The sequence below is a fragment of the Sphingobium sp. AntQ-1 genome (assembly GCF_028538045.1).
Classification (GTDB): domain Bacteria; phylum Pseudomonadota; class Alphaproteobacteria; order Sphingomonadales; family Sphingomonadaceae; genus Sphingobium; species Sphingobium cupriresistens.
The window spans coordinates 1,078,240-1,190,778 of record NZ_CP117158.1; the positions used below are offsets into that span (position 1 = coordinate 1,078,240).

At 64.8% G+C, this 112,539-nt stretch carries 111 protein-coding genes and 2 tRNA genes (2 of these 113 cut by a window edge); 36 read left to right on the top strand and 77 right to left on the bottom strand.

The features are described 5' to 3' along the window. From murD to sphantq_RS05385, 11 genes are all read right to left on the bottom strand, one after another. Positions 1–417: the 5' end (the start) of a UDP-N-acetylmuramoyl-L-alanine--D-glutamate ligase gene (gene murD / locus sphantq_RS05335; protein WP_272799767.1), read on the bottom strand. 915 nt of this gene lie to the left of the window's left edge; the window shows 417 of its 1,332 coding nt (coding positions 1–417); it begins with the start codon at positions 415–417; the stop codon falls past the left edge of the window. Next, a complete protein-coding gene (gene mraY / locus sphantq_RS05340) occupies positions 414–1,487 on the bottom strand; it encodes a phospho-N-acetylmuramoyl-pentapeptide-transferase (protein ID WP_066604121.1) in 1,074 nt (357 codons plus the stop codon). Before mraY ends, murD begins: the two co-directional genes overlap by 4 nt. Continuing rightward, positions 1,487–2,881 (bottom strand): UDP-N-acetylmuramoyl-tripeptide--D-alanyl-D-alanine ligase, encoded by a 1,395-nt coding sequence (locus tag sphantq_RS05345; protein WP_272799768.1) that lies wholly within the window; start codon positions 2,879–2,881, stop codon positions 1,487–1,489. Before sphantq_RS05345 ends, mraY begins: the two co-directional genes overlap by 1 nt. Positions 2,882–2,995: 114 nt before the next feature. Next, positions 2,996–4,450: a UDP-N-acetylmuramoyl-L-alanyl-D-glutamate--2,6-diaminopimelate ligase gene (locus sphantq_RS05350; protein ID WP_066604123.1), complete on the bottom strand. Its 1,455-nt coding sequence runs from the start codon at positions 4,448–4,450 to the stop codon at positions 2,996–2,998. After that, positions 4,450–6,153: a peptidoglycan D,D-transpeptidase FtsI family protein gene (locus tag sphantq_RS05355; RefSeq protein WP_272799769.1), complete on the bottom strand. Its 1,704-nt coding sequence runs from the start codon at positions 6,151–6,153 to the stop codon at positions 4,450–4,452. Before sphantq_RS05355 ends, sphantq_RS05350 begins: the two co-directional genes overlap by 1 nt. Next, entirely contained in the window at positions 6,153–6,803 is a 651-nt protein-coding gene (locus sphantq_RS05360) for a colicin transporter (protein ID WP_066604127.1), read from the bottom strand. Before sphantq_RS05360 ends, sphantq_RS05355 begins: the two co-directional genes overlap by 1 nt. Then, entirely contained in the window at positions 6,800–7,756 is a 957-nt protein-coding gene (gene rsmH / locus sphantq_RS05365; protein WP_129926812.1) for a 16S rRNA (cytosine(1402)-N(4))-methyltransferase RsmH, read from the bottom strand. Before rsmH ends, sphantq_RS05360 begins: the two co-directional genes overlap by 4 nt. Beyond that, positions 7,753–8,250 (bottom strand): division/cell wall cluster transcriptional repressor MraZ, encoded by a 498-nt coding sequence (locus sphantq_RS05370; RefSeq protein ID WP_066604133.1) that lies wholly within the window; start codon positions 8,248–8,250, stop codon positions 7,753–7,755. Before sphantq_RS05370 ends, rsmH begins: the two co-directional genes overlap by 4 nt. A 186-nt stretch (positions 8,251–8,436) precedes the next feature. Continuing rightward, positions 8,437–9,660 carry an ABC transporter gene (locus sphantq_RS05375; RefSeq protein ID WP_272799770.1) on the bottom strand — a complete coding sequence of 408 codons (1,224 nt, stop codon included), beginning with the start codon at positions 9,658–9,660 and terminating at the stop codon, positions 8,437–8,439. Positions 9,661–9,689: 29 nt separating this feature from the next. Continuing rightward, the gene (locus tag sphantq_RS05380; RefSeq protein WP_066605592.1) at positions 9,690–10,001 is read right to left on the bottom strand and encodes a hypothetical protein; all 312 of its coding nucleotides are present in this window, start codon (positions 9,999–10,001) and stop codon (positions 9,690–9,692) included. Positions 10,002–10,042: 41 nt separating this feature from the next. Next, the gene (locus tag sphantq_RS05385) at positions 10,043–11,038 is read right to left on the bottom strand and encodes a cysteine synthase A (RefSeq protein ID WP_066605594.1); all 996 of its coding nucleotides are present in this window, start codon (positions 11,036–11,038) and stop codon (positions 10,043–10,045) included. A 204-nt stretch (positions 11,039–11,242) separates the two neighbouring features. On the opposite strand from sphantq_RS05385, the gene sphantq_RS05390 reads away from it, so the two are divergent. Together sphantq_RS05390 and sphantq_RS05395 are read left to right on the top strand one after the other, a co-directional pair. After that, positions 11,243–12,214: a cell wall hydrolase gene (locus sphantq_RS05390; protein WP_272799771.1), complete on the top strand. Its 972-nt coding sequence runs from the start codon at positions 11,243–11,245 to the stop codon at positions 12,212–12,214. Positions 12,215–12,574: 360 nt separating this feature from the next. Next, positions 12,575–12,703: an entericidin A/B family lipoprotein gene (locus sphantq_RS05395; RefSeq protein ID WP_066604140.1), complete on the top strand. Its 129-nt coding sequence runs from the start codon at positions 12,575–12,577 to the stop codon at positions 12,701–12,703. A 187-nt stretch (positions 12,704–12,890) separates the two neighbouring features. On the opposite strand, the gene tatC is transcribed toward sphantq_RS05395, so the two are convergent. From tatC to sphantq_RS05440, 9 genes are all read right to left on the bottom strand, one after another. Next, on the bottom strand, positions 12,891–13,670 hold the full coding sequence (gene tatC / locus sphantq_RS05400; RefSeq protein ID WP_066604143.1) for a twin-arginine translocase subunit TatC: 780 nt from the start codon (positions 13,668–13,670) through the stop codon (positions 12,891–12,893). Beyond that, positions 13,667–14,128, bottom strand: coding sequence for a Sec-independent protein translocase protein TatB (gene tatB, locus sphantq_RS05405; protein ID WP_066604145.1), 462 nt, complete (start codon positions 14,126–14,128; stop codon positions 13,667–13,669). Before tatB ends, tatC begins: the two co-directional genes overlap by 4 nt. A 27-nt stretch (positions 14,129–14,155) precedes the next feature. Then, on the bottom strand, positions 14,156–14,398 hold the full coding sequence (locus sphantq_RS05410; protein ID WP_066604147.1) for a twin-arginine translocase TatA/TatE family subunit: 243 nt from the start codon (positions 14,396–14,398) through the stop codon (positions 14,156–14,158). A 27-nt stretch (positions 14,399–14,425) separates the two neighbouring features. After that, entirely contained in the window at positions 14,426–15,019 is a 594-nt protein-coding gene (gene scpB / locus sphantq_RS05415; protein WP_066604149.1) for an SMC-Scp complex subunit ScpB, read from the bottom strand. Further along, positions 15,016–15,792, bottom strand: a complete 777-nt coding sequence (locus sphantq_RS05420) for a segregation and condensation protein A (RefSeq protein WP_272799772.1) — start codon at positions 15,790–15,792, stop codon at positions 15,016–15,018. The genes scpB and sphantq_RS05420 overlap by 4 nt, the downstream gene beginning before the upstream one ends. Positions 15,793–15,794: 2 nt before the next feature. After that, entirely contained in the window at positions 15,795–16,808 is a 1,014-nt protein-coding gene (gene nagZ / locus sphantq_RS05425; RefSeq protein ID WP_066605597.1) for a beta-N-acetylhexosaminidase, read from the bottom strand. A 67-nt stretch (positions 16,809–16,875) separates the two neighbouring features. Beyond that, entirely contained in the window at positions 16,876–17,598 is a 723-nt protein-coding gene (locus sphantq_RS05430; RefSeq protein WP_272799773.1) for an SPOR domain-containing protein, read from the bottom strand. Positions 17,599–17,608: 10 nt separating this feature from the next. Beyond that, a complete protein-coding gene (gene argS / locus sphantq_RS05435) occupies positions 17,609–19,333 on the bottom strand; it encodes an arginine--tRNA ligase (protein WP_272799774.1) in 1,725 nt (574 codons plus the stop codon). A 161-nt stretch (positions 19,334–19,494) separates the two neighbouring features. Then, the gene (locus tag sphantq_RS05440; RefSeq protein ID WP_066605600.1) at positions 19,495–20,103 is read right to left on the bottom strand and encodes a hypothetical protein; all 609 of its coding nucleotides are present in this window, start codon (positions 20,101–20,103) and stop codon (positions 19,495–19,497) included. 188 nt (positions 20,104–20,291) lie between these two features. Here sphantq_RS05440 and ispH point away from each other — a divergent pair, with 188 nt between their 5' ends. The 3 genes from ispH (at position 20,292) to rnhA (ending at position 22,783) form a co-directional block, all read left to right on the top strand. Continuing rightward, the gene (gene ispH / locus sphantq_RS05445) at positions 20,292–21,251 is read left to right on the top strand and encodes a 4-hydroxy-3-methylbut-2-enyl diphosphate reductase (protein ID WP_129926817.1); all 960 of its coding nucleotides are present in this window, start codon (positions 20,292–20,294) and stop codon (positions 21,249–21,251) included. Between the two features lie 3 nt (positions 21,252–21,254). Further along, positions 21,255–22,232 (top strand): homoserine kinase, encoded by a 978-nt coding sequence (gene thrB, locus sphantq_RS05450; protein WP_272799775.1) that lies wholly within the window; start codon positions 21,255–21,257, stop codon positions 22,230–22,232. A 104-nt stretch (positions 22,233–22,336) separates the two neighbouring features. Next, positions 22,337–22,783: a ribonuclease HI gene (gene rnhA / locus sphantq_RS05455; RefSeq protein WP_224548359.1), complete on the top strand. Its 447-nt coding sequence runs from the start codon at positions 22,337–22,339 to the stop codon at positions 22,781–22,783. An 86-nt stretch (positions 22,784–22,869) separates the two neighbouring features. On the opposite strand, the gene sphantq_RS05460 is transcribed toward rnhA, so the two are convergent. After that, positions 22,870–23,649: a nucleotidyltransferase family protein gene (locus sphantq_RS05460; RefSeq protein ID WP_272799776.1), complete on the bottom strand. Its 780-nt coding sequence runs from the start codon at positions 23,647–23,649 to the stop codon at positions 22,870–22,872. A 100-nt stretch (positions 23,650–23,749) separates the two neighbouring features. Next, a complete protein-coding gene (locus tag sphantq_RS05465; protein WP_272800185.1) occupies positions 23,750–25,234 on the bottom strand; it encodes a M23 family metallopeptidase in 1,485 nt (494 codons plus the stop codon). Between the two features lie 277 nt (positions 25,235–25,511). Here sphantq_RS05465 and sphantq_RS05470 point away from each other — a divergent pair, with 277 nt between their 5' ends. Next, positions 25,512–26,417, top strand: coding sequence for a hypothetical protein (locus tag sphantq_RS05470; protein WP_272799777.1), 906 nt, complete (start codon positions 25,512–25,514; stop codon positions 26,415–26,417). 2 nt (positions 26,418–26,419) lie between these two features. On the opposite strand, the gene sphantq_RS05475 is transcribed toward sphantq_RS05470, so the two are convergent. Next, the gene (locus sphantq_RS05475; protein ID WP_272799778.1) at positions 26,420–27,811 is read right to left on the bottom strand and encodes a BNR repeat-containing protein; all 1,392 of its coding nucleotides are present in this window, start codon (positions 27,809–27,811) and stop codon (positions 26,420–26,422) included. A 149-nt stretch (positions 27,812–27,960) separates the two neighbouring features. Here sphantq_RS05475 and sphantq_RS05480 point away from each other — a divergent pair, with 149 nt between their 5' ends. From sphantq_RS05480 to sphantq_RS05495, 4 genes are all read left to right on the top strand, one after another. Further along, a complete protein-coding gene (locus sphantq_RS05480) occupies positions 27,961–30,792 on the top strand; it encodes a helicase-related protein (RefSeq protein WP_272799779.1) in 2,832 nt (943 codons plus the stop codon). Beyond that, positions 30,785–31,081 carry an RNA-binding S4 domain-containing protein gene (locus sphantq_RS05485; RefSeq protein WP_066604172.1) on the top strand — a complete coding sequence of 99 codons (297 nt, stop codon included), beginning with the start codon at positions 30,785–30,787 and terminating at the stop codon, positions 31,079–31,081. The genes sphantq_RS05480 and sphantq_RS05485 overlap by 8 nt, the downstream gene beginning before the upstream one ends. Before the next feature lie 132 nt (positions 31,082–31,213). Continuing rightward, positions 31,214–31,552: a ferredoxin FdxA gene (gene fdxA / locus sphantq_RS05490; RefSeq protein WP_066604179.1), complete on the top strand. Its 339-nt coding sequence runs from the start codon at positions 31,214–31,216 to the stop codon at positions 31,550–31,552. 244 nt (positions 31,553–31,796) lie between these two features. Then, positions 31,797–32,324 carry a CarD family transcriptional regulator gene (locus sphantq_RS05495; RefSeq protein ID WP_007709832.1) on the top strand — a complete coding sequence of 176 codons (528 nt, stop codon included), beginning with the start codon at positions 31,797–31,799 and terminating at the stop codon, positions 32,322–32,324. A 95-nt stretch (positions 32,325–32,419) separates the two neighbouring features. Here sphantq_RS05495 and sphantq_RS05500 read toward each other — a convergent pair whose 3' ends face one another. From sphantq_RS05500 to sphantq_RS05545, 10 genes are all read right to left on the bottom strand, one after another. Further along, the gene (locus tag sphantq_RS05500; protein WP_066604184.1) at positions 32,420–32,662 is read right to left on the bottom strand and encodes a hypothetical protein; all 243 of its coding nucleotides are present in this window, start codon (positions 32,660–32,662) and stop codon (positions 32,420–32,422) included. Between the two features lie 76 nt (positions 32,663–32,738). Then, complete coding sequence (locus sphantq_RS05505) at positions 32,739–33,242, bottom strand: asparaginase domain-containing protein (RefSeq protein WP_066604186.1); 504 nt, start codon at positions 33,240–33,242, stop codon at positions 32,739–32,741. Between the two features lie 62 nt (positions 33,243–33,304). After that, the gene (locus sphantq_RS05510) at positions 33,305–34,132 is read right to left on the bottom strand and encodes a pyrroline-5-carboxylate reductase family protein (RefSeq protein WP_066604189.1); all 828 of its coding nucleotides are present in this window, start codon (positions 34,130–34,132) and stop codon (positions 33,305–33,307) included. A gap of 4 nt (positions 34,133–34,136) precedes the next feature. Beyond that, entirely contained in the window at positions 34,137–34,643 is a 507-nt protein-coding gene (locus tag sphantq_RS05515) for a YbjN domain-containing protein (RefSeq protein ID WP_066604191.1), read from the bottom strand. A 55-nt stretch (positions 34,644–34,698) separates the two neighbouring features. Beyond that, positions 34,699–34,998 carry an accessory factor UbiK family protein gene (locus tag sphantq_RS05520; protein WP_066604193.1) on the bottom strand — a complete coding sequence of 100 codons (300 nt, stop codon included), beginning with the start codon at positions 34,996–34,998 and terminating at the stop codon, positions 34,699–34,701. Between the two features lie 43 nt (positions 34,999–35,041). Further along, positions 35,042–35,590 carry a TspO/MBR family protein gene (locus sphantq_RS05525; protein WP_272799780.1) on the bottom strand — a complete coding sequence of 183 codons (549 nt, stop codon included), beginning with the start codon at positions 35,588–35,590 and terminating at the stop codon, positions 35,042–35,044. A 26-nt stretch (positions 35,591–35,616) separates the two neighbouring features. Then, positions 35,617–38,721, bottom strand: coding sequence for an efflux RND transporter permease subunit (locus sphantq_RS05530; RefSeq protein WP_272799781.1), 3,105 nt, complete (start codon positions 38,719–38,721; stop codon positions 35,617–35,619). Continuing rightward, positions 38,721–39,782, bottom strand: a complete 1,062-nt coding sequence (locus tag sphantq_RS05535; protein WP_272799782.1) for an efflux RND transporter periplasmic adaptor subunit — start codon at positions 39,780–39,782, stop codon at positions 38,721–38,723. The genes sphantq_RS05530 and sphantq_RS05535 overlap by 1 nt, the downstream gene beginning before the upstream one ends. An 88-nt stretch (positions 39,783–39,870) precedes the next feature. Then, positions 39,871–40,608, bottom strand: coding sequence for a TlyA family RNA methyltransferase (locus tag sphantq_RS05540; protein WP_066604200.1), 738 nt, complete (start codon positions 40,606–40,608; stop codon positions 39,871–39,873). Beyond that, positions 40,608–42,635, bottom strand: coding sequence for a protein-disulfide reductase DsbD family protein (locus tag sphantq_RS05545; RefSeq protein WP_272799783.1), 2,028 nt, complete (start codon positions 42,633–42,635; stop codon positions 40,608–40,610). Before sphantq_RS05545 ends, sphantq_RS05540 begins: the two co-directional genes overlap by 1 nt. A gap of 76 nt (positions 42,636–42,711) precedes the next feature. Here sphantq_RS05545 and sphantq_RS05550 point away from each other — a divergent pair, with 76 nt between their 5' ends. After that, positions 42,712–44,388, top strand: a complete 1,677-nt coding sequence (locus sphantq_RS05550; RefSeq protein ID WP_272799784.1) for an alkaline phosphatase family protein — start codon at positions 42,712–42,714, stop codon at positions 44,386–44,388. An 86-nt stretch (positions 44,389–44,474) separates the two neighbouring features. On the opposite strand, the gene epsC is transcribed toward sphantq_RS05550, so the two are convergent. From epsC to sphantq_RS05590, 8 genes are all read right to left on the bottom strand, one after another. Beyond that, entirely contained in the window at positions 44,475–45,482 is a 1,008-nt protein-coding gene (gene epsC / locus sphantq_RS05555) for a serine O-acetyltransferase EpsC (protein WP_408021496.1), read from the bottom strand. Between the two features lie 89 nt (positions 45,483–45,571). Beyond that, the gene (locus sphantq_RS05560; RefSeq protein WP_066604213.1) at positions 45,572–46,903 is read right to left on the bottom strand and encodes an ATP-binding protein; all 1,332 of its coding nucleotides are present in this window, start codon (positions 46,901–46,903) and stop codon (positions 45,572–45,574) included. After that, positions 46,900–47,610 (bottom strand): response regulator, encoded by a 711-nt coding sequence (locus sphantq_RS05565; RefSeq protein ID WP_066604215.1) that lies wholly within the window; start codon positions 47,608–47,610, stop codon positions 46,900–46,902. Before sphantq_RS05565 ends, sphantq_RS05560 begins: the two co-directional genes overlap by 4 nt. Before the next feature lie 187 nt (positions 47,611–47,797). Continuing rightward, a complete protein-coding gene (locus sphantq_RS05570) occupies positions 47,798–48,640 on the bottom strand; it encodes a TorF family putative porin (RefSeq protein WP_066604217.1) in 843 nt (280 codons plus the stop codon). Positions 48,641–48,933: 293 nt separating this feature from the next. Beyond that, complete coding sequence (locus sphantq_RS05575; RefSeq protein ID WP_272799785.1) at positions 48,934–50,430, bottom strand: SulP family inorganic anion transporter; 1,497 nt, start codon at positions 50,428–50,430, stop codon at positions 48,934–48,936. A 3-nt stretch (positions 50,431–50,433) separates the two neighbouring features. Beyond that, positions 50,434–51,132: a carbonic anhydrase gene (locus sphantq_RS05580; RefSeq protein ID WP_066604221.1), complete on the bottom strand. Its 699-nt coding sequence runs from the start codon at positions 51,130–51,132 to the stop codon at positions 50,434–50,436. Between the two features lie 176 nt (positions 51,133–51,308). Continuing rightward, positions 51,309–52,019 (bottom strand): response regulator transcription factor, encoded by a 711-nt coding sequence (locus sphantq_RS05585; protein ID WP_066604228.1) that lies wholly within the window; start codon positions 52,017–52,019, stop codon positions 51,309–51,311. 213 nt (positions 52,020–52,232) lie between these two features. After that, entirely contained in the window at positions 52,233–52,763 is a 531-nt protein-coding gene (locus sphantq_RS05590; RefSeq protein WP_272799786.1) for a 3'-5' exonuclease, read from the bottom strand. A 211-nt stretch (positions 52,764–52,974) separates the two neighbouring features. Between sphantq_RS05590 and sphantq_RS05595 the strand changes: the two genes are divergently transcribed. After that, positions 52,975–53,943, top strand: a complete 969-nt coding sequence (locus tag sphantq_RS05595) for a magnesium and cobalt transport protein CorA (protein WP_066605605.1) — start codon at positions 52,975–52,977, stop codon at positions 53,941–53,943. A 287-nt stretch (positions 53,944–54,230) separates the two neighbouring features. On the opposite strand, the gene sphantq_RS05600 is transcribed toward sphantq_RS05595, so the two are convergent. From sphantq_RS05600 to sphantq_RS05620, 5 genes are all read right to left on the bottom strand, one after another. Then, positions 54,231–54,307: transfer RNA gene (locus sphantq_RS05600), tRNA-Arg, on the bottom strand. Positions 54,308–54,368: 61 nt separating this feature from the next. Beyond that, entirely contained in the window at positions 54,369–54,839 is a 471-nt protein-coding gene (locus tag sphantq_RS05605; protein ID WP_129927106.1) for a DUF1178 family protein, read from the bottom strand. Beyond that, entirely contained in the window at positions 54,836–55,666 is an 831-nt protein-coding gene (locus sphantq_RS05610; RefSeq protein WP_272800186.1) for a carbon-nitrogen hydrolase family protein, read from the bottom strand. Before sphantq_RS05610 ends, sphantq_RS05605 begins: the two co-directional genes overlap by 4 nt. An 8-nt stretch (positions 55,667–55,674) precedes the next feature. Next, entirely contained in the window at positions 55,675–55,932 is a 258-nt protein-coding gene (gene grxC / locus sphantq_RS05615) for a glutaredoxin 3 (protein WP_066604234.1), read from the bottom strand. 56 nt (positions 55,933–55,988) lie between these two features. Next, positions 55,989–56,729: a ComF family protein gene (locus sphantq_RS05620; RefSeq protein WP_272799787.1), complete on the bottom strand. Its 741-nt coding sequence runs from the start codon at positions 56,727–56,729 to the stop codon at positions 55,989–55,991. 41 nt (positions 56,730–56,770) lie between these two features. Here sphantq_RS05620 and sphantq_RS05625 point away from each other — a divergent pair, with 41 nt between their 5' ends. Beyond that, positions 56,771–57,622, top strand: coding sequence for a methyltransferase domain-containing protein (locus tag sphantq_RS05625; RefSeq protein WP_066604237.1), 852 nt, complete (start codon positions 56,771–56,773; stop codon positions 57,620–57,622). Between the two features lie 12 nt (positions 57,623–57,634). Here sphantq_RS05625 and sphantq_RS05630 read toward each other — a convergent pair whose 3' ends face one another. Both sphantq_RS05630 and sphantq_RS05635 read right to left on the bottom strand, forming a co-directional pair. Then, complete coding sequence (locus tag sphantq_RS05630) at positions 57,635–58,417, bottom strand: helix-turn-helix domain-containing protein (protein ID WP_443021528.1); 783 nt, start codon at positions 58,415–58,417, stop codon at positions 57,635–57,637. A gap of 78 nt (positions 58,418–58,495) precedes the next feature. Next, positions 58,496–59,374 (bottom strand): metallophosphoesterase family protein, encoded by an 879-nt coding sequence (locus sphantq_RS05635; protein WP_272799789.1) that lies wholly within the window; start codon positions 59,372–59,374, stop codon positions 58,496–58,498. Positions 59,375–59,455: 81 nt separating this feature from the next. On the opposite strand from sphantq_RS05635, the gene sphantq_RS05640 reads away from it, so the two are divergent. Next, a complete protein-coding gene (locus tag sphantq_RS05640; protein ID WP_272799790.1) occupies positions 59,456–60,352 on the top strand; it encodes a diacylglycerol/lipid kinase family protein in 897 nt (298 codons plus the stop codon). Positions 60,353–60,422: 70 nt separating this feature from the next. Here sphantq_RS05640 and rpsI read toward each other — a convergent pair whose 3' ends face one another. The 4 genes from rpsI to sphantq_RS05660 form a co-directional block, all read right to left on the bottom strand. Next, entirely contained in the window at positions 60,423–60,980 is a 558-nt protein-coding gene (gene rpsI / locus sphantq_RS05645) for a 30S ribosomal protein S9 (protein ID WP_272799791.1), read from the bottom strand. Then, on the bottom strand, positions 60,980–61,459 hold the full coding sequence (gene rplM / locus sphantq_RS05650) for a 50S ribosomal protein L13 (RefSeq protein ID WP_082679079.1): 480 nt from the start codon (positions 61,457–61,459) through the stop codon (positions 60,980–60,982). Before rplM ends, rpsI begins: the two co-directional genes overlap by 1 nt. A 136-nt stretch (positions 61,460–61,595) precedes the next feature. Further along, entirely contained in the window at positions 61,596–62,384 is a 789-nt protein-coding gene (locus tag sphantq_RS05655; protein ID WP_272799792.1) for a hypothetical protein, read from the bottom strand. Then, positions 62,381–63,424 (bottom strand): COX15/CtaA family protein, encoded by a 1,044-nt coding sequence (locus sphantq_RS05660; protein WP_272799793.1) that lies wholly within the window; start codon positions 63,422–63,424, stop codon positions 62,381–62,383. The genes sphantq_RS05655 and sphantq_RS05660 overlap by 4 nt, the downstream gene beginning before the upstream one ends. A 149-nt stretch (positions 63,425–63,573) precedes the next feature. Between sphantq_RS05660 and sphantq_RS05665 the strand changes: the two genes are divergently transcribed. Further along, complete coding sequence (locus sphantq_RS05665) at positions 63,574–65,616, top strand: hybrid sensor histidine kinase/response regulator (protein ID WP_272799794.1); 2,043 nt, start codon at positions 63,574–63,576, stop codon at positions 65,614–65,616. Between the two features lie 3 nt (positions 65,617–65,619). Here the strand turns inward: sphantq_RS05665 and sphantq_RS05670 are convergent, their stop codons facing one another. Both sphantq_RS05670 and sphantq_RS05675 read right to left on the bottom strand, forming a co-directional pair. Beyond that, positions 65,620–66,252: a 2-dehydro-3-deoxy-6-phosphogalactonate aldolase gene (locus sphantq_RS05670; protein ID WP_272799795.1), complete on the bottom strand. Its 633-nt coding sequence runs from the start codon at positions 66,250–66,252 to the stop codon at positions 65,620–65,622. 4 nt (positions 66,253–66,256) lie between these two features. After that, positions 66,257–67,153 carry a 2-dehydro-3-deoxygalactonokinase gene (locus sphantq_RS05675; protein WP_272799796.1) on the bottom strand — a complete coding sequence of 299 codons (897 nt, stop codon included), beginning with the start codon at positions 67,151–67,153 and terminating at the stop codon, positions 66,257–66,259. Between the two features lie 154 nt (positions 67,154–67,307). Between sphantq_RS05675 and sphantq_RS05680 the strand changes: the two genes are divergently transcribed. From sphantq_RS05680 to sphantq_RS05695, 4 genes are all read left to right on the top strand, one after another. After that, entirely contained in the window at positions 67,308–69,110 is a 1,803-nt protein-coding gene (locus sphantq_RS05680) for an IlvD/Edd family dehydratase (protein ID WP_272799797.1), read from the top strand. A gap of 143 nt (positions 69,111–69,253) precedes the next feature. Then, complete coding sequence (locus sphantq_RS05685; RefSeq protein ID WP_272799798.1) at positions 69,254–70,831, top strand: aldehyde dehydrogenase (NADP(+)); 1,578 nt, start codon at positions 69,254–69,256, stop codon at positions 70,829–70,831. Further along, the gene (locus tag sphantq_RS05690; RefSeq protein WP_272799799.1) at positions 70,828–71,751 is read left to right on the top strand and encodes a Gfo/Idh/MocA family protein; all 924 of its coding nucleotides are present in this window, start codon (positions 70,828–70,830) and stop codon (positions 71,749–71,751) included. Before sphantq_RS05685 ends, sphantq_RS05690 begins: the two co-directional genes overlap by 4 nt. Positions 71,752–71,768: 17 nt before the next feature. After that, positions 71,769–72,503, top strand: a complete 735-nt coding sequence (locus tag sphantq_RS05695) for a FadR/GntR family transcriptional regulator (RefSeq protein ID WP_066604259.1) — start codon at positions 71,769–71,771, stop codon at positions 72,501–72,503. A gap of 96 nt (positions 72,504–72,599) precedes the next feature. Here the strand turns inward: sphantq_RS05695 and sphantq_RS05700 are convergent, their stop codons facing one another. From sphantq_RS05700 to sphantq_RS05715, 4 genes are read right to left on the bottom strand one after another with little or no spacing between them, the layout of a single operon-like run. Then, a complete protein-coding gene (locus tag sphantq_RS05700; protein WP_129927093.1) occupies positions 72,600–73,289 on the bottom strand; it encodes an aspartate/glutamate racemase family protein in 690 nt (229 codons plus the stop codon). Between the two features lie 36 nt (positions 73,290–73,325). After that, positions 73,326–73,979, bottom strand: coding sequence for an NAD(P)(+) transhydrogenase (Re/Si-specific) subunit beta (locus sphantq_RS05705; RefSeq protein ID WP_272799800.1), 654 nt, complete (start codon positions 73,977–73,979; stop codon positions 73,326–73,328). Next, the gene (locus sphantq_RS05710) at positions 73,976–74,272 is read right to left on the bottom strand and encodes a hypothetical protein (protein WP_066604269.1); all 297 of its coding nucleotides are present in this window, start codon (positions 74,270–74,272) and stop codon (positions 73,976–73,978) included. Before sphantq_RS05710 ends, sphantq_RS05705 begins: the two co-directional genes overlap by 4 nt. 37 nt (positions 74,273–74,309) lie before the next feature. Then, positions 74,310–74,432: an aa3-type cytochrome c oxidase subunit IV gene (locus tag sphantq_RS05715; protein ID WP_066604273.1), complete on the bottom strand. Its 123-nt coding sequence runs from the start codon at positions 74,430–74,432 to the stop codon at positions 74,310–74,312. 152 nt (positions 74,433–74,584) lie between these two features. On the opposite strand from sphantq_RS05715, the gene sphantq_RS05720 reads away from it, so the two are divergent. The 3 genes from sphantq_RS05720 (at position 74,585) to sphantq_RS05730 (ending at position 77,235) form a co-directional block, all read left to right on the top strand. Then, positions 74,585–76,027 carry a sigma-54-dependent transcriptional regulator gene (locus sphantq_RS05720; RefSeq protein ID WP_066605617.1) on the top strand — a complete coding sequence of 481 codons (1,443 nt, stop codon included), beginning with the start codon at positions 74,585–74,587 and terminating at the stop codon, positions 76,025–76,027. Positions 76,028–76,106: 79 nt separating this feature from the next. Beyond that, a complete protein-coding gene (locus tag sphantq_RS05725) occupies positions 76,107–76,742 on the top strand; it encodes a hypothetical protein (RefSeq protein ID WP_272799801.1) in 636 nt (211 codons plus the stop codon). Positions 76,743–76,755: 13 nt separating this feature from the next. After that, on the top strand, positions 76,756–77,235 hold the full coding sequence (locus sphantq_RS05730) for a GNAT family N-acetyltransferase (RefSeq protein WP_066604276.1): 480 nt from the start codon (positions 76,756–76,758) through the stop codon (positions 77,233–77,235). Positions 77,236–77,256: 21 nt separating this feature from the next. Here the strand turns inward: sphantq_RS05730 and folP are convergent, their stop codons facing one another. After that, entirely contained in the window at positions 77,257–78,381 is a 1,125-nt protein-coding gene (gene folP / locus sphantq_RS05735) for a dihydropteroate synthase (RefSeq protein ID WP_066605623.1), read from the bottom strand. A gap of 121 nt (positions 78,382–78,502) precedes the next feature. Continuing rightward, positions 78,503–79,645 (bottom strand): site-specific DNA-methyltransferase, encoded by a 1,143-nt coding sequence (locus tag sphantq_RS05740; RefSeq protein WP_066604279.1) that lies wholly within the window; start codon positions 79,643–79,645, stop codon positions 78,503–78,505. A gap of 295 nt (positions 79,646–79,940) precedes the next feature. On the opposite strand from sphantq_RS05740, the gene sphantq_RS05745 reads away from it, so the two are divergent. Then, positions 79,941–80,273, top strand: coding sequence for an ArsR/SmtB family transcription factor (locus sphantq_RS05745; RefSeq protein WP_272800187.1), 333 nt, complete (start codon positions 79,941–79,943; stop codon positions 80,271–80,273). 119 nt (positions 80,274–80,392) lie between these two features. Here the strand turns inward: sphantq_RS05745 and sphantq_RS05750 are convergent, their stop codons facing one another. After that, positions 80,393–80,845, bottom strand: a complete 453-nt coding sequence (locus tag sphantq_RS05750) for a hypothetical protein (protein ID WP_408021511.1) — start codon at positions 80,843–80,845, stop codon at positions 80,393–80,395. A gap of 148 nt (positions 80,846–80,993) precedes the next feature. On the opposite strand from sphantq_RS05750, the gene betI reads away from it, so the two are divergent. The 3 genes from betI (at position 80,994) to ahpF (ending at position 84,110) form a co-directional block, all read left to right on the top strand. Then, complete coding sequence (gene betI, locus sphantq_RS05755) at positions 80,994–81,611, top strand: transcriptional regulator BetI (protein ID WP_272800188.1); 618 nt, start codon at positions 80,994–80,996, stop codon at positions 81,609–81,611. Between the two features lie 146 nt (positions 81,612–81,757). Next, a complete protein-coding gene (gene ahpC, locus sphantq_RS05760) occupies positions 81,758–82,321 on the top strand; it encodes an alkyl hydroperoxide reductase subunit C (protein WP_272799802.1) in 564 nt (187 codons plus the stop codon). A gap of 208 nt (positions 82,322–82,529) precedes the next feature. After that, positions 82,530–84,110 carry an alkyl hydroperoxide reductase subunit F gene (gene ahpF / locus sphantq_RS05765; RefSeq protein ID WP_272799803.1) on the top strand — a complete coding sequence of 527 codons (1,581 nt, stop codon included), beginning with the start codon at positions 82,530–82,532 and terminating at the stop codon, positions 84,108–84,110. A gap of 20 nt (positions 84,111–84,130) precedes the next feature. Here ahpF and sphantq_RS05770 read toward each other — a convergent pair whose 3' ends face one another. Next, complete coding sequence (locus sphantq_RS05770) at positions 84,131–85,441, bottom strand: MFS transporter (protein WP_272799804.1); 1,311 nt, start codon at positions 85,439–85,441, stop codon at positions 84,131–84,133. A gap of 91 nt (positions 85,442–85,532) precedes the next feature. Next, entirely contained in the window at positions 85,533–86,141 is a 609-nt protein-coding gene (locus tag sphantq_RS05775) for a L,D-transpeptidase family protein (RefSeq protein ID WP_066605630.1), read from the bottom strand. A gap of 326 nt (positions 86,142–86,467) precedes the next feature. On the opposite strand from sphantq_RS05775, the gene ilvD reads away from it, so the two are divergent. After that, positions 86,468–88,318, top strand: a complete 1,851-nt coding sequence (ilvD, locus tag sphantq_RS05780; RefSeq protein ID WP_272799805.1) for a dihydroxy-acid dehydratase — start codon at positions 86,468–86,470, stop codon at positions 88,316–88,318. A 364-nt stretch (positions 88,319–88,682) separates the two neighbouring features. On the opposite strand, the gene sphantq_RS05785 is transcribed toward ilvD, so the two are convergent. The 5 genes from sphantq_RS05785 to sphantq_RS05805 form a co-directional block, all read right to left on the bottom strand. Continuing rightward, positions 88,683–88,883 (bottom strand): hypothetical protein, encoded by a 201-nt coding sequence (locus sphantq_RS05785; RefSeq protein WP_272799806.1) that lies wholly within the window; start codon positions 88,881–88,883, stop codon positions 88,683–88,685. Between the two features lie 394 nt (positions 88,884–89,277). Beyond that, positions 89,278–90,006, bottom strand: coding sequence for an IS21-like element helper ATPase IstB (gene istB, locus sphantq_RS05790; RefSeq protein WP_272798407.1), 729 nt, complete (start codon positions 90,004–90,006; stop codon positions 89,278–89,280). Next, entirely contained in the window at positions 89,993–91,507 is a 1,515-nt protein-coding gene (istA, locus tag sphantq_RS05795) for an IS21 family transposase (protein WP_125999130.1), read from the bottom strand. The genes istB and istA overlap by 14 nt, the downstream gene beginning before the upstream one ends. 61 nt (positions 91,508–91,568) lie before the next feature. Then, positions 91,569–91,778, bottom strand: coding sequence for a hypothetical protein (locus sphantq_RS05800; protein ID WP_272799807.1), 210 nt, complete (start codon positions 91,776–91,778; stop codon positions 91,569–91,571). A 4-nt stretch (positions 91,779–91,782) separates the two neighbouring features. Beyond that, complete coding sequence (locus sphantq_RS05805) at positions 91,783–92,145, bottom strand: hypothetical protein (protein WP_272799808.1); 363 nt, start codon at positions 92,143–92,145, stop codon at positions 91,783–91,785. 496 nt (positions 92,146–92,641) lie between these two features. Here sphantq_RS05805 and sphantq_RS05810 point away from each other — a divergent pair, with 496 nt between their 5' ends. From sphantq_RS05810 to sphantq_RS05820, 3 genes are read left to right on the top strand one after another with little or no spacing between them, the layout of a single operon-like run. Beyond that, the gene (locus tag sphantq_RS05810) at positions 92,642–92,929 is read left to right on the top strand and encodes a BrnT family toxin (protein WP_272799809.1); all 288 of its coding nucleotides are present in this window, start codon (positions 92,642–92,644) and stop codon (positions 92,927–92,929) included. Then, a complete protein-coding gene (locus sphantq_RS05815; protein WP_272799810.1) occupies positions 92,919–93,569 on the top strand; it encodes a Panacea domain-containing protein in 651 nt (216 codons plus the stop codon). Before sphantq_RS05810 ends, sphantq_RS05815 begins: the two co-directional genes overlap by 11 nt. Continuing rightward, on the top strand, positions 93,529–94,257 hold the full coding sequence (locus tag sphantq_RS05820) for a hypothetical protein (protein WP_272799811.1): 729 nt from the start codon (positions 93,529–93,531) through the stop codon (positions 94,255–94,257). The genes sphantq_RS05815 and sphantq_RS05820 overlap by 41 nt, the downstream gene beginning before the upstream one ends. A gap of 136 nt (positions 94,258–94,393) precedes the next feature. On the opposite strand, the gene sphantq_RS05825 is transcribed toward sphantq_RS05820, so the two are convergent. After that, a tRNA-Thr gene (locus sphantq_RS05825) sits at positions 94,394–94,466 on the bottom strand. A 193-nt stretch (positions 94,467–94,659) separates the two neighbouring features. Here sphantq_RS05825 and sphantq_RS05830 point away from each other — a divergent pair. Then, entirely contained in the window at positions 94,660–95,970 is a 1,311-nt protein-coding gene (locus sphantq_RS05830) for a PAS domain-containing protein (protein ID WP_272799812.1), read from the top strand. Between the two features lie 312 nt (positions 95,971–96,282). Beyond that, entirely contained in the window at positions 96,283–100,947 is a 4,665-nt protein-coding gene (locus sphantq_RS05835) for an NAD-glutamate dehydrogenase (protein WP_272799813.1), read from the top strand. Positions 100,948–101,085: 138 nt separating this feature from the next. Here sphantq_RS05835 and sphantq_RS05840 read toward each other — a convergent pair whose 3' ends face one another. Further along, on the bottom strand, positions 101,086–102,075 hold the full coding sequence (locus sphantq_RS05840; RefSeq protein ID WP_272800189.1) for an MlaA family lipoprotein: 990 nt from the start codon (positions 102,073–102,075) through the stop codon (positions 101,086–101,088). A 287-nt stretch (positions 102,076–102,362) separates the two neighbouring features. On the opposite strand from sphantq_RS05840, the gene sphantq_RS05845 reads away from it, so the two are divergent. From sphantq_RS05845 to sphantq_RS05860, 4 genes are all read left to right on the top strand, one after another. Continuing rightward, complete coding sequence (locus sphantq_RS05845; protein ID WP_066604353.1) at positions 102,363–103,007, top strand: PepSY-associated TM helix domain-containing protein; 645 nt, start codon at positions 102,363–102,365, stop codon at positions 103,005–103,007. A gap of 17 nt (positions 103,008–103,024) precedes the next feature. Further along, positions 103,025–103,555, top strand: a complete 531-nt coding sequence (locus sphantq_RS05850; protein WP_066604354.1) for a DUF2271 domain-containing protein — start codon at positions 103,025–103,027, stop codon at positions 103,553–103,555. Positions 103,556–103,568: 13 nt separating this feature from the next. Next, positions 103,569–104,483, top strand: a complete 915-nt coding sequence (locus sphantq_RS05855; protein WP_272799814.1) for a DUF4198 domain-containing protein — start codon at positions 103,569–103,571, stop codon at positions 104,481–104,483. A 101-nt stretch (positions 104,484–104,584) separates the two neighbouring features. Further along, the gene (locus sphantq_RS05860) at positions 104,585–105,448 is read left to right on the top strand and encodes an FAD:protein FMN transferase (RefSeq protein ID WP_272799815.1); all 864 of its coding nucleotides are present in this window, start codon (positions 104,585–104,587) and stop codon (positions 105,446–105,448) included. Positions 105,449–105,705: 257 nt separating this feature from the next. On the opposite strand, the gene sphantq_RS05865 is transcribed toward sphantq_RS05860, so the two are convergent. The 7 genes from sphantq_RS05865 to sphantq_RS05895 all read right to left on the bottom strand — a co-directional run. Continuing rightward, on the bottom strand, positions 105,706–106,389 hold the full coding sequence (locus sphantq_RS05865) for a Fe2+-dependent dioxygenase (protein WP_066604357.1): 684 nt from the start codon (positions 106,387–106,389) through the stop codon (positions 105,706–105,708). Positions 106,390–106,404: 15 nt separating this feature from the next. Further along, positions 106,405–107,178: an energy transducer TonB gene (locus sphantq_RS05870; RefSeq protein ID WP_066604363.1), complete on the bottom strand. Its 774-nt coding sequence runs from the start codon at positions 107,176–107,178 to the stop codon at positions 106,405–106,407. A 174-nt stretch (positions 107,179–107,352) separates the two neighbouring features. Continuing rightward, positions 107,353–109,671, bottom strand: coding sequence for a TonB-dependent receptor (locus tag sphantq_RS05875; protein ID WP_272799816.1), 2,319 nt, complete (start codon positions 109,669–109,671; stop codon positions 107,353–107,355). A gap of 34 nt (positions 109,672–109,705) precedes the next feature. After that, positions 109,706–110,017 (bottom strand): ribbon-helix-helix domain-containing protein, encoded by a 312-nt coding sequence (locus tag sphantq_RS05880; protein ID WP_422917716.1) that lies wholly within the window; start codon positions 110,015–110,017, stop codon positions 109,706–109,708. Next, positions 110,017–110,739 carry an acetoacetyl-CoA reductase gene (gene phbB, locus sphantq_RS05885; protein WP_066605635.1) on the bottom strand — a complete coding sequence of 241 codons (723 nt, stop codon included), beginning with the start codon at positions 110,737–110,739 and terminating at the stop codon, positions 110,017–110,019. The genes sphantq_RS05880 and phbB overlap by 1 nt, the downstream gene beginning before the upstream one ends. A 26-nt stretch (positions 110,740–110,765) precedes the next feature. Further along, positions 110,766–111,782 carry a ferrochelatase gene (gene hemH / locus sphantq_RS05890; RefSeq protein WP_272799817.1) on the bottom strand — a complete coding sequence of 339 codons (1,017 nt, stop codon included), beginning with the start codon at positions 111,780–111,782 and terminating at the stop codon, positions 110,766–110,768. Continuing rightward, positions 111,779–112,539, bottom strand: partial view of a xanthine dehydrogenase family protein molybdopterin-binding subunit gene (locus sphantq_RS05895; RefSeq protein ID WP_272799818.1) — the final stretch only. 1,507 nt of this gene lie beyond the right edge of the window; only the last 761 of its 2,268 coding nucleotides appear in the window; its start codon lies beyond the right edge, outside the window; it ends in the stop codon at positions 111,779–111,781. Before sphantq_RS05895 ends, hemH begins: the two co-directional genes overlap by 4 nt.

Sequence of the window (112,539 nt, forward strand, 5' to 3'; positions counted from 1 at the left end):
GACGGTCGGATAGCCCGCCTGTTCGATAATATGGTGGATCAGCGCGGTGGTGGTGGACTTGCCGTTGGTGCCGGTGATGCCGACGACCTTGTGCGGCGGCAGCGTCGGGCGGGCGAGCGCGAACAGTTCGATGTCGCCGATGACCGGCACACCGGCGATCTTCGCGCGCATGGCAATGGGATGGCGGTTCAACGGCACGCCCGGCGACACGACGATGCCGTCAAAACCGCTGAGGTCGATCTCCATCGGGTCGCCCAGTTCCGCCTTGCCCTCGACTTGGCCGCGCGCTTCCTCGCGGCTGTCCCAAGCGACGACGCGCGCGCCGCTGGCGACCAGCGTCTCGACCGTGGCGAGGCCGGAGCGGGCAAGGCCCAGAACGGCGTAGGTTTTCCCCGCAAAGGCGCTGGAAACGATCATCTCAGCTTCAACGTGGCGAGACCGGCGAGCGCCAGCACGAAGGCGATGATCCAGAAGCGGATCACCACGGTCGGCTCGGCCCAGCCCAGTTGCTCGAAATGATGGTGGATCGGCGCCATCTTGAACACGCGCTTGCCAGTGCGCTTGTAGAAGAAGACCTGGATGATGACCGACAGCGCCTCCACGACGAAGAGGCCGCCGATAATGCCCAGCACGATCTCATGATGGGCGGTGACCGCGATCACCCCGATCGTCCCGCCCAGCGCCAGCGACCCCGTGTCGCCCATGAACACGGCGGCGGGCGGCGCGTTGAACCAGAGGAAGGCGAGGCCCGCGCCGATGATCGCGCCGCACAGGATAGTCAGATTGCCCGCGCCCGGCACATGGGGAATGCCCAGATATTCGGCGAAGTCGGCGCGGCCGACCAGATAGACGATCAGCATGAAGGCCAGGCTGGCGATGATGACCGGCATGGTGGCGAGGCCGTCGAGGCCATCGGTCAGGTTCACCGCATTGCCGAACGCCACGATGACGAAGGCGGCGAAGCAGAAGTAGAACGGCCCCAGTTCGATCGCCGGGCCATTGTAGAAAGGAACGTAAAGTGCAGTATTGCCATGCTGGTTGACGATCATCCAGGCCGCAAAGCCGGCGATCAGAAATTCGAACAAGAGCCGCATCTTGCCCGACAGCCCCTTGTGACTGGCTTTCGTCACCTTGTCATAATCGTCCAGGAACCCGATCGCGCCGAAGCCCAGGGTCACGAACAGGCAAGCCCAGACATAGGTGGACGACAGGTCCATCCAAAGCAGCACCGAAATGACCATCGAGGTCAGGATCATCAGGCCGCCCATGGTTGGCGTGCCGCGCTTGGCGAGGTGCGTCTGTGGACCGTCGTCGCGGATCGGCTGTCCCTTGCCCTGGCGGATGCGCAGCCAGCCGATGAATTTGGGGCCGATGACCAGGCCGATCAGCAACGCGGTGAAGATCGCCGCGCCCGCGCGGAAGGACAGGTAGCGGATGAGGTTGAACACCCCCGCAAATTCCATATTCTGGGCCAGCCAGTAGAGCATCAGTTCGTCTTTCCTTCGCCGGCGTTTTCGCCAAGGGCAGCGACCAGGCGGGAGAGGCCCACGCCGTTCGAACCCTTGACCAATATCGCGTCGCCCGCGCGTATTTCGCTTTGGATGAGGGGGATGGCCGCCGCCGTATCGGCGACATGCGCATAGGGAATGGTGACGCCAAGCGCGTCGGCCAGCGGCGCCATTTCCGCGCCGACCAATATCGCATAATCGACCCGGCCCGCGCCCAGCGGTTCGACAAGGCCGGCATGGAGTTCGACGCTGCGATCGCCCAGTTCGCGCATCCCGCCGAGGATGGCGATACGCCGGTCGGCCTTTTCGCGGCCCAACTGCTTGAGCGTCGCGGTCATGGATAGCGGATTGGCGTTGTAGCTTTCGTCGATCAGCAGCGCTTGCCCGCCCGCGACGGGCAGGATGCGCCGCTCGCCCCGGCCCGGCAGGCCCGGCATTTCGGCGAGCGCCAGGCCCGCTGCGGCCAGATCGCCGCCCACCGCATCGACCGCCGCCAGCACCGCGAGCGCGTTAGACACCCAATGGTCGCCGGGCGCGGCGACGGTGAAGCACAGCTCCGCGTCGGGCAGGGTTGCGGTGACCAGCGTACCGCCGCCCGGCGCCGGCACGGCTTCGCGCGCGCAGACGTCGGCCTGCGGGCTGGCGCCGAAGGTCAGAATGCGCGCGGCGTGGCGTTCCGCCCTGTTGTAGAGCAGCGCGACATGCGGGCTGTCATAGGGGATGATCGCGGTGCCGCCGGGTTGCAGCCCCTCGAAAATCTCCGCCTTGGCCTCGGCGATCTTCGCCTCCGTGCCGAAAAATTCGATATGGGCCGGCGCGATCGCGGTGACGATGGCGACATGGGGGCGGACCTGCCGCGTCAGGGCGGACAGTTCGCCGGCATGGTTCATGCCCATTTCGAACACGCCATAAGCCGACCCGCGCGGCATCCGCGCGAGGCTGAGCGGTACGCCGACATGATTGTTATAGCTTTTGACCGATCGATGCACCTGTCCCGGCGCGGCGCGATCGAGCGCCTGGAACAACGCTTCCTTGGTGCCGGTCTTACCGACCGATCCGGTGACGCCGATTACCTTGCCGCCCATACGCTTGCGCGACGCTTTTCCCAGCGCTTCGAGCGCGGCGGCGCTGTCGGGCACCAGGATATGGGGGTGCGCGACGGGTTCGCTGACGATCGCGCCTGCCGCACCCTGCCCGAACGCCTTGTCGATGAATCTGTGGCCGTCGGTCGTATCGCCCTTCATCGCGACGAACAGGTCGCCCTGCCCGACTTCGCGACTGTCGAAGGCGACGCCCGAAACGGCGAACGGCGCCGACGCGGCGCCGCCTGTGGCCTCAGCGATTTCGGTGGAGGTCCAGAGCGGTTCAGCCACGGCCACCCTCTCCGTTCGCTTCGAGCAGCTTCGAGCGCAGTCGAAAAGCGTCTCTCGAGAAGGTCGGGCGCAGTTCTCGACAAGGTCGAACCGAACGGCGGTGGGACATATCGCTCAACCCGCGCACTCCCGCGCCACGGTGACGTCGTCGAAGGGCAGCACGCGGTCGCCGATGATCTGGCCCTGTTCATGGCCCTTGCCCGCCAGCAGGACGATGTCGTCCGCGCCGGCCATGGCGATCGCGGCGGCGATGGCGGCGCGGCGGCCGCCCATTTCCTGCGCCTCCGGTGCGCCGGCCAGCACGGCGGCGCGGATGGCGGAGGGTTCTTCGGAGCGTGGATTGTCATCGGTCACGATGACATGGTCGGACAGTTCCGCCGCGACCTTGCCCATCAACGGGCGCTTGCCCGCATCACGATCGCCGCCCGCGCCGAACAGGGTGATGAGCTTGCCGCGCGTATGCGGGCGCAGCGCCTCGATCGCGGCCTTCAGCCCGTCGGGCGTATGGGCATAATCGACATAGACGGGCGCTCCCGCCTTGCTGATGACGGCGCGTTCCAGCCGCCCGCGCACCGGCTGGACCCGGCCGAGCAGTTCCAGCACCTTGGCCAGGTCTCCGCCGGTCGCGATGATGAGGCCCGCAGCGGTAAGGGCGTTGGCGGCCTGATAAGCACCGATCAGCGGCAGGTTGACCTTATAAATCTTGCCATCCGCTTCGATCTCCAGCGCCTGGCCCAACTGGGTCGGGGTGCGGTTGACCAGGCGCAGCGCCTGTCCCTGCACCCCGACGCTCAGCACACGAAGCCCCCGCTTCGTAGCCCGCGCGATGACCTTGCTCGACCAGCCATCGTCAGCCCAGACGACCGCCGCGCCATCCGCCGAAACGACTTCATCGAACAGCCGCATCTTGGCGTCGAAATAGCGATCCATGTCGCCATGATAGTCGAGATGGTCGCGCGACAGGTTGGTGAAGGCCCCCGCCATCACCGGCAGCCCCTCTGTGCGATACTGGTCCAGCCCATGGCTCGACGCCTCGAACGCGGCATGGGTGATGCCCTCGCGGCGCAGGCCCGACATATTGGCGAGGAAGGTGACGATGTCCGGCGTGGTAAGGCCGGTCGACACCTGATCGACCGAGGTCGTGACGCCCAGCGTGCCGATCGATGCGGACTTATGCCCCATCATCCGCCATAGCTGGCGCGCGAGCTCGACCGTGCTGGTCTTGCCATTGGTGCCCGTAACGGCGACGGTCACGTCGGGGAATGGTGCAAAATAGCGCGCCGCCATCTGCGCCAGCAGGCGGCGGGGATTGGCGTGGGCGATGTGGATCGCGCCGTCGACCTTCGCCTCCGGCCGGGCGACCACGGCGACGGCCCCCGCCTTTACGGCGTCGGCGATATAATCCTCGCCATTGACGCGCAGTCCCTGGAACGCGCCGAAGACGGTGCCGGGCGCGACCTTGCGATTGTCGATGGCGAAGCCGGTCACCGACGAATCGAGGCCGGCGCCCGCGCCAGCCTCTCCCGATATTGCGGCGTCCAGACCATCGACCAGCGAGCCAAGGCGCATCATTCTTTCTCCTTGTCGCCGTGCAGCAGCGGCATCAGGTCGGAAATATCGACGTCGCGGCTCTCGTCCGGCATTACCCCCAGCATCGGCCCGGTCCGCTCGACTACCCGCTTGACCACCGGCGCGGCGGTCCAGGCGGCGGTGCGCAGGCCATATTGCCCCGTCGCCTCGTCCATGATCGCGACGACGACGTAACGGGGATTGTCCATGGGGAAGGCGGAAGCGAAAGTCGTCACCAGCGAAGTCTTGTTATAGCGCCCCTCTTGAGGCTTTTCGGCGGAACCCGTCTTGCCGCCCACCCGGAAACCCTTGGCGTCGGCGCTACGTCCTGTACCCGCCGACACGATCATCCGCAACAGTTGCCGCATCCGCGCGCTGGTGGCGGCGGAAAAGACGCGGCGTCCCTCCGGCACCTCTTCGGCGCTGAGTTTACGTACGGTCGCGGGACGCCAGATGCCACCATTGACCAGCGCGGCATAGGCAGCGGCCAGATGTAGCGGCGTGACGGCGATGCCATGGCCGTAGGAGGTGGTCATGCTGGTGATGCGGCCCCAGTTGGACGGCCAGATGCCCTTGGCGCGCTCGTTAAACTCGATCGGCGCGCGCTGGTCGAAGTCCAGACTGCGGAACATCTTTTGCAGCGGGGCCGCGCCCATTTCGTCGGCGATCCGCGCGGTGCCGATATTGGAGCTGTGGACCAGGATTTCCGGCACGTTGATCCAGCGGCCCATCGCATGATCGTCCTTGATGCGGAAGCCGGCGACGGCCAGCGGCGCGGTCGCGTCATAGCGCTTGCTCATCGACGTCACGACGCCCGCGTCCATGGCCGTGGCGATCGCCAGCGGCTTGAACGAGGAGCCCATTTCGTAGCGGGCCTGCACCATATGATTGCACAGCGGCGACTGGCTGCACGTCTTGCCCGCATAATTTTGCAGCTTGTTGGGATCGAAGACCGGAATGGAGGCCATGGCGATAATTTCGCCGGTATTGGCGTCCATGATGACCCCGCCCGCGCCCTTGGCCCGCGTTTGCACCAACTGAGCATAGAGTTCGCTTTCCAGCGCGCCCTGCACCCGGCTGTCGATCGACACGGCGAAGGGCTTGCCGCGCTGCGCCGGATCGATCAGCCGGTCGTTGAAGGCGGCCTCCACGCTCATGCCGCCCACGCCGTTTGCATTGGGGGCAAAGCCCAACACATGAGCCGCCAATGTGCGCTGCGGATAGAGCCGTTCCTTCTCACGCGGAAATTCGATGCCGATTTCGCCCAGCGCATTCACCGCCGCCACCTGCTCCGGCAGCGCGCGGCGGCGCAGATAGGCCCAGCCGCGCCCACGCAGCTTCCTGTAGAAGACCGCTTCGGGTTCGTCGGGGAAAATCTCGTGCAGCTTGCGCGCCAGTTCGGCCGGATCCCCGATCAGCTTGGACGGGCGGACCGCGACCGAATAAGCGTCCATCGTGCGGGCCAGCGGCACGCCGTTGCGATCGACGATGTCGGCGCGCGCGGGCAGGAAGGCGGCCAAGCTGCCATCGCCCGTCGTCCCCTGCGCAAAAATGCCGACCCAGGCGAGTCGGCCGATCAGGACGGTGGTGATTGCCAAGAATAGGATGAGCAGCAGCATCAGCCGGTTATGGGCGATGGCGGTCAGGTTGAGCCGCTGCCGCCCCGCCCGCTCCCCGCCTGGCTGGACAATGATCGTGGCCATCAGCGCGCCTCCTTCTTGCGCTCACGCGCCGCCTTGGCGGTCAAATCGCCCAGCGTGCTGTCATCCAGCAGCTTGGCGTCGAGCATCGCCATCCGCTCCGCCTTGCGCGCGATCGGATTGGGCTTGCTCACATCGGCATCGACCTTGGCCTGCTGCGCCGGGGTCCGGGATGCGGGCTTGGGCAGCTTGTCCACGACATCGGCGGCATGGGCCTCCCGGATCACCGCGATATCGCTGCGGATCTGGGTCGCAGCCGGGCTTTCGGGCGCCTTTTGCGGGGCGGACGGCAGGTCGGCGGGGGTTTCGACCATCGCCACCATCACCGGCGGCGCGACATAGTCGGGGCCGTTGGGCTGGATGCCGTCCAGATGCGCCAGCGCCCGTTCGCCGCCCAGATATTGCTGGGCGCTGGGCGTGGCGTACATGAAGTCGTGCTGGTTCCAGCTTTCGAGCTGGCGCATCGAGGCGCGGGCGCTGAATTCCGTTTCCAGATAGCGAATGTCGCCCTTCGCCCCGGCGATCTGCGCGCGCACCTTCATCAGTTCGTTACGCTCGGTCGCAACCTTGAGCGACACCATGTAGGCGCCCAGCGCGCCCAGCGCGACCAAGATCACCCAGATCAGGCTCTGCAACCTCTTGACGGCGATCATGGTTGGGAACTCCGAGAGGAAATAGGGGCAGCGGTGCGGATGGCGGCGCGCAGGGTGGCGGATCGGGCGCGGGGGTTGCGCGCCAGCTCCGCTTCGCTCGCACGCACCGCTTTGGCGGGCTTGGCGAAGGTCGGCTGCGGCCCGGCGGCGCGTTCGGGCAAATGCCTGGACCCCACCCCCTCGCCGCCGCTGCGATTGCGGAGGAACTGCTTGACGATGCGATCTTCCAGACTGTGGAAGGTGACGATCGCGAGGCGACCGCCCTCCTCCAGCAGTTCCTCGGCCGCGTCCAGCGCCCGTTCCAGCTCTTCCAGTTCCTGGTTCACATGGATGCGGATCGCCTGAAAGGTGCGGGTGGCCGGGTCTTTCTTGTCATGCGGCTTGTGGCCCAGCGCGCGGCGGACCACGGCGGCAAGCTGGGCGGTGCGTTCCAGCGGGCGCGCCTCCACGATGGCGCGAGCGACACGGCGCGACCGCGGTTCGTCGCCATAGCGGTAGATGACGTTGGCGATTTCCTCTTCCGACGCGCTGTTGAGGAAATCGGCGGCGTTCATGCCGTCCTGGCTCATCGTCATGTCGAGCGGGCCGTCGGCCTGGAAGGAAAAGCCGCGATTCGCCCGGTCGAGCTGCATTGAGGAGACGCCGATGTCGAGCGTGATGCCCGACACCCTGGCGATGCCGCGTTCGGCCAGCAATTCCACCATGCGCGAAAATTCGCCGGCGATCAGCGTTATGCCATGGGCGTCGGCCACCACCTGCCCTTCGCGAATCGCATCGGGATCACGATCGAAGGCGAAGACCTGCGCCTGGGCCATCGCCATGGCGCTGCTGTAACCGCCCGCGCCGAAGGTGCCGTCGACATGAATCTCGCCGGGGGTGATAGCGAGGGCATCGAGCACTTCGGCAAGGAGGACGGGGATATGGAGGGCGGTTGCGGAAACGGCGTCGTTCACTTGGCCGCCCCTTCCGCGCGCGCATCCATCCAGCGCCGGACCTTGTTGCGGATCAGCGCCGGGCGATCGGGGCTTTCGACCAGCGCTTCGGGCTTCCAGACCTGGAAATAGCGGCCCACGCCATAGAAGAAGATCGCGTCGGTGATGCCGGCTTCGTCCTTGATATCGGGGTGCAGGAAGAAGCGGCCGGCATCGTCGAAATTGACGTCCTCGATCGTGCCGAGGCGGTTTTCGCGTTCCAGATCGGCGTTGAAGTCGCGCCCGGCCTCATAGGCCTGTCGCTCCAGCTTTTCGACCTCATCGAACAGGAACTGCTTGTGGGACAGGCCGAAGCCGGTGGCGCAGCCATTGTCCATATGGATCGACAGGCACAGGCGATTCTGCCCGCCGCTGGCCTGGGTGACCAGCTTGCGCATCTCCAGGGGCAGCACGAAACGGCCCTTGCCGTCCGCGACGCTGAATGCGTTGCCCGAATAGAGAATGACGTCCGACACGCTGGCAACCGACCCCTTTTATGCAGGGCACAGGCCGCCTGTCGCCGGAATCCTGAGAAGACCATCCAGCGTACAGGACTGCACAAAAGCCTGACGAACCCCAATGCTGGTTTACGTACCAAGCATGGGGGGGGACTGCAATGGGAAAGCATGGGCAGTAGTGGGAAAAGACGGTGAAATTTGGGACTAACCGGATTTGTTACCTTTCACGCCGCCATCTTCTCCTTTTGTTCCGGGGATAGATCCCAACCTTTCCCGGCCCAATAGCATCGCACCCATTATCGCCCATATTGTCCCGCCCAAAAGCGCCCAGCGGAACGCGCGGGTGACGTCCTGCGCGTCGCGCATCCAGCGCCGGTCGCCGGGAATGGACGCCCCACCCAGCCACTGAACGACAAGGGCGGGCGTGTCGGCCACCCAATGGCGCGGGTCGAGCGGATAGACGGGATCGGCGAGCCACAACCGGTCGTCGAGCGGATCGGCGTCGCCCAGCAGCAGCACCGCGCCCTTACCGATGCGCTGGCGGCGCAGCAGGGCATCGCTGGACCGCTGCGCGCCGGATAGGGTGATGAGTTGACCGTCGGGCAGGAAATGGCGGACTTCCGTTTCTTCCATGACACCCGACGGCGCCAATCCCCAATGGTCGAGCAGCGGCCCTAAAAGGCTGACGGAGGGCGCGCGGCGGCGATCGCCCAGCGGCAGGTCGGACGGCCAGCGCAGCAGCGGATCGGCCAGCACCAGCGCCGTGCCGCCATCGCGCACCCATCCATCGATCGTGACCAGTTGCGCGGGCGTCAGCGCGCGCGGCTGCGCCAGCAACAGCCGCTGCGCGCGCAACGGCTTGAGCTGAGCCGGGTCGTCCATCGCAATCACGGTGAAGCGGGTGCGCAGGACCGTGACGATGGGCGCGTCCTGTGGCCGCGACTCGCTCCAGAACAGAGGCAGGCCGGTGATGACGGCGAGCTTGGGACGGTCCGGGGCGGGTTGCAACGCTTGGGCGGGGCCGCGCCAGAGCAGCAGCGCGGCCAGCACCAGGAAAATCATGGCCAAGCCCGTTCGCTTCGAGCGCAGTTGCGAGACGAACGGCGACGGGCGCAGCATGGCCCCGCCGAAAATGGTCAACATCGCGACCGCCAGCAGCCCCAGCGCCGCCATGCCATCCGGCGCGCGTCCCGCGGCCACCGTGCAGAAGAGCAGCGCCATCCCGACGCCACCCATCGCCACCCAAGCCAGCATCGCCGCGCCACGCCGCGCCAGCGGCAGGCCAGTCCCCGCCAGGATCAGCGCCGTCGGCGCGCGCCAGTCCCAGGGATCGGCCTGCCCGGTCAGCCAGGCGCGCCACAGACCGGCCAGAACGATCGCCAGCGGCGGCATCCAGAGCCACAGGAATCGTTTCAACCCCGCCGTCATCGGCGGCGATCCCGGCCCGATTGCATTGTTCAGCGCTGCTGCTGCGTGGGATCGGAATCCATCGGCTTGCGGATATTGGGGTCAGGTTGCAGGTCGGGTACGATCGGCGCCTGCTCCGGCGCGGGCTGCACGCCCAGTTCGGCCAGCGGATCGCGCGGAGAGACGGCGTTGCCGCTGGCGCTGAGCGTCGGCACGACCGGCGGCGGCAGCGCGGCGTCGTCCATTCGCGCCTTTTCGATGACGATATTGGCTAGGCCCACCAGCAACACCACGCCCGCCAGACCGGTCAAGCCGATCTGGACGCGCTGTAACCCTTCCTGTCGGCGGGGTGTTTCAGCCATGGTGACGCTCTGGACCTCTTCGCCGCGACCCGTGTCGGCGGTCATGCAGTCTGCGCGAGCCAGGGGAATACCGTCAAGCCCTTAGATTCCAGCCACTGTCGGTTGTAGAGGGTCGACAGATAGCGGAAGCCGGTGTCGCACAGGATGGTCGCAATCCGCTTGCCTGGCCCCAGCTGACGCGCGAGCGCCACCGCCCCCGCGACATTGATGCCCGAAGACAGGCCCAGGCACAGCCCTTCCTCGCTCAGCAGGCGGCGCACCCACTCCATGCCGTCCGCGTCGGAAATGCGGAACTGGGTATCGATCGGCGCACCTTCCAGATTGGCGGTGATGCGCCCCTGGCCGATCCCCTCGGCCACCGACGACCCTTCGGACTTCAATTCGCCCGTCGCATAATAGCTGTAGAGCGCGGCGCCATGCGGATCGCTGAGCGCGATGGTGATAGCCTCATCCTTGGCCTTCAGCCCCAGGCCCACGCCCGCGATCGTGCCGCCGGTGCCGGCCGCGCAGGTGAAGCCGTCGATCCGGCCGTCCATCTGGGTCCAGATTTCCTCCGCCGTGCCGACGATATGCGCCTTGCGATTGGCGATATTGTCGAACTGGTTGGCCCAGATCGCGCCTTCCGTTTCCTCGGCCAGTCGGCGGGACGTATGGACGAAATGGCCGGGGTTGGAATAGGGGGCGGCCGGCACCGTGACCAGCTCGGCACCGAGCGCGCGCAGCGTGTCCATCTTTTCGCGGCTCTGCGTTTCGGGCATGACGATGATCGTCTTGTAGCCCTTCGCATTGGCGACCAGCGCCAGGCCGATGCCGGTATTGCCCGCCGTCCCCTCGACAATCGTGCCGCCGGGCTGAAGCAGGCCCCTTTCCTCGGCGTCGTTGACGATGAACAGCGCCGCCCGGTCCTTGACCGAGGCGCCGGGATTGGCGAATTCGCACTTGGCGAAAATGTCGCAGCCCGTCTCTTGCGAGGGGCCGGCGAGGCGCACCATCGGCGTGTTGCCGATCAATGCGAGACTATTGAGTTGAAGCAGCATGACGCCACGCATAGCGGAGCGGGCGCGGCTTTGCCAAGCAAGGGAATGATGACGCCAAGAAAGCGGCCATTTCATCGCCCCGTTAATCTTTTCACCCTCCGGCGTCCCATCGCGGCACAGGCTCAAATGCATAGAGGAAAGCGCAAGGAAATTGGGCTAAGGGCGAGCTGGGCGACATGGGGTCGCACGGCGACAAGGCTTGAAATGCGGCTTTTTGCGCAAATGCGGGGATGGAAGGGCCATGGAGCGATCCTTGCGATCGCGCTGCTGTTGCTCGCCGCGCCGCGCCTGATCACCGCCGCGCCGCTCGACATGCTGGATGGCGAGCAGAGCCGATCGCTGGCCGATCCGGCCGAAGATGCGGGCGCAAACTTTCCCGGCTCAGCCTTCTTCTATGCGCAAGGCGCGTTCGATCCGGTGCCCGGCGTGGTTACAGTGCAGAGCGAGCATGTGCTGGGGCTGGACGAAGTGAAGGCCGCGCCCGCCACGGTCTTTCGCGGCCTCACCGGCCTCGACAGCTATCGCGCGCTCAATTGCCTGACATCGGCCATCTATTACGAGGCCGCCAATGAGCCGGACGATGGCCAGCGCGCCGTGGCGCAGGTAGTGCTGAATCGCGTGCGTAGCCAACTCTGGCCCGATACCGTCTGCGGCGTCGTCTATCAGGGGTCGGAACGCCGCGATTATAAATGCCAGTTCACCTTCAGTTGCGATGGGGCGATGGCGCGGGTCCCCGCCGCCGCCGCCTGGGTGCGGGCGCGGCGCGTGGCGCAGGACGCGCTGGCGGGGAAGGTCTATGCCCCGGTCGGCCTGGCCACCCATTATCATACGCTGGCGGTGCGGCCCGACTGGTCGTCCAGCCTGCAGGCGGTGGCGGTGATCGGCGCGCATATCTTTTACCGCAATCCCGGCTTCAACGGCACGCCCGCAGCCTTCGCCGCCCCCTATCTGGGGCGCGAGACCATTTCGGGACCGGCGCGCACCAGCTGGCCCGCGCGCCCGGTGCAGCCGGTCGAGATGCTTGCGGCACCCTATACGCCACCCGTCCAAGCCCTGCCCCCAATGACGCCGCGCACCGGCTGGACGCCCGCGCCGCCACCGCAAAATGCCGATGATGGCTTGCCGGAATCCACCATCCGGCCGGAATATCGCAACAGCGGCCGCCCGCTCATCTGACCCACGATTTCCGGAACCGGCGATTTTTTTTTGGTTAACGATGAGCCGAGCATCGAAGTAGCTGGAAAAAAGGCATTTTAAAAAATGGTTTTTTTGTACTCGACCGGGAACCGATTTGTGCCATGGCGGGTTCTACATTCCGGATAGCAAATCTTTTGCCCCCCGCTCTTGCTATCCACAAAATATGAGCCCGGAACGTCTCTCCCCCCGACGCGTTCCGGGCTCAGACTTTTTTGGGGCTTTTCTCTTTGAAATCTTTATTCTTTTCGGCTGCGGAACGTATCAGCGAAGCGCGGGTTCTTCCCTCGTCACTGTGATGGCGCCGCCATCCGGTCACAGATTTTGACGAGGAGATTTCCGATGACGAAGAAAATCCTGACCGCGCTGCTGCTCACCGGGTCGCTGATGGTCGTAGCGTGCAACACGGTCGAAGGCGCAGGCCGCGACGTGCAGAGCGCCGGCGAAGCCGTGGAAAGATCCGCGAATTAAGGGTCGCGCAGACCCTATAGGTTACTACCCCGCTCCCTAGCATGGCCCGCCCGTCAAACGGCGGGCCTTTTTTTTCGGGTCGGGCGCGGCGCTTTGACGCGAAATAGGGACGTTATTCCCCCTCCCGCCTGCGGGGGGGGGGAGAAAAAGAACTTCCGATCCTCTTTTCAACCCACCACCGCTTAGTTCAGGCCGAAACCTCTTCCGCCGCCTCTTGCTTGGCCGCCCGGCGATCGGTGAACCAGATCGCGACGATTGTGATTTCGTAGAGCAGCAGCAGCGGGATCGCGAGCATCAGTTGCGACACCACGTCGGGCGGGGTCAGCACGGCGGCCAGGATGAAGGCCGCAACGATCATGTAGCGGCGCATCCCGATCAACTGCGCCCGCGTGACGAAGCCGGCGCGGTTGAGCAGCATCAACAGCACCGGCATCAGGAAGCTGATGCCGAAGGCGAGGATGAATTGCATGACGAGGCCGAGATAGGCGTCCGCGCTGGGCAGCGCCTCGACCTGCAGGCCGCTGCTGTTGCCCTGAAACTCCAGGAAAAAGTGGAAGGCGGTCGGCATCACCACGAAATAGGCGAGGCTCGCGCCCATCGCGAACAGGAAGGGCGTCGCCAGGATGAAAGGCAGCAGCGCCTTCTTTTCCTTGGCATAGAGACCCGGCGCGACGAAGGCCCAGAGTTGGTTGGCGATGATCGGAAAGGACAGGCAGAAAGCGCCGAAAAAGGCGATCTTCACCTGCACGAAAAAGGCTTCATACAGTTTGGTATAGACCAGCTTGCCGCCGCCGTCGCCGAACGCTTCCTTGAGCGGATGGACCAGGATCGCGAATAGCTGCTCGGAAAAATAAAAGCAGATCGCCCCGGTCGCCACCAACGCATAGACGCATTTGAGCAAACGGCCGCGCAATTCGATCAGATGGTCCAGCAAGGGCGCCTTGCTGTCGTCGATATCCCCGATCATGCGCCTGCATCACTCTTGCGTGGCTGCGCGACAGGCTCAGCCGATGCCTCCGCGACATAGGGCGGGCCGTCCGCCGCAGGGGGCGCGACAGGCGCCGATTCGGCGACGAAGGGCGGCTTTTCCACCGGCGCTTCGGCCACATCGGGCGGCCGGTCGTTCGCAGCGGTTTCAGACGCGGCCGATTCGCCCGGCGCCGGCAAGGCTTCGGTCGCGGCGACTTCCGGCGGATGCTCGTCCATGATCCGCTTGTTCTGCGCCGCCCACTTCTTTTCCAGCTCTTCCAGCTCCACTTCGCGCACCATGGCGTCGATGCCGGTCCGGAAATGACGGGCCATGCCCTGCGCCTTGCCGACGATCTGCCCCACCTTGTACAAGGCGCGCGGCAGATCCTTCGGCCCGATCACGATCACGGCAATGATCACGATCACCAGAAATTCGGACGAATCGATACCAAACATGCGGGACTACCGGCCTGCGCTAGAGGATCAGGCCTTGGTCTTTTCTTCGGTCGCGCTCGGCGCATCCTGCTCAGGCACGCGATGGCCCTCCAGGCGCGTAGCGGGCTTGGCCGGCGTCACATCGTCGTCGCTATCGTCAGCCATGCCCTTCTTGAAGCTCTTGATGCCCTTGGCCACATCGCCCATCAGGCCGGAAATACGACCGCCGCCAAACAGCAGCATGACGACCAGGAGCACGATGACCCAGTGCATCAGCGAAAAGGAACCCATTTTTTATACTCCTAGCAGAAGGCCTATCTAGGCGTCTTCCTCGTCATTTTCCACAACGGATTGACCGCCCAGACCCTCCAGCGCCAAATCGACCGGGTCGAGCAGGCCTGCGGCGCGCAGATCGTCCATGCCCGGAAGGTCGCGCCGGCTGCTAAGCCCGAAATGTGACAGAAAATCTACGGTCGTCGCATAGATGAGCGGGCGGCCCGGCACTTCGCGCCGGCCGGCGGGGCGCACCCAGCCCGCCTCCATCAACACGTCGAGCGTGCCCTTGGCCACCTGAACCCCGCGGATCGCCTCGATCTCCGCGCGGCTGACCGGCTCATGATAGGCGATGATCGCCAGCGTCTCCATCGCCGCGCGCGACAATTTGCGCGGTTCGTCCTTCTCGCGGCGCAGGATGTGGGCCAGGTCAGGCGCAGTCTGGAAATGCCAGCGCCCGCCCCGTTCGACCAGATTGACCCCGCGCCCGGCATAATGATCGGCCAGCGCGCCCAGCGCAGCGGCAAGATTACCGCCCTCCCCGACATGCAGCTTTATTTCCGCCGGCGTCAGCGGCGTTTCCGCCACGAACAGGACGACCTCCACCGCGCGCAGGAAGTCGTCAGGTTCCACGCTCATGCCACGGCCTCCTGATTCGGCGTCGCGGCGCGCAGGTAGAGCGGCGCAAAAATACCGTCCTGCTGCATTTCCAACCGCCCTTGCCGCGCCAGTTCCAACGCCGCGACGAAGCTGCTGGCCAGCGCCGACTTCGCCCTGGGCGCGTCGAGACCGGGCGGCAGGAAGGATTCGAGCCGGGTCCAGTCGAGCGCAGCGCCCACCAGCGATCCAACCCGATGGATCGCTTCGTCCAAGGTCATCACCGGGCGCACTGCGATGATATGGACCGCGGGCTGGGTGCGGGCGCGAATCTGGCCATAGGACTGGATCAGGTCATAGAGACTGGCGCGCCATAGCGCCTTCTTGACCAGCCGCAGCCCTTCGGGCTTGCGCCGGGTGAAGACGTCGCGGCCGACCCGGTCGCGCGCCATCAGCCGGGCGGCCGCGTCGCGCATGGCGTAGAGTCGCTGGAGCCGCAATTGCAGCCGCAGCGCCAGGTCTTCGGGGCTGGGATCGGCCTGTTCATGCCGCGGCAGCAGCAGCGAGGATTTGAGATAGGCGAGCCAGGCGGCCATCACCAGATAGTCCGCCGCCAGCTCCAGCCGCAATTCCCTCGCGCCGTCGATGAAATCCAGATATTGTTCGGTCAGCGCCAGGATGGAAATTTCGCGCAGGTCCACCTTCTGCGTCCGCGCCAGGCTGAGCAGCAGGTCGAGCGGCCCCTCCCAGGCGTCGAAGCTGACGGTGAGCGTTTCCGGGCTGGGGATGGCGGGCGCGATGAAGAGGTCGTCCACGCTCAGGCCGCCACCAGCCCCAGCAGCATATCCCGCGTCGCCAGCAATTCCGCGATCGGCGGCTGGTCCTTTCCGCGCGTCACCGACGCCATCGCCCGGTCGAGTCGCGCGCGCGCCTTGTCCGTAATCGCCGGCAGCAGGTCCGCGATCCCGACCATATCGTCCATTCTGCCCCAGCAGTTGAGCGCCAGGTCGCATCCCGCCGCGACCACGCCGGCCGCAAGGTCGGGGATGCCGCCCTTGAGCGCTTTCATGTCCAAATCGTCCGACATCAGCAGCCCGTTGAAGCCGATCCGCTGCCGGATGATCTCCCCGATGATCGTCGGCGAGAGGCTGGCGGGGTGTTGCGCATCCCATTCGGTATAAACGACATGGGCGGTCATCCCGATCGGCGCCTGGTTGAGCGTGCGGAACGGGGCCAGGTCGGTTTCCAGCGCGTTGAGATTGGCGGTCACCACCGGCAGGGCGAGATGGCTGTCGACCATCGCCCGGCCATGCCCCGGCATGTGCTTGACGATGCCGACCACGCCGCCTTCGGCCAGCCCCTCCAGCGTGGCGCGGCCCAGCGCGGCGACGCGCATCGGGTCCGCGCCCAGCGTGCGGTCGCCCATGATGTCGCTCGCGCCGTCCTGCCGCACGTCGAGCAGCGGCAGCGCGTCGACGGTGATCCCGACCTCCGCCAGAGTCAGCGCGATGGCGCGGGCATTGGCGCGCGCCGCCGCGATCGCGCTGGACGGCGCAAGATCGTAGAGCCGGTCGAACTGCGCCCCCGCCGGAAAGCTGGGCCACACCGGCGCCTGCATCCGGGCCACCCGGCCACCTTCTTGGTCGATCATGATGAGCAGGTCGTCTCGCCCATGCAGGCTGCGCAGATCGTCGGTCAGCGCACGCACCTGCCCCCGGTCCGCGATGTTGCGTTTGAACAGAATGTAACCGGCGGGCTGCGCCTCTGCGAAGAAGGCGCGCTCGTCGCCGGTCAAGGTTTCGCCGGACAGGCCGAATATGACGGGTTTCATATGGCCGATGGTAGCGACGCGGAAGGACATTGTCGAAGGAGAAGAGCAGAGCGCCCTTCCCCTCCCCTCAGTTGACGACCAGGCAGCTTTCGCCCGCGACCTTGAGCTTGCCGCAGATCATGTTCGCCTGGCCACCGGCGCTGGCGCGCAGGCGATAGACGGTGCCGCCGCCGACCTGCGCCGGTTCGACTGTCATGGCGAGCGGGGCCAGATAGGCGAAGCGCTTGGACAGTTTGGTCCAGGCATCCTTGGCTCCCGATGCGCTGCCATAGGCGCCGAGCTGGATCATCGCGCCACCGGCGGCGGCCCTGGGCGCTTGCGACGGTTGGACGCCGGTTTCGTCGGTGACGCGCGCGGTCACGCTGGCGGCCGGCTTGTTCGGCGCGGCGGGCGCGGGCGCGGTAGGCGCAGGCGCGGTCTTGGCGATCGGCGCTTCGGGGACGCGGCTGGGATCAATGCGGCCGTCGCGCAGCACGCCTTCGCTGGCGGCGAAGCTGGCATCGCCTTCACCGTCGAACTTCTTGGCGTCGGCTTCGTTGGCGGCGATCTTGTAATCCTGCGTCGGCGCGGCGATCAGCTGCCCCTCGCCCGCAGCGCCGCCGCCATTGCGGTGCTGCATCCACCACACGCCCGCAACCACCGCGCCGATCAGCGCGAGGCCAAGCAGGATCAGGCCCAGCAGCCGCAGCGGCGAGATCGGCTCGTCACCGTCATCGTCGATCGCCGGCTCCAGCCAGGGCAGACGATCTTCATCGTCCAGATCCAGTCGCCCACGCGCATAATCGCTCATTTCCAGCGCCTCACTGCATTTCCGTCAACGCGGTCACACCCATGATGGCGAGGCCGTTGCGGATAATCTGCCCTATTCCTTGGCTCAGGAAAAGCCGCGTGGCGGTGAGCGCCGGATCGTCGGCCAGAATGACGCGCGCGCGCGGATCGTCATTGCCCATATTCCACCAGCCGTGGAAGGATGATGCCAAATCATTGAGATAGAAGGCAATTCTATGCGGTTCACGCGCCAAAGCAGACCCTTCCACCACCCGCGGGAACTGCGCTGCGAGCTTGACGATCGCCAATTCCGCCGTCCCAAGTAGGGACAGGTCGGGCGCGGGCAGCACAATCCCCGCCTCCTCCGCCCGCCGACCGAGCGAGGCGATCCGCGCATGGGCATATTGGACGTAGAAGACCGGATTGTCCTTCGACGCTTCCACCACCTTGGCAAAGTCGAAGTCCATCTGGGCATCGGCCTTGCGCGTCAGCATGGTGAAGCGGACGACATCCTTGCCCACTTCGCCCACCACATCGGCCAGCGTCACGAAATTGCCCGCGCGCTTTGACATCTTCACCGGCTCGCCGTCGCGCAGCAGGCGGACCATCTGGATCAGCTTGACGTCGAACCGCGCCTTGCCCTCGGTCAGCGCGGCGACGGCGGCCTGGATGCGCTTCACGGTCCCAGCATGGTCCGCGCCCCAGATGTCGATCAACTGGTCGGCGGACTGCGCCTTCTGGTAATGATAGGCCATGTCCGCACCGAAATAGGTCCATGCGCCCGTAGACTTCTTGATAGGGCGATCCTGATCGTCGCCGAACTTTGTCGAGCGGAACAGCGGCAGCTCGACCGGCTCCCAATCGTCGGGCAATTCGCCCTTGGGCGCTTCCAGCACGCCGTCATAGACCAGGTCATGCGCGCGCAGCCAGGCTTCAGCCTCGTCCGGCTTGCCCGCCGCCTGCAATTCCGCTTCCGACGAGAAAATGTTATGATGGATGCCCAGCAGCGCAAGGTCTGCACGGATCAGGTCCATCATCTGCGCCACGGCAAAACCGCGGAAAGTGAGCAGCCAGTCGGCTTCGGGCGCGCCCACGAACGCATCGCCATATTCGGCGGCCAGCGCCTGCCCCACCGGCGCCAGATAATCGCCGGGGTAGAGGCCGTCAGGAATGGTCACATCCTCGCCCAACGCCTCGCGATAGCGGATATGGGCGGAGCGAGCGAGGACGTCCACCTGACCGCCTGCATCGTTGATATAATATTCGCGGATCACCTTATGCCCGGCATATTCCAGCAGCGTGGCGAGCGCGTCGCCCACCACCGCGCCACGGCAATGGCCCATGTGCATCGGCCCGGTCGGGTTGGCGGACACATATTCGACATTGACGGTGACGCCCTGCCCCAGGTCGGACCGGCCATAATCATCGGCGTCGGCATGAATCGCGGCCAGTTCCGCGCGCCAGGTCGGATCGGTCAGCGCCAGGTTGATGAAACCGGGACCGGCGATCGTCGCGCGCTCGACCTCGTCCAGCGCCTGCAGCTTGGTTATGATCGCATCGGCCAGCGCGCGCGGATTGGTGCCTGCGGGCTTGGCCAGCACCATCGCGGCGTTGGTGGCGAGGTCGCCATGCGACGGGTCGCGCGGCGGCTCGACCGTCACCGGCTTTCGGTTGAGGCCGGCTGGCAATATGCCCTCGGCCTCCAGCGCGTCGAGCACGGCGTCGAGATGGGCGGTGAAACGGGTGTAAAGGGACATTGAATATGGTCCTATCATCGCCCGTTCGTCCTGAGTAGCCATTGAGCGAAGTCGAAAGGGCGTATCGAAGGACTGCATTGCACCCATGCTTCGATACGGGGCTTCGACAAGCTCAGCCCCTACTCAGCACGAACGGCTAAATTTGTAGTTCAGACTGGCTCTTAACGGGTCGCGTTATATCGGAGCTGATCCTGGGTCAGGTTGAAACCCACGAGCAACTCGAAGCTGGTTCGCTGCAACGCCGCCTTGACGTCGGGCTGGGCGAAGGGATCGATCGCGGCGTCGGCGTCGCCCGGCTTGCGCTTCTGCGTGATCTTGGCCTGGATCTCGGCGGGCAGCGTCGCGGCCGACTTGTTCACATAGGAACCGGCCTTGTTCTGCGCGCTGGCGCGATAATCGCCCGCCGCAAAGTTCAGCGTCACCTGGCCGACGCGCTTGGCGACGACGTTGGTGCCCGCCTGCACCACGGCGGAGAAATAGGGCAAGGTGACCTGCCGCGCGGCGCTGGCGTCGCTGCGGCGCGCGTTCACAGTGAAGGTCGCCTCGGTATAGAATTGATCGCCGTCCGCGCAGGTCGAGCGCAGGTTGGTGATGTTCGCCACCACGTCGATCGCCGCCGCGTCGGTGCGGCCGGGAGCGGAAAAGAGCGTGATGTCGCCGGTCTGCGCCGGGATCGCCGCTGTCGGGCAGGCCGAACGCACCGCGACGATGCCGCCGGTGGCGTCGATCTCGCCCCGGCGCGAACAGCCCGCCAGAGCGAGGGCCAGCATGGCGGTCACGGCGATATGAGACACTTTCACAGGCAGATATTCCTTCACATGGCGCAACGGGCCAGAAGCTTTGCGCTTCCTTATCCATCCACCGCCCGCCACGCAACTGCAAGGACGCGGCTTTCGGGTGCGCGTCTTCGTCCGGTTCGCTCTTTCTTCCGGCCGCACATTCGCCTAAGCGGCAGGGCATGACGCACGCGCCCTTCGCCCGCCCGCCGATGAAGCTCCTGATCGCCGCGCCGCGCGGCTTTTGCGCGGGGGTCGACCGCGCGATCATCATCGTCGAAAAGGCGATCGAGGCCTATGGCGCGCCGGTCTATGTCCGCCACGAAATCGTCCACAACAAATATGTCGTCGACGGACTGAAGGCCAAGGGCGCGATCTTCGTCGAAAGCCTGGACCAGGTGCCCGATGGCGTGCCGGTCGTCTTTTCCGCCCATGGCGTGCCCAAGGCGGTGCCGGCCAAGGCGGAGCAGCGCGGCCTGGACTATCTCGACGCTACCTGCCCACTGGTCAGCAAGGTCCATCGCCAGGCGGAGCGGCAGGTGGAGGCCGGACGCCACATCCTGTTCATCGGGCATAAGGGCCATCCCGAAGTGATCGGCACCTTCGGCCAAGTGCCCGACGGCGCGATGACCCTGGTCGAGACGGTCGAAGATGCGGAGGCTTTCGCCGCCGCCGACCCCGACAATCTGGCTTTCCTGACCCAGACGACGCTTTCGGTGGACGATACCGCCGCGATCGTCGCCACGCTGGAACGCCGCTTCCCCACCATCGCCGCACCCAAGGGCGAGGATATCTGCTATGCCACGTCCAATCGCCAGACCGCGGTAAAGGCGATCGCCGCCCGCTGCCAGGCGCTCTACGTCATCGGCGCGCCCAACAGCTCCAACTCGCTGCGGCTGGTGGAAGTGGCGGAGCGCGAAGGCACGCCCGCCCGTCTGATTCAGCGCGCCAGTGAAATCGACTTCGCCTGGCTGGACGGCGTGACGACGCTGGGCCTGACCGCGGGCGCCTCCGCGCCGGAGATATTGGTGCGCGAAGTGGTCGACCGGCTGGCGGAACGCTTCACCGTCGAGGAAGAGCAGGTGGAAACCGCGCGCGAGACGATCGCCTTCAAGCTGCCCCGCGGACTGGAGGCCGCCTGAACCATGGCCGTCTACACCCATGTGCCCGCCGAAGAAATCGCCGCCTTCCTCACCCGCTATGACGCCGGCCGGCTGGTATCGGCGAAGGGCATCGCCGAAGGGGTGGAGAACAGCAATTACCTGCTGGAAACCACCGGGGTGGACGGAAGCGGCCATCGCTATATCCTGACCCTCTACGAAAAGCGCGTGGATGAGGCCGACCTGCCCTTCTTCATGGACCTGCTCGATCATCTGGGCGCGCGCGGCTGCCTGGTGCCGCGCTTCATCGCCGATCGCGAAGGCAGCCGACTCCAGCAGCTTTCCGGCCGCCCCGCCTGCCTGATCGAATTTCTGACCGGCATTTCCGTTACCGAGCCGACCCCCGGACAGGCGCGCGCCGCCGGCGTGGCGCTGGGCGAATTGCACAAGGCGGCGCAGGGCTTTGCGGGCGAACGGCGCAATGCGCTCGACATCGCCGGCTGGCACGACCTGGCGGCGAAATGCGGCGACGATTTCGACCAGATCCAGCCCGGCCTGGCCGCGCGTGTGGCAGCGGAACTGGCTTTCCTCGACGCCCATTGGCCCGCCGACCTGCCCCGGTCGGTCATCCATGCGGACCTGTTTCCCGACAATGTGCTGATGCTGGGCGAAGAGGTGACCGGCCTCATCGACTTTTATTTCAGTTGCACCGATATCCGCGCCTACGACCTGGCCGTCACCCACAGCGCCTGGTGCTTCAGCAATGACGGCGCGACCTGGTATGACGCGCGCGGCGCGGCGATCGGTGCGGGTTATATGGAGGCCCATGGGCTGAGCGAGGCAGAACACGCCGCCTTCCCGATCCTCTGCCGCGGCGCGGCTTTGCGCTTCCTGCTGACCCGCGCCTATGACTGGATCAACACCCCGGCCGACGCGCTGGTAACGCGCAAAGACCCGCTCGCCTATCTGCGCCGGCTGGATTTTTACGCCAGCGCCGACCCGTCGGCGCTGCTGGGTCAATAATTGCAAGCCGTTCGGGCTGAGCCTGTCGAAGCCCTATTCTTCTCAGAAGAAAGGAAAGCGCTTCGACAAGCTCAGGGCCAGCGGAAATATAGGTTTTCGTTTCCATGACCGACCTCCCTACCGTAGACATTTTCACCGATGGCGCCTGCAAGGGCAATCCCGGTCCGGGCGGCTGGGGCGCGGTGCTGCGCTTTGGCGATACCGAAAAGGAGATTTCCGGCGGCGAGGCGCAGACGACCAACAACCGCATGGAGATGATGGCGGCGGTCGAGGCCCTCAACCTGCTCAAGAAACCGTGCAAGGTCACGCTCTACACCGACAGCAAATATGTGCTGGACGGCATCACCAAATGGATTTTCGGCTGGCAGAAGCGCGGCTGGCGCACCGCGGACAACAAGCCGGTCAAGAATGTCGAAATCTGGCAATTGCTGGTGAAGGCGATCGCCCCCCATCAGGTGACCTGGCAATGGGTCAAGGGCCATGCCGGCCACCCGGAAAATGAGCGCGCCGATGCGCTCGCCTGCGCCGCGGCGGAGAGCTTTCGACGGTGACAGGCCTACCGTTCGTATCGAGCGCAGTCGAGACATAGAAAAGGCCGCGTGTTCCCGCGAAGGCAAGAACCCATGGCGCTTTTCACTTACCCCCGCAAAATCGCCTCGATCAGCGTCACGTCCGCCGGCTTGTCGGCATCGATGCACGCTTCCGGGCTGTCCATTGCCACCAGCCGCGCGGTCAGGCCGAATTTCCGCCCGATCCGCCCCATGCCGCCGCGCAGCGTCATCACCCGCAACAGAGCGCCCAGCAGGGCGAAAGGCCCGAAGGCGGCCAATATCTTCCACCCCTTTTTGCGGTCCTGCTCCACCTCCTGCCACAGCGCGATCACCGGACGCGCCTTGTTGCTGCCGAACCAGAAAATGTTCGCGCCCGACCACCAGCCATCGCGGAATTTGAGCCAGGTCCGCCGCGAATCGGGATAGCGCGCCAGCAATGTCGCCCGTTCCACCATGGCGACGGCGATGTCCGCGCCGCTCGCTTCCGCCACGAACTGGTCGAGCATCGTCCGGTCGAGCAGCACATGGTCCGCCGTGGTCAGCAGGATCGGAAACGGCAGGTCGCCCCGCTCCAGCAACGCCAGCAGCGACGAGGCGATCCCCTGCCCGCCCGTCTCGAACCGCACGCGCGGATGGTCGGCCAGCCAGGCGGTAGCCGGATCGGCGGCAAAGACGTCGGGCCGCTGCGTCAGCACGATGACCTGCCCGATCGCGGGATGGTCGAGCAGCGCGCGGGCGGGGCGGTTGATCATCGGTTCGCCCCCGACCGGAACCAGCGGCTTGACAGGCACCCCGGCGGCGGTGGCCAGCGGATCGGCGATGGGGCGTGCGCCCGCGAGCAGGATGGCGGTGATGGAACCAGTCATCGCCGCGCCCTAGAACATTCTGAAGTCGGCTGGAACAGACGACGACTCGCAGAATGCGGAAAAACAGGAAAAGCGGAGCGGGCGGCGTGCGAAAAGCCGCTTATTTGCCCGCCGCCGCCGGAGCCGCCGCGGCTTTTTGCGCGAACGCCTCGTGGATTCCCACGCGCAGCCCCTGATATTGCGCCAGCCGCGCCCGAAACGCCGCCAGTTCCGCCCCCGCCAGTTGCGCAGTGGTGGTGAATTTCACCGACAGCGGATTGACCGTCGCGCCGTTGCGATACAGTTCATAATGGAGATGCGGCCCGGTCGACAGGCCGGTGGAGCCGACATAGCCGATCACCTGGCCGCGTCGCACCCGCTGGCCCGGCGCCGCCGCTATGCGACTCATATGCGCATAGCCGGTGGCGAGGCCGCCGCCATGCTGGATGCGGACATAATTGCCATGGCCGCCATGCCGCCCGGCAAAGGCGACCACGCCGTCGGTGACGGCATAGATGGGGGAGCCGTAGCGGGCCGCGAAGTCGATGCCCGCGTGCATCCGCGTATAGCCCAGGATCGGATGGCGGCGCTGGCCATAGCCCGACGACATGCGCCCGGCGACCGGGGCGGACAGCACGCCGCGCCGTTCGCCGACGCCCGACGCCTCGAACCATTCGGTCCGCCCGTCCCTGGTCCATTTGAGCATGTCGACTGACTTGCCGCGCGCACGCTTCAGCCCGGCATAGAGCAGGTCGCCTACCTCCACGTCGCCCGTCTCCGCGCGGCGATATTCCGTGACGATGTCGTAACGGTCGCCCGCGCCGATGCCGCCCAGATCGACCTGCCCCGCGATCACGCGCAGGAAGGCCTGCACCGCCTTGGGCGGCGCGCCGGACGCGCGGGCGGAGCGATAAATGCTGTCGCCGACCACCCCCTGGATGCGCAGCGGCGTATTGTCGACGCGGATGGGCACGCGCTTGACCGACAGCACGCCGCCCGCCCGCGTCAGTTCCAGCGCCAGGTCGAGCCGTGCGCGAAACGCCAGCTTGTCGAGCGGCCGGGGCCGGTCGCGGCTGGCGCGGCGGCCCAGGATGATGTCGAGCCGGGTGCCAGGCTTCAACCCGCCACTCATATCGCCGCCGACCATGGACATGATCGTCTCGACGTCGCCGCTGCTGACCCCGGCGCGCGACAGCGCGCGGGGCAGCGTGTCGCTACTGCCGATCTGCGCGCTCAGTTCGATCTGCGGGCGTTCGGGGGTTTCGCGCAGCGGCTGCACCGCATCGGTCGCGCCCATATGCCGGCCGCTGTCCGCGCCCAGTGCGAGCGGCGTCATCATCTGGCTGCGCACTTCGTCATAATGCGCGTCGCTCAGAGGCGCGCCGGACAGGCCGGGAATCGGCTGGAAACTGGGCGAAAGATAAAGGGCGGTGGCGCACAGGCCGAAACAGGTAAAAAGACCGCGGAACCAAGTGCGGCTGCCAACCCGCTCGGCGAGGTCCGGGACCAGTTCGACTTCATCGGCCCATTCGCGCAGGCGTGCCCGCCAATCCTTGGGCGCCGCCATGGGCGCGCGCCCAAGCGCATCGGCCATCCATAGCGACATGGATGCGCCGCCCTGCTGCGACCCGAACTGGCTTTCCTGAAACAAACCCGCGACCCCAAAGGCATCTTTATCATCGCTGCGCCGGCAACGTCCCCCGCGCCATGCGTGAGCGGGACTGTTGTGAACGCACAGGGTTAAAGTCAATTTAATGGCCACATACGCTGCCCAACACGGCGACGGAGCGTGCGCAGATCACGCTTATCCGCTTTCGTTTTGACGACTACTGGAAATTACAGCGGTGTTGCGCGGAAAATGGGGGAGCTTATAGATTGGCGTTATGGATATTATCGAATCAGACGGAACAGACAGCATTTTCATGACTCGGCCAAAGCCGGCACGGGCAGGATTGAATAATCAGAAAATGTGTTTGTTTGGCTTACTCTCCTTTGCGAAGCAAAAGGGAGGCGGCGCGATCCTTCCGTCAAAAATTATTGATTTCAGCGCCAAGAAATCTGAATTGGTTGAACATTCCTGGGTAGACATTGCCGAAGTATTTGACATTGGCAAAGTTAAATCTTGGATGCAGAGTGAAAATCTTTCTCGGCCAAGTTCTCCCGGTCGCATCATGGTACCGTGGAAACAATGTTTTGATTATGGCTGTGAAGCTATAGCCGATCCAGATAATGTAGAGTTTTTCGGGCGTTTTCTAGGCGCTTTACGCGCTTCACCGCCGCTCCGCGACCTAGCGTCGAATATATCAAAATATCTTGGAAATAACACCGCCGCAGTACAACTTAGAGTAGAAGAAGATTGGCAACATCATGCGCGCAAATTGTTGGAAAAGAAACCAGGTGGAACATTTTTGCTTACACCATATGATATTTTGATTAAGGTAGCGAACACTCCTGAATTAAAGGGATACAAGCGTTGGCTCGTTTTTTGTGACCAGAAAGCCATGCCTTGGACCACTGAAGAAATAAAAGATGAAGCGCGTGACAGATTGGGAATCGATTTGATATTTAAGTCCGACCTTATGGATAAGTTTCAATTCCCTGAAAGCAGTATTAAAAATGCCAATCTCGACTTTGAAATTGGATTATTAACTCCAGCTTATGTTGGGCTGCATCAGTCCAGCTTTAGCAATATGCTATACAGGACAGCAAAATTATTATTGGAATCAGAGCCGGCGCATTATTTGTATAGCGTTCCTGGCCCATTTGCTAAAAAGCGAGCCGCTATGTGAAATTACCGGCGCCACATGAGCAAAATGGGCGAAGCTGGCGGCGCGCACGCGCGGGCTTCGGTTTTCGTGCAATCAATGGCACGATCTCGCTTGGCGCTTTGTGCGAAATATTGGATGACTGCTTCGCTTGGCTTTCCGTCCGCCTCCAAAACGGCAACCCTCCTCAAAGTCGCCTGCAGCAATCCTTTTGGTATTGCGGGAATCGGTGGACCTTGCACACGCCTCCCTTTTCCATGCGATGGCGATGCGTTGCCCTTTGTCGACTGAAAACCAACCTTTCGGGGCTTTTCATCAGGAAAGGTCACTATGATGGATGCGCCCTTGGCATCGAACTGCGCAAAACGCACGACATCGCTCCTCATGGCATTGGCTCTACTGGAAACCTTGTTGGGGTTATCACTTTTCGCTATCATCCTACTGGTCCATCGACCCGACGAAAAGCTCGCCAAACTCAGTGAGTTATGACCATCAGCCGTGTATTTAGAATAGGCGATCTTTGGTGTGCCAGCCTGATCAAGCGACAAACCCACTTTCGTGACCAATCCGCCATTCGCGCCGACATGATCGACCGTTTCAGCGGTTTTTGGATCGAGGATATGGCCAATTCGACGCCCTCCTGCGCCATACCAATTTTTAAAATCTCTGGTTGAAGCATAGCTTACAAGAAAATTCGTCGCCGGGTCGGACTTCCGACGCCATACAATTGCTAAATGGAACGTCCCATCATCGCCGCGCACGAAGTCAGTAGGATACGCAGAAAGTGGCCCTTCCTGATCGTGATCGGCCAAAAATGCCGAAGCATTCACCCTGCTCCATTTCGTTCCATGAAGGACGTTGATTATCCATTTGCCGTCACCGCTCCCGCCCGATCTATAAATAAAGATCAGACGCCCTGAATTGTCATGGTCGAAACGCGGGTAAGTAGTTCTATTTTCCTCTGTGCCGACCATTTTTTGCAGTACAAAACTATCCACGCTATTGGGGGATGTCGCACGAGCGTAGATTAGCGGAGATACATGCATATTGCCGGCGATATGCAATCTGTCTTGAGCATCAAATGCCATAGCAATGCCGTTATGACTATCCCAGCCCGCGAAAACAGATCCGATTCGACCTACACAAAGCCGCTTCGTTTTGGGATCATATTTCGCAACACTCAACCGTCGATCAGCATCGTAAAAGCCGAAATAGATATTCCCTTTATGCTTAATCGCAGGATAGGTAACATTAACGCCAGACCAGGCGTCACCAAGCCGCACCATATTCCAGCCCGCTACGGAACTGTCAGATTTCGCCTCTGCACAACGTACAGGCTGCGCATTTGCTGAAACCACATGCGACAACGGCAAAACCATCGCCAAAAGACCAAACCCTGCTTCACTGCGCATTTTCATAAAGGCATTTCCACTTCGCATCTGCGATAGAAACCTCCGACGGTCCGCAAAGTTCATGCTGTCAGCCTTTTCGTGTCGCCTTCGCTTCCAAAGAGCAAATCAAATGCCGGGTTGCGAATAAACTCCGCTTACCCGACATAGGGTGGACCATGGCCCAGTTCGCCCGTTCCCCCATCACCGCCGTCCTGGGTCCCACCAATACCGGCAAGACCCATCTCGCAGTCGAGCGGATGTGCGGCCATTCGAGCGGCATGATGGGCTTTCCGCTGCGGCTGCTGGCGCGCGAAGTCTATGACCGCGTCGTCGCGATCAAGGGGCCGGAGCAGGTCGCGCTCATCACCGGCGAGGAAAAGATCGTGCCGCCCCAGGCGCGCTATTTTCTCTGTACGGCCGAATCGATGCCAATCGACATAGGCCTGCAGGCCGGAGGCGCCCCTAACGGTCTTAAGGATTACGCCTTCGTCGCGCTGGACGAGGCGCAGCTGGGCGCCGACCCGGAGCGCGGCCATATTTTCACCGACCGGCTGCTGCGGGCGCGGGGCCGGGAGGAAACGATGATCCTGGGGTCCGCCAGCATCGCCCGTGTCGTCAAGTCGCTGGTCCCCGATATCGACATCATCGGCCGCCCGCGCTTTTCCACCCTTTCCTATGCCGGCGCGAAGAAGCTCTCCCGACTGCCCAAACGCTCTGCCATCGTCGCCTTCTCCGCCGAAGAGGTCTATGCCGTCGCCGAGATGCTGCGGCGTTTTCGCGGCGGCGCGGCGGTGGTGATGGGCGCGCTATCCCCCCGTACCCGCAACGCGCAGGTGCAGATGTTCCTCAATGGCGACGTCGACTATCTGGTCGCCACCGATGCGATCGGCATGGGCCTCAACCTCGACGTCGCGCATGTCGCCTTCGCTTCGCTGCGCAAGTTCGATGGCCATCGCACCCGCCGCCTGACCGTCAGCGAAATGGCGCAGATCGCCGGGCGTGCGGGCCGCCACCACAAGGACGGCACCTTCGGCAGCCTGGGCGGCGAAGATGGCGATGCCACCTTCACGCCCGAAGAGATCGAAGCGATCGAAGCGCATCGTTTCCCGCCGATCGAGCAGCTTTTCTGGCGCGACGGCACGCCCCGCACCGACCGCTTGGACCAGTTGATCGCCGACCTGGAAAAACGCCCAGACCGCCCCCAATTGCGCGCCGCGCCGCAGGCGGTGGACCTGGCCGTGCTCAAGCGGCTGGCCGAAGACCCGCTGGTGATCGAGCGGGTCAAGGCCAAACGCCAGGTCGAACGGCTCTGGGCCGCCAGCAGCCTGCCCGATTTCCAGAAACTGGGCGCGGACCATCACGCCCGCGTCGTCAACCGCATCTGGCGCTTCCTGTCGGAAGAAAGCCTTGGTTCGGGAGGGGGTTACATCCCCCGCGACTGGTTCGCACAGAATCTGGCGCGACTCGATTCGGTGCAGGGCGACATCGACACGCTGTCGGGCCGGATCGCGGCGGCGCGCACCTGGTCCTATATCGCCCATCGCCCCGACTGGCTGGAATATCCCGCCGAGATGGCCGAGCGCACCCGCGCGCTGGAGGAGAAGCTGTCCGATGCGCTGCACGCCGCGCTGACGCAGCGTTTCGTGGACCGGCGCACCTCGGTCCTGCTGCGCGATATCGGGCAGAACGCCAGCAACCTGCCGGTCGTCGTGGACCCGGACGGGAGCGTCTGTGTCGATGGCGAGACGATCGGAAAACTTGACGGCTTCCGATTCTCGGTCGATCCCGCTACGCGACATCAGGATCGAAAGATGTTGCTGGCGGCCGCGGAACGGCGCCTTGGAAAGGTATTGCGAGTGAAGGCAGACGAACTGGTGGGCGCGGCGGATACGGATTTCGCGCTCATGGACGAAGCAGGACAGGCGCCAGGCATCGCCTGGGGCGAAACGCCGGTGGCGACGCTGCTGGCGGGGCCAGCCCTGCTCGCGCCAGAAATTCGGCTGGATCGCGCGATTCTTGACCTGGATCAGGATGTGCAGAAGCAGGTCGCCACGCGCCTGACCGCCTGGTTCGATGCGCAGAAGCAGAAGCATCTCCTGCCGCTGGTCAAGATGAACGACAGTGCGCTCGACCCCGAAGTGCCCGCCGTGGTCCGCGCCGTGTTCGCGCAACTGGGCGATGCGGGCGGCGTTATCGCGCGGATCGACCTTGATTCGGCGCTCGGCCATCTCGACAAGGACCAGCGCCACCTTCTGCGCAAGGCGGGCATCGATATCGGCGTGCTCGACATCTATCATCCCGGCCTGTTGAAGCCGGGCGCGGCGCGCTGGCGCTCTGCGCTGATGGCCGTGCGAATCGGCAAGCCCTGCCTGCCGCTGCCCGGCCCCGGCCTCACCCTGATCCCGGCAGGCGAGAAATTCGAACAGATGGGCGCGCGCATCGCCGGCTTCCGCGGCTTTGGTGAGCAGATGCTGCGCATCGACATGGCCGAACGCATGGCCCGCACCGCCCATGAAGCCATCGCCAGGAACGAGGCCTTCACCCATGTCAGCCCGCAGATCGTGTCGCTGGGCCTGTCCGAACCCTCCTTCCTGCAATTGATGCGCCTTGCGGGGTTCCGCCCTGTGGAGGCCCCTGCCCCAGCGCCCGTCGCGGTCACGGAGGGCGTCGAAGCGGTCGAAGGGGCAGAGCCGACCGAGGGGGCAGAGGGCGCAGAAGCCCCTGTCGTCAACGCCGCGAACTGGGTGTTCAAAGGCCGGCAAAAGCCACGGCCCGAACGGGGACAGCAAGCGCGCGGACCGCGCCGCGCCGACAAGCAGGGCGATGGCCAGCCGAGTGAGGGCAAGCGCGGCGGTAGCAAGCCCGCTGGCGGAAAGTCCGGTGGCGCCGAGTCCGGCGGAGAGCGCCAGCAGCGCGACCGCGCGGGCGCCCCGGCGCATCGCAGCAGCCCGGCCCCGGTCAACAACGCCTTTGCGGGGCTCGCCGACCTGCTCGGCCGCAATGACTAACCCGGTGACCGGCATCGGCCATGGGCCGAGCCTGCGCATCGACAAATATCTGTGGTTCGTCCGGCTGTGCTCCAGCCGGTCGAACGCGCAAAAGCTGGCCGAAACCGGCCATATCCGCCTCAACGGCCGCCGCATCGAGCGCGCCCACGCGCCGGTGCGCACGGGCGACCTCATCACCTTCCCCCATGGCGACGCGGTGCGCGTGGTGCGCGTGATCCAGCTTCCCACGCGCCGCGGCCCCGCGCCCGAAGCGCAGGGCTGCTACGAGGAACTGACGATCGGCGCGTGAGCGCGCATCATAGGGGCAGCCTCAGCCGCCCGGTCAAACCGGTCCTAAACATCGGGCAACAATATCCTCATTGACCTTCGGCCTGCCTAAGCATAGCAGGACGGCGTTTTCCAAGCCAAGAGTGCCCTGACAATGACCTATGTCGTGACCGACAACTGCATCCGCTGCAAATTCATGGATTGCGTCGAGGTCTGCCCTGTCGATTGTTTCTACGAGGGCGAGAATATGCTGGTCATCAACCCCAGCGAATGCATCGACTGCGGCGTGTGCGAGCCGGAATGTCCGGCCGAGGCGATCCTGCCCGATACTGAGAACGGCCTCGAAAAATGGCTGGAACTGAACACCAAATTCTCAGCCGAATGGCCCAATATCACGGTCAAGGGCGATGCCCCCGCCGATGCCGAAGAGATGAACGGCGTAGAAGGCAAGCTGGAGAAATTCTTCTCGGCCGAGCCCGGCGCGGGCAACTGATCCGCGCGGCCCGCGTCGTCCATCCAGCGTCCCGTTTTGCGCCACGCTCCCGGCCATTATGTCCGGGGGTGGTAATTTTGTTACGAATCTGCTAAATAGCGCTCCAACGGCCGGACATCCCCCTGCCCGGCCCTGGAGAATACGCTTCATGTCATGACGGTGGCGCCGTGGACCTCCCGGCATATGTCTCTTGCACATCTGCCCCGCGACGGCCCGTTCCCCGGTTGAATTGGAAAGGTATCAAATGGCTGCCAAGGCGCTGTCCTTTGACGTTGGTGATTATGTCGTTTACCCCAAGCACGGCGTTGGCCGTGTGATCGAACTGCAGAAGGAGCAGATCGCGGGCATGGAATTGGAGCTGTACGTGCTCCGTTTCGAAAAAGAGCGCATGACGCTGCGCGTGCCTACCAATAAAGCCGAAGGCGTCGGTATGCGCAAACTGTCCTCCAACAAGACGCTGGAGGAATCGATGGAAACCCTCAAGGGCAAGCCCAAGGTCAAGCGGACCATGTGGTCGCGCCGCGCGCAGGAATATGAAGCGAAAATCAATTCGGGCGACCTGGTGTCGATCGCCGAAGTGACGCGCGACCTGTTCCGGGCCGACGACCAGCCCGAACAGAGCTATTCCGAACGTCAGATCTTTGAAGCGGCGTCCAGCCGACTCGCCCGTGAACTCGCCGCGATGGAAGAGACGGACGAGCCGACCGCTCTGAAGAAAATCCTGCGCATCCTGAACGAAGCCGCGCCCAAATATGCCAAGGTCGAAGGCTGATCAGGCCCACGCCGTCAGGCTGAGACAGAAAAGGGGCGTTCCGATGATCGGAACGCCCCTTTTTCATGCCGACATTATGCCGGGTCGGACCGCGATCACTCGCTCTTGGCGGCGCCGGCGGCATCCTTGGCCGCGTCGCCGACATCGCTGGCGGCCTGGCCGACTTGCGTGGCGGCGCTCGACACGGCGTTGTCCTTGCTCGTCTGGCTACTGACCAGGAAAAAGGCCGCCACCGCCACCACAACCACCAGCAGCAGGACCGCGAACATCGTGCCGCCGCTGCTGCGCTTTTCGATCACGGTCGTCGTCGTGACCGGACGCTCCTGATAATCGCTCATGTCTCTTTCTCCTCGTCATACCCTGCGCGATCAATGCGCAGATGCATGACAAGGTTCCGGGTCAGAAACGACCGACTTACTCCAAGAGCGGGACGAAGGCGCCCTTGGCGCGGTCCTTGACCACCTTGTCGGCGCGAAACACCGACCCGCTCATGGTGATATAAACGCCCGGCTGCGCCACCTGAGCCGTGGCGAACGCCATGCCGAGGTTGAAGCTGGCGTCGCTCTCGCCAAAGCGCGCGGGCGCGAGCGCGCCGACCAGCACGATGGTCTTGCCGTCGATCCCGGCAAGCTGCCTGGCCGTGTCGGTCATGGTGTCGGTGCCATGGGTGATGACGATGTGCTTTTCCGCCGCCGCGGCGACGCGGGCGTAGATCAGCGCGCGATCGCTGTCGTCCAGTTCCAGACTGTCCTTGCGCGTCACTTCCTCGATACGGAAGGGGCGCTTGACGCGCGCGACGTCCAACAGCTTCGCCATCACGGTTTCGCCGACCTGATAGTCGGACAGGGCGTCGAAATAGATTTTGTCGATTGTCCCGCCGGTGGTGAGAAGCAGGATCGGGGTATCGGGGGACAACATGGCGGACTCCGGGGTCGGTAAGCGCGCGCCTTAGCGCAAAAGCCTTCCCCTCGAAACCGCCCTTATGCGCCGCGCGCCATCGCTTCGCCGCGGTCGCGGGCGGCGGCCAGCGTATCGATCAGCAACGTCAGCAGCCGGTCATCGGCGTCGAGGGCGTTCAGTCCCTCGCGCGTCATGCCGCCGGGGCTGGCGACGCGGTCGGCCAGCACGCCCGGACCATCATTGGCGCGGGCGGCCATATTGGCCGATCCCTGCACCGTCGCCAGCGCCATGCGCGCGGCCTGATCGGCGGGAATGCCGATCGCCTCGCCCGCCTGCGCCAGCGCGTCGACGAAGCGGAAGAGGAAGGCGGGGCCGCAGCCCGACAGCGCCGTCACCTGATTGAACAGCGCTTCATCGGCGATCCATTCGACCAGGCCCAGCGGTTCGATCAAAGCGGCGACGTCCATCTTGGCCTGCGCCGAGGTCACATCGTCGGTGAACAGCGCCGTCACCCCCTCGCCCAGCCCGACGGGCAGGTTGGGCATGGCGCGCACGATGTCGCGGGCGACGGGGAAACGGGCGCGCAGATCGGCGAGCGTCGTGCCGGCGAGGATCGAGACGATGCGCGTGTCGGCGACGCATAGCGGCGCCAGCGCAACGGCGACATCGGCGATCTGATAGGGCTTCATGCCCAGCAGGACGGTGGTCCCTGCGGGGAGCGCAGCTGGATAGTCGGTCATAACCGCCACACCATCGGTCACCGGCCTGCCGCTGGGGCGCAAGACCGTCACGCGCTCACGGTCGAGGCCGCAGTCGAGCCAGCGGGACAGCATCTGCCCCGCCATATTGCCGCAGCCGACCAGGAAGAGATGATCGGGGAAAGGATGATCGACACCGGTCTGCGTCATCGGATCAGGCCTCGCCGCGGGTTTCGATCAGGCTGGCGGAGATCGCCTCCGACGGCGACTTGCCGCCCCAGAGCACGAACTGGAACACCGGATAGAAGCGCTCGCATTCGTCGATCGCGGTTTCGACCAGCAACTGCGCCTGGTCGAGCGTCAAGGTGCCGCCCGCGCCGAGCAGCGCGCCATGGCGGAACAGGATGATGCCGCTCGACGACCACAGCTCGAAATGGCCCAGCCACAGCTGTTCATTGATGAGGCCCAGCGTCTCGTAGATGGTGCCGCGCTTCTCCTCGGTCACGCGGATGTCGGGCAGCGCCAGCAACTGGAGCACCTGATCCTCGTCACGCCAGATGCCGCGCAGCTCATATTGCGCCCACGATCCTTGGGTGTTCGCGACGATCTCATCTTCGCCGACCTGCTCGAACGTCCAGCCATGCGCTTCGAAATAGGCCGCCAGCATATCGATCGGCGCGGCTTCCCCGCCGCCATGTTCAAATTCGTCGCTATCCATCATCGGCGCGCCTTATCACCGCCTACCGTGAAAGGACAGACACAAGGGTAGGGCAGGATCAGTCCGCGTCCTTGGGCTTCGGCTTGGCCGCCTTGACGGTCTTGGTGACGGGTTCGCCGGCCTTGCCTTCCAGCGCGTCGAGCCGGGCCTTGAGCAGTTCGACTTCCTCGCGCGCGGCGGCGGCCATCGCCTTGACCGCGTCAAATTCCTCGCGCGACACGAATTCCATGCCGCCGATCCATTCCTTCGCCCGCTCGCGCGCGTTGGTTTCGAATTCGCGGCCCATGCCCGCCACGGTGCCAGCGGCGCCGTTCACCAGCTTGGCGAGATCGTCGAAAAAGCGGTTTTCGCTCTGCATTGCCTTTATCCTCTGTGCGGCGCGCGATCGGCGCGCCCATATATCATATCTGGGTTCTGAGCGCCGGGGCGACAAGGGTCGCCGCATCGGGGTTCAGGCGGCCGATCTCATAGTTGAGGAAGGCGGCGAAGGCCAGCCACGCCAGATAGGGCAGCAGCAGCACGCCGGCGAGCCGCCTGATCCGCCAGAAAAGCGCAGTGGTAGCGGCGACAGTCACGAAAATGATGAGGATCAGCGCCAGCGCGCTGCCCACCTGATGCGCGCGAAAGAAAAGCGGCGACCAGCAGAGATTAAGCAGCAATTGGACCAGGAACAGGGCGATCGCCGCACCCCGCCTCGTCGCTCCGCGGGCGTGCAGGACGATGGCGAAGGCCAGCGCCATCATCACGTAGAGGATTGTCCAGGCCACCCCGAACGCCCAGCCCGGCGGCATCAAGGCGGGCTTTTCCAGCGCATCGAACCAGCGATTGCCATAGCCGCTATTGGCGAGGCGGCCCGACAGGAAACCCAGAAAGACGATCGCCGGCACCGTGACCAGCGCCCAGCGCAGATAGGCAAGACGCAACTGACCGGGGGACGCAATCTCGTTCATCGGCAACGCAGCTCCAGAAAAGCCAGTCATTCGGCGGGATCGGGCGAATCCTTGAGCGCCGAATCCAGCTTGCGGCCAACGGTTTGCGGAGAAACTGTCCGCTTGGCAACGCGGGAATAGAAGATCGGGATCAGGAATAAAGTGATGAGGGTCGCGAGGCTGACGCCGAACACGACGACCGTCCCGATCGAGTGGCGCGCCGCCGCCCCCGCGCCGCCGCGAATGACCAGCGGCGCCGCGCCGATCACGGTCGCGATGGATGTCATCAGGATCGGGCGCAGGCGGCGCTTGGCGGCTTCGCGGATTGCCTGCGCTATGTCCATGCCCTCGTCGCGCAACTGGTTGGCGAACTCGACGATCAGGATGCCGTTCTTGGCCGCCAGCCCCACCAGCATGACGATGCCGATCTGGCTGTAGAGGTTAATCGACCCGCCAGTGATCGCCAGCCCCAGCGCGCCGCCCGCGACCGCCAGCGGCACCGTGGCGATGATGACGCCGGGATGAATGAAGCTTTCGAACTGGGCGGCGAGCAGCAGATAGACGATCAGGATAGTGAGACCGAAGACCAGCCAGATCGACCCGCCGGTTTCGCGCAGCGACTGGCTTTCGCCGCGATAGCCGATAGCCAGCACTTCGGGCGACTGGCGCGCCTGATCCTCCAGGAAGGCGAGGCCCTGGCCCAGTGAGGTGCCCGGCGCCAGCGCGGCGGTCAGGGTGATGGCGCGCAGCTTGTTGTAACGGTTGAGCTGGCGCGGTCCGGCGACTTCGCGCACTGTGACCAGCGCAGATAACGGCACCAGAGCGCCGGTGCGGGAGCGGACGTTGATGCGATCGAGGTCGGCCACGGTCTGACGGCCTTCCTCCTCGGCCTGCACCAGCACGCGATATTCTTCGCCCCGGTCGACATAGGTGCCGACGCGGCGGGAACCGAGCAGGCTTTGCAGCGCCTGGCTGACATCGTTGACCGACACGCCCAGATCGCCTGCCCGCGCCAGGTTCGTCTCGATCCGCATCTGCGGCTTGGTTTCCTTATAGTCGCTGTCGAGGTTGATCAGCCCCGGATAGTCGGCGGCGGCGGCCATGATCCGGTCGCGCGCGGCGACCAGCCCTTCGTAAGTGGAGCCGGCCAGCACGATATTGACCGGCAGTCCGCGCCCGCGCCCCAGCCCCGATCGCGGCGCGGCATTGCCGCGCACGCCGGGCTGGTCGGCGATCACCTTGTTGACCATGGTTGCGACTTGCGCGGTTGTGATGGTCCGATCTTCCCATGGCCGCAGGAAGGCGATGACGTTACCGCCATTGAAATCGTCGGTCGCGCCAAAGCCGGACGGGGTGCGGATCACCAGATTCTGGAGCGTCCCGTCCTTGCGCAGGAAAGCGAGATCATCCTCGATCTTCTTCATATAAGCCATCATCCGGTCGAAACCCGTGCCTTCGGGCGCGCTGATCTGCGCTTCGACCACGCCGGTATCCTCGGCCGGGGCCAGTTCGCTCGGCAGGCCGGTAAAGAAGAAGCCCGCAGCGCCCAGGAACAGCAATACGCCCAGCAGCGGCAGCAGCGGCTTGCCCAGCGCGCCATCCAGCCAGCGGGCATAGCCATTTTCCAGTCGCTGGAACCGATCGTCGATCCAACGCGCGAAACGACCGCGCTCCGCATTTTTCAGCAGTTTGGAACAGAGCATTGGCGCGAGGCTGAGCGAAATGAAGCCGGAAAAGGCGATCGCGGCGATCATCGCAATGGCGAGTTCGCGGAACAGCAGTCCGGTCTGGCCGGCGAGGAACATGACGGGTACGAATACGGCGCATACGACCAGCGTGGTCGAGATGATCGCAAAGCCGACCTGCCGCGTGCCGAGATAGGCGGCGACCAGCGGGTCTTCCCCCTGTTCGATCCGGTGATAGACATTTTCCAGCACGACGATCGCATCATCGACCACCAGGCCGATCGCCAGGACAAAGGCGAGCAGAGTGAGCAGATTGATCGACAGGCCCAGCAACCACATGACCGCGCAGGTCGCGAGCAGGCAGATCGGCACGGTGACCGCGGGCACGATCGTCGCGCGCACCGACCCCAAGAACAGGAAGATGACGAGGATGACCAGCAGCGCCGCCTCTATCAGCGTGTCATAGACATTCTCGATCGCCCGTTCGATGAACAGCGATTCGTCGGTGCCGATCGCGATGCGCATCCCCTGCGGCAGGGTCGGCTCCAGCTCTTTTATCAGCGCTTTGGCCTTTTGCGCGACGTCCAGCGTGTTCGCGCCCGATTGGCGGATGATACCGATGCCGATCGCCGTCCCCTGATTGGAACGGAAGCTGCTATAGGGATTTTCCGCGCCTTCCTCGATCCGGGCGACATCGCCCAGCTTGACCTGATAACCGTCCGTGCCGCGGCCGACGACAAGCTGCGCGAACTGATCGGGCGTGGCGAAGGGCCGTTCGACGCGCAAGGTCTGGTTCTGGTCCTGCGATTCGAAGCGCCCGGCGGGCAGTTCGACATTCTGGCTGCGCAGCGCGGTTTCGACATCGGCCGGGGTCAGGCCGAAGGCGGCCAGCTTTTCGGCGTTGAACCAGATGCGGGTGGAGGGCCGCGCTTCGCCGCTGATATTGGCGCGGGCGACGCCATCGATCGCGGCGAAACGATCGACCACGTTGCGATCGAGATAGTCGCTGATCTGGATCGACGACCAGCCGGGGCGGGAAAAGGACAGGAACAGGATGGCGCGGGCATCGGAATCCACCTTGCGGATTTCGGGCGGCAGCGCGTCCTCCGGCAAATCCTCCACCACCGACCCCACACGGTCGCGCACATCATTGGCGGCACTGTCGATATCGCGCGACGGATCAAATTCGATATTGATGTCGGACGTGCCGTCCTGCGACGTGGAGGTGATGGTCTGGATGCCCTGCACCCCCGCCACGCCATCCTCTATCAATTGGGTGATGCGGGTTTCCACCACGGACGCAGCCGCGCCGGTATAGGTGGTTTCGACCGACACGATCGGCGGGTCGGTATCGGGATATTCGCGCACCGACAGGCTCATATAGCCGACGACGCCGATGATGCACAGCAGGACCGCGACGACCGCGGCGAAGACCGGGCGGCGAACCGAAAGATCGGATAGCTGCATCAGCCGGCCGCCTTGCCGGAACCGTCCCTGGGCTTTGTATCAGCCTTATCGCCCGGCAGTCGCACCGTCACCCCGTCGGTCAGCTTGACCACCCCTTCGGTCACGACCTTCCGCCCTGCCTTGAGGCCGCCCAATATCTCGACCCGGCCATCCTGGCGGATGCCGGTTTCGACCTTGACCCGCTTCGCCGTGCGATCCTGGATAACGAAGACGAAGCGATCGTCGCCGTCGCCGACCAGCGCCAGTTCGGGCACGGACAAGGACTGCCGCTGGCGCGCGATCACGCTGACGGTCAGCAACATGCCGGGTTTCAGCGCCTTGTCGGGATTGGGCAGGATCGCCCGCACCCGCACCGCGCGGGTGGCGGGGTCGATCACAGGATCGATGGTGGCGATCGCGCCGTTGAACGGTCGATCGGGCCAGGCGGCGGACACCGCCTTGATCGTCATCCCTTCGCGGATCATCGCCAGCCGGGTTTCGGGAATGGTGAAGTCCAGCTTGATGCGGCTGATGTCGCTGACGGTGGCGATCGCGGTGCCGGCCGTCACGATCGCGCCGGGCGATACGGTGCGCAGACTGACCCAGCCGGAAAAGGGGGCGCGGATCACCCGGTCGCCGATCGAGGCGCGGGCCAGTTGCGCATTGGCGCGGGCCGCGTTGGCGAGCGCGACCTGCTGCTCCAGCGTCGCGCCGGTGGCGAAGCCCCGGCTCTTGAGCGCCTGGATGCGCTGGAGTTGCTGGGTCGCCTGCAACGCGGTCGCTTCGGCGGAGGCGAGTTCGGCCTGTTCCTGCCCCACCGCCAGCCGGGCGATCACCTGCCCCTTGGCGACATAGCCGCCATCGGAGAAGTTGAGCGCCTCGATCCGTTCGGTCACTGGCGCGGACAGCACCACTTGTTCATTGGCGAGTGCCGTGCCGACCGCTTCCAGATTGTCGGTGAAGGCGGCGAGCGTAATGGGCTGCACCTCCACCAGCGGGACGGCGCGGGGCTTTTTTTCCTGTTCTCCTCCGCAGGCGGCGAGGGACAGGGCAAGCAGAAGGACGGGGACAATGGGACGCATGATGACGGGGTGAAGAGCCTTTGCTGGCGGCACAATTGGACTTGGGCCGCACCTTATGACGGTAGGATTGGGAACGAACATACGTCCATTATCCACCAAGCCGGGCGTAGAGGAGAAATTCGACATTGCCCTGCGGCCCGGTAATCGGGCTTTGCGTCAGGCCCGCGACGGTCCAGCCCTGCGACACGACCCAGTCCTGCACTTCGGCACAAACGCGCTGGTGGACGAGGATATCCCGCACGACGCCATTCTTGCCCACTTCTTCCCGCCGCGCCTCGAACTGCGGCTTGATGAGCGCGATCATTTGCGCGCCGGGTTTGGCGAAGCTGATCGGCTTCTCCAGCACCTTCGCGAGGCTGATGAAGCTGGCGTCGCACACGATCAAGTCCACGGCTTCGGGGATATGCGCGTCGGTCAGAATCCGGGCGCTGGTCTGTTCATGGACGATGACGCGGACGTCGGAGCGGATTTTCCAGGCCAGCTGGTTGGTGCCGCTATCGACCGCATAGACCTTCATTGCACCGTTGGTGAGCAGCACGTCGGTAAAGCCGCCGGTCGAGGAGCCGACGTCGATCGCGACGAAGCCGGTGACGTCGATCGCAAATTCTTCGAGCGCGTGGGCCAGCTTGACGCCGCCGCGCGACACCCAGGGATGGTCGCGGCCGCGCACGTCCAGCTCCGTCCCTTCGGGCACCTGCTGGCCCGCCTTCTCGACCTTCCTGTCGCCCAGGAAGACGAGGCCGGCGAGGATCAACGCCTGCGCGCGGGCGCGGCTTTCGGCGAGGCCGCTGTCGACAAGCAGTTGGTCGGCGCGGATCTTGACCATCAGCGCGCCAGTCCGGCAAGGGTGGCGGGGGTGAGGAGTTGCGGCAGGGTCTGCGCCTCCTTGCCAGGCGCGTAGAAGAGATAGAGGGGAACGCCCGACCGGCCCTGCCCTTCGAGGAAGCGAGTGATGGCCGGATCGGCATTGGTCCAGTCGCCTACCATGACGGTGACGCCGGACTTGTCGAAGGCGGCGCGGGTTTCGGCGCGATCGATGGCGGCAGCCTCATTCGCCTTGCAGGTCAGGCACCAGTCGGCAGTGAAATAGAGGAAGACCGGCTTGTTGGCGGCGCGCAGTTCGGCCAGTTTTGCGACATCGAAATGGACAGTTGAATCGCCTTTTTCGACAGCGGCAGGCGCGCGGGTCGGCAGGGCGTAGGCGGCGCCGACTATCAGGGCGAGGCCAGCGATCGCCGCGATCCAGCCGCCGCCCTTACCCAGCCGCTGACGACCACCCAGCCACCAGAGCAACAGCGCCAGCAGCAGCGCCGCGGCCAGCCCGATCGTCATGCCGGACACCCCACGCTGCTGACCCAGCAACCAGGCGAGGCCGAGCGCGGTCAGGAACATCGGGATGGCGAGGATCTTCTGAAAACGCCCCATCCAGCCACCGGGCTTAGGCAATCGTTTGCGAAACGCCGGAACGTAAGCAAGCAATAGGAAAGGCAGCGCCAGCCCCAACCCCAGCCCGGCGAATATCGCCAGCGCAGCAGCCAGAGGCAGCAACAGCGCTGCGCCCATCGCCGCGGCCATGAACGGCCCGGTGCAAGGGGTTGCGACGAAAGCGACCAGCGCCCCGGTCCAAAAGGAACCGGCGACGCCGCCCTTCCCCGCCAGCGCCTCGCCGCCGCCATAGGCGCTGAGATCGAACAAGCCAGCCAGGTTGAAGGCGATGCCGGTCACCAACAGCAGCAGCGCCAGGATGATGCGCGGGTCTTGCAGCTGGAATGCCCAGCCGACCGCGCCACCCGCGGCCCGCAATATCAGCAGCGCGCCCCCCAGCGCCAGGCAAGTCAGGACGACGCCCAGCGTATAGGCCAGCGCCTCCCGCCGCACGGTCCACTCGTCGCCGCCGGCTTTCGCCAGCTTCATGGCTTTGAGGCCCAGGATCGGGAAGACGCAGGGCATGATGTTGAGCAGCAGGCCGCCCAGCAGCGCGCCCCCCAGCGCGGCGAGGGTCGCCTGCCATTGGCCGCCGCCCGATGCGCCCGCGACCGCGCCGGGTTTCGCGGTCAGCAGGAAGCCGACATGGTCGCCGGTGCGCAGCACCGCCTGCACCGCCCCACCCTTGCCGCCTTCGGCCGCATCCGTCTCGATCAGCAGCGTGTCGCCATTGCGCGTCACCGTCTGTGGCGCGGCATAGCGCGCCAGCCCCTCGGCCAGCGGGAAGAGGTGCATGTCGCGCGCCTGCGCGCTGGCCGGGAACGGCACCGACAGGCGGAGCGTGCCGTCCTTGACCGCATAGGTCGCTTCCGATCCCAGCGGTCGGGGCAGATGGGTGCGCCACCCGTCGAAGCGCGTCCGATCGGTGGCCGACACGGCGCCGTCACCCACGACCAGATCCAACATCAGATCGCCGCTTTCGGGTACGCATACCTTGTCGGTACAGGCCAGCCATTGCGCCTTCGCCCGGATCGGCAGACGGGTGCCGGGTGCCATGCCGGGTGCGATCTTTAAGTTCGCCAGCACGCCATAGGGGCCTTCATAGACATGATTCATCAAGCCGGAGATCAGCAGCGTTTCGGGCACCGGATAGCGTAGCGGGCCGACGCTGACGCCCTTCGGCAAGCTCCAGTCGACGCTCATGCCCAGGCCCGCATCGCCGGGATTTTCCCAATAGCCGTGCCAGCCGCTTTGCGGGATCATGGCAAAGGCGATGGTCGTGCCCTCGCCGGGCCGGGGCACAGCGCTTTCAGCGACCAGCGTGGCGGCGATATGCGCCGGGCCGCCGCCGAACGCGCTTTGCGCCTGCGCCGGGGCGACACTGGCCAGCCATGCCAGCGTCATCAATATGACTTGAAAAATCCGCATCGGGCCTCTGGTCTGGTGGATGTCAGCGGGCTAGGTCCGGGGGCGTTCGCCGTCAAGGCTGGAGAAGGTACAGTAGATGTTGAAGAAAGTCGCCGCCGCCCTGTTGATCGCCACCGCCATGCCGCTGGCGGCGCAGCAGCCCGCCCCGGCTCCGGCCGCCCCGACTCCGGCCCAAGCGCCACCGACTCCTCCAAAGCTGATCGTCGCGATCAGCGTGGATCAATTTTCCGCTGACCTGTTCAGCGAATATCGCCAATATTATACCGGCGGCCTGAAGCGCCTGACGAGCGAAGGCGCGGTCTTCCCGCGCGGCTATCAGAGCCATGCCGCGACCGAAACCTGCCCCGGCCATTCGACCATTCTGACCGGCAGTCGCCCGTCGCGCACCGGCATCATCGCCAACAACTGGTTCTCGCTTGACGCCAAGCGCGAGGACAAGAATGTCTATTGCGCAGAGGACGAAACCCAGCCGGGCAGCAGCAGCGACAAATATGAGGCCTCTCCGCTTCACCTGAAGGCGCCGACGCTGGGCGGCCGGATGAAAATCGCCAACCCCGCCACCCGCGTCGTGTCGATCGCGGGCAAGGATCGCGCCGCGATCATGATGGGCGGGCCGACCGCCGACCATGTCTGGTGGCTGGGCGGACCGCAGGGCTATGTCAGTTACAAGGGGATCGCCACCCCGCCGCTGGTCGCCAAGGTCAATGCGGCGATGGCGCAGCGGCTGGCCCAGCCCAATCCGGGCTTTGACCTGCCCGCCCAGTGCGTGTCAAAGGATTTCGCGGTGCGGGCGGGCGACAAGACGGTCGGCACCGGCCGCTTCGCGCGCGCAGCGGGCGATTATAAGAGCTTCCGCATTTCGCCTGAACAGGACGCGATGACGCTGGCCTTCGCCGCCGCCGCGATCGAGACTATGGACCTGGGGAAGCAGACGCAGAGCGACATCATCTCGATTGGCCTGTCGGCGACCGACTATATCGGCCACACTTACGGAACAGAAGGCGTCGAAAGCTGCATCCAGGTCGACCGGCTGGACCGCGAATTGGGGTCGTTTTTCGAGCGGCTGGACAAGGACGGCATCGATTATGTCGTGGTGCTGACCGCCGACCATGGCGGCCATGACCTGCCCGAACGCCATCGCCTGAACGCGATGCCGATGGAAAGCCGGGTAGACATGGCGCTGACGCCCAAGGCGCTCAATGCCGCCATCGCGGACAAGGCGGGACTGCCCGGCAAGAAAGTGCTCTGGAGCGACGGCCCGTCTGGCGACCTGTATTTCGACAAGGGGCTGACTGCGCCTCAGCGCGCCCGTGCCGAGGCCGAAGCGCTCAAGCTGCTGCGCGCGCATCCGCAGGTCGAAACGGTGTTCACCAAGGCGCAGATCGCCGCCACCCCCTCCCCCTCCGGCCCTCCCGAAAGCTGGAGCCTGATCCAGGAAGCGCGGGCCAGCTTCTATGCGGAGCGGTCGGGCAACCTGTTGCTGCTTTTGAAGCCGCGCGTCATGTCGATCCCTGAGCAGGCGGTGATGGGATCGGTCGCGACCCATGGTTCGCCCTGGGACGCCGACCGCCGCGTGCCGATCCTGTTCTGGCGCAAGGGGATGCAGCATTTCGAACAGCCGCTGGGCGTGGAGACGGTTGATATCATGCCGTCGTTGGCGGCGCTGATCGGGCTGCCGGTGGCGAAGAGCGAGATCGATGGCCGGTGCCTGGATCTGGTGGCGGGCGACGGGGATAGCTGCGCGGCGCGTTAAACAAACCGTCCGCGCTGAGCGAAGTCGCAGCCCTCCGCAGAACGTAGTGAAGCGGCTTCAACTTCGCTCAGGGCGAACACGGCCCTCTAAATATTCTCGCCCACGCCGTCCGTGCTTTCCAACATGGCATGGACACGGTGCGGGGCGGAGACTTCGACGCGGCTCGTGACCTCATAATGCGCCTTGGCCTGGCGCACATTGCTGTCGGCGGGCACGCTGTCGGTCAGCCAGACATTGCCGCCGATGACGGAGCGGCTGCCCACAATGATTCGGCCCAGAACCGTGGCCCCGGCATAGACGACCACGTCATCCTCGATAATCGGATGGCGCGGGAGCGCCTTTTCCAGCGCGCCCTTGTCATCCGCGGGAAAGCTGCGCGCGCCAAGGGTCACGCCTTGGTACAGCCGCACCCGATCGCCCACAATCGCGGTTTCGCCGATGACGACTCCAGTGCCATGGTCGATGAAGAAGGATTGGCCGATGGTCGCGCCGGGATGGATGTCGATCCCGGTCTTGCCGTGCGCGATTTCCGACATGATCCGCGCCACCAGCGGCGCGCCCAGTCGATGCAGGCGATGCGCGAGCCGGTGATGGATGATCGCCAGCATCGAGGGGTAGCAGATCAGCACCTCGTCCACGCTGCGCGCGGCGGGATCGCCCAGGAAGGCGGCATCGACATCGGTGTCGAGCAGCACGCGCAAGGCCGGCAGGCTCTGGGCGAACGCGGCGATGATGCGCGCGGCTTCGCGATCGACGGCCTCCGCCGGCTCGTCCTTCAACGCATAGATGAGTTCCAGCCGGATCTGACCGTAAAGTCGGCTGAGCACCGTTTGCAGCGTTTCGGCGACATAGGCGTCCTCATTATGGAGGCGCACGAAGCTGGGGCCAAGGCGCAGCGGGAACAGCGCGCCGCATAGCGATTGCATGATCTTGGTCAGATTGTCGCGCGAGGGGAAGCCTTCCGCGCCATATTCGGCATGATGCCGCTGCGCCTGGCGCCAGCGACTGCGCGCCGCGCCCAGTTCCGCGGTCAGCGCCACTATGTCCCAATAGCCTTCGACGATCCGATCATCGCCCTGTCCGTCCGCCATCATATCCGCCTCATGCGCCTGTTCCTGCGGGCATAGCGTGGCGACAGGCGTCGCGATAAACGAGTTTTGCTTGGGGTCGGACAGTTTCTCTTTTAGCCGCGGGGCCCGGACCTGGGCAGGTGCAGGCAGATTTCGGCGCGCAGCCCGCCTTCGGGCCGGTTGGCGAGCGTTAACTGCCCGCCTTCCGCCCGCACCGCTTTGGCAACGATGGCCAGGCCCAGGCCCAGGCCGCGCGTGTTGCGCTGGCGCGCGTCGTCGAGCCGGGCGAAGGGCCGCAGCACCTCATCCAGTTGTTCGCGCGGGATGCCGGGGCCATCATCATCGACGCGGATCAATATCTCGACGCCGACCCGCTCCAGCGAAACGCGGGCGCGATCGCCATAGTGGAGCGCGTTTTCGATCAGGTTGCGCACCGCGCGACGCAGCGACAGCGCGCGAACCTCCATTTCCAGATGATCCGGCCCATCATAGGCAACGTCGTCGCCATGGTCCTGGAAAGCATCGACGATGGTGGCGATGGTGACCGCGACATCGGTGCGCACGGGCGGCTCAGGGTCTTTCTCGCCACCCAGGAAGGCGAGCAGCGATTCCAGCATCGCGCCCATTTCCTCCAGGTCGCCGGCCATCGCCTGCTGAATGTCAGCATCCTTCACCTCTTCAAGCCGCAATTGCAGCCGGGCGAGCGGCGTGCGCAGATCATGGCCGACCGCCGCCAGCGTTTCGGTGCGTTCGTTGATTAGGCGGTGGAGGCGCGACTGCATTGCATTGAAAGCGGCGATCAGGTTGCGCACGTCGCTGGTCCCTGCTTCGGGCACCATGACCGCCGACCCCAGGCCGATCCGGTGGGTCGCATGGGTGAGGTCGCGCAGCGGGGCGAGCGTGCGGCGGATCAGCAGCCAGCCGGCGATCAGCAACGCCAGCACCGGGATCAGCGCCAGCCCCAGCCGACCCAGGGTGAAAGCCCATTTGCTGCCGCTATGGTGCATACCGAAATAGAGCCAGCTGCCGTCGGGCAGTTGCAACCCGCCATTGATTTCCGAATGGCGATTGGGCGCGGCCAGCCGCAGCCAGAGACGCGAGCGCTCCAGGCTGGGTTCCCAGGCGATGATCTGCTGGCGCATCCGCTCCAGTTCCGGCGAGAGCGGCGGCGGCGGCGGCGCGGCGGGCGACCAATGGACATCGTAGCGATCGGTGGTCAGTTGCAGGCCGAGCGCGGGGCGTTCCGCTCGCGGCTGCTCGGTCAGCAGCTTGCGGGCGATGACCAGATGCTCGGCCAGGCGCCGCGCCTCATCATCCTGCAACGATATCTGGCTGGTGCGCTCATAAATGAGCGTGCCGACCGCAAATTCCAGCATCACCGTCAACAGCAGGATCGCGAACAGGCGGCCAACCAGCCCCAGCGATCCCCTGACATGGCGTCTCAAGCGCGGCTGACCTCTGCGTTGAACATATAGCCAACACCGCGGACGGTGGTGATCGGCGCGCCCTTGTCGGCGGTGGACAATTTACGGCGCAGGCGGCTGACGAGGACGTCAATGCTGCGATCGCTGCTGTCGCCCATGCGGGTGCGCGACAATTCGATCAACCGCTCACGCGCGATGACCCGCTGCGGATGGCTGAGGAAGGAACCGAGCAGGTCGAATTCCGCGCCGGTCAGCTCGACGATCGCGCCGGTGGGGGAGCGAAGTTCGCGCCGGGGGAAGTTGACGTTCCAGCCGTCAAAATGCGCCTCGCTCTCCCGATGCTCATCCGGGCCGCGCTCCACCCCGACGCGGCGCAGGATGGCGCGGATGCGGGCGATCAGTTCGCGCGTGCCAAAGGGCTTGGGCAGATAATCGTCCGCGCCCAGTTCCAGCCCGACGATCCGGTCCGTCTCGCTACCCTTGGCGCTGATGAAGATGATGGGGACGTCGCTCTTGCGCCGGATCTGACGGCACAGGTCGATGCCGTTGGTGCCGGGCAGCATGACGTCGAGGACGACGAGATCGACCGGGCCGGCGTCGAAGGCCACCCACATTTCAGGGCCGGAGGATGCGGGACGCACCTGATAACCATGTTCCTGGAGCGCCCGCGCGGTCAGCGTGCGCAACGGCGGATCGTCCTCGACAAGGATGATCGACGGGGCGGTCATGAAGGCGTCAGCGCACAAAATGTCATGGTCGGGAAATAGGGGGCGGCGGATCGGGGGTCAACCGCGCGGGTCGCGGGAAGTCCAGAAACGCGACTGTAGCAACAATTTGTCACGGCGGGGAAAATCCCGGCGCGCGCCAAAGCCTGAAGACCAATGCCGGGCCTGGCGAACCAGGCCCGGCGACGGATCAGAAAGCGGCCGAGATCGAGAACACGACTTGGCTGCGCGCGATCGACTTGCCGGCATTATCGCCGTCCGCCACCGAGAAGTTGGGACGGATATAGTTTTCCTCGACGCGGGCGATGTCGGTGTCGACATAGGCCACGCCCAGCGTCAGCGGCGTGCCGGGGATGGCGACGTCCGCGCCAACCAACCAATCAAGATATTTGCCGGTAGGCGCCAGCGAGGTGCCGTTGGGACCCAGGCCGGAATTGCCCTTCGACCAGCCCAGATGCGCCTTCACGGTGACCGGCGTGTTGGGAATTGCCGAATTGACGTCGGTCCAGAGATAGAGATTATCGTTCTTCTTGCCCGGCCGGAACACGGTGCAAGCCGCATCGCTGCATGTCTTGCCCAGCGCTTCCTGCTTGGGAGCATAGGCGACGCCGACCAGGGCATTGACTGGACCCAGGGCGCTCGACAGCTTGACATAGGGTTCGGCGAAATCGGTTTCGTCGAAACCGCTGGGATACATATACCAGATGAGGCCGACGTCGAGCTTGGCGCCTCCAAGATCAACAGCGTAGCCGGCATTGAGATCCAGTTCCATATTGGCGCCGCCAAAAGTGCCCCAACCCGACAGGTTGGAACCCCAGATTCCGGCGTAAGCGCCGGATTCATGACTGACGGAAATGCCGCCTTGGACGGCCATGCCCTTGTCCGACATCGAAACGCCGCGGAAGCGATAGTCCGAAACCATCGCAACGCTGCCGGTAACGGTGACGGGGCTGGCGGGTTCTTCCTGCGCGAAAGCCGGTACGCTGGACATGAGCGCGAGGGCGGCACAGGCTATTTGATACTTCATGAACATTCCCCTTTACGTTGGAATGTTCCGTCCTGCATCCGCTCTGGTCCGAAGATCTGTTATTGATCGTCTTCGATACCGGCGAATGACCTTGCCCTATTCTGTCCTGCCCGCGAGACAAACCGCTTTTACTGCAACTGCGAAAGGACCAGGCCGGCTGTGATATGCCGGGCACGGTTCTTTGCTGAATTAGCAACCTAATGTTGCTATTATGTTGCTAGTTTAACTCGCCATAAAGAAAAGCCGCCGCGCCCGGTGAGACGCGACGGCTCAGGACATCGCCCGATTTTTTTGGGGGATCAGGCGACGAGTTGACGCATCCGTCCGGTGGCGCCGAACAATTCGACCGGCCCACCCGCGACCCGGCGGCGATCGACCCATTCGCGCAACATTTCCGCGCACGTATGATCGATATGGCCGAGCCGTTCGACATTCAGTATGACCACTCCGGCGGCCGGCAGAGATTCAAGCTTGGCCGACAATTTGGGCAAGTTGAGGAATGTGGCGGTGCCGCGCAGCGCCACCTCATGCGCTTCGCCCCGACTTTCCTCATCCACCTTCAACCGCAAGCGCGTGGCGTGAGGCAGCAGTTCGAGCAGCGACAGGCCGATGCCCACCAGCACGCCGGTCAGCAGGTCGGTCGCCACGACGCAGATCAGCGTCGCCGCCCAGACGATCGCGGGCAGCGGACCGTAAAGGTGGAACAGATGCTTGACATGCGCGACGCTGACCAAGCGGACGCCGGTGATGACCAGAATGCCGGCCAGCGCGGCCATCGGAATTTCGCGCAGCAGCCAGGGCAGCAGAGCGACGAAGCCCAAAATCCAGACGCCGTGGAGGATCGCCGACAGACGGGTCTTGGCCCCGGCCTGGACGTTGGCCGAACTGCGGACGATGACGCCAGTCATCGGCAGCGCGCCGGCGAAGCCGCAAAGCAGGTTGCCCACGCCCTGGGCGCTAAGTTCGCGATTATAATTGGTGCGCACGCCGTCGTGCATGCGGTCGACCGCCGCGGCCGACAGCAAGGTTTCGGCGCTGGCGATGAAGGCGATGGCGATGGCGGTGGTGATGATCGTCGGGTTCATCAACTGCGCCATCAGCCCGGCTTCGGGCAAGGCGACCGCCGCGACGATCGATTCAGGCACGACCACGCGCGCGACCGGCAGGCCAAGCGCAAAAGCGACGACCGTCGCGGTCACCACGCCAACAAGCGCGCCGGGCACCAGTTTCAACGATGCGGGACGGAATTTCTCCCAACCCAACATGCTGAAGATGGTGACGAGGCCGACGGCGAAGGCGGTTGCCGCATCGCCGTTCGACAGACCGAAAATCTGACCCGGCATGGCGATCAGGTTATGCAGGCCGCTGGATAGGGGCTTATCGTCGAACAGCACATGGAACTGGCCGACGACGATCAGCACGCCGATCCCGGCGAGCATACCATGCACGACCGCCGGTGAAATGGCGCGAAACCAGCCGCCGACCCGCAACAGGCCGGCAACGATCTGGATCGCGCCCGCCAGAATGAGGATGGGACCGAGGGCGGACAGCCCCTGTTCGCGGACGATTTCAAAGACGATCACCGCAAGACCGGCGGCCGGACCGCTGACCTGCAACGGCGAACCCGCCAGCAGGCCGACGACCAGGCCGCCGATAATGCCGGTGATGAGGCCCTTCTCCGGCGGCACGCCGGAAGCAATGGCGATGCCCATGCAGAGCGGCATCGCCACCAGGAAGACGACGATCGACGCCGTGAAGTCGCGGCTGAAATTGCCGCCGGAAAGAGCCTTCAGCATGATTTACTCCGCCGCTTGGGCAACGGCCGCTGCGCCAGCGAGGCGGCGGCCATGGGGAAGCGCGACCGGCATCGGCTGGCCTTCGCGCAGGGGCGAGAATTGGCCGGTTTCGCCATCCAGCCCCAGTATCTGACCGGCGTGGATATCGACGTACCAGCCGTGCAGCGCGATTTCACCGCGCGCGATGCCCGACGCCACCGAAGGATGGGTGCGCAGATGCGCGAGTTGGGCGACGACATTTTCCAACGCCATGTTGCGCAGCTTTTCAGCATCGCTCAGATCGTCGGGATAATTTTCGCGGCAGACCATTTGCGCGGCATGGCTGTGGCGCAGCCAGGCGGCGACGTTGGGCATCTTCGTCAGGTCGGCATTGGTGGACAGCGCCTTCATCGCGCCGCAGTCGCTATGGCCACAGATGATGATGTCGCGCACGCCCAGCACCATCACCGCATATTCGACGGTGGAGGTGACGCCGCCATTCTGCGTGGCGTGCGGGGGGACGATGTTGCCGGCGTTGCGGCAGACGAACAGATCGCCGGGCGCCGCCTGCATGATATGTTCGGGAACGATGCGCGAATCGGCGCAGGAGATCATCAGCGCCTTGGGGCTTTGGCCGTGGCTGGCCAGTTGGTTGTAGAGCGCGCTTTCGTTCGGGAAAACCTTGGTTTCGAAGCTGAATACGCGACCGAGTAGCTCGTTCATGGAGTCTATCCTCTTCTAACATGGCGCCAGTCAGGGGGCGGACCGGCTTGAGGCCAAGAATAAGGACGCGGTTTTGCTGCAGCGCAGCGGCTTTGTTAAAAACTATGTCTGAGTAATGGACCGTGCGATTGTCGCGCCAAACCGCATAATCGGCGCGTAGAAGCTGGAAACCCCGGTCAGCGCCGATCGACCACAGCGCTGAACATATAGCCCACGCCACGAACGGTAACAATTGGCGCAGACCGTCCGCCCGCGCCCAGCTTGCGGCGCAGCCGGCTGACCAGCACATCGATGCTGCGATCGGACGATGGCGCATCGCGCACGCCCGCAAGCTCCATCAACCGCGCGCGCGCGATGACCGTTTGCGCATGGTCCAGAAAAACCGCCAGCAGCGCGAATTCGGCGGCGGTCAGTTCGACCAGACGCCCGCATGGATCTGTCACTTCCCGCCGAGCGAAATCCACGATCCAGCCGTCGAAAATAGCCTCTGTCTGGCGACGCAGGCCCAGCGCCCGCTCGCTCCGGCCGCGACGCAGCACCGCGCGCAGACGGGCGGCGAGTTCGCGGATCGCATAGGGTTTGTCCATATAATCGTCCGCGCCCAGCTCCAACCCGACCACGCGGTCGACCTCCGAGCTGTTCGATCCGACGAGGATGACGGGCACGTCGCTACGTTCGCGGATATCGCGGCACAAATCGAGTCCATCAGGCCCACGCAGCGCCGCATCCAGCACGACCGCTCCAACCGGCGTGGTGGTGAGGGCGCTGAAAATATCGGCCGCCGACGCCGCAGGCAAAGCACGAAATCCGCTTTGCTCCAGATATTCGCGTATCTCGCGCCGCAAATCCTGCTGTGTTTCGGCGACCAGTATCAGTGGTGGATTCATCCGCCCTGAACAGCGCCCGGAGTGGAACCGACTTTGGCGGACAGAGCCGCCTGGATAAGGGCTATAATCGGCGACATGGGCGTCTCCTCCGCGGCAGAGGCAATCTGCGACTTTTGGCCGTGCGATCGCGAACAGCGGAAAGATTTACGGTTGGCGAATGTCTCCGTAATTTGCCGTATGTAACAAATCATTGCCAGCGCAATTATCGGCCCTTCATTGCGCGGCGATCAGGACCGGCAAAGGCGGCGGCATCGCCCCGCCGCAAAGATGCGCGATCAGCGCCGACAACCACAGCGCATCCCCGGCCGCGCGATGCCGCGTCGCCCCCTGCCCATCGGCGAAGGCCATGGCGGCGATGATCCGTCGCTCGTCCGCGCCCTGCTCATCGAACAGGGTCGCGACATGTTGAATCGTGAAAGGCGTCGGCGCGCCGGCCGCGGCCGCCAGGGTATCAAGCCAATATTGATCGATCAGGCTGTCGGCGACCACCCGCCGTCCCTGCGTCGCGCCGGCCAGTTCTGCCAGCACGACGGCGGCAGGTTGCCCCTCGCACGCGATCCGCTCGCGGTTCAGGCCATGCAACGCCTCGGCCTCCGCCGTCCAGTCCCAGCCGGCCCAGCTATCATGCGGGCGAATCAGCCAACTGCGCGACCTGTCGCCATCGGCTATGCCCACTTCGATCGGGAAGGACCGTCCATGGCGTGGTAGGCAGGACGCCTCGAAATCGATAGTTATGATGTGCAAGGCACAGCTCCATATTCTCGTGCGACCCGCCCCCTCCAAGCATGTGCCGCGCGTTCTTCTATGCGCCCCTTTCGGCGTGAACTATGTCATGCCAAAGTCAATCGCCACCCCCTTCAGCAAAAATCATATGGGCTGGCGCAGGGATGCGGCGAAAGGTGCGACGCGGTTGAAATTGTCTGCTAGCGGACGGAAACCAAAGGGAAACACGCGCATGACCGTCGTCGCCGCCTATCTCTATCGCAACGGCCAGCGAGTCCGCCCGGTGGCGATCGACGAGCGGGTCGATTGCGCGCCCGACAAGTCCGAATTCATCTGGATCGGCGTGGCCGACCCGACGGTGGAGGAAATGGAGACGCTGGCCCGAACCCATGGCCTGCATCCGCTGGCGATCGAGGATGCGATCAAGGCCAACCAGTTGCCCAAGGTCGATATTTACGGCGACCAGTTGTTCGTGGTCGCCCGCACCGCTCATGTCGAGGGCGACGCCATATGCTACGGTGAAACCGCTCTGTTCGTCGGCCCCAGCCATATCATCAGCGTCCGCCACGGATCGGCGCGCGCCCATCTGGCGCTGCGCGAGGAGTTGGAGGCCGTGCCGTCCCGCCTGGCCCAGGGGGTGGATTATGTGCTGCACGCTATCCTCGACTTCATCGTCGACGGCTATCTGCCGATTATCGAGGGGATTGAGGAGGAGGTGCTGGAAATGGAGCAGCAGATGATCGACCATTTCCTGCGCCGGGAGGATATCACCCGCATCTTCAGCCTGCGCCGCCAGCTGATCCGCTTCCAGCGCGTCCTGCTGCCCATGCAGGAGGTCGCGACCAAATTCGTCAAGATGGATCTGCCCAGCATCGATCCCGAAGCCCGGCCCTATTTCAGCGACGTGCGCGACCATGTCCGCCGGGTGCAGACGATGGTCGATGATTTGCGCGAAATCCTGAACAGCGTATTCGAATCGAGCAACCTATTGGAGCAGCAACGCACCGGCGAGATTACCCGCCAGCTTGCCGCCTGGGCCGCGATCCTGGCCGTGCCGACCGCGATTGCGGGAATTTACGGCATGAATTTCGAACATATGCCCGAACTCAAGACGCGCTACGGCTATTTCGTGGTGCTGGGCGTGATCGGCGTGGTGTGTTCGCTGCTCTACGCCCGGTTCAGGAAGCTGAAGTGGCTGTAACAGAGGCCACCGACTCGCGTATCACCAAATCATGCGCCAGATAGTCGTTCACGCGGGCTGTGGCGTCCCCGCCCCGCGCCGGTGCGCCAGTGAGACGATCGCGGCGGCCATGTCGTCATTGCTGGCGCAGATGGCGGTCGGCCGGTCAGGCCGGTCCAGCAACATCGCGCCCGCCGCCAGCCCCACCCTCTCGGACGTTGCGGCTGAAATGTTGATGGCTAACCTTGCTCAACGGTTAGCCAATAGCGCCGACGACACCGGGGAAAAGAAGGCGCAAATGCCAAAGGTGGTGCACCCGACGGGATTCGAACCCATGGCCCTCAGATTAGGAATCTGATGCTCTATCCTGCTGAGCTACGGGTGCCCGGCGATGGCTCTATTGCGCGCGAAGAGCCCGGTCAATTCTCGGCCGTCAATTTAATGGCTCAATTCTTGGCCTGCGGCGGGATGACCGGAAAGGGGAGCGGCGCGACCTCCACCCCTTCCGCGATCAGCGCCTTGGCCTCGGCCGGGGCCACCTCGCCATGGATGCTGCTGCGGTCCTTTTCGCCGTAATGCATCGCGCGCGCCTGCTCGGCGAAACCGCGACCGACCCAGGTGCTGTCCTCCAGCGCCTTGCTCTGCGCCGTCGCCAGCGCCTCGACCAGCGCCTTCATCTTCGCCTGATCCGCGCCGCTCATCGCCGGTGCGGCAGGTTCTTCCCGCACGGCAACGGCACGGCTATTGCCCTTCGCGCCTACTGCCGGGGCCATCACCGCCTTGGTCACATCGCCATCGCCGCACAGCGGGCAGGCGAGCAGGCCGCGCGCCTTCTGATCCTCATAATCGGCGCCGGACCCGAACCAGGCTTCGAACACATGGCCCTGGCCTGCGCATTTGAGGTCGAACACGATCACGAAACAGTCACATCCCTGGGTATCACACGGCGGTTGGCGATCGCTGGCACGCGCCCGCGCACATCCCCTACGCGCCCAAGATCGAGATCCGCAAGCCCCAGTCCGGCCGTCTCGCCCATATCAAGCAGCACCTCGCCCCAGGGATCGATCACCACGCTATGGCCATAGGTTATGCGGCCATCGGCATGTGTCCCCACCTGCGCCGTCGCAATGACATAGCAGCCCGCCTCGATCGCCCGCGCACGCAGCAGCACATGCCAGTGCGCCTGCCCGGTCGGCACGGTGAACGCAGCGGGCGCCAGCAGGATCGTCGCGCCCGCATTGGTCAACGCGCGATACAGATCGGGGAAGCGCATGTCGTAGCAGATGGAAAAGCCCATTCGACCCCAGGGCGTGTCCGCAGCGACCACCTGCTCGCCCGGCCCGTAGACCGAGGATTCGCGCCAGCTTTCGCCGGTGGCGAGATCGACGTCGAACAGGTGGATCTTGTCATAGCGCGCGCGGATGCCGCCGCTGTCGTCGATCAGGAAGCTGCGATTGGCCCAGCGTCCGTCAGCCCGCTCGCCCTTCAGCGGCAGCGACCCGATATGCACCCACAGCCCTTCCCGCGCCGCCGCGTCGCGCACTGCGGCCAGCACCACATCCTCCGCCTCGCTGCGCAGCGTATCGGCCGCGCGCTGGCGGTCGCGGTCCAGATATCCGGCCATTTCGGGCGTGAACAGCATGTCCGCGCCCTCGCCCTTGGCGCGCTTCACCTTCTCGACAATGGCGGCGGCATTGGCGGCGGGATCGATCCCGCTGGTCATCTGAAACAGGGCGGCGCGCATTTTGTCGCTCACAGGCCCAACAAGGCGTCCAGCTTGCCGTCGCGGTTCAGCGCGCCAAGATCGTCGCTGCCGCCGATATGGGCGCCATCAATGAAGATTTGCGGCACGGTGGTCCGGCCGGGCGCACGGTCCAGCATCTCGTCACGCTTGGGCCCGCCCATGGTTATGTCATATTCCTCGAACGCCACGCCCTTGTCGGTCAGCAGCGCCTTCGCCCGCGCGCAATAGCCGCACCAAGCCTTGGTATAGATTTCGACTTTCGCCATAATAGCTCCTTTCCCCTGAAATTGGGGGAACGCGCGGCTTTGTCAATCGCCGCCCCTCATTCGACATCGGCATCCGGCAACACACGCGCCCAGCAGAGCAGCCGCACGTCGCCCGCGCCGCCACGCTTGAGCACCCGCGCGCAGGCCGCCGCCGTCGCCCCGCTGGTGTGGACATCGTCGATCAACAGCACGCGCCGCCCCTTGATCGCGGACGCATCCGCCAGCGCGAAGGCCCCGCGCACCATCTTCGCCCGCTGCGCCGGGTTCATCCCACGCAGCGGCGCAGTCCGCTTCACCCGGCGCAAGGCGCGCTTCTCCACCGGCCAGCCTGTCAGCCGCCCCAAATGGTCCGCGATCAGCGCCGACTGGTTGAAGCCCCGATACCAAAGCCGCCAGCGGTGCAGCGGCACCGGCATGATCAGCGCCTCCTCACTCCCCACATGGCGCAGCATCTGCCGCGCGATCAGTCGCGCGAGGCCGATGCGCCGCCCATATTTGAACCGCAGCGCCACCGTCTTCGCCACATCGCCATAGGCCAGCACAGCGCGCGCGCTGTCCCAGGGCGGCGGGTTGGCCACGCACGCGCCACACTCGGCCCCCGCGCCCATGTCGTGCGGGAAAGGCGCGCCGCAGCGCGCGCAGCAGGGGTCGCCCAGCAATTCCATGCCGCTCCAGCAGGACAGGCAGAAGGCGAAATCCGCCCCCACGATGGCGCCGCAACCGGGGCAGCGCGGTGGCAGCGCATAATCGACCGCAGGCTGCAAAACGCCCTTGAGAAGCGGGAGGAGCGACATCATCTGCCTTGTCCGCACTTCGCGCCCGATGCACAAGGCCCGCCATGGATGACCGCCCCGACATTTTCGACCGCGCCCGGCGTGCGCGCCAGCGCGACCGGATGCTGCCCGTCTTCGCCGATCATGACTTCCTCTATCGCGCGATGCTGGACGAGTTGATCGATCGCTTGGCCGATGTGCAGCGCGACCTGCCCGAAGCGCTGGTGATCGGCTGCCCGGACGGCAGCGCGAAGGCGGCGCTGGAGGCGATAGGCAAGCGCGTCGCCTGCGCCGATCCCGGCTTCCTCGCGGCTAAAGCGGCGGGCGGCGTCCAGATGGACGAAGATGCCCTGCCCTTCGCCGACGACAGTTTCGATCTGATCGTCGCCTGCGGCACGCTAGACAGCGTCAACGACCTGCCCGGTGCGCTGATCCTGATGCGCCGCGTGCTGCGCCCCGATGGGTTGATGCTCGCGGCCTTTGCGGGTGCGGGCAGCCTGCCCCGCCTCAAATCCGCCCTGCTCGCCGCCGAAGCCGACCGGCCCGGCCAGCATGTCCATCCGCAGGTCGATGTGCGATCGGCCGGTGATCTGCTCAGCCGCGCCGGATTCGCCATGCCGGTCGCGGACGGCGAGACGCTGGCCATCCGTTATGGCGATGTCGTACGCCTGATGCACGACCTGCGCTTCATGGGCGCGGGCAATGCGCTGAACATGCGCGCGCCGGCGCTGACCCGCGACGCGCTGACGCGCGCGGCGGGCCATTTCGCCGATGCCGCCGACCCGGATGGGCGGACGGCGGAGCGGATGGCGCTGGTCTATCTGTCCGGCTGGAAACCCGATCCCAGCCAGGCCGGACCGGCCAGGCGCGGCAGCGCGACCATGTCGCTGGCCGCCGCGCTCAAAGGGGAAGCCTAGCGCTTTCGCGTGTCACTCGATCATGACGGCCACCACACGCCAGACGCCATTTTCGCGTTCCAGCGTCACCGACTCCGTCGCCTCGGCCTTGTTGGCGAAGCGCGTGCGAAACTTCACCATCTCAAAGCCATTGGGCGGGGCAAGCAGATATTCCTGACTAAGCAGGTCGCGGGATATCATCGCACCCAACGGCGTGCGCACCTTTTCCTGCACCGATGCCCAGAGCTGGGGCGTATTGGCCTTACGAAAGGATGATCCGGTCGTCCGATAGCCATCGTCCCAGCGCCCCTGATCCCCTAGCGCCAGCCATCGCCGCGCCGCATCGACCACTTCGGCGTTTGACGCCGCCTGGGTGACGGCCGGCGCTTGGGACGACGGCGCGGAAGCAAGTTGCGGCAAGGCGGCAAGCGCCCGCAGGCCAAGAACAAACGTCATGAGAACTACTCCGATGATGAGCCGGTAAGGACGGGTTGCCCGTCCCGCGCCGCCGGTCGGCGCGCTGTCCTCATCCATCTCAGTCGCAGCCACGTCTGCCCCGATTTCTCTGTCCCCCACATAATCGGGGGCCTCCCCCGGATCGCCACTCTCAGCCTCCAGCAGCATCCGGGCGGCCTCCCGGCTGCTGGACACCGCCATCTTGCGCCGCGCGTCGCGGAGCCGCTCGTTGATCGTATGGACCGACAGGCCCAGGCTGCGGGCTATCGACTTTGCGTCATGGCCGCGGACGATCAGGCGCAGCGTCTGCTTCTCCTTCTCGCTCAGCGCCCAGCCCATATCCGTCATCTGCGTGCTCATAATGAAAAGACCTATGTCAGGCCTTGGGTGGCAGCTACCCCGAAAAATTTGTATCGTAACCGGCAGATCGCTCCGCCATCATCCCAGTCCCCGCCGCCCCTCCAACTCACCCACGGTCGGCGCGTCCGCAACCTCCCGTGATGCCCATGCCTCGCCGTCATGCCGATATTCCACATGGCTCGCGCGCCGGAACGCCGCCCCGTCCCACACGATCACCTGCAACTCCATCTCGTTGTTGCGCCGCACATGCAGCCAGTTGAAGCTTTGCGGCTCGGCGTTGCGCAGCCGGGTCGATGTCGCCGTGCCGGCCTGAATCACCAGCGCGCCGCCGCTATGCTCGACCATTTTGCGCGCAGCCTCCGCATAGGTGCGGTGGAAATGGCCGGCGAGCGCCAGATGCACCCCGGCTTCGCACGCGGCCTTGATCGCGTCGTCATGCTGACCCACCGCTTCGCTCAATTCCCCGCCCCGGCCGATCGGCATGGAAAAGAGCGGATGATGGGTCACGAGGATGCGGGTCTTGTCCGGCGCGACATGGGCGAAGCGCGCGCGCAGCATGTCCATCTGGTCATGGTTGATCCGCCCGTCCTTTATCGTCAGCGAACGGGCGGTGTTGAGGCCCAGGATCGCGACCTCGCCATCTTCGTAAAAGGGACACAGATCGTTGCTGATATAGCGTTTGTAGCGGTCCAGCGGTGCTGCGAACCGTCGCACCACATCGTAGAGCGGCACGTCATGATTGCCCGGAATGACCAGCGTCTTCAGCCCTGCGGCCTTGAGCCGCCCCAGCCAGGCCGCGGCCTGTTTGAACTGCTCCACCCGCGCCCGCTGGGTGAAGTCGCCGCTGATGACGACGAGGTCGGGGCGGCGCTCCTCCAGCCAGGCCGTGGCGGCATCGACGATCTTGGGATCGTTGGCGCCGAAATGAATGTCGGAGAGATGTGCGATGCGAGCCATGCCAGGGTAACGAATCCATGCCCTATGGTTTCCCTGCGATTTCCGATGCACCCTAAATCGATCTGGCGGAGTTATTGCGGCATGGAAACGAAACCACTCCCCAAAGACGCCATATTGGTCGTCAACGCCCATAGTCGCCGCGGGCAGGATAATTTCGCGCAGGCGAAGGAGAAGCTGGAGGCCGCTGGCGTCCGCCTGATCGCCGCCCATGCGGTGGAAGAGCCGGAGAAGATGGCGCAGATCGTGCGGGACGCCGTGGCGAGCGGCGCGCCGATGGTGATCGTGGGCGGTGGCGATGGCTCCATGTCCGGCACGGTGGACGAATTCGTCGGCAAGGATTGCGTCTTCGGCGTGCTGCCGCTGGGGACCGCGAACAGTTTCGCACGGACACTGGGCCTGCCGCTGGACCTGGATGGCGCGGTGCAGGCGATCGCGACTGGCCAACGCCGCCGCGTCGATCTGGGCATGATAGATCAGGATTATTTCGTCAACGCGGCCTCATTGGGCCTGTCTCCGATGATCGGCCAGACCGTGCCGCACAAGCTGAAACGCTATCTGGGACGGATCGGCTATCTGATGTGGGCGGTGAAATGCTCGGTCGGCTTTCGCGCGTTTCGCCTGACCATCGACGATGGCGAAAACGAGCGCCGCATGTGGTCGACCGAGGTGCGCATCCTCAACGGACCCTATCATGGCGGGGTCGAACTGTCGGACCATGCCGATGTCGATACCGGTGAAATTGTAATTCAGGCGGTGGTCGGGCGCAGCAAGCCGCGCCTGGCCTGGGACTGGTACGCCAAATTCTTCAAGCTGCGCGATCGCGACGCCCATACCGAGGAATTTCATGGGCAGTCGTTCAGGATCGAAACCAAGCCGCGCCAGCGCATCTCGATCGACGGCGAAGTGCTGGCGAAGACGCCCGTAACCGTGAAGATCGCGCCGGGTGCGGTCGATGTGGCGGTGCCGGCGGACGGATAGCTCCATCTGTACGCGCAACAAAAAAGGGACCGGAAACCGGCCCCTTTCCTGTTTTGATGTTCGAAAAAGCTTAGCGCTTCGAGAACTGGAAGCTACGACGGGCCTTCGCCTTGCCGTATTTCTTACGCTCGACGACGCGGCTGTCGCGGGTCAGGAAGCCTTCGGCCTTGACCGCGCTGCGCAGCGCGGGCTCATATTTCGTCAGCGCCTGGGCGATGCCATGCTTGACCGCGCCGGCCTGGCCCGACAGGCCGCCGCCCTTCACGGTGGCGATCACGTCATACTGACCGTTGCGATCGGTCACGCCGAACGGCTGGTTGATCACCAGACGCAGGGTCGGACGGGCGAAATAGACTTCCTGATCGCGACCATTGACCGTGATCTTGCCGGTGCCGGGCTTCACCCACACGCGGGCGACGGCATCCTTACGACGGCCGGTCGCATAGGCGCGGCCCTGGGCATCGATTTCCTGCTCGCGCAGCGGCATGGTCGAAACCGGGGGCGCGATCGGCGCAGCGGCTTCTTCACCTTCGACCGCTACGGCAGGCGCGGCGGCGGCGACCGGAGCGGCGGCGGCTTCGGCGGCGATCGCCGCGAGGTCGGACAGGGACTGGCGGTTATCGGACATTATGCACCCACCTTGTTCTTGCGGTTGCGCGACGCGAAGTCGAGCACTTCGGGGTTCTGGGCTTCGTGGGGATGCTCGGTGCCGGCGAAGACGCGCAGGTTGCGCATCTGCTGGCGGCCCAGCGGGCCACGGGGGATCATGCGCTCGATGGCCTTTTCAAGCACGCGCTCGGGGAAACGGCCTTCCAGGATCTTGGCAGGCGTGGTTTCCTTGATGCCGCCGGCATAGCCGGTGTGCTTGTAATAGACCTTGTCCGTCAGCTTCTTGCCGGTGAACTTGACCTTGCCCGCGTTGATGATGATGACATTGTCACCGCAATCGACATGGGGCGTGAAGCTGGTCTTGTGCTTGCCACGCAGGATATTCGCCACGGTCGAAGCGAGACGGCCCACGACGAGGCCGTCGGCGTCGATCAGGACCCACTTCTTTTCGACCGTCGCCGGGGTCGCCGGCTTGGTGGTCTTCATCAGCGCCTTCATGGTGCCAATACTCCAGAATGAAAAAATGAAACCGGGCGCCGTCGCCGACACCCGGAAGTGGGGCGCTAATGACGGGTGAGGCCCGACAAGTCAAGAGATTCGGCCGCTTTGCTGACGGGTAAAATAATACCGCCCTTCATTTGACTGGGGTCAACATCCGGCTTTCGGTCAGGGCGAGCGATCCCACGGCCAAGCTGCGCTGCTGCGTTTCCACCAGCCCGCTGGTGCGCGACAGGCGATAATGGATGCCGACCTGTACGCCTGCGCCCGCCAGTTTCTCCTCCAGGTCCAGCGCATCGGCCGGCTGCCCCACGACGCGCAACGTGCCTTCGACCGGCACTGGCCGGCCCAGCGGCGATCCCGCCACGGTGCGCAGCCCGCGGCCCTCGCCCCCCGCCACGCTGCTGCCTGCGAACAGAAAGAGCGGCTGGACTTCGCCCGCCAGCAGCGCAAGCCGGCCGTCGGGCGACAGGCTGGCGAACAGCCCCTTTACATTGGCGGCCGCCTTGTGCCGCGGGGTATCGGGCGCGAAATTGGCCAGCATCGCGTCGATCCCCGCCTGCGCCTTGGCCCAGACCGCATCGATATCCTCCAGATCGACGATCCGGCCCTGCCCGTTCAGCCGGAACCGCAGCACGACGCCGACCAGCGGGGTCAGCGCGGCGCGATAGGGTTCCGCCCCGGCCGCCGGCGCATCGCTGTCGATGTCGCGCAGCGTCACCTGCAAGATATAGCCCTCGCCCGCCCGTTCGAACCGCATGTCGCGGGTCGCGCTGAACATGCGGGTCGCGCCTTCCACCGGCCGATGCTGCTCGATCCGATAGATCAGCGCCCGGTCGGTGGGCGGTGCGAAAGGGATGGCTATGCCCTGCGCCGCTGCAGGCTGGCCGAGGGCGACAAACGCGGCGACCAGCAGCCGCCTCAACGGCGCGCACCCACGGCATGGGCGCCCCAGGCGGCGGCGGCGACCAGCAGCGCGCCGACCGCCTGGTGCAGCACGGCGAGCGGCAGCGCGATGCCGCTGATGACGGTGGCGATGCCCAGCAGGATTTGCGTGCCGACCGCCGCGTTGATCGCGATCGATGCGCCCCGCTGCCCGGCCTGTTTCGCGCGCCGCGCCAGCACGACCAGCGCCACGGCGGCGACCCAGGCCCACCAGCGATGCAGGAAATGGACGAGGTAGGGATCGCTCGACACCGTGGCCCAGAGCGACCCCAGCCACTGGATGCCTTCGGGCACGACATGGTCGTTCATCAGCGGCCAGGTGTTCGACACATAGCCCGCATCCAGGCCGGCGGTGAAGGCCCCCAGCATCAACTGGACCAGCAGCACCAGCAGCACCAGCAGCGCGAAAGGACGCAGCGCAGCAGGACGCGCCCGCGGCGATCGCGCCAGCGCGCGCAGGTCGAGCGCGGTCCACACCAGGCCGCCGATGATGAACAGCGCCGTCAGCAGATGCACCGCCAGCCGGTAATGGCTGACGTCGGTGCGCACCGACAGGCCCGACTTCACCATCCACCAGCCGATCGCCCCCTGCAACCCGCCCAGCGCCAGCAAGGCGACCAGCCGAGCGCCATAGCCCGCGGGGATCGCCCGCCGCGCCGCGAACCAGAGCAGCGGCAAGGCGAAGGCGACGCCGATCAGGCGGCCGAGTAGCCGATGCGCCCATTCCCAGAAGAATATGAACTGGAAATCGCCCAGAGTCATGCCGCGGTTGATCTGCTGATATTCGGGGATCTGCTGATAGAGGCGAAACGCCTCCATCCACTGGTCATGGGTCAGCGGCGGAATGGCGCCGGTGATCGGCTTCCACTGCGTAATCGACAGGCCGGATTCGGTCAGCCGGGTGATGCCGCCCACGACCACCATGCAGAAGACCAGCAGGGCGACGACCAGCAACCAGCGGGCGATGGCGGCGGGACGCGAAACGGGCGGAGCGGCGCGGGTGAAGGGAGACACTGTCATGCCGGGTCCATGCGCTCATGCCCTGCCCTTTTCAAGCCGTCCCGCCCGACATTGCCCATGGACAAATCAGCCCAGCCGCTGGCAGGGGTGGGGAAACAAAAGCCCCGGCGGGCGTATCATCCTAACTTGGTTTAATGCAGGGACTTTTCATGATCGCCGCATCGACGGGAACAGCCGCGATGATCGCCGCACAGGGACCGATCGGCGCTCTGACCGCCCGGCTGGACACAGCCTCCCCTCTCGGCCCGGTCGATGGCTGGTCGCCCATCCTCGTCTCTACCGTGCGCCTCATGCTGTCTTCTAAAGCGGAGATCGTGCTGTTCTGGGGGTCTGATTTCTGCGCGCTTTATAATGAATCCTACGCGCCAACGATCGGCGACAAGCATCCCCTGGCGCTGGGCCGCCCGGCGCGTGAAGGCTGGCGTGAGTTGTGGGACGATCTTGGTCCGCTGCTCCGGTCCGTCCTCGACACCGGAGAAACCATCCACGCAAAGGACCGCGCCTTCTATATCGAGCGTGACGGCGGGCGCGGCGAGGACGTCTATTTCGACATCAGCTATTCCCCCGTGTTCGAAGCCGACGGGTCGATCGGCGGCGTGTTGTGCATCGTCAGCGAGACGACCAAGCGCGTGCTGGCGGAACGGGCCATGCTGGCCGATCGCAACCGGCTCTGGGCGCTGGCGCGCGACCCGTTCCTGATCGCCGACACGACCGGCGTCTGGCTCGCGGCCAGCCCGGCCTGGACCGAGATATTGGGCTGGACCGAGGCGGAACTGATCGGCCGCACCGCCGAATGGATGGAGCATCCCGACGACATCCAGCCAACCCGCGATCAGATTGACGGGCTGGCGCACGGCCAGCCGGTGCTGCGCTTCGACAATCGGTTTCGCACCCGCGACGGCGATTATCGCACCTTCAGTTGGACCGCAGTCTCCCAAGACGACATCGTCTATGCCGTCGCCCGCGACGTCACTGAGCAGCGCGCCCATGCCCGCGCGCTGGCCGACGCCGAAGCTGCGCTGCGCCAGGCGCAGAAGATGGAGACGCTGGGTCAGTTGACCGGCGGCGTGGCGCATGATTTCAATAACCTGCTACAGATCGTGACCGGCAATCTGGAACTGTTGCAACGCGCCTTGCCCGCCGACGACACAAGGCTCCAGCGTATGATCGGGCGCGCCGCGGCCGGGGCGGACCGCGCGGCGGTGCTGACGCAGCGGTTGCTCGCCTTCTCCCGCCGCCAGCCGCTCGACCCGCGACCGACCGATCCCAACCGACTGGTCGCCGGCATGTCCGACATGCTACACCGGACGCTCGGCGAGACCGTCAGCGTGACAACGATGGACGCGCCCGAACCCTGGCCCATCGCCGTCGACGTCAACCAGATGGAAAATGCGCTGCTCAATCTGGCGGTCAACGCCCGCGACGCAATGCCGGACGGAGGCAAGCTGACGATCGAAGTGTCCAACAGCTATATCGATGCGCAGCAGGCCGCGCGCGAAACCGACCTGGCGCCCGGCCCCTATGTGATGATCGGCGTGTCGGACACCGGCGAAGGCATGGACGGCGCGACGCTGGCGCAAGCGATCGAGCCTTTCTTCACCACCAAGGATGTCGGGCGCGGCACCGGCCTTGGCCTGTCGATGGTCTACGGCTTTATCAAACAGTCCGGCGGCCATATGCGGGTCTATTCGGAGCCGGGCCAGGGCACCAGCGTCATGCTCTATCTGCCGCGCCATCATGGCTGCACGACCATGGAGGACGCGCAGGAAACGCCTGCGTTCGCGGCGACGGGCGGACAGGAAACCATCTTGCTATGCGAGGATGACGATAATGTCCGCGCTTATTCGCATGAAGCGCTGCGCGACCTTGGCTATCATGTCATCCCTGCGGCCGACGGCGCGGCCGCGCTGGCGGCGCTGGAGGCGGCCGAGGGACCGGTCGACCTGCTTTTCACCGATGTCGTGCTGCCCGGCGGCATGACCGGCGCCGATCTGGCCGCCACGGCCAAGCTGCGCTGGCCTGGCCTCAAGATCCTGTTCACCACCGGCTATGCCCGCAACGCCATCGTCCATCACGGCCGGCTGGACGAAGGCGTCGACCTGCTGACCAAGCCCTTCAGCTATGCCGATCTCGCCGCCAAGGTTCGGGATGTGCTGGACAGGCCTGCGGACGTGCCCGAAACGGTCGCCTGACTGTCAGCGCAGGGTCGCCTGCCACGCCGCGACCAGATCGCGGCCGCGCTGGCCGACCGTCGCCGCGTCGTCACCCGGCTTGTAGAGCGCGCCGCCCACGCCGATGCCTTCGCAGCCGCCCGCCAGCCATTCGCCGATCGTGTCCGCGCCGGTGCCGCCCACGGCCCACACGCCCACCTCGCGCGGCAGCACGTCCTTGACCGCCTTCACATAGGCCGCGCCCAGACGGGCCGCCGGGAACAGCTTGATCCGCTTCGCCCCTGCCGCGATGGCGGCGAAGGCTTCGCTGGGCGTCATGAAGCCGGGCAGCAGGTCCAGCCCCAATGCCGCGCCGCGCGCGATCACCGCCGGATTGGTGTTGGGGGTGACCATGATGCGCCCGCCCGCATCATGTAGCGCCTCGACCGCCTCGACGCTCAGCACCGTGCCGGCGCCGATCAGCGCGCGGTCGCCAAATTCGCCCTGCATCGCCGCGATGCTGGCCAGCGGATCGGGCGAATTGAACGGCACTTCCAAAATGCGGATGCCCGCATCGACCAAAGCGGCGCTCACGTCGATCGCCTCGTCGGGCCTTATGCCGCGCAGGATCGCGCAGATGGGCGGCGCGCCATCGGCCAGCAGGTCGTCCAGGGTCATGCTATTAAATCTCCCTCAGGCCAAGGCCGGCGAGCGCACAGGCGTCGCCGTCCAGCATGTGTGTCGTCACGCCCTGCCTGTCCAGCGCCTGCGCATAGCGGGCGGACAGGCGCGCATCGCCGATCAGGATGATGCTGTCCGTTACCCCCAGCGTGTCGCGCATCTCCGCGACCTCGCATCCGATCAGCAGACCGGACAGATAGCCCAGCGCCCAGTCGGGCGAGCGCCCCTGGCGCAGCCGCATGGCGCGCGCCGCGAACAACGACTGCAACAGCTTCCCGTCATGCGCGCGGTCCAGCCCCTCGGCGAAGCCGGCGGCTTCTTCGACCGGGTTGGCGGCACCGACCTTCAGACCCAGGGTCGAATGGTCGCGCAGCAGCGCGAAGATTTCGCCGGTGGGCATGGTGCGAAAGGCGGTGATGCGGCCATCTTCAACCAGCGACCATTTATTGTGGGTGCCGGGCAGGACGATCATGTGCCGTCCCGCACCCAGCGCCGGGTCACGGGCAATCGCCCCGAATATCTGGGTTTCCTCGCCCCGCATGACATCGGCGATGCCGTCAGCGCCCTGGCAGGCCAGGCCCGCCATGATGGCGACCGGCGCGCCGCTCCAGTCGAAGCGCATCGCCGCCTGCCGCCATAGCGCCGCATCGGCGGGGCAATCCGCGTAGGGCGCCTCGACCCAGCCTTCGCGCGCGCCCGCCATGCCGCACAGGGTGATCGATCCGGGCAAACCGTCAGTCAGCCAGGGCGCGATCGTATCGGCGAAGGCCGCCTCCGCCGCGCCGCGCACAGCGCCGATCCCAGGCCCGTCGCACCGCGCCGTCAAGACGCCGTTTTCGACCCGGAACAGCCGCAGACGGCTTGTCCCCCAATCGCCGACGACGGCATAGCCGTTCATCGACACACCGTCGACTCCCTCTGTATGGTAGCGCTCACATTTTCTCTTTTCGGGTGCTTGAATTTCTATTTGTCTGAGTATATCAGGAGGCGGAGCGCGTCAACGCGCCATGCCCAATTTTTGCGTCAGCCATTTCTTGAATCAGGATGCCCCGATGAGCGATTCGCCCAAGACCTTCCCCAAGCTGCGCAGCCGCGCCTGGTTCGACAACCCGGACAATATCGACATGACCTCGCTCTATCTGGAGCGCTATCTGAACTTCGGCCTGAGCCTGGACGAACTGCGCAGCGGCAAGCCGATCATCGGCATCGCCCAGACGGGCAGCGACCTGTCGCCCTGCAACCGCCATCATATCGTGCTGGCCGAACGGATGCGCGAAGGCATCCGCGAAATGGGCGGCATCGCGCTCGAATTTCCCGTCCATCCGATCCAGGAAACCGGCAAGCGGCCCACGGCAGGCCTCGACCGTAACCTCGCCTATCTGGGCCTGGTCGAAGCGATGTACGGCTATCCGCTCGACGGCGTGATCCTGACCACCGGCTGCGACAAGACCACGCCTGCGCTGCTGATGGCCGCCGCCACCGTCAACATCCCCGCCATCGCTCTGTCGGTCGGCCCGATGCTGAACGGCTGGTTCAAGGGCGAGCGCACCGGGTCGGGCACGATCGTCTGGAAGGGGCGCGAGTTGCTGGCCGCCGGCAAGATCGATGACGAAGGCTTCATCAAGCTCGTCGCCTCGTCCGCGCCGTCGACCGGCTATTGCAACACGATGGGCACGGCATCGACCATGAACAGCCTGGCCGAAGCATTGGGCATGATGCTGCCGGGTTCCGCCGCGATTCCCGCCCCTTATCGCGATCGCCAGGAAGTCGCTTACCTGACCGGCAAGCGCATCGTCGAAATGGTCGCCGAAGACCTCAAGCCCTCGGACATCATGACGCTGGACGCCTTCCACAACGCCATCGTCGTCAATTCGGCGATCGGCGGATCGACCAATGCGCCGATCCACCTGTCCGCCATCGCCCGCCATATGGGCGTCGACCTGCCGCTCAAGGATTGGGAGACGGTCGGGCATAAGGTGCCGCTGCTGGTCAACCTCCAGCCCGCCGGCGAGTATCTGGGCGAGGATTATTATCGCGCCGGCGGCGTTCCCGCCGTGGTCAGCCAGTTGATCGACCAGGGTCTGATCCGGACAAGCGCGATGACCGTCAATGGCAAGACCATGGGCGAAAATTGCAAGGGCGTGGAGATCGAGGATGAGAAGGTCATCCGTCCGTTCGACCAGCCGCTGGTCACGGACGCCGGCTTCCTCGTCCTGTCGGGCAATCTGTTCGACGCCGCCGTCATGAAGACCAGCGTCATCAGCGTCGAGTTCCGCGATCGTTACCTGTCCAACCCCGACGATCCCGAAGCCTTCGAAGGCCCGGCGGTCGTGTTCGACGGGCCGGAGGATTATCATCACCGGATCGACGATCCGGCCACCGGCATCACCGCCAACTCGCTGATGTTCATGCGCGGCGCCGGGCCGATCGGCTATCCGGGCGCGGCAGAAGTCGTGAACATGCGTCCGCCCGCCTATCTCATCACCGAAGGCGTCAGCGCTCTGCCCTGCATCGGCGATGGTCGCCAGTCGGGCACGTCGGGCAGCCCGTCCATCCTCAACGCCTCGCCCGAAGCGGCGGCAATGGGGGGCCTGGCCCTGCTGGAAACCGGCGACCGGGTCCGCATGGACCTGAAAGCCGGTACGGTGAACGTCCTGATTTCGGACGAGGAACTGGCCGAGCGCCGGGCGAAGCTGGAGGCCGCGGGCGGCTTCCAATATCCCGCCTCGCAAACCCCCTGGCAGGAAATCCAGCGGTCGGTCGTCGGCCAGTTGAACACCGGCGCCATATTGGAAGGCGCGGAGAAATATCAGCGCATCGCCCAGACCATGGGCCTGCCGCGCGACAACCACTGATCCGTTGAAGGCGGGGGCGTCCATCGCCATCTGCAGCGCCCCCCACCTTAACCGCCTTTGCATCACCTGCGCCGGAAATCGATCAGCGCTTCCCGGCGCGAGCATCTAACCAAATTCCATTGCCCCCTATTCAGGAGAACATCATGTTCAACGGAGCCATCCTCATCGGCGCGAGCGAGCGCACCGGCGGCGCGCCTTTCTACGCCATCGACCCATCGAGCGGCGCGAAGGGCGAGGTCGCCTTTTCCAACGCATCGATCGCCGATGTCGCGGATGCGACCGCGCTGGCCGACGCCGCGTTCGAAACCTTCTCCACCCTGACCCCCGACGCGCGCGCCACCTTCCTGGAAAGCGTCGCCGACCAGATCGTCGCCATCGGCGACCTGCTCATCACCACCGCGATGAGCGAATCCGGCCTGCCGCGCGGTCGTCTGGAGGGCGAACGCGGCCGCACCGTCGGCCAGTTGCGCCTGTTCGCCAGCTACGTCCGCCAGGGCGACTGGCTGGACGCCACCATCGACAAGGCGCTGCCCGACCGCGCGCCGCTGCCCCGCAGCGACCTGCGCCGCGTCAACCAGGCGCTTGGTCCCGTCGCCGTGTTCGGCGCATCCAACTTCCCGCTCGCCTTCTCGGTCGCGGGCGGTGACACCGCGTCCGCCTTCGCCGCCGGTTGCCCGGTCGTGGTGAAGGGCCATCCCGCCCATCCCGGCACCGGCGAGCTGGTCGCCCGCGCGATCATCGCGGCCGTCGCGGCTTGCGGCCTGCCCGAAGGCGTCTTCTCCTACCTGCCCGGCACCACCAATGATCTGGGTGGCGCGCTGGTCGCCGATCCGCATATCAAGGCGGTGGGCTTCACCGGATCGCGCGGCGGCGGCATTGCGCTGATGCAGATTGCGGCCAAGCGCGAAGAGCCGATCCCGGTCTATTCGGAAATGTCGTCGATCAACCCGGTCGTCCTGCTGCCCGGTGCGCTCGCTGCGCGCGCCGAAGCACTGGGCACCGCATTCGTCGGTTCCATGTCGCTGTTCGCCGGCCAGTTCTGCACCAATCCCGGCATGGTGATTGCGCTCGACAGCCCCGATCTCGACACGTTCGTCGCCTCAGCGGCCAAGGCGCTGTCGGCCAATGCGGCGCAGGTCATGCTGACGCCCGGCATCCACGCCGCCTATGAAAAGGGCGTCGAGGCACTGGCCAGCGCGGACGGCGTCACTACCGTCGCGCGCGGCACCGAAGCGGACGGCGCCAATCGCGGCCAGTCCGCCTTCTTCGCCACCGCGTCCGACCAGTTCCGCGCCAACCCGGCGCTGGCGCATGAAGTGTTCGGCGCGTCCTCGATCCTGGTGAAGTGCGCCACGATCGAGGACGTGATCGCCACCATCGCCGATCTGGAAGGCCAGTTGACCGCGACGCTCCAGATGGAAGCCAGCGATGCGGACAATGCCGCCAAGCTGTTGCCCACGCTGTCGCGCAAGGTCGGCCGCGTCCTCGCCAATGGCTGGCCCACCGGCGTCGAAGTGACCCATGCCATGGTGCATGGCGGCCCCTTCCCCTCGACCTCGGACGGCCGTTCGACCTCGGTCGGCACCTTGGCGATGATGCGCTTCCTGCGTCCCGTCTGCTATCAGGACCTGCCCGACGCGCTGTTGCCGCCCGCATTGCAGGCCGCCAACCCCTGGGGCCTGACGCGCCGTAACGAAGGCAAGCTGGAACTGGCCGCATGACGATCAGGGCAGGTCTGGTAGGGCTCGGCAAGATCGCGCGCGATCAGCACCTGCCCGCCATCGAAAAGATCGACGGCATCGACCTGGTCGCCGTCGCCAGCCGCAACGCGCAGGGGGAAGGGGTGAATAATTACCCCGACCTCGGCGCGATGCTGGCGGGCGAACCCGACCTCGACGCCGTCATCCTGTGCCAGCCGCCGCAGGTCCGCTATCATGCGGCCCGGCAGGCGTTGCTGGCGGGCAAGCATGTATTTCTGGAAAAACCGCCGGGCGCGACCGTGTCCGAAGTGGAGGCGCTGATCGTGCTGGCCAAGGCGCAGGGCGTCACGCTCTACGCCAGCTGGCACAGCCGCTATGCCGCCGCCGTCGCGCAGGCGAAAGCCTGGATCGCGGAGCGCAAGGTCGAGCGGATCGACATTCAGTGGCGCGAGGATGTCCGTCACTGGCATCCGGGCCAGCCCTGGATCTGGGAAGCGGGCGGCTTTGGCGTGTTCGATCCGGGCATCAACGCCCTGTCGATCCTGACCGAAATCGTCGGCGAACCGATCACCGTGCTATCGGCCGAACTGGAAGTGCCGTCCAACAAGCAGGCGCCGATCGGCGCGACGCTGGCCATGGCGACGGCATCCGGTGCCGCGATCGACACCCTGTTCGACTGGCGCCAGACCGGGCCGCAGACCTGGGACATTGCGGTCGAGACGGACAAGGGCAGCCTGCTCCTGTCCGAAGGCGGCAATACGCTGCGTCTGGACGGCGAAGTGCAGATGAAGGCGCAGGACGAGGAATATCCGATCATGTACCGCCGTTTCGTGCGCCTGGTGGCGGACAGGGCGATCGACGCCGATACCGCGCCGCTGCGTCTGGTGGCGGACGCCTTTCTTTGCGGACGGCATTGCCCTACGGCAGCATTTGAGGACTAGACTATAGGAGCGGGGATTTGGGTAGCGGGCGCAAGATCGGATCGGAGGAAGGCGTGCTGCGCATCCATCAGACGATCGCCCGCGACCTGGGCACCGCGATCCTTACGGGCAAGCATCGCCCAGGCGAATTGTTCGAGGGTGAGATCGAGGCGTCGGAGCGCCTCGGCGTCTCCCGCACCGCCTATCGCGAGGCGGTGCGCATCCTGATCGCCAAGGGGATGCTGGAAAGCCGCCCCAAGGCCGGCACCCGCGTCCTGCCGCGCAGTCGCTGGAACGTGCTCGACCCCGAAATGCTGGCCTGGATGTTCGCAGGGGAACCGGACGCCAATTTCATCCACGACCTGTTCGAACTGCGCGGCGTGATCGAACCGGCCGCCGCCGAATTCGCCGCCCGCCGCCGCACCGACGAGCAACTGGCGACGATGGAGGCCGCGCTGGCGGAAATGGGCCGCTTCGGCCTGTCGACGCCCGACGGCCGCGCCGCAGACCAGCGTTTCCACCATGCCATCCTGGCCGCCACCCATAATGACGCGCTGGAGGCGCTGGCCAGTTCGGTTGGCGCGGCGGTCAGTTGGACCACGACCTTCAAGCATCGCAAGAAGCTGTTGCCCCGTGATCCCCTGCCCGACCATCGCGCCGTGTTCCAGGCGATCGCCGCCCGCGACACCGCCGCCGCGCGCACAGCCATGGCCGAACTGCTGCGCCTGGCACTGGCGGACATGGATATCGCGCTGGCGGAGCCGGGCCGGTAAGTACATCATGATGTTCCCGCGCTGGCGGGAACCCAGCACCGCCCTCGCGATCATCGGCCGGCTTGGGACTGGGCTCCCGCCTGCGCGGGATGGCGCTCACCCCAATATGAATTCCACCCCCGCCTTGGCGTGGATGCTGGTGCAATCATAGATGGGCAGGACATTGGCCTTCACGTCCACGATCAGCTCCAATTCGGTGCAGGCCAGCACCACCGCCTGCACATCCTCCTTCGCGATGTCGGTCAGTTCCGACTTCATATAGCGTTCGGATTCCTTGCTCACCTTCCCCACGGTCAGTTCGTCATAGACGATCCTGTCGATCCGTTCGGCCAGTTCCATGTCGGCGGGCAGCAGCGAAATGCCATGCGCGACCAGCCGCTGGCGATAGAATTTCTCGGTCATCACGTTGCGCGTGCCGATCAGCGCCGCCTTTTCGATGCCGTCCGCCTTCATCTTCTTGCCGACGATATCGGCGATATGCAGGATCGGGATGCCGACCGCCGCCTGCACCCGGTCATAGACGCGATGCATCGAATTGGCGCAGATCAACAGCGCGCCTGCGCCGCCCTGCTCCAGCCTCTGGGCCGCGCCGATCAGCTGCCCTGCCGCGCAGTCCCAGTCATTTTCCGTGGCGCAGCGCGCGACTTCGGCGAAATCCAGGCTCTCGATCAGCAACGGCGCACTATGCTGCCCGCCCAGCGCGCGGTGGACCGCCTGGTTGATGATGGCATAATAGCGCGCGGTGGAGGTCCAGCTAAGGCCGCCGATCAGGCCGAGTTTGTGCATATACGTCTCCGCTGCGGGAATGATTTGCCCATAGCGTTAGGGTAAGCCCGCCCCGCTGGGCAAGGCTCTTGATGCGATCCGCCGCGCGCGCCATGCCAGACGCAGCCCGGCGACGCCCGCCATGCCGCCCGCCACGACCATTGCACTATTGCCGATAGCAAAGCCCAGCGCCGCCGCCGCCCAACCCGCGCCGCTGCCAAGCAGGGCAAGTCCGCCCGGCCTGCGACCGACCGCCAAGGCCAGCGCGCCCGCCAGCGTCATCGCGCCCAAAGCAAAGCCGAGCGTCAGCAATAGGCCATCGTCGGCGGCCAAGCCGAACGCGCCGGGATTGCGCCACAGGGTCGCGGCCATGGCCATCGCCGCCACGCCCAGCAGGCCGTGGCCCGCGAGCATCAGCCGGGGCAAGGCCGCCACCGCGCTGCGCCGCGCCAGCAACAGACCGATGCCGCCGCCGATCACGACCACGCTCACCATTTCCGGCAGGTTGACGACATCATGGCTATAGACCGCCGCCGCCGCCCCGGTCACGATGCCCGCCATCGCCCAGCGATTGCCATGGCCGCCGCTACGCAGCGACAACCCCAGCAACAACAGCGCGGCGGAGAATAGATAGGCGCCCGCCACCACGGGCGATGGACCGATGCCATTCAGTTGCGCGCCCAGCCATGCAGGGCCGACAGGGGGGATCATCCGTCCACCCCGTCATCACCGTCACCATCCGGCGTCAGGCCGCGTTCTGGCACGCCCAGCAACAGGACGCTCGCGGCGCTGGCGCATAGCAGGGCGATCAGGGCGATGTAGCGCGCCGTCGCGCTGCCCGCTTCGGCGGCGGCGATCAGCGCGCCGACGAACAGGATGGCGGCCACGCCGCCCGTTCCCGATCGCCAAGCCGGACGATCGGAGTCCGTCCCCGGCCGGGCGGCGATATAGCCGCCCGCACAGGCGGCCAGGAACAGGGGCAGCAACGCCAGCGCGCCCGTCATGCGCGCCCGCCGGTCATTACGCCCTGCGGCAAGCGGATCAGGCGATCAGCAGCACCACCAGCGCGGCGAGCGCGACGCTGACGATCGTGCCCCATTTGACGAAGCCGACGAAGCTTCCATAAGTCTGGTTCGCGGCCTTCATATTGCTGTCCGACGCCATATCCTGTCCCCTTGTCCTGTCGATGTTGGCCCACCTCTTATCGTCTGGGGGCCGCGCCCTCAACCCGCCGCCTTCAAGAAAATTCGTCGCAGTTAAGCCCGCCTTTACCCCCTGCGCTTACCATCGCCTGCGGGTTGCATATGAGGGATTTGATGGCGCGCGACGGCGTACCGATGCTGATGCTGATCGACGATGAACCGGCGCAGCGACGTCTGGTGTCGGCGCTGGGAGCGCGTGCGGGATGGCGCACCATCTTCGCCGCCGACGGCGAAACCGCCATTGCGACGCTAGGCACGCAGGACGGGATGCAGCTTGACGCCATCATCCTGGACCAATGGAGCCCGGACTATGAGCCATCGGGCCTGATCCGCGAAATTCGTAGTCGGCGCCCGGCGCTGCCGATCCTGATCCTGACCGCGCATAACAATGTCGCCATCGCCGTAGAGGCGATGCGGGCGGGCGCTACCGATTATCTGTCCAAGCCGATCGCGCCCGAAAGGTTGCTCGCCGCCTTGAACGCGACGCTGGCCGAAGGCGCCGCGGCGGGCGAATTGCGTCCGCTCACCGAAAAGATCACCGCCCCCCTCTCGTTCGAGGATGTGGTCGGTTCCGCCCCGCAATTCCGCGCCGCCCTGGCCATCGCGGCCAAGGCCGCCCGCGCCCGCGTGCCCGTGCTGATCGAGGGCGAAAGCGGCGTCGGCAAGGATGTCATCGCCCGCGCCATCCATGCCGCTTCCCCCCGCCACAAACAGGCGATGGTGACCGTCAATTGCGGCGCGATTCCGGCCAACCTCGTCGAATCGGAACTGTTCGGCCATGAGCGTGGCGCCTTCACCGGCGCGTTCGACCGCCATGTCGGCAAGTTCGCCAGCGCCGACATGGGCACGCTCTTCCTCGATGAAGTCAGCGAAATGCCGCTGGACGCGCAGGTCAAGCTGCTGCGGGTGTTGCAGGATGGCGAAGTCCAGCCGATCGGCGCGCGCCGCCCAGTCCATGTCGATGTCCGCGTCATCGCCGCGACCAACAAGCGGCTGATCGAGGAGGTCGAGGCCGGCAATTTCCGCGAGGATCTTTATTACCGCCTCAACGTCGTCCAGCTCACCGTCCCGCCCTTGCGCGAACGCATGGGCGACATTCCCGCGCTTTGCCGCCATCTGCTCGCCCGCATCGCCACCCAGCCGGGGCTGCGCGGGCTGGGCGTCACCGATGATGCGCTGGCGCTGTTGATGCAACATGGCTGGCCGGGCAATGTCCGCCAGCTCCAGAACGCCCTCTTCCGCGCTGCCGTCCTGTGCGAGGGCGATGCGCTGACGCCGCAGGATTTCCCGCAGATCGCGTCGCAGATCCAGGCCGGGGCCAGCATATTGTCGTTGCGCCCGCGCGCCGCCAGCCAGCCGCATCGCGACGGCGCGGGCATCACTTTGTTCGAAGGCGACGGCCATGTCCGCCAACTAGCCGAGATCGAGGCCGACGTCATCCGTCTCGCCATCGGCCATTATCGCGGCCGTATGACGGAAGTCGCCCGGCGGCTGGGTATCGGCCGCTCAACCCTCTATCGCAAGCTGGCCGAACTGGGCATCGACAGCGCCGCCTGAACGGCCGATAAGAACGGATAAGCGAAGCGGCCGGCTTACGCCGTTGAATTATCCGCGTGGCTATGCTTTGGATTGCGCCATGAAACACGCCGCCCGTTCCGCCTCTTTGGCCGCCTGCCTCCCCCTCCTCCTGCTATTCGCCTGTGGCCGGTCCGAACCGGTCGCAGACATGCCGACCCAGGAGGAACTGGCCGCGGCCGCCAACGCCGCAGCGGCCAATGCGATCGCCAACGCCACGGCCGAGGACACCGACAATCGCAATTATGTGAACCAGACACGCGGCTTTTCCATCACCTTCCCCGAAGGCTGGACCGTAGACAAGGCCGCCAGCACCGCCGACGGCGCGGTCTATCAAGACCCCGGCGCCGGCGCGGACGTGCGGGTATTCTGGCAGAAGAACGACAATGACCAGACGCTCCAGCAGATTGTGGAAGCGGTCAACGACAGCGCCGAAGGCGTGGATGGCGATTTCGTCGGCGAGAATGAATATCGCGGCACCGCCAATGACGGCGAAGGTAATAATGTCGCGATCCGCCTGCTCAAGCAGCCCGACGGCGCGATCGTGACCGCCACTTTCGTCTATCCCGAAATGCTGAGCGAACAATATCAGGGTATCGCCGAGCAGACGCTGGCCAGTCTGCGCAGCTTCGCGCGGAAGGACGGGACGACGCCTGCGCCAGCGGCCGTCCCCGCCCCGGCGGCCAACGCCAACTGACCCCGCGCCGCGCATGATCGGCCCGTTCGCTCCCGCCGACCAGCAGGGCGTGCTGGACCTGATCCTGTCGATCCAGCGCGACGAATATGGCATCGCCATTACCGCGGCCGACCAGCCGGACCTGAGCGACATTCCCGCCTATTACGGGCCGGGCGCGGGCGGCTTCTGGGTCGCGCGGGCAAACGGTCGCTTGGTCGGCACGGTCGCGCTGAAGGATATCGGATCGGGCGCTGTCGCCCTGCGCAAGATGTTCGTCGCCGCCAGCCATCGCGGCCGCGCGGCGGGCGTGGCGCAGGCGCTACTCGACACGGCTCTGGCGGCCGCCCGCGACCGGGGCGTGACCCAAATCTGGCTTGGCACCACCGACCGCTTCGTTGCCGCGCACCGCTTCTACGAGAAGAACGGCTTTGCGCGGGTGGAGGCGGAAGCGCTGCCGCCCGACTTCCCCAAGATGGCCGTCGATAACCGATTCTATGCGCGCTTGGTAGTTTGAAGTCGGGCCGGCCAAACCCGCCTAAACCGCGCTCAATCCCGCATCCGCCAGCCCGCGCCACAAGTGAAGCGCCTGCACGCTTTCGCGGACATCATGCACCCGCACCATCTGCGCGCCCAGTTGCGCCGCGCGGAAGCCCAGCGCGACCGATCCGCCCAGCCGATCCGCCGCCGGCGCTTCGTTCGACAGCGCCCCGATCAACCGCTTGCGGCTCCCTGCGAACAGCAGCGGCACGCCCAGCGCCTGGAAAGTCGCCAGGCCGTTCACCAGCGCCAGATTGTCGGCCAGGCTCTTGCCGAAGCCCAGCCCCGGATCGACCATGATCCGGTCGCGCGCAATCCCCGCCCCCTCGCACGCGGCGATCCGCGCCTCCAGATGGTCGAACACGTCGGCGACGACATCGCCATAACCGCCCGGATTGTCATGCGGATCGTCGCCAGCGGATGGGGCGTGCATCAGGATCACCGGGCATCGCGCGCGCGCCACCACCTCCAGGCTGCGCGGATCATGCGCAAGCGCGCTGACATCGTTGACGACAGCGGCGCCCGCCGCCAGCGCCGCCTCCATCACGCCCGCCTTGCGCGTATCGACCGACACCGGCACGCCCGCCGCCGCCAGCCGCTCGATCACCGGGGCGATGCGCGCGATCTCGTCGCCCTCCCAGACCTTAGGCGCGCGCGGCCGGGTCGATTCGCCGCCCACGTCGATCAGCGCCGCCCCCGCCGCCGCCATCGCGAAGCCGGCATCCGCCGCCGCCTGGGGATCGCCGACATGCTTGCCGCCGTCGGAGAAGCTGTCGGGCGTGACGTTCAATATCGCCATCACCTGCGGCGCGTCGAAGCGGATCGTGCGGTCGCCCAGCACCAGCGGAGCGCGGAGCGCGGAGATATGCGCCGCCAGCCGCTGCGCCCGCGCCGCCAGCGCATCGGGCAGTCCCGCAATGGCCGCATCGAAATCCGCCACCGGCACCACGATCCGCGCGATCCGTCGCGCGCCGTCGAAGGCGCTCAGTTCATAGCCCTGGAACCAGATCAGCCCATTGCCCATCCGCGCCACCGACCCGTCGGGCAAGCCGATCGGCGTCGGCACGAACCATGTGGGCTTCAGGTAGAGGCGGGCGTGGGGCGGGATGGCAGGAAGGGTCATCATTTCTCCCGTTCGCCCTGAGCGAAGTCGAAGGGCCACACTGAGCGGAGCGAAGTCGCTTCCCTTCGGTCAGCGGCAGGCTTCGACTTCGCCCAGCCCAAGCGGAATTGCAAGGATGAGGCTAAGGCTCGTTCGCCAGCAAATAGGTCTGCCGCAGCGTGTCGATCGGCTGCAACTTGCCCTCGACCTCCACATGCCAGAAGGTCCAGCCGTTGCAGCTTGGCGCATTTTGCAGCGTCGCGCCCATCTTGTGGATCGACCCGGTATCGGCCCCCACCAGCAGCGAACCGTCGGCGCGGACCTCCGCTTGCCAGCGACGCTTGGCATCGCGCAATATAGCGCCCGGCGTCAGATAGCCCGTCTCGACCAGCGTGCCGAACGCCACCTTGGGCTGCTGGCGCGCGGTCTGCATGATGGTCAGCGCGCTTTCGTCCAGCGGCAGCGCCGCCTCGATCCGCTCCAGCGCGACCTCGATATAATCATCCTCGCGCTCGATGCCGATCCATTTGCGGCCCAACCGCTTGGCGACTGCGCCCGTAGTGCCGGTGCCGAAAAAGGGATCAAGCACCACGTCGCCCGGCTTGGTGCAGGCCAGCATCACGCGATAGAGCAGCGCTTCGGGCTTCTGCGTCGGGTGCGCCTTGGCGCCGTTGCGCTTCAGCCGTTCCTGCCCGCCGCAAATCGGCAGCACCCAGTCGGAGCGCATCTGCAACTCGTCGTTCAGCGTCTTCATCGCCTTGTAGTTGAACGTATATTTGGCGTCCTCGCCCTGGCTCGCCCAGATCAGCGTCTCATGCGCATTGGTGAAGCGCGTGCCCTTGAAATTGGGCATCGGGTTGGACTTGCGCCAGATGATGTCGTTGAGGATCCAGAAGCCTTCGTCCTGGAGCGCGGTGCCGACGCGGAAGATATTATGATAGCTGCCGATCACCCATATCGAACCGTTGGGCTTCAAGATACGGCGCGCTTCGCGCAGCCACGCCTTGGTGAAGCGGTCATAGCTGCCCAGCGTGTCGAACTTGTCCCAGTCATTGTCGACCGCGTCGACGCGGCCGCCTTCGGGCCGGAACAGGTCGCCGCCCAGTTGCAGATTATAGGGCGGATCGGCGAAGATCATGTCGATGCAATTGTCGGGCAGCTTGGCCATTTCCGAGATGCAATCGCCGCGCAGCAGGGTGTCGGTCGCGATCTGGGCCGCGTCGACCACGACCGGCCGTGCCGTCTTCTTCCGCCGCGGCGCCGCGACGCGCTCCATTACACCCATATGCAAAAGCCCCCGAATTCGTTCTAAGGACCAGCGATGAGTCCTTGGGAGTCCGCCGTCAAGATCAGCAACTTATCACAGGGCGTTCAGGAAATGGTCAACACGACCGGGAACGAAGGGTGCACCCACAAGATATAGAGTCGTGCGACTCGCCCCAGACTCCATATCGGGCGGTGTGACTCAAAAGACTCTATCCCCCACCGTGCCGAACTTTTTTTGGTTAACGCTGGTTCGAGACGGTTAAGCGCTCAGAAACTTGACCAATCCATAACCCAATGATTATGGGTTAACCATGATGACTGATTCACGCGCCGATCGCGACGCCGCCACCGATGCCCTGTTCAAGGCGCTGTCCGACGGCACCCGCCGCGCCCTGCTGGAAACGCTGGTGCGCGAAGGCGAACAGAATGTGCAGGCGCTGACCCAGCAATCGGGCGTATCGCAGCCGATGGTGTCGCGCCATATGGCCAAGCTGAAACGTGCCGGCCTCGTGACCGCCCGTCGGACAGGGCGCGAAACCTGGTACGCCGCGCGGGTGAAGGGACTGGCGCCGGTAATCGGATGGATGGCCGTCCATGGCGCGCTATGGTCGCAGCGCTTCTCGGCGCTGGAGGGATTGGGCAAGTGATGGCGGGGACGGCGGACCAGAATTTGCCATGATCCCCCTTCCGCTGGCCGGAGGGGGACGTCTTCTACCCGCCCATGTCGGGCGTCGCGCCAAGACTGGATAGGAACGGCGCCTCCACCCTATCGGCAATAGCCCTCCTGCCCCGCGATCACGATCAGGCAGTCCTGCTTGCCCGCCAGATATTTGAACCCCGTCTCATCGCCATCGCCCGGCCGGATCGCCATATCCTTGCCGTCGCGCACGAAGCGGATCGTCGCGCCTTCGGCGATGCCGCTATAATCGCCCTGCCGATCGAGATTGTCCTTGTTGGTCAGCGCATAATGGCCCGGCTTGCCGTCGGGCGAAGGCTGGATGTCGAGGAACAATCCCTCCGGCCCGATCCAGCGCCCGACCCAATCGTCTGTCGGCAGACGTGCGTCTGCCGCCTGCGCGTTCGCCGGCACCGCGTCCATGTCCTCGATCGTCTCTACTGCGGCGGCGGCGTTACTGTTCGCGACCGCGACATTGTCGTCGCTCTTGGCGCAGCCTGCCAACAACAGGGGCAACGCAAGCAAGGGGGAAAGGGCGCGCATCATCCGTCAATCTCCTTCATGTCCCAGGAAGAACCAACCGGGCCGCTGGTTCGATCCCTCGCTTGAGACGCCATCTTGCCAGCCGCACCGTCAGCGCGCAAAGGATGAAACGGGGGGATTGGACGTGAACGACAAGAGGGACGGTGGCATGGGCAGGGCGCGACCCAGGGCGCGATTTGTCCGGGAGACGGCGGATGTGCGGCGCCAGGCGCTGATCGAGGCGACGGCCCGCTGCCTGGCCGAAAAAGGCGTGGGCGGCACGTCGGTCCGCGCGATCTGCGGCCATGCGGGGGTGTCATCTGGGCTGCTGACCCATTATTTTGACGGCGTCGATGCGCTGATCCTGGCCACTTATGCCGAAGTCGGCGCGAAAGTCTCCGCCGCGCTCGACGCCGCGATGGAGGCGGCAGGCGACGATCCGCGCGACCGGCTGCGCGCCTGCCTTCAAGCCAATTTCCTGCCGCCGGTGCTCGATCCCGATTTGCTCGCCACCTGGATCGCCTTCTGGAGCCTGGTGAAGTCCGACCCGAAGATCGCCGCGGTCCATGCCGAAGTCTATGGCGGCGCGCGGGCGCAACTCGAAACGCTGCTACGCGCAGCCGCCCCGGCGATGAGCGATGCGCGCGTCCGGGTCGCCGCGATCAGCCTGACCGCGCTGGTCGACGGCCTCTGGCTCGAACTCTGCCTCGACCGATCGACCTTTTCGCCAGAAGAGGCCCAAGCCATGGTCGAAGACGCTATGTTACAGGTGCTGGCGGACGCTTGAGAACAGGCGAAGCGATCGATCAGTCCGATCGGCTGTGATCGCTTTTCTCACTCAGGCCATCCGAGAAAACCAATTTCCCCCGAATCGATCGCATCCCTACATGGGTGTTCGCAACTGCAACATCATTATGAGGATTTGGACAGCCAATGGCTCTCATCAACACCACCATCAAGCCGTTCTCCGCGACCGCCTATAAGGAAGGCAAGTTCGTCGACGTGACCGACGCTGACGTGAAGGGCAAGTGGGCGGTCTTCTTCTTCTATCCGGCCGATTTCACCTTCGTCTGCCCGACCGAGCTGGAAGATCTGGCGGACATCTACCCCACCCTGGAGAAGATGGGCGTGGAAGTCTATTCGGTGTCGACTGACACCCATTTCAGCCACAAGGCCTGGCACGACACCTCGCCGGCGATCGGCAAGATCAACTATTATATGCTGGGCGACCAGTCGGGCCAGATCACGAACAATTTCGACGTGATGCGTCCGGGCGTTGGCCTGGCCGACCGCGCGACCTTCCTGGTCGATCCCGAAGGCGTGATCCAGTTCATGGAAATCACCTCGGAAGGCGTCGGCCGCAACGCGACCGAACTGCTGCGCAAGGTCAAGGCTGCGCAATATGTCGCCGCCAACCCCGGTGAAGTCTGCCCCGCCAAGTGGGAAGAAGGCGAAGCCACCCTGGCGCCGTCGCTCGACCTGGTCGGCAAGATCTAAAAATACGCCTGGCCGCGTACAGCTCGCCGGGTTCCGCCAACAGTTGCGGAACCCGGCGGATCAGGCCCCCTTAGACAGACAAACCCTATTTCATCCGGGGCCTTAGGGTCGCACCATCCCCGGCGGCGGGCCGTCTTGCGCCTATCCTTTCCTCTCCCTTCGGACAGGGCAAGGCGGCCCGCTCTCTTCACGCAACGGAGCCAGAACGATGTTGGACGCAAATCTCAAAGGACAGCTCAAGGGCTATCTGGCGAACATCACCCAGCCGATCGAGTTGGTGGCGTCGCTGGATGATGGCGCAAAGTCGCGCGAACTGGACGAACTGTTAAATGACATTGCCACCCTGTCCGACAAGGTGACCGTAGTCAGCGGCGTAGATCAGCGCACCCCTAGCTTCATGATCCGCCGGGTCGGCACCGACATCGGCGTGCGCTTCGCCGGCCTGCCGATGGGCCATGAATTCACTTCGCTGGTGCTCGCCCTGCTCCAGGTCGGCGGCCATCCGTCGAAGGCGGCGCAGGATCTGATCCAGCAGATCAAGGATATTGAGGGCGACTTCGCCTTCGAAACCTATTTCTCGCTTTCGTGCCAGAATTGCCCCGACGTGGTGCAGGCGCTGAACCTGATGAGCGTCCTCAATCCCCGCATCAGCCACGTCGCCATCGACGGCGCGCTGTTCAAGGAAGAGGTGGACAGCCGCAAGGTGATGGCCGTTCCCACCATCTTCCTGAACGGCGAACCCTTCGCCAGCGGCCGCATGGAGTTGGAACAGATCGTCGCGAAGATCGACAGCGGCGCGGCGGTCCGCGCCGCGGAGAAGATCAAAAGCCAGGACCCGTTCGAAGTGCTGATCGTCGGCGGCGGGCCGGCGGGCGCGGCGGCCGCCATCTATGCGGCGCGAAAGGGCATCCGCACCGGCGTCGCAGCCGAACGCTTTGGCGGCCAAGTGCTCGACACGATGGATATCGAGAATTTCATCTCGGTATCGCACACCGAGGGGCCGAAGCTGGCGAGCGCGCTCGAAGCGCATGTGAAGGATTATGACGTCGAGATCATGAACCTGCAAAAGGCGGCGAAGCTGATCCCGGCCCAGACCGAGGGCGGCTATCATGAAGTCGTGCTGGAGAACGGCGCGTCCTTGAAAGGCCGCACGCTCATCCTGTCCACCGGCGCGCGCTGGCGGCAGATGGGCGTCCCCGGTGAGGACGAGTATCGCAACAAGGGCGTCGCCTATTGCCCGCATTGCGATGGTCCGCTGTTCAAGGGCAAGCGCGTGGCGGTGATCGGCGGCGGCAATAGCGGCGTCGAAGCGGCGATCGACCTGGCCGGCATCGTCGCCCATGTGACGCTGATCGAATATGACAGCCAGTTGCGCGCTGATGCGGTGTTGCAGCGCAAGCTCGCCAGCCTGCCCAATGTCAAGATCATCACCTCGGCCCTGACGACCAAGGTGGACGGCAATGGCGAACGGGTGACGGGCCTGTCCTACAAGGATCGCAACCATGGCGCCGAACATGATGTCGAACTGGAAGGGATTTTCGTCCAGATCGGCCTGGTGCCCAACACCGAATGGCTCAAGGACGCGATCGCCCTGTCCCCCCGTGGCGAGATAGAGATCGACGCGCGCGGCGAAACCAGCCAGCCGGGCATCTTCGCGGCGGGCGACTGCACAACGGTTCCGTACAAGCAGATCGTGATCGCGATGGGCGCGGGATCGACGGCGGGTCTGTCCGCCTTCGACTATTTGATCCGCCTGCCCGCCAGCGAAGAAGCGGCCCAGGCGGCATAAGGACAACCCTGAGCGGGGTTTTACGAGAAAGGCCGGCCCGGCGACGGGTCGGCCTTTCTGCGTATCCGCGGCGCGGTTTCGGGCAGCGTCAGCAGTACGGGCAGCACGCACAGCGCCACCAGCGCGATCATCGCGCCGGGCGCCGGGGCCCAGCCGCTGCGTTCGATCAGCCAGTGCGCCAGCCATGGCGTCAATCCGCCGAACAGGGCCGTCGCACTGGTCGCGCCGAACGCCAGGCCGCTCAAACGCCCCTCGCCAGGAAACTGCTCGGCCGTGGCGACCGCCCCGACGGCACTCACCGCCCCGCCCAGGCAGGCGAGCACCACGGCCCCCGCCAGCGCCACGCCGAAGCCGCCCTGCATCAGCAGGAACATCGCCGTCGGCAGCAGCGCGCCCGCCAGCGCCAACGCGATCAGGACCGGCCGCCGCCCGACCCGATCGGTCAGCCATCCAACCAGCGGTGTCACCAGTATCACAGCCAGCGCGGCCAGGGTCGACAGCCACAGGGCGTCCCTTTCCCCCGTCGTCCCCATGGCGGATAGGAAGCTCGGCACATAGGTAATGCCGACATAATAGGTGATCGACCCCAGCGCCGAAATCGCAAAACCCCGGCCGATCGCCGCCCTGTGGTGGCGCAGGCTGTGGGTCAACGGATTGGTGGGCGTCGCCGCCTGGGCTTGCTGCCGCAGGAAATCGGGTGATTCCTCCATCGTCGATCGCGCCAGCAGGATCACGCCCGCCAACACCGCGCCGACCAGAAAGGGTATCCGCCAGCCCCAGTCGGTCAGGCTCCGGGTGTCCAGCGAAGCAACGGTGATCGCCGACACCCCCGCCGCCAGCAGCGCGCCGACCTCGCTCGCCGCCGACGCCAGCGACGTCACGAACCCGCGCCGCCCGGCCCGCGCGCCCTCCAGCAGATAGGCGACGACGCCGGTATATTCGCCACCGACGGAGAAGGCCATGACACAGCGCAACCCGATCATCAGCCATCCCGCCAGCGGCCCGACCTGCGCATGGGTCGGCAACATCGCGGTGGCCAGCATCGCGGCGGTCATCATCCCCATCGACAGCAGCATCGTCACCCGCCGCCCGTAGCGGTCGCCGATATGGCCGAACACGATCGCGCCGACCGGGCGCATCAGATAGGCCAGCGCAAAGCCCGCCAGCGCATCGCCCAGCCCTACCGCACCCCCGCCGAAGAAGGTCCGCGACAATACCGTGGCGAAATAGAGATAGAGGGTGAAATCATACCATTCGACGATGGTGGACAGCGCAGCGACCGCCAGGGAGCGGGTTGGCAGGGATCGGGCAGATAAGGGGCTGGCCTGCATCGACACTCCTTCTCGCGTCACGCCAGATGGGCGTGGATGGCGCATCGGGGACGATGACCAGAGACAATAAACCCTGCAACCCCCTAACGGTTCAGCCGCCCCAATTGCCGAAAATCGCCGGATCGACCTCCAGCCTCGGCGCCCCATTCCCGCCAGCAGGCACCGGCGGCAATGTCATCCGCTCGCTCCGCGCCGGCCCGAACGTCACCACTTGGCTCGCCGGATCGCCCAGCACCAGCGGATCATATTGCAGCGCCGCAGTCAGGCGCGCCTGCGTCACTTCCACCAGCGTCCCCATCTTCGTCAGCGCGAACAGGTCGCGGGCGAAGGCATAGGGCAGGCGGATGCAGCCGTGGCTCGCCGGATAGCCCGGATTATGCCCGGCATGGAGGGCGATCCCGTCCCAGGTCAGCCGCTGCATATAGGGCATGGGCGCATTGCTGTAGAGGTTGGAGCGATGCCATTGCCGTTTCTGCAATATGGGGAAATCGCCGGTCGGGGTGCGATGCCCCTTCATGCCCGTCGACACGCTCGCCAGCCCGATCAACTGGTCGCCGCTATAGACATGGATCATCTGCTTTTCGATGCTGATGACCATATAGATGGGGCCGTCCCATGGCCCCTGCCCCAGCCAGCGATAGCCGCCCGGCGCCAGTTGTTGCGCGCCGTTCAAGGATTGCGCCGGCGCCGTAGCAGGCATGACCAGCGCCCATGCGCCAGCCAGAATCAAAGGGCGCAGCATGGACAGGCGTAGGCGAAAGGCAGGCATAAGTGTTTATTAACCATGATATTCGCCAGCGCCAGCCTGCTGTTGCGCGGCCGTGCGCCGCGATCCCATGATGGGACAGGAACCGCATCAAAACATCGCGCTGTCCGTTCCGGCGCATTGCTCGCAACAAAATGACCCAGCGGCTGCACCATGGCGCGCCAAAAGCGCGACAAGGGCGCATAAGAGGAATAATATGTTTCACACCGTCGCCCGCCCCTGTAGAGGGACCGCGACGATCTTCTGAAGGACTCTGTGCAATGCCCGCCTACCGCTCCCGCACCACCACCCACGGCCGCAATATGGCGGGCGCGCGCGGGCTTTGGCGCGCGACGGGCATGAAGGACGAGGATTTCGGCAAGCCGATCATCGCCATTGCCAATTCATTCACCCAGTTCGTGCCGGGCCATGTCCATCTGAAGGATCTGGGCCAGCTTGTCGCGCGGGAGATCGAGGCGGCCGGCGGCGTCGCCAAGGAATTCAACACCATCGCTGTCGATGACGGCATCGCCATGGGCCATGGCGGGATGCTCTATTCGCTGCCCAGTCGCGACCTCATCGCCGACAGCGTCGAATATATGGTCAACGCCCATTGCGCCGACGCGATCGTCTGCATCTCCAACTGCGACAAGATCACGCCCGGCATGTTGATGGCCGCGATGCGCCTCAACATCCCCGTCGTCTTCGTGTCGGGCGGGCCGATGGAAGCGGGCAAGGCCACGGTGCGCGGCAAGAAGGTCGCGCTCGACCTGGTCGACGCGATGGTCGTCGCCGCCGACGAAAATTACACTGACGAAGAAGTGCAGACGATCGAGCGCTCCGCCTGCCCGACCTGCGGCAGTTGTTCGGGCATGTTCACCGCCAATTCGATGAACTGCCTGACCGAAGCCCTGGGCCTCTCGCTGCCGGGCAATGGCTCCACGCTGGCGACCCATTCGGACCGCGAGCGGCTGTTCCGCGAAGCCGGTCATGTCATCGTCGACATCACCAAGCGCTATTATGAACAGGACGACGAGAGCGTCCTGCCGCGCAGCATCGCCAATTTCGCCGCGTTCGAAAATGCGATGAGCCTGGACATCGCCATGGGCGGGTCGTCCAACACGGTGCTGCATCTGCTCGCCGCCGCCTATGAAGGCGGGATCAACTTCACCATGGCCGACATCGATCGCCTGTCGCGCCGGGTGCCGTGCCTGTGCAAGGTCGCGCCCGCCAAGAGCGACGTCCATATGGAGGATGTCCATCGCGCCGGCGGCATCATGGCGATATTGGGCGAACTGGAGCGCGCCGGCCTGATCGACGCCAGCCTGCCGACCGTCCATGCGCCGACCATGGCCGCCGCGCTCGCGCGCTGGGACATCGGCCGCACCAATAGCGAGGACGTGCGCAACTTCTACCGCGCCGCGCCCGGCGGCGTGCCGACCCAGACCGCGTTCAGCCAGTCGGAGCGCTGGGAAGAACTGGACACCGACCGCGAAAAGGGCGTGATCCGCTCGGCCGACCATGCCTTCTCCAAGGATGGCGGCCTGGCCGTGCTGTTCGGCAACCTCGCGCCCGAAGGCTGCATCGTCAAGACGGCGGGCGTGGACGAGAGCATCCTCGTCTTCCACGGCACCGCGCGCGTCTATGAAAGCCAGGACGCGGCGGTCGCGGGCATCCTGGGCAACGAAGTCAAGGAAAAGGACGTCGTCGTTATCCGCTATGAAGGGCCAAAGGGCGGTCCCGGCATGCAGGAAATGCTCTACCCGACCAGCTATCTGAAGTCGAAGGGGCTCGGCAAGGCCTGCGCGCTGATCACCGACGGCCGCTTTTCCGGCGGCACGTCGGGCCTGTCGATCGGCCATGTCTCCCCCGAAGCGGCCGAGGGCGGCCTGATCGCGCTGGTGCAGACCGGCGACCCGATCGTGATCGACATTCCCGCTCGCGTCATCAAGGTCGATCTGGACGACGCGCTGCTGGCCGAGCGCCGCGCGGAAATGGAATCGCGGGGGGCGAAGGCCTGGAAGCCCTTCGGCCGCAAGCGCGAAGTCTCACCCGCCCTGCGCGCCTATGCCGCCATGACCACCAACGCCGCCAAGGGCGCGGTCCGCGACGTCAGCCAGATCGAGCGCTGATCCGGTCGCCAGGTCCGTCGCTGCCGACAGGCGCGACGGATCGGGCGGCGTCAATGCCCGCCAAGCATAATGACGGGGAAAATGGCGCCGCGTAGAGGCAAAAGATGGATGGACGGCAACCATTTGTTGGCGGCCGATTGATGGCGGACTTCGACCATCTTATGTATCGCTCCTGATCGCCTTCGCTACCAGTTTGTCGATATGGCGAATCGCCTATATTCTTAGGAGCGCGCCGATCGAAGCGTTGATAAATGCGCGCAAATCGGTCGAGGCTACTATCGCGATCCGGGCGACGGTCTTCGCGACATATATAGGGCCGATATAAGCAGGGCTTCCGCATATTTATTGTCTGCAACCTATTGCATTACTCTAAATCATGTATCGCTGTGGGGGTTTCATATCCCCAACCCGCATAATTTCTGACGACGACTTCCGTCAGAACGGCCATTTCTGGTGAGTGATCGCCAAAGCGATGGCTCATGATTATGGGCGATGTGACGGGTTCGACCAATTCTCGATAGGCGACATCGTGGCTGCGCGCGCGGCGGACGGACTCCGGCACCATCGCCATTCCTTCGTCAACCATCTCGATAAGATACGCGACGTGGGTTTGAGAAACAATCCTAGAGCGCCTCCGGCCTTGTCCCGTGGTCGATTGTCGCCTGGTTGTGACTTGCACCAACGCCGTTATAGTTTTCGGCGCACGAGGGGAACAAGGCTGACAGGTCCCAGCAGGCCAGCAGGAAGCAACGGCGTATCGACTGCTATTTTCGGCGGTGAGATGTCAATCGGCGTGCAAACGGGACCCCTTATCAGCGCGCAAAAGGGACCCCCTGTCAGGATGGCGGAGCGTTGATGTGACGGGCTTCCTTGCGCTGCGCGCGGCGTAGGGAGGGCGTAGCCCGACCGGAGGCGCGCGCAGCGCAAAACATCTTCTAATTGATCGGTGCTGGGGGGGATCAGCTGCGGTTTTTGAAGCGCCAGCTGTCATTGCCGGTCTCGACGATGTCGCAATGATGGGTGACGCGGTCGAGGAGCGCGGTGGTCATCTTGGGATCGCCGAACACGGTGGGCCACTCGCCAAAGGCGAGGTTGGTGGTGATGATGACGCTGGTCTGCTCATAGAGTTTGCTGATCAGGTGGAACAGCAGCTGGCCGCCTGATCGGGCGAACGGCAGATAGCCCAGTTCATCGAGCACGATCAGATCGAGGCGGGATAGCTGGGCGGCGAGAGCGCCACTCTTGCCGATCCTGGCCTCCTCTTCGAGGCGGGTCACCAGATCGACCGTGTTGAAGTAGCGGCCTCGGGCGCCGGAGCGCACTACATTGGCGGTGATGGCGATGGCCAGATGGGTCTTTCCTGTGCCTGTGCCGCCGACCAGGACGATATTGCGCCGTGCGGGCAGGAACGCGCCGCTGTGCAATGAACGCACAAGCCCCTCGTTGATCGGGGTACCCTCGAACCGGAAGGCATCGATGTCCTTTACGACTGGCAGCCTGGCAGCGGCCATCCGGTATCGGATCGACGCGGCATGACGATGCGTCGCCTCCGCTCGCAGGAGATCGGTCAGTATCTCCATGGTGGTGCGCTGGCGCTGAAGGCCGGTGGTGACGGCATCGTCGAACGCGCCCGCCATGCCCTTGAGTCCAAGCCCGCGCATGGCCTCGATCATATCATGCCGCTGCATCGAAGGTCCTCAGCTGGTCGTAACGGGCACAGTCGGCGATCGGGGGATGGCGCAGAGCGCTATCCTCGGAGGTGATGATCGTCAGAGGACGCGGCGGTTCCCGGCGTCGTGCCAGGATGTTGAGGATCAGGTCGTCGCTTGCCGTGCCCGTCGCCAGTGCCTCACGCACAGCGGCTTCGACAGGCTCCAGGCCATCGGTCAGTACGGCCGACAACACACGGACGAACCGGCGATCGGCATCGTCGCCATTACCCAGCTTGCGGCGCAGGCGGGCAAGCGCCGGTGGCAGATCCCAGTCCTGGAAGGGGGCACCGTTCCGCAGCGCGCCAGGCTTGCGGGCCAGCACTGGCAGATAATGCCAGGGGTCATAGATCGTGCGGTTGCGCCCAAAGTAGCGAGGATGTTCAGCGACAACCTCTTCGCCGCAGCGAACGACGATGCGATCGGCATAGGCGCGGACCTGCACCGTGCGTCGTGCCACCGTCGATAGCACCGAGTAGCGATTGCGGTCGAAGCTGATCAGGCAGGTGCCGGTCACAGCATGCTCGCTCTCATTGAAGCCGTCGAACGGTCCCAGCATCGGCTGCAGCGCAGATCGTTCGATCTCCAGCATCTGCGCCACGGTCAGCTCTCCCTGTTCGGGATGGGGCTGCCGTTCCGCCCAGCGCCGACACTCGGCCTCCAGCCAGCCATTGAGCTCTTCGAGACTGGCGAACCGCAACCGGGGCTGGAAGAAGCGACCCCGGATCGTCTGCACCTGGTTCTCGACCTGACCCTTCTCCCATCCCGCCGCAGGCGAGCAGGCCGTGGGCTCGACCATATAATGGTCGGTCATGATCAGGAACCGCCGGTTGAAGACGCGTTCCTTGCCGGTGAACACGCTCGTCACAGCCGTCTTCATATTATCGTAGATGCCGCGCCCTGGCACGCCGCCGAAGAAAGCAAAGCCGCGCGCATGCGCGTCGAACAGCATCTCCTGGCTCTCACGAGGATAAGCCCGGACATAGACCGCGCGTGAGGCACACAGTCGCATATGCGCGACCTTCACCCGCATCGGTGCCCCGGCGATCTCAACATCTTCATGGCTCCAGTCGAACTGGTAGGCCTCGCCTGGCCTGAACATCAGCGGGATGAAGGCCGTGACACCATCGCCGGCATCTTTGCGCCGCTCGATCTTCCAGCGCGTCGTATAGCGCCGCACCGCATCGTAAGAACCCTCAAAGCCTTCGCGCACCAGCAGGTCATGGATCCGCGTCATCCGCAGCCGGTCACGCCTGCCGCGCAGCTCGTTCTCTTCCAGCAGCGTGTTCAGGCGCTCCTGAAACGGACCGATCCTGGGCAGCGGCTGAACCTTGCGCTGATAATCAAAGGCGCCCTCCGGCGCTCGGACCGCTTTGCGGATGACCTTCCGCGACACATGCAGATCCCGTGCGATCGCCTTGATCGCCTTGCCTCCGGCATACTCGCGCCGGATCCGTAAAACTGTCTCCAAAACCAACATCCCGATCTCGCCGCCTGAAAATCCAGCCGGCTGCTTAAACCATCGAAATGAGGGGTCCCTTTTAGACGCCGATCACCCCGCTAACGGGGTCCTTTTTGCACGCCGATCCACACTTCTGGGTCTTCTCGTTATAGTAGAAGTCACCAAATTTAGCGGAATCGGGGTCTTTCAGGCTCTCCCGCACGGTATCTTCGGCTGCACTCCTGTTGCGATCGCAAGCAGCCAATGTCAGGGTCGCCACGACCATGACGATGATGCGATAGTTGCGCATCGGCTTACCCCTCCTTCCAGACGGCTTCGACAAAGGCGCGGCAGGAGGTGCGACCATTGAGGATGTTCCGGCCGGTCGAGACGCGAAGGTTCTGTTCATTGATGGGCTGAATTTCCTTCCCCCGGCGCTTGGCCTCCTCATAGGCGCGGGTGGTGGAAATCGATCGGCACGATATCAACAGGGCCTCGGCTTCCGGCACGAACTGGTAACGGGAATAGCTCACGTCGATGGTGAACCCGTTTACTGTGTCCTTGATGTCGAACTTGGCATTCTTGTCGCCGTCAGCCGTCAAGGGCTGCGAGACATCGGCAGGTGTGGTGCAGGCGGCAAGGAGCGCCAGACACACCATGGGCATGATCTTGTTCATCGAATTTTCCATTCATGTGAGGTGATGAACCGCAACCCGGCCGGGCGCGGCTGAACAGGCAGCATCGCTATCGCTGAAAATGAATCACTGCTCGCCCCCTCACGCATGGAGAGCGACCTTCGGCTTCAACCTCGCGTCGCCCTATGTACCTCTCGGAGCGACGGCCGAAGCCGGATGTTAGGAACCTGACCGTAGGCACAGGCGCATGCGCCTTTACCGGCGAACCGGCTGGACATGCGCGCATGCCACCCGGCCTCCAAAATCTGGCGACCGAGTTCCTACAGTTTAGGGGTTCCTACGCCCCACCCTCCGGCTTTCACGGAAGGCAGAGCTTTTCTGGCGGGATTAGAGCAGCTTCGCAATAGGCGTTTGCTGCCGCCTATTCATATAAGATGCTGGATTTCGCGCATAGTGAAATTCTTGTTTGGCGCTCAGTTTCCTGATACCATCGCAACGAAGCTTTTTTCGATTAGATACCGACTGCGTCGGGAGCATCGTGACAACATTCGATTGGGTTTGGGACCCAAACAAAGCAATATTGAACAAGCGCAAGCACTCTGTTTCGTTTGATTTGGCCCGGCTGGTCTTTTGCGACCCATGCCAGCTATCAATGCCTGATCCGCACGAATCTGGCGATCGATGGCGCACCCTTGGTCTTGTAGGGCAGGTTGTCCTTTTTGTTGTCCACACGCTTCCAGAAGGATCTGAGCGGTTGGTCGGGCGCATCATAAGCGCTAGGAAGGCGACGGCGCGCGAACGCCAAGCATATGAATATGGTCGATAAAGCGATGAACCCGGAACTGCTGGCAGAACTCCAACAGCTTGCCCTGTTGTCGGAAGCCGACATCGACACTAGTGATTCGCCGGAGGTATTAGACTGGAGTGGAGCCAGCCGTGGCCTTTTCGCAGAGCAGCCGACCGTTCAACGAGGGTACGACGTCCGGGCCATAGCCAATTGGTTTCTCGCGCGCGGACAGGCGATCGGTAAAACTTATTCGAACTTAGCTTTAAACAAGCTGGTGTATTTTGCGGTTGAGCGCTCGCTAGTGGATCGGAATATTTTACTAACACCAGCGCGCATTGAGGCGTGGTCACACGGACCTGTGTTTCGAGAGATATACCAGTCGTTCCAATCATTTGGCGACAAAGTCATCACAGATCGAGCGAAGAAATTCTCCGTGAAAGATCGCGCCATGATCCTAGCTTATGAGCAGCTCGAACCTGAAGACGAAAATTTTCTTGAAGACATCGTCAATTCTTTCGGCAAACTTTCAGCTTCCGTCTTGCGCGAAGTATCTCACGCAACGGGGGGGCCTTGGTATGTAGTTTGGCACTATCATGGCCAATCGAATCCCGGTATGGAAATAACTCCAGCAATTATTTTTGAGCATGCGCCTGAACGGCGTGGGTCGGATGAAAAATAGCGAGCAGGCAGTTAAGCGAATTTTACGCCCTCCCTCAGTTGCCAACTGGGTGAGCCATAATCATCGTCGATTAGACAAAACAAAAAATGGCCTCCTGAGATTCGCGCAAGTTCCCCCAAAGCATTCTTTGGGCGGTGTCTACTCAATCTGCGAAGCGATTGTTACCGACCGCATCTCTTTTGAACAGGCGATGAAGTGCGTTGATGGCATTAGGCACCCGCTGACCCGCGCAGCGGCGAGAGAGATAATACCCGTTTTCTACAGCTACGCGCAGTCCAGTCATCTCGATGGATTGCCAACATTTAAGGATTTCAGGTCACCATATCCGATCGGGAGGACCATCGATGGATCGACCATAACGGTTCCAGTCGTTCCGACCTTCACAATTCTCTCGGAAGGAAAACCGACGCCGGTTTTCATGATAGGGTGGGCTTCGCGACAACTTACAAGTTATCAAAAGAGACTACTTTCTACGGTCGTCCATAACGCAATCTTGACGCAACAGGACTTTATGGGTTCGAACGCCCTAATAGTTCGCACACCCCGATCAAAGCTGACAAACACCCGCATCATTAACGATTGGTGGGTACGAGATTTTCCGTTCTTAACCGACCACGAGTTGCACGATCAATTCCAGCGCTACGGGCAAGCTGTCACGGAAGTAGTGCGAACGCTTCGAGGGGAATGATACCCGACGCCCCACGCTCCACCCACTGGGAAACTATGGAGATCAACCCAAAGGCACATAAACCAGCTAACCTCCCAGCCATACGCTGAAAGGCACTTTCGCTAGGTTTTCCTGGATTTCCCTACTGAGGGGACGGTGCCGCTTACAGGACTTGAACCTGTGACCCCCGCATTACGAATGCGATGCTCTACCAACTGAGCTAAAGCGGCGTTCGGGCGGGCAGATAACAGCGGACGGGGCGAAGGACAAGCGGGCATTTCCCGCCCCCGCCCCTTTTTTCGACCCACGCCGCAACCGCCTCGCCCCGCCCGATCGCACTCGCCCTGTTTACACGAAATTTACCATCCCGTGCCACTGTCGAATCCCGGAATAGTATTTTTGACCTGAGGTTAGGACGATCGGATGGACACGCTGCGGGGGCGCGACGCCGCCAATGACGAGGACGATTTCGACTATGCCGGCGACGCGCTGATCGAAACGCCCCCTGCCGTCATTTCCGATGAGCGGCGGATGCAGGTGCGCGCCTATAATTATTGGGCCTCGCTGCTGGGTGATCGCGCCCTACCCTCGATCGAGGATCTCAATCCCGACCAGTTGGAGGATTTCGGCCCACATTCGGTGTTGCTCGACTTCAGCGTCGGCCTCGACAATCCCGCCATCGTCTATCTCGGCACCGCGCTGCGCCAGGAGTGCGAGATTGAGGGGACGATCGACTATATCGATGACGTCCCCGCCCGCTCGCTGCTATCGCGCCTGACCGACCATTATCTGCAGATCATCGCCAATGCCGCGCCTATCGGTTTCGAGGCCGAGTTCGTCAATCAGCGCGGCGCGGAGATCATGTATCGCGGCATATTGATGCCTTTCTCATCCGATGACGAGACGATCGACTTCGTATTCGGCGTCATCAACTGGAAAGAACTGGCCAGCCGCAGCCTGTCCGACGCGCTGGCGCTGGAAGTCGACGAAGCGATGCGCAGCGCGCCCGCCGCGCGCGACGCCGCGCCCATCTGGGCCGATGGCCCGGCCGCCGATCAGCAGAGCAACAGCCTGGCGTTCGACATCGAAGAGGAAGAGGACGACACGCTCGACCTCACCGGCATGGAATGTCCGAGGCAGGACGCGCCGCTCGCCGACTGGCTGGCGATCGCCCGCGACGGCGCCGCGCGCGTGCGCATCAGCGAAGCGCGCAGCCACGCCGCCCTCTATCGCGCCGTCAGCCTGTCCTACGACTTCGCGCAGGTCGCGCAGGTCCGTCCCGACGATTATGCCGAACTGCTGCACGATTATGGCATCAAGGCGCAGGCGCGCAGCCCCATGACCGCGGTCATCAAACTGGTCTTCGGCGCGACCTATGACAAGACGCGCATCACCGAATATGCCACCGCGCTGGATCATGCGCTGACGGCCCGGCTCAGCGTCGGATCGCTCGCCGCCTATCTGTCCGCTTATGCCGGCGGCCTCAAGGCGCTGGTGCGCGACGAGCGCGCGTTGCGCCGATCGCAGAAGCCAGCCAAGCCCGATCGCCGTCAGGTGGCGCGCGACAGGGTCAAGGCCGCCGCCGCGCTCGATCCGGTCGCAGTCGCCACCGATGCGGATGGCCTGGCCGTCGTCATCGCCCGGCGCGAAGCCGACGGCACGCTGGCGATCGTCGCCGCGCTGCCGGGGCATAGCGACCTCAACCAGCGGGTGATCAGCGCCGCGGCGCGCTGACACGGCATCTCCCGCCGCCATAACGCCAGCATTCATGGTGAAATGCTGCACATAGCGCCGCATCGAGCCTCGACATGCGGCGCAGGCTGGTTGATAGTCGCCCCCAGTGACAGGCCCCGCGCCCTCCGCGCGGGCCGCGATGCGTTTCGTCATTTAATTTCAAGGATCAGAAATTTTATTTCCCGCTAGGGTTGAGCCGACTCCTGGCCGGGCGCATATAGGCGCTCCTAAAGCCGAGGAGTCGCATGGCGGCGATCCAGCACCTCCTCCGTTAAGATCGAAGCGGTTAGAACCGCGTTGAGAGGTGAGCGAATGACGGCGCTGGCGGAAGCGAAGAACAAGGAAGTCGACAAGACCATCCATGAGGCGCTGGAAGGCGCTCTCAGCCGGGGCGCCCTGCCCGGCGAAAGCGAGGGGTTTGACGCGGCAGCGCTGGCCGCCGCCGCCGCTTTCCTCGGACGCGCCGCCAATGGGCGCAAGGCGGGCCAGGCCGCGATCATGGTCGAAACGCTGGGCGAAGGCGCCAATGGCCGCTTCATGCGCCTGGCCATCGTCAATGACGACATGCCGTTTCTGGTCGATTCCATCGCCAATACGCTGGCTGCGGCCGACATCACCATTCACCGCCTGTTCCATCCCGTTCTGTCGGTGACGCGCGACGGCGACGGCGCGCTGTCCGCCATATTGGACGACGACACGCCCGGCGCGCGGCGCGAATCCATGATCTATGTCGAAACCGACAGGGCCGACGCGAAGGCGCGCCGCGCGCTGGAAAAATCGTTGCAGGAGACGCTGGCAGACGTACGCGCCGCCGTGGCGGACTGGCCCAAGATGCAGGCGGCCATGGCCGCCGATGCGGACGCCGTGCCGGACGAGGAAGGCGCGGCCCTGCTGCGCTGGTTCCTGGCGCGGCATTTCACCCAGACCGGGCATGAGATCATCCAGCGGGACGGCGGCAGCAGCGCGCCGCTCGGCATCTGCACCCGGCATGACAGGCCGCTGATCGCCCCCGCCTCGCTGGAGGCAGCCTTCTCCTGGTTCGAGGAAGGCAAGCGCACGCCCCTTATCATCAAATCCAGCCGCATCTCGCGCGTGCATCGCCTGGTGCTGCTCGACCTGGTCATCATTCCGGTGCGGGACGGAAAGGAGGTCAAGGCGCTGTCGATCCACGCCGGCATGTGGACCAGCACCGGCCTGTCGGCGACCCCGGACAAGGTGCCGCTGCTCCGCTCGGCGCTCTCGACCCTGATGGACAAGTTCGGCTTCGATCCGCTCGGCCATGCCGGCAAGACGCTGGCCCATGCGCTGACCGCCCTGCCGCACGACATCACCATCGGCTTCGACCGCGAAACGCTGGAGCGGCTGGCGCTGACCTTCATGTCGCTGACCGACCGGCCACGCCCGAAGCTGGCGCTCGCCACCAGCGCACTGGCCCGCCATCTCTATGCCTTCGTGTGGCTGCCGCGCGACGAATTGTCGACCGCCCGTCGCGTAGCGGTGCAGGATATGCTCGCGCAGGCGGCGAACGGCCCGGTGCTCAGCTGGTCGATCGCGCTGGAGGAAGGCGGCCTGGCGCTGCTGCGCATCACGCTCGACCTGCGCGAAGGCGGGGTAGTGCCCGATGACGCCGCGCTCGACCGTCAGCTCAAGCAAATGGTGCGCGGCTGGGTGCCGGCCGTCGAGGAAGCGCTCGCCGAAACAGAGGAAGCTGGCCGCGCCGCAGCGCTCGCGCAGCGTTTCGCTCCCGGCTTCCCGCTCGCCTATCGCAATGGCGCTGGCCCGCTTGAGGCCGCGATCGACATTCGCCTGCTTCACGGCCTGTCGGGTGAAGGTGACAAGTCGATCCGAATCTATCGCAACGCGGAAGACTGCAACGAACGCCTGCGGCTCAAACTCTACAGCAGCCATACGGTCGCCCTGTCCGAAGTGGTGCCGGTGTTCGAGAATTTCGGTTTCCGCGTGATCGAGGAAATGACCACCGCGGTCGACAATGGCGCGCTCGGCCATGTCCAGCGTTTCGTGCTGGAACTGCCCGCCGGCGGCGACGCGCAGGCAGTCGTGGCGCGCGCCGGCGTCGTGACAGAGGCGATCGCGCAGGTACTCGAAGGACGCGCCGAAAACGACCGGTTCAACGAACTGATCGTCACCGCCAGCCTGTCGCCGCGCTCGGTCGTGCTGTTCCGCGCGCTCTACCGCTATCTGCGGCAGACCGGCGTCGCCTATGGCATGGCGACCTTCGCCGAAACGCTGCGCAAGGCGCAAGGCGTCACAGCCAACCTCATCAACCTGTTCGAAGCGCTGCATGATCCCGCCGCGCAGGACGGCGCGGCCGACCGGATCGCCCAGGCTCAGGCGGCAATCGAGGCGGGTCTGGAGCAGGTCACCGCAATCGACGAGGACCGCGTGCTGCGCCTGCTGCGCGCCGTCATCACCGCCACGCTGCGCACCAATTTCTACGCCCCTGCGGCGCAGGAAGCGCTGGCGTTCAAGCTCGACAGCGCGCAGGTGCCCGGCCTGCCCGCGCCCCTCCCCTGGCGCGAAATCTGGGTCTATTCGCCCCGCGTGGAGGGCATCCACCTGCGCGCCGGTCCGGTGGCCCGCGGCGGGCTGCGCTGGTCAGACCGGCGCGACGATTTCCGCACCGAAATCCTGGGCCTGATGAAGGCGCAGAGGGTCAAGAACGCCGTCATCGTGCCGACCGGCGCGAAGGGCGGCTTCTATCCCAAGCAATTGCCCAGCCCCCAGGTCGATCGCGACGCCTGGCTGGCCGAAGGCACGGAAAGCTATCGCATCTTCATTCGGTCCCTGCTGTCGATCACCGACAATATCGTGAAGAACAAGGTGAAGCACCCCGCGCAAGTCGTCATCAACGACGGCGATGATCCCTATTTCGTCGTCGCGGCGGACAAGGGCACCGCCACCTTCTCCGACGTCGCCAACGCGATCGCGCTGGACCGCGATTTCTGGCTGGGCGACGCCTTCGCCAGCGGCGGCTCCAACGGTTACGATCACAAGGCGATGGGCATCACCGCGCGCGGCGCCTGGATCAGCGTACAGCGTCACTTCGCCGAAATGGGCATCGATGTGCAGAGCGAACCGGTCAGCGTCGTGGGCTGCGGCGACATGTCGGGCGACGTGTTCGGCAACGGCATGTTGCTCAGCAAGGCGATCAAACTGGTCGCCGCCTTTGACCATCGCCACATCTTCTTCGATCCCACGCCCGATCCGGCGAAGAGTTGGGAAGAGCGCCACCGGATGTTCGCCCTGCCCCGCTCCAGCTGGGAGGATTATGACAAGGCGCTCATCTCCAAGGGCGGCGGCGTCTTCTCGCGCAGCCTCAAGCGTATCGCGCTGACGCCCGAAATGCAGACTGTGCTCGACGTCACCGACAAGGAAATGGAGCCGGCCGCGCTGATCTCCGCCATCTTGAAGGCGCCGGCCGACCTGCTCTGGTTCGGCGGCATTGGCACTTATGTAAAGGCCGCGGGGCAAAGCCATGGCGATGTCGGCGATCCCGCCAACGACCGCCTGCGCATCAACGCCGAACAACTGCGCGTCAAGGTGGTGGGCGAAGGCGCAAATCTGGGCGTCACCCAGGCTGGCCGCATCGCCTTCTCGCTCCATGGCGGCCGGATCAACACCGACTTCATCGACAATAGCGCTGGCGTTGACTGTTCGGACAACGAAGTGAACATCAAGATCGCGCTGAACAAGGAGATGATCGAGGGTCGCCTACCCTTCGACAAGCGCAACGCACTGCTCGAAAGCATGACCGACGCGGTCGGCGACATCGTGCTGGAGGATAACCGCCTCCAGGCGCTCGGCCTTTCCATCGCCGAAGCGGGCGGCGCGGCCGACCTTGCCTCCTATGTCCGCCTGATCGAGACGTTCGAGGAAACCGGCCGGCTCGACCGTCAGGTTGAAGGGCTGGCCGCCAACGACCAGTTGCTGCGTCGCGGCCAAGACGGCCAGGGGCTGACCCGCCCTGAACTGGCCGTCCTGCTCTCGACCGCCAAGCTGGCGTTGCAGGATGCGATCGAACATGGCGATCTGGCGACCGACGACAGCATGACCGGCGAGCTCATGGCCGCCTTCCCCGCCGCAATGCAGAAGAAGGAAGCCGATGCCATCGCCGCCCATGCGCTGCGCAAGGAAATCATCGCCACCAAGGTCGCCAACCGTATCGTCAATCGCCTGGGCCTCATCCATCCGTTCGAACTGGCGGAAGAAGAAGGCTGTTCGATGGCCGACCTTGCCAGCGCCTTCCTGATCGCCGAACGGCTTTACGACATCGGCGCGCTCTGGGCGGATATCGACGCGGCGGACATGTCGGAAGGCGCCCGCCTCGCCCTGTTCAGCGATATCGCGGGCGGCATGCGCGCGCAGATTGCAGACATATTGCGCGCCCTGCCCGCCGGGACGCTGCCCAGCGAAGGGCATGATCGCCTGTCCAAGGGCGTCGGCACCCTGGCCGCCCAGGTCGACGATCTGCTGACCAGCGAGGCGCAGCGTCGCACCAATGCCGTCACCGACCGGCTGCTCGGCCTTGGCGCGCCCGAAACCCTGGCGCTGCGCACGGCGGGGCTGTTCAAGCTAGACGGCGCGGTCGGCATCGCCGCTCTCGCCGCGCGCATGGGCGTGGAGGAAGTCGCGCTCACCCGCGCCTTCACCCATCTGGGCGAAGCGGTCGGCATCGACTGGGTCCAGTCCGCGGCCGCGCGGATGGAGCCGACCGATCCGTGGGAACGGCTGCTCATTTCCGGCGTCGCCCGCGACATGCAGCAGGTCCGGCTCGATTTCCTGGCCCAGGGGAAGGGGAAGGATATCGTCACCCATGTCGAGAACTGGTTGCAGGCCAAGGGCGCCCGCGTCCGCCAGTTCCGCACCCTGGTCCAGCGCGCCAAGGCGGCCGCGACGCCCAACGTCGCAATGCTCGCCGAGATAGCAGGCCAGGCGCGCGGCCTGCTGGGGCGGTAAGAGACGGGCGTTCCGGCGAAGGCCTGAACCCAGTCCTGCCGTCTGATCTGGGAACACGCCATGCCTTAGCCGCCAACAGAAAGAGCGTCATTCTCTTCGCGAGAATGACGCTCTTTCCGTGTCGCGCGAATACAAGCTTTATTGCGGCGCGTCCGACGCCGGTTCGGCGGCATCATCGTCCGCATAGGGATCGGGTAACACGACCTTGGGCGCATCTTTCTTGCCCGGCGTGCGCAGGCCGTCGCCATAGATGGGCACAACCGGCTCCGCCGACACGCGCCCGTGCAGCGCTTCGATCTCCGCCTTACGCTGTTTCAGGTACAGCGTCTTGTAGACGGTATAGGGATCGTCTTCCTTGCGGATCGCCGTGATCGTCTCGTCGAATGCGGCGCGCTCGCCCAACTGGTTCAGGATCGTCGCGGGAATGACATAGGCCGGCTTGAAGAATCTGCCGCCCAAGGCGAAAGGCAGGATCATCTTGTCCGCCGTATCGCCGATGATGTCGCGCAACGTGGTCGGCCCGACGACCGGCAAATACATATACGGCCCCGGCCCTACGCCGTAGAAACCCAAAGTATTGGCAATGCCATTGTCGCGATGGGGCAGGTTGAACGGCTTGCGCTTGGCCACATCGAACATCCCGACGAAACCCAGCGTCGTATTGACGCCAAAGCGCCCGGCCGTCTCGAACGCCTTGCCCGGTTTGAACTGCAACAGATAGGCGGCCGCCACGATCGGTTCGCCCAGGTTCGAAAAGAAGTTGCGCAACCCCTTGCGCACCGGGCGCGGCAGGCCCTTGTTATAGGCCTTCGCCACCGGCTCCACGACCGCCTTGTCGACCGACTGCACCGCCTCGAAACTCTTGGCGTTGAGCTGCTCCAGCGGGTCGCCCTTGGGCGCGCCCTTGTCGCCGGTGACCACGATGTCCTGCGCCGCGTCGCCCTGTGGGGCGAGCGGCGGGGCAGCGACAGGTTGCGTGGGTGCCTGCGCCGGGGCGGCGGGAGTGACGGACGGCGCTGCATCCTGCACCCCACCCGCGACTTCTGCGGCCACGGCCAGTTGCGGCGCGGCGGCTTCCGCCTGCGTCCCGATCATCATCATTCCCGCAGCTACGGCCGGCAATAGCATAGTCATGTCCTAGCAGCAGCCACGCGCTCTCCCCCCGCGCGGCTATCAAAATCCGTGACATACCGGACATATAATCCGTGTTACATCAGGCATACAGTGCGGCTAGAGGTGGTGGCCATGGTCGTCAATAGCAAGGCCACGCCATAGATCGGCCGGAAGGGGCCTCTTGTCGCATCCCGATCCGGCTCTCCTTACATTTTGATACAATTTCCTGCTGCGACTCGTTTGCAACTGCGAGTCGTTCGCGTTATGCGAGGATCATCATAGCGCAGGACATATCCCACCCCATGCACGGAACCGCCCGCATCCAGACGACCAGGAAGAAGAGCGCCAAGGCCTTCTGGATGAAGCAGCTCCATACCTGGCATTGGGTGAGTTCGGCCGTCAGCCTGATCGGCCTGCTGCTTTTCGCCTTTACCGGCATCACCCTCAATCACGCCGCCGATGTCGAAGCATCGCCCCGGACCATCGAAAAGAGCGCCACCCTGCCCGCCGACCTGCTGCAACAGGTCGCCGCCAATGACGCGCCCGACGCGAAGAAGCCCCTGCCCGCGCCCGTCGCGACATGGGTCGAAAAATCGGTGGGCCTGCCGGGCGTCGGCAATGCCGAATGGTCCGCCGATGAAATCTATCTGGCCCTGCCCCGCCCCGGTGGCGATGGCTGGGTATCGATCGACCGGCACAGCGGCGCCGTCACCAGCGAAAGCACCAGCCGCGGCTGGATCAGCTATCTCAACGATCTGCACAAGGGTCGCAATGCCGGCGGCGTGTGGAAATGGTTCATCGATATTTTCTCGATCGCCTGCTTCGTCTTCGCGCTGACCGGCCTGGTGCTGCTCCAGCTTCACGCCAAGAAACGGCCCAGCACCTGGCCGCTGGTCGCGATCGGCCTCGCCCTTCCGGCGCTTCTCGCCATCATCTTCATCCACTAAAGGGGAATTTTCCGCTCATGCAGATCCGCCACACGCTTATCCTGACGGGCAGCGCGACGCTGGGCGCGGCCGGAGCGCTTGCCGGCCCCGCGACCGCGCAGACGCTCGACGTCACCCTCACCCTGCCGCGCCTGTCGGTCGCCGAATATCACCGTCCCTATGTCGCGATCTGGATCGAGAAGGAGGGCGCGCCCGCCCGCACCCTGTCGATCCTGTACGACGTCGACAAGCGCAACAATGCCGGCGTCAAATGGCTGCGCGACGTGCGTAGCTGGTGGCGGGCATCGGGCCGTGCGCTCAGCCTGCCTGCCGACGGCGTCAGCGGCGCGACCCGCGCGCCGGGCACGCACAAGCTCAGCTTCACCGCCGGCAAGGGCGGAATGCCGAACCTCGCGCCCGGCAAATATACGCTGGTGGTCGAAGCCGCGCGCGAAGTGGGTGGTCGCGAAGTTGTGCGCGTCCCGCTGACCATCGGCGCATCGGGCGCGAAGGGTAGCGCCACCGGCTCGGCCGAGCTGGGCGCCGTCAATGTCGTCGTTTCACGCTAAGGGGATGCAGGTCATGATGAAATTCCGCACGCTGCTGCTCGCGGCGGGGGCTGCGCTTGCCCTGCCATCCACGGCCGGCGCCGCGCCGCGTCCCTGGATGCTGCCGTCCGAAACCATGTTCGCCGGCACCGGCAATGAATGGCTGACGGTCGATGCCGCCATCTCCACCGACCTCTTCTATTTCGATCATCCGGGGCAGGATTGGGAACCGGTCGTCACCGCCCCCGACGGATCGATCGTTCCCGCGGAAAACCGCTCCGTCGGCAAGCTGCGCGAAACCTTCGACGTGCCGGTCAAGGCCAAGGGCAGCTACAAGATCGCCATCACCAATGTCGCGGTGATGGGCAGCTTCATGCTGAACGGGGAACGCAAGATGCTGCCGCGCGGCACCACGCCCGCGACGCTCGCCACCGCCGTCCCGCAGGGCGCCACCGACGTCCAGACAGCCCAGGCGATGACGCGGATCGAAACTTTCGTCAGCGCCGGCGAACCGACCCGCGACATTTTCAAGCCGACCGGCAAGGGGCTGGAAATGGTGCCCGTCACTCATCCCAATGATGCGGCCGTGGGCGAGCCGGCCACCTTCCAGTTCCTGCTGAACGGCAAGCCAGCGGCTGGTCTGGACGTCACCGCCATCGCCGGCGGCGTGCGCTATCGCCAGGATCTCAAGCAAATGGACGCCAAGACCGATGCAGAGGGCAAGGTCACGCTGACCTGGCCGGACGCAGGCATGTATTGGGTCAGCGTCAGCACGGGCGGCCGTCGCGGCGGCGAGGGTGGCCCTGGTGGTCCCGGTGGCCCTGGCGGCCCCGGTGCTCGCGGCCCACAGGGTCCGGCGGGCGGCGAAGGCCAGGGCGGCCCCCGCCCACCCATGGGTCCGCCGCAGGACCGCGCCACCTACGCCATGACGATCGAGGTGCAGGGCTGAGCACCCATGGCGTCCGCATCGCGATAGCGCCCGGCCTGTCGCCCGACCAGTTTGTCGGGCGACAGCGCAGGGGCGCTATCGTCACTTATGGCGGCCCCACCATGGGAACTAGCTGGTCGGCGCAGATCGTCGATCCGCCCGCCCGCTCTGAAAGCGCCATCGAAGCGGTGCTGGCCCGCGTCATCGACCAGATGAGCAATTGGGAAGCGGACTCCACGATCAGCCGTTTCAACCGCATGGCCGTGGGCGCTTGGATGCCGCTGCCCGCCGACATGCTGACCGTGCTGCGCGCCGGGCTGGACATGGCGCGGCTGTCGGGCGGCGCCTTCGATCCCGCTATCGGCCAGCTCGTCGACCGATGGGGCTTCGGCCCCGGCCTTGGTCCGACCGCCGCGTCCGTCACCGCCCTCTGGACCCGCATAGAGGTGGAAGGGGATCGCGCCCGCCGCCGCGCCGACGTCGCGCTCGACTTTTCCGGCATCGCCAAGGGTTTCGCCGTCGATGCCGCCGCCGCGCAGTTGCGCGCCATGGGCGTCGCCAATTTCCTGATCGAAATCGGCGGCGAGCTGCGCGGGGAAGGCATCAAGCCCGACATCCAGCCCTGGTGGGTCGATGTCGAATCCCCGCCCGACCTCGCCGTCCCCACGCTCCGCATCGCGCTGTGCGGCCAATGCGTCGCCACCTCCGGCGACTATCGCCGCTTCCGCCTCGAAGACGGCGCGCGTCTGTCCCACAGCATCGATCCCGCGACCGGCGCCCCGATCGCGCCCGGCGTCGCTTCCGTCACCGTCCTGCACGACAGCGCCATGAGGGCCGACGCATGGGCCACCGCCATCACCGTCATGGGAGCCGACCGTGGCATGGCGCTGGCCACCCGCCACGATCTCGCCGCCCGCCTCGTGCAGCGCACGGGCGACGGCGCGCAGGAATATATGACCCCCGCGCTGGCGGCGATGCTGGAGTGATGGCGCTAATCCGGTGATCGAGAATGGCGAATTGAGGTGGATTCCCACCATTCTCCGATTTTTAACAACCGTTGGGGATTTGCAGCCGGTCGCTGCAAAACCAGTGATCACAAATGTTCCAATGTAGGATTTTCTCTGGTCTGTCCGCGCGATGGCGTCACAGGGGCCTGGGCGGTACGATTGCCCGAAAAAGTCCGACAACGGTGTGAACTTCGGCGCGCCCGATCATGGCGCATCATCGCCCCCCACAGCGCTCGTCAGGCGTCGGCCCAGCGCCGCAGCAAATTATGATAGACGCCAGTCAGCCGGATGACCTGCGCATCGTCATGGCCGAGGGTTTCGGCAAGCTGCTGGATGCTGCTGTCCAGATCGAACAGGGTCTGGCGCGCGCTATCATCCCGCACCATCGACTGGACCCAGAAGAAACTCGCCACACGCCGCCCGCGCGTCACCGGCTCGACCCGGTGCAGCGAGGAAGAGGGATAAAGCACCGCATGACCGGCGGGCAGCTTGATCTGTTGGACACCATAATGGGTTTCCACCGTCAGTTCGCCGCCATCATAAGCCGCCGGGTCTTCCAGAAACACGGTCATGGACAGGTCGGACCGCACCCGGAATGTCGTGCCCTTGCGGATGCGGATCGCATTGTCGACATGGGTGCCGAACGCCTGCCCACCGGCATAGCTGTTGAACAGCGGCGGGAAGATGCGCTGCGGCAGCGCCGCCGCGATGAACAGCGGGTTTTGGCCAACGGCATCGAAGACGATCTGCTGCGCCTCTTGCGCGGCAGGCGAATCTTCGGGCAATTGCAGGTTGCGCTTGGCCAACGCCGACTGATGGCCTGACGTGATGTTGCCATCCACCCAATCACCAGCGTCGATGATGGCACGGATAGCGGCGACGCCAGCGGGGTCGATCAGGTCGGGGATGGCGATCAACATGAAAAAGCGTGTCCGTTAGGCGGCATCGGTGCGCAGAATGAAAGGGATTTCGACCACGCCCCGAACTCGGACCGGCTGCCCGCCCCGGATGGTCGGCTTCCAGCGCCAGCCCTTGACCGCATCCCTGGCGGCATCGTCGAGCCGGGCGAAACCGCTGCTCTGGCTGACGACGATGCTCTCCACCCCGCCATCCATTGCTAGGGTGATGGTCAGCACCACCGTCCCCTGCTCGCGCTTGCGGCGGCTGTCGATGGGATAGCGGGGCGGCTTGCCCGCGACCATCTGGGCGCCCAGATCGCCGCCCTGCACCATGCTGGGCGGGGCCGGCGGCGCGGCGACCGACGTGCTTGGTCCCGGCGCGATGACGGTGACCGGCGCGGCCGCCTGCACGGGCACGGGTTCGGGCGATGTCTGGACGGTTGGCACCGGCGGCGCCGGCGTCTGCACGATCGGCGGCGGCGCGACCACTTGCGGCGCGGAAGGCGGCGGCGGGGGCGTTTCCGCTGCGGGCGGCGGAGGGGGCGGCGGCGACAGGTTCACCACCGTCAGCTTGGCCGCCTCCGTCCGCTGCACGTGGTTGCGCACCTGAATCAATGCGCCGATCAACAATGCGTGGACGACCAGGATGGCGACGATGGCCGGGACGTTGGGGCGGGACCGGGCGCCATAGCGATCGGCGGAAGACGCCACGGAGGCCGACGGAGGCAGGGCTGCAACAGGCGCGAGGGCGACGACCTGCTCCGGCGCACCATCATAATCCTCAATCGGCTGGCTGGCCGCCTGCAACATGCCAGTGCCTCCCTTTGCGTGACCCTGTGGCGGTTCGCAATAGCGTGAAGCCTAATGCGAATCAATTGCGATGTTTGCGAAGGCTTTCGATCGGGCCATGCAGGGACGCTGGCGCAAACCGGAGCCTGTCGCCGCCCATCCTGCCCCCCCGGCCGGTTGGACCGGGGGATTGGATCAGAATTTATAGCCCAGAGTCAGGATCGCCGCCCGTCCTTCTCCGACCCGCGCCCACTGGGCCGACGTCTGCGCGCCGTTGCGAACCCCAGTATAATAGGTCTTGTCGGTGAAATTCTTCACATTGAGCTGGGCGGACAGACCCGGCGTGAAGTCATAGGCCAGCATCGCATTGTGGATCAGATAATCATCCACCTGATAGATGGCGCCGGTCGTCGCCGAATTGAGATCGAACTTGCCCTGATAGGTGAAGCCATAGCCGATTTTCAGGCCGAAGGGCAGCGCATAGGTGGTGAAGAAGCTGCCCGAATGTGTCGGCACATTGGTCAGTTCCGCACCCGACAGCGGATCGACCTCCCCATCCGCGACGCTCTGGATGATCTTGCTGTCCAGGTAGGTATAATTGGCGGTGACGGTCCAATTGGGCGTGATCTGGCCATTGACGCCCAGCGCGACGCCATCGACCCGCGACTTGCCGTCCAACTGCATTTCACCCAGCGGATTGTCGTCGCTCACGATGCCGGTCACGCGGAAATTGCTACGCTCGTTGCGAAACAGCGCTGCCGTCAGCAGAACGCCTTCGCCCAATTCCGCCTTGGCGCCGATTTCATAATTGACCGCCGATTCCGGCTTCACGTTGCACGACGCCGCGGTGCAGGATCCATTGACCGAAGTCTTGGACGGGGTCTTGCTGTTGCCATAGGCGGCATAGAGGCTGATCGCTTCGACCGGCTTGTAATTGAGGCCGACGCGGTAGGAAAACAGGTCATCCTCGTTGCGGAAGGTCGTGCCGGGCGTCACCGTCCCCATGCTGGTGGCGGTTGCGCCGACGATCGTGTCGGCGCGATAGCTGCCCTTGTTCTTTTCATAGCGAAGGCCGCCGGTCAGCTCGAACTGGTCGGTCAGCTTCATCGTGTCGAACAGATAGACAGCGTAATTTTCCAGCTCGCCGGTCTGCGCCGCCGTCGGGATGAAGTTGACTGGGCCGGTATAGATGTTGCTGCCATAAGTGAAACCGTCCGGGCCGGTCACGATCGCGTTGGGATTGGCGACGTTCATCAGCGGATAAGCGCTGAAAGCTGCCGTGCCGTCCGCATTGCGCAGGCTGTTGCCCGACCGGAGGTCATATTTCTCCCACGTCACCGCCGTACCCAACACGATCGTATGTTCGATCCCGCCGGTGTTCGCCACAGCCCGCAGGTCGAGCTGGTTGAAGGCGAGCTGGTTGCGCGAATCGCGGGTGGTCCCGCGTGGGCCGCTGGGCAGATAATAACCGGCCGGAACCGTCGCAGGACAGGCATCGCCATTGGGCAGTGCTCCGTTGGCCAGGCAATAGGTGCCCTGTGGCGGATTGACGACGGTGAACTGGGTCACATCTTGCCAGCGGGTCAGGTTACGGATACTGACCGTATCGCTGAAATCATGTTCAAAAATGGCCGTCAGCTGATCGACATTGGTTTCCTGCGTATCGACATTGCGATAACCGAAATAGTCGGTGCTGTCGGCGCCCGGCAGCAAACCGCCCAGCGCGGCCACATAGGGCGCGCCATATTGGGGGGTATTTTCGTCTTCCTGATGCAGATATTGCAGCGTCAGGCGGGTCGGGCTTTCGATGCCGAAGGTGATCGACGGTGCCACGCCCCAGCGTTTATAATCCTCGACATCGCGGCCCGGCACGTCATTCTTGTGCGCCATCGCATTGATGCGAAAAGCGATGAATTCGCTGGCGCGAACATTGGCGTCGATCGCGGCGCGATAATAATTGTCGGTGCCGATGCCGGCATTGGCGACGACCTGCGTGTCGGCTTTGGGCCGCTTGGTCACGATATTGATCGAACCGCCGACAGAGCCGGACCCGGCGGTGACCGAATTGGCGCCGTTGGTGACTTCGATCTGTTCGGTGTTGAAACTGTCGGTGCGGCTGTACTGGGCGCTGTCGCGCACGCCGTCGGTGGTGATGTCGGTATTGGCCGAATAGCCGCGCAATGTGATGCTGTCGCCATAGCCCCCGCCGCCTTCGCCCGCGCCAAAGGTGATGCCGGGCACTGTCGACAACACGTCGCGCAGCGTCAACAGATTCTGCTGCTCGATCACGGTGTTGGTCAGGATGGTAATCGTCTGCGGCGTGTCGCGGACGGGGCGGGTCGCCTTGGGGCTTTCCTGCCGGGCCGGAGCGTCCTCGATTGCGGTGTCCGTGACGGTCATGCCGCCCAGACGGGGCCCCTGCTCCGCCTCTTGCGCGTTCGCAGTCGTCGCAAAAGCCATCACGCCGACGCAACCCATCGCCAGAAACGAGGTCATGCTCACCGATTTCGACATAGTTTCAGATCCCCTTTTAGTCGTTGGGGGCCTGCTATTGAGAGTCCTTCTCAGAGTCAACGCTATTGCGAATAATTCTTATCGTTGTCGCAAAATGTCCAGCGAACAGCCAGCACCGGATGGCGCTGGCCAGATTGGGCGGATGCGGCGCGGCCAACCGCGCAGCATCGATACGGGCGACCAGCGCGTTGATCGGAAGATTTTGCCGCAAGGCATGGGTACGCAAGGCGTCCCAGAAGATCGGCTCCAGGCTGATCGCAGTCTGGTGTCCGGCAATGGTCACGCTCCGCTTGACCGGCGGCGCGAAGGGCGACCCCGAAGGATGGTCAGGGTCGCCCGTCATCATCAATACATGTGCTGGCCGCCGTTGATCGACAAGGTGCTGCCGGTCACGAAGCCGCCTTCCTCGCTACAGAAGAAGGCGACGCCACGCGCGATTTCGCTGGCCTGGCCCAGGCGGCCGACCGGGATTTTGGCGACGATCTTCTCCAGCACCGGCGCGGGGACCGCGGCCACCATGTCGGTGTCTATATAGCCGGGCGCGATCGCGTTGACGGTGATGCCGGACTTGGCGCCTTCCTGCGCCAGCGCCTTGGTGAAGCCGTGAATGCCCGACTTGGCGGCGGCATAGTTGACCTGGCCATATTGTCCGGCCTGGCCGTTGATCGAACCGATATTGACGATCCGGCCCCAGCCGCGTTCCCGCATCCCGCCGAAGGTCGCCTTCGACATGTTGAAGCAACCGCCGAGGTTGATGCGCATCACCTCATTCCAATCGTCGAAGCTCATCTTGGCGAGCACGCCGTCGCGGGTGATGCCGGCATTGTTGACGACGATGTCGATCGGACCCAACGCTTCGGTCACCGCGGCGCAGCCGTCGAGGCAAGCCTGGTGATCGCCGACGTCCCATTTGAAGGTCGCGATGCCGGTCTTGTCGGTAAAGGCCTTCGCCTTCTCCTCATTGCCACCATAGTTGGCGGCGACGGTATAGCCCATCTCCTGCAAAGCCAGGCTGATCGCCTCGCCGATGCCGCGCGTTCCGCCGGTCACGATCGCCACTCTCGACATATGCGTATCCTCTTCCTGCAACCGGGTCAGTTGATCCAACCCGAAAGTTCGCGGCTCACAAGCCTGTCGTACAGAGTGATAGCTTCCGCTGATGCGTTTAGACAGGGCAAAAGGGCAAATTTTTCGCCACCTTGGGCCAAAAAAACATCTTTCGCACGCAGGGCGATTTCCTCTAGGGTTTCAAGGCAATCCGCCGCGAATCCCGGTGTGACCACAGCAATATTGCGGACACCTTCCTTCACCAATTTGGCGAGCGTAGCTTCGGTTTCCGGTTCGAGCCATTTGGCGCGACCGAAGCGCGACTGGAAGCTCATATGGACCGGCAGCGGCGGGTTTTTCAGAGACAGGGCTTCACGCAGCAGGCGGACCGTCTTGACCGATTGGCAATGATAGGGATCGCCCAGATGCAAAGTGCGTTCGGGCATGCCGTGGAAACTGGCGAGCAGCGCGTCGGGAACGAAGTCGAGTGCGGCGACATGCCGGTCGATCGACGCCTTGAGCGCGGCGATATAGGCCGGATCGTCATGATAGGGCGGCAAGGTGCGAATGGCGGGTTGCCAGCGCATTGCGGCCAAGGCGGCGAAGGCCGCGTCATTGGCGGTCGCGGTGGTAGCGGCGCTATATTGCGGATAAAGCGGCGCGAGCAGGATGCGTTCGCAGCCCTGCGCCTTCATCGCCGCCAGCTTCGCCGCAATGGCCGGATTGCCGTAGCGCATCGCCCAGTCGATCACCACGCCCTGCCCCATCGCCTGTTGCAGCGCATGGGCGGCGGCGCCGGTATGGACCGCCAGCGGCGAGCCGTCCGGCGTCCACACCTGTTGATAGGCGTGGGCGGATTTCTTCGGGCGGGTGGTGAGGATCACGCCGCGCAGGATCGGTTGCCAAAGGAGTTGCGGAATCTCCACCACGCGCCGGTCGGAGAGAAATTCCGCCAGATAGCGACGCACCGATTTTGGATCGGGCGCATCGGGCGTGCCGAGATTGATGAGCAACACGCCGACCTTGGGCGTGGCAATGACGGGATGATTGGCGGGCTGGTTCATGCGGCTCCCACTAGCGGCAGGCTGCGCATACGCTGACCTGTCCATGTGTACAGGGCGTTGGCGATGGCGGGGGCGACGAGCGGCGCTGCCAGATCGCTGACCCCGGCCGGATCGGCGGTGCTGCGCATCAGTTCCACCGTGACTTCGCCGATGTCGGCGAGGCGCGGCAGGTTCATGCGGCCAAGGATAGCGCGGGTGGGCAGGCCGCGTTCATAAGGGACGGATGCGCCCATGGCGTAGGCAAGGCCATAGACCAGCCCGCTTTCTATTTGCTGGCGGGCGATGTCGGGATTGACCTGATCGCCCGCATCGACCGCAGCGACGATGCGGCTGACGCTGAGCTTATCGCCGTTCATCGCCGCCTCCACCATGATGGCGGCATAGGCGCCGTCCATCATATGGGCGGATAGCCCCTGCCCGCTGCCCGCTATGCCGCCCTGCCAGCCGCCCATCGACGCCGCGGTCGACAGGCAATGGGCCAGGCGCGGATTGCCGCCCAGCATCTGGATGCGGAAGGACATGGCCTCCATCCCCGACAGATGCGCCAGTTCATCGACGAAACTTTCCGTGAAGAAAGCGCTGTGCAGATGCGCATTACCGCGGGTGAAGCCGAGCGGCAGGCCGACATCGGTCGGGAAATGATCGACCGCCCAATTAGGAATGGCATAGGGCGGGGCCATGCCGGCGACGGCCCGCCGGGTCGCCCTGTCCGCGGCGTCCGCCGCCGCAACGTGCGGTAAGACGCCGTCCGCGATCC

Excerpts from the sequence above, each read along its gene's own strand:
- mraY (WP_066604121.1), bottom strand. The coding sequence starts at position 1,487 with ATGCTCTACTGGCTGGCCCAGAATATGGAATTTGCGGGGGTGTTCAAC.
- sphantq_RS05350 (WP_066604123.1), bottom strand. The coding sequence starts at position 4,450 with ATGCGCCTTGGCTCGCTGGTCGATGGTCTGGACGCCGCAATATCGGGA.
- sphantq_RS05355 (WP_272799769.1), bottom strand. The coding sequence starts at position 6,153 with ATGGCCACGATCATTGTCCAGCCAGGCGGGGAGCGGGCGGGGCGGCAG.
- sphantq_RS05360 (WP_066604127.1), bottom strand. The coding sequence starts at position 6,803 with ATGATCGCCGTCAAGAGGTTGCAGAGCCTGATCTGGGTGATCTTGGTC.
- sphantq_RS05375 (WP_272799770.1), bottom strand. The coding sequence starts at position 9,660 with ATGACGGCGGGGTTGAAACGATTCCTGTGGCTCTGGATGCCGCCGCTG.
- sphantq_RS05380 (WP_066605592.1), bottom strand. The coding sequence starts at position 10,001 with ATGGCTGAAACACCCCGCCGACAGGAAGGGTTACAGCGCGTCCAGATC.
- sphantq_RS05385 (WP_066605594.1), bottom strand. The coding sequence starts at position 11,038 with ATGCTGCTTCAACTCAATAGTCTCGCATTGATCGGCAACACGCCGATG.
- sphantq_RS05390 (WP_272799771.1), top strand. The coding sequence starts at position 11,243 with ATGCGGCTTTTTGCGCAAATGCGGGGATGGAAGGGCCATGGAGCGATC.
- sphantq_RS05395 (WP_066604140.1), top strand. The coding sequence starts at position 12,575 with ATGACGAAGAAAATCCTGACCGCGCTGCTGCTCACCGGGTCGCTGATG.
- tatC (WP_066604143.1), bottom strand. The coding sequence starts at position 13,670 with ATGATCGGGGATATCGACGACAGCAAGGCGCCCTTGCTGGACCATCTG.
- tatB (WP_066604145.1), bottom strand. The coding sequence starts at position 14,128 with ATGTTTGGTATCGATTCGTCCGAATTTCTGGTGATCGTGATCATTGCC.
- sphantq_RS05410 (WP_066604147.1), bottom strand. The coding sequence starts at position 14,398 with ATGGGTTCCTTTTCGCTGATGCACTGGGTCATCGTGCTCCTGGTCGTC.
- scpB (WP_066604149.1), bottom strand. The coding sequence starts at position 15,019 with ATGAGCGTGGAACCTGACGACTTCCTGCGCGCGGTGGAGGTCGTCCTG.
- nagZ (WP_066605597.1), bottom strand. The coding sequence starts at position 16,808 with ATGAAACCCGTCATATTCGGCCTGTCCGGCGAAACCTTGACCGGCGAC.
- sphantq_RS05430 (WP_272799773.1), bottom strand. The coding sequence starts at position 17,598 with ATGAGCGATTATGCGCGTGGGCGACTGGATCTGGACGATGAAGATCGT.
- argS (WP_272799774.1), bottom strand. The coding sequence starts at position 19,333 with ATGTCCCTTTACACCCGTTTCACCGCCCATCTCGACGCCGTGCTCGAC.
- sphantq_RS05440 (WP_066605600.1), bottom strand. The coding sequence starts at position 20,103 with ATGCTGGCCCTCGCTCTGGCGGGCTGTTCGCGCCGGGGCGAGATCGAC.
- ispH (WP_129926817.1), top strand. The coding sequence starts at position 20,292 with ATGACGCACGCGCCCTTCGCCCGCCCGCCGATGAAGCTCCTGATCGCC.
- thrB (WP_272799775.1), top strand. The coding sequence starts at position 21,255 with ATGGCCGTCTACACCCATGTGCCCGCCGAAGAAATCGCCGCCTTCCTC.
- rnhA (WP_224548359.1), top strand. The coding sequence starts at position 22,337 with ATGACCGACCTCCCTACCGTAGACATTTTCACCGATGGCGCCTGCAAG.
- sphantq_RS05460 (WP_272799776.1), bottom strand. The coding sequence starts at position 23,649 with ATGACTGGTTCCATCACCGCCATCCTGCTCGCGGGCGCACGCCCCATC.
- sphantq_RS05465 (WP_272800185.1), bottom strand. The coding sequence starts at position 25,234 with ATGTCGCTATGGATGGCCGATGCGCTTGGGCGCGCGCCCATGGCGGCG.
- sphantq_RS05470 (WP_272799777.1), top strand. The coding sequence starts at position 25,512 with ATGGATATTATCGAATCAGACGGAACAGACAGCATTTTCATGACTCGG.
- sphantq_RS05475 (WP_272799778.1), bottom strand. The coding sequence starts at position 27,811 with ATGAAAATGCGCAGTGAAGCAGGGTTTGGTCTTTTGGCGATGGTTTTG.
- sphantq_RS05480 (WP_272799779.1), top strand. The coding sequence starts at position 27,961 with ATGGCCCAGTTCGCCCGTTCCCCCATCACCGCCGTCCTGGGTCCCACC.
- sphantq_RS05485 (WP_066604172.1), top strand. The coding sequence starts at position 30,785 with ATGACTAACCCGGTGACCGGCATCGGCCATGGGCCGAGCCTGCGCATC.
- fdxA (WP_066604179.1), top strand. The coding sequence starts at position 31,214 with ATGACCTATGTCGTGACCGACAACTGCATCCGCTGCAAATTCATGGAT.
- sphantq_RS05495 (WP_007709832.1), top strand. The coding sequence starts at position 31,797 with ATGGCTGCCAAGGCGCTGTCCTTTGACGTTGGTGATTATGTCGTTTAC.
- sphantq_RS05500 (WP_066604184.1), bottom strand. The coding sequence starts at position 32,662 with ATGAGCGATTATCAGGAGCGTCCGGTCACGACGACGACCGTGATCGAA.
- sphantq_RS05505 (WP_066604186.1), bottom strand. The coding sequence starts at position 33,242 with ATGTTGTCCCCCGATACCCCGATCCTGCTTCTCACCACCGGCGGGACA.
- sphantq_RS05510 (WP_066604189.1), bottom strand. The coding sequence starts at position 34,132 with ATGACGCAGACCGGTGTCGATCATCCTTTCCCCGATCATCTCTTCCTG.
- sphantq_RS05515 (WP_066604191.1), bottom strand. The coding sequence starts at position 34,643 with ATGATGGATAGCGACGAATTTGAACATGGCGGCGGGGAAGCCGCGCCG.
- sphantq_RS05520 (WP_066604193.1), bottom strand. The coding sequence starts at position 34,998 with ATGCAGAGCGAAAACCGCTTTTTCGACGATCTCGCCAAGCTGGTGAAC.
- sphantq_RS05525 (WP_272799780.1), bottom strand. The coding sequence starts at position 35,590 with ATGAACGAGATTGCGTCCCCCGGTCAGTTGCGTCTTGCCTATCTGCGC.
- sphantq_RS05530 (WP_272799781.1), bottom strand. The coding sequence starts at position 38,721 with ATGCAGCTATCCGATCTTTCGGTTCGCCGCCCGGTCTTCGCCGCGGTC.
- sphantq_RS05535 (WP_272799782.1), bottom strand. The coding sequence starts at position 39,782 with ATGCGTCCCATTGTCCCCGTCCTTCTGCTTGCCCTGTCCCTCGCCGCC.
- sphantq_RS05540 (WP_066604200.1), bottom strand. The coding sequence starts at position 40,608 with ATGGTCAAGATCCGCGCCGACCAACTGCTTGTCGACAGCGGCCTCGCC.
- sphantq_RS05545 (WP_272799783.1), bottom strand. The coding sequence starts at position 42,635 with ATGCGGATTTTTCAAGTCATATTGATGACGCTGGCATGGCTGGCCAGT.
- sphantq_RS05550 (WP_272799784.1), top strand. The coding sequence starts at position 42,712 with ATGTTGAAGAAAGTCGCCGCCGCCCTGTTGATCGCCACCGCCATGCCG.
- epsC (WP_408021496.1), bottom strand. The coding sequence starts at position 45,482 with ATGATGGCGGACGGACAGGGCGATGATCGGATCGTCGAAGGCTATTGG.
- sphantq_RS05565 (WP_066604215.1), bottom strand. The coding sequence starts at position 47,610 with ATGACCGCCCCGTCGATCATCCTTGTCGAGGACGATCCGCCGTTGCGC.
- sphantq_RS05570 (WP_066604217.1), bottom strand. The coding sequence starts at position 48,640 with ATGTTCATGAAGTATCAAATAGCCTGTGCCGCCCTCGCGCTCATGTCC.
- sphantq_RS05575 (WP_272799785.1), bottom strand. The coding sequence starts at position 50,430 with ATGCTGAAGGCTCTTTCCGGCGGCAATTTCAGCCGCGACTTCACGGCG.
- sphantq_RS05580 (WP_066604221.1), bottom strand. The coding sequence starts at position 51,132 with ATGAACGAGCTACTCGGTCGCGTATTCAGCTTCGAAACCAAGGTTTTC.
- sphantq_RS05585 (WP_066604228.1), bottom strand. The coding sequence starts at position 52,019 with ATGAATCCACCACTGATACTGGTCGCCGAAACACAGCAGGATTTGCGG.
- sphantq_RS05595 (WP_066605605.1), top strand. The coding sequence starts at position 52,975 with ATGACCGTCGTCGCCGCCTATCTCTATCGCAACGGCCAGCGAGTCCGC.
- sphantq_RS05610 (WP_272800186.1), bottom strand. The coding sequence starts at position 55,666 with ATGCGCGCCGCCCTGTTTCAGATGACCAGCGGGATCGATCCCGCCGCC.
- grxC (WP_066604234.1), bottom strand. The coding sequence starts at position 55,932 with ATGGCGAAAGTCGAAATCTATACCAAGGCTTGGTGCGGCTATTGCGCG.
- sphantq_RS05620 (WP_272799787.1), bottom strand. The coding sequence starts at position 56,729 with ATGATGTCGCTCCTCCCGCTTCTCAAGGGCGTTTTGCAGCCTGCGGTC.
- sphantq_RS05625 (WP_066604237.1), top strand. The coding sequence starts at position 56,771 with ATGGATGACCGCCCCGACATTTTCGACCGCGCCCGGCGTGCGCGCCAG.
- sphantq_RS05630 (WP_443021528.1), bottom strand. The coding sequence starts at position 58,417 with ATGAGCACGCAGATGACGGATATGGGCTGGGCGCTGAGCGAGAAGGAG.
- sphantq_RS05635 (WP_272799789.1), bottom strand. The coding sequence starts at position 59,374 with ATGGCTCGCATCGCACATCTCTCCGACATTCATTTCGGCGCCAACGAT.
- sphantq_RS05640 (WP_272799790.1), top strand. The coding sequence starts at position 59,456 with ATGGAAACGAAACCACTCCCCAAAGACGCCATATTGGTCGTCAACGCC.
- rpsI (WP_272799791.1), bottom strand. The coding sequence starts at position 60,980 with ATGTCCGATAACCGCCAGTCCCTGTCCGACCTCGCGGCGATCGCCGCC.
- rplM (WP_082679079.1), bottom strand. The coding sequence starts at position 61,459 with ATGAAGGCGCTGATGAAGACCACCAAGCCGGCGACCCCGGCGACGGTC.
- sphantq_RS05660 (WP_272799793.1), bottom strand. The coding sequence starts at position 63,424 with ATGACAGTGTCTCCCTTCACCCGCGCCGCTCCGCCCGTTTCGCGTCCC.
- sphantq_RS05665 (WP_272799794.1), top strand. The coding sequence starts at position 63,574 with ATGATCGCCGCATCGACGGGAACAGCCGCGATGATCGCCGCACAGGGA.
- sphantq_RS05670 (WP_272799795.1), bottom strand. The coding sequence starts at position 66,252 with ATGACCCTGGACGACCTGCTGGCCGATGGCGCGCCGCCCATCTGCGCG.
- sphantq_RS05675 (WP_272799796.1), bottom strand. The coding sequence starts at position 67,153 with ATGAACGGCTATGCCGTCGTCGGCGATTGGGGGACAAGCCGTCTGCGG.
- sphantq_RS05680 (WP_272799797.1), top strand. The coding sequence starts at position 67,308 with ATGAGCGATTCGCCCAAGACCTTCCCCAAGCTGCGCAGCCGCGCCTGG.
- sphantq_RS05685 (WP_272799798.1), top strand. The coding sequence starts at position 69,254 with ATGTTCAACGGAGCCATCCTCATCGGCGCGAGCGAGCGCACCGGCGGC.
- sphantq_RS05690 (WP_272799799.1), top strand. The coding sequence starts at position 70,828 with ATGACGATCAGGGCAGGTCTGGTAGGGCTCGGCAAGATCGCGCGCGAT.
- sphantq_RS05700 (WP_129927093.1), bottom strand. The coding sequence starts at position 73,289 with ATGCACAAACTCGGCCTGATCGGCGGCCTTAGCTGGACCTCCACCGCG.
- sphantq_RS05705 (WP_272799800.1), bottom strand. The coding sequence starts at position 73,979 with ATGATCCCCCCTGTCGGCCCTGCATGGCTGGGCGCGCAACTGAATGGC.
- sphantq_RS05710 (WP_066604269.1), bottom strand. The coding sequence starts at position 74,272 with ATGACGGGCGCGCTGGCGTTGCTGCCCCTGTTCCTGGCCGCCTGTGCG.
- sphantq_RS05715 (WP_066604273.1), bottom strand. The coding sequence starts at position 74,432 with ATGGCGTCGGACAGCAATATGAAGGCCGCGAACCAGACTTATGGAAGC.
- sphantq_RS05720 (WP_066605617.1), top strand. The coding sequence starts at position 74,585 with ATGGCGCGCGACGGCGTACCGATGCTGATGCTGATCGACGATGAACCG.
- sphantq_RS05725 (WP_272799801.1), top strand. The coding sequence starts at position 76,107 with ATGAAACACGCCGCCCGTTCCGCCTCTTTGGCCGCCTGCCTCCCCCTC.
- sphantq_RS05730 (WP_066604276.1), top strand. The coding sequence starts at position 76,756 with ATGATCGGCCCGTTCGCTCCCGCCGACCAGCAGGGCGTGCTGGACCTG.
- folP (WP_066605623.1), bottom strand. The coding sequence starts at position 78,381 with ATGACCCTTCCTGCCATCCCGCCCCACGCCCGCCTCTACCTGAAGCCC.
- sphantq_RS05740 (WP_066604279.1), bottom strand. The coding sequence starts at position 79,645 with ATGGGTGTAATGGAGCGCGTCGCGGCGCCGCGGCGGAAGAAGACGGCA.
- sphantq_RS05745 (WP_272800187.1), top strand. The coding sequence starts at position 79,941 with ATGACTGATTCACGCGCCGATCGCGACGCCGCCACCGATGCCCTGTTC.
- sphantq_RS05750 (WP_408021511.1), bottom strand. The coding sequence starts at position 80,845 with ATGCGCGCCCTTTCCCCCTTGCTTGCGTTGCCCCTGTTGTTGGCAGGC.
- betI (WP_272800188.1), top strand. The coding sequence starts at position 80,994 with ATGGGCAGGGCGCGACCCAGGGCGCGATTTGTCCGGGAGACGGCGGAT.
- ahpC (WP_272799802.1), top strand. The coding sequence starts at position 81,758 with ATGGCTCTCATCAACACCACCATCAAGCCGTTCTCCGCGACCGCCTAT.
- ahpF (WP_272799803.1), top strand. The coding sequence starts at position 82,530 with ATGTTGGACGCAAATCTCAAAGGACAGCTCAAGGGCTATCTGGCGAAC.
- sphantq_RS05770 (WP_272799804.1), bottom strand. The coding sequence starts at position 85,441 with ATGCAGGCCAGCCCCTTATCTGCCCGATCCCTGCCAACCCGCTCCCTG.
- sphantq_RS05775 (WP_066605630.1), bottom strand. The coding sequence starts at position 86,141 with ATGCCTGCTACGGCGCCGGCGCAATCCTTGAACGGCGCGCAACAACTG.
- ilvD (WP_272799805.1), top strand. The coding sequence starts at position 86,468 with ATGCCCGCCTACCGCTCCCGCACCACCACCCACGGCCGCAATATGGCG.
- sphantq_RS05785 (WP_272799806.1), bottom strand. The coding sequence starts at position 88,883 with ATGGTGCCGGAGTCCGTCCGCCGCGCGCGCAGCCACGATGTCGCCTAT.
- istB (WP_272798407.1), bottom strand. The coding sequence starts at position 90,006 with ATGCAGCGGCATGATATGATCGAGGCCATGCGCGGGCTTGGACTCAAG.
- istA (WP_125999130.1), bottom strand. The coding sequence starts at position 91,507 with ATGTTGGTTTTGGAGACAGTTTTACGGATCCGGCGCGAGTATGCCGGA.
- sphantq_RS05800 (WP_272799807.1), bottom strand. The coding sequence starts at position 91,778 with ATGCGCAACTATCGCATCATCGTCATGGTCGTGGCGACCCTGACATTG.
- sphantq_RS05805 (WP_272799808.1), bottom strand. The coding sequence starts at position 92,145 with ATGAACAAGATCATGCCCATGGTGTGTCTGGCGCTCCTTGCCGCCTGC.
- sphantq_RS05815 (WP_272799810.1), top strand. The coding sequence starts at position 92,919 with ATGGTCGATAAAGCGATGAACCCGGAACTGCTGGCAGAACTCCAACAG.
- sphantq_RS05830 (WP_272799812.1), top strand. The coding sequence starts at position 94,660 with ATGGACACGCTGCGGGGGCGCGACGCCGCCAATGACGAGGACGATTTC.
- sphantq_RS05835 (WP_272799813.1), top strand. The coding sequence starts at position 96,283 with ATGACGGCGCTGGCGGAAGCGAAGAACAAGGAAGTCGACAAGACCATC.
- sphantq_RS05840 (WP_272800189.1), bottom strand. The coding sequence starts at position 102,075 with ATGCTATTGCCGGCCGTAGCTGCGGGAATGATGATGATCGGGACGCAG.
- sphantq_RS05845 (WP_066604353.1), top strand. The coding sequence starts at position 102,363 with ATGCACGGAACCGCCCGCATCCAGACGACCAGGAAGAAGAGCGCCAAG.
- sphantq_RS05850 (WP_066604354.1), top strand. The coding sequence starts at position 103,025 with ATGCAGATCCGCCACACGCTTATCCTGACGGGCAGCGCGACGCTGGGC.
- sphantq_RS05855 (WP_272799814.1), top strand. The coding sequence starts at position 103,569 with ATGATGAAATTCCGCACGCTGCTGCTCGCGGCGGGGGCTGCGCTTGCC.
- sphantq_RS05860 (WP_272799815.1), top strand. The coding sequence starts at position 104,585 with ATGGGAACTAGCTGGTCGGCGCAGATCGTCGATCCGCCCGCCCGCTCT.
- sphantq_RS05865 (WP_066604357.1), bottom strand. The coding sequence starts at position 106,389 with ATGTTGATCGCCATCCCCGACCTGATCGACCCCGCTGGCGTCGCCGCT.
- sphantq_RS05870 (WP_066604363.1), bottom strand. The coding sequence starts at position 107,178 with ATGTTGCAGGCGGCCAGCCAGCCGATTGAGGATTATGATGGTGCGCCG.
- sphantq_RS05875 (WP_272799816.1), bottom strand. The coding sequence starts at position 109,671 with ATGTCGAAATCGGTGAGCATGACCTCGTTTCTGGCGATGGGTTGCGTC.
- sphantq_RS05880 (WP_422917716.1), bottom strand. The coding sequence starts at position 110,017 with ATGATGACGGGCGACCCTGACCATCCTTCGGGGTCGCCCTTCGCGCCG.
- phbB (WP_066605635.1), bottom strand. The coding sequence starts at position 110,739 with ATGTCGAGAGTGGCGATCGTGACCGGCGGAACGCGCGGCATCGGCGAG.
- hemH (WP_272799817.1), bottom strand. The coding sequence starts at position 111,782 with ATGAACCAGCCCGCCAATCATCCCGTCATTGCCACGCCCAAGGTCGGC.